Source organism: Sorangium sp. So ce834 (assembly GCF_051521425.1).
Classification (GTDB): domain Bacteria; phylum Myxococcota_A; class Polyangia; order Polyangiales; family Polyangiaceae; genus Sorangium; species Sorangium cellulosum_D.
This window is the reverse complement of the sequence record NZ_CP150351.1, coordinates 5923991-6039333: the sequence shown is the minus strand read 5'-3', so window position 1 is coordinate 6039333 and position 115343 is coordinate 5923991. Positions and strand designations below refer to the sequence as shown.

General features: G+C 72.4%; 87 protein-coding genes and 3 pseudogenes (1 of these 90 cut by a window edge). 47 read left to right on the top strand and 43 right to left on the bottom strand.

Annotated elements, in window-relative coordinates; all coding sequences use genetic code 11:
- Nucleotides 1-553: 553 nt before the first annotated feature.
- The 4 genes from WMF20_RS21785 to WMF20_RS21770 form a co-directional block, all read right to left on the bottom strand.
- A complete protein-coding gene (locus tag WMF20_RS21785) occupies nucleotides 554-997 on the bottom strand; it encodes a hypothetical protein (protein ID WP_437616462.1) in 444 nt (147 codons plus the stop codon).
- A gap of 6 nt (nucleotides 998-1003) precedes the next feature.
- A complete protein-coding gene (locus tag WMF20_RS21780; protein ID WP_437616460.1) occupies nucleotides 1004-1468 on the bottom strand; it encodes a c-type cytochrome in 465 nt (154 codons plus the stop codon).
- A 206-nt stretch (nucleotides 1469-1674) separates the two neighbouring features.
- Nucleotides 1675-2298, bottom strand: a complete 624-nt coding sequence (locus WMF20_RS21775) for an OmpA family protein (protein WP_237245541.1) — start codon at nucleotides 2296-2298, stop codon at nucleotides 1675-1677.
- A 466-nt stretch (nucleotides 2299-2764) separates the two neighbouring features.
- Entirely contained in the window at nucleotides 2765-3844 is a 1080-nt protein-coding gene (locus WMF20_RS21770) for a hypothetical protein (protein ID WP_237245540.1), read from the bottom strand.
- Between the two features lie 233 nt (nucleotides 3845-4077).
- On the opposite strand from WMF20_RS21770, the gene dnaE reads away from it, so the two are divergent.
- Nucleotides 4078-7716, top strand: a complete 3639-nt coding sequence (gene dnaE / locus WMF20_RS21765; RefSeq protein WP_437616458.1) for a DNA polymerase III subunit alpha — start codon at nucleotides 4078-4080, stop codon at nucleotides 7714-7716.
- Here dnaE and WMF20_RS21760 read toward each other — a convergent pair.
- A complete protein-coding gene (locus tag WMF20_RS21760) occupies nucleotides 7709-8710 on the bottom strand; it encodes an AAA family ATPase (RefSeq protein WP_437616456.1) in 1002 nt (333 codons plus the stop codon). The genes dnaE and WMF20_RS21760 overlap by 8 nt on opposite strands.
- 101 nt (nucleotides 8711-8811) lie before the next feature.
- Here WMF20_RS21760 and WMF20_RS21755 point away from each other — a divergent pair, with 101 nt between their 5' ends.
- Nucleotides 8812-10098 (top strand): DUF4388 domain-containing protein, encoded by a 1287-nt coding sequence (locus WMF20_RS21755; RefSeq protein ID WP_437616454.1) that lies wholly within the window; start codon nucleotides 8812-8814, stop codon nucleotides 10096-10098.
- A gap of 27 nt (nucleotides 10099-10125) precedes the next feature.
- Here the strand turns inward: WMF20_RS21755 and WMF20_RS21750 are convergent, their stop codons facing one another.
- From WMF20_RS21750 to WMF20_RS21735, 4 genes are all read right to left on the bottom strand, one after another.
- Nucleotides 10126-10737 (bottom strand): D-glycero-alpha-D-manno-heptose-1,7-bisphosphate 7-phosphatase, encoded by a 612-nt coding sequence (locus WMF20_RS21750; protein WP_437616452.1) that lies wholly within the window; start codon nucleotides 10735-10737, stop codon nucleotides 10126-10128.
- 7 nt (nucleotides 10738-10744) lie between these two features.
- A complete protein-coding gene (locus WMF20_RS21745) occupies nucleotides 10745-11365 on the bottom strand; it encodes a D-sedoheptulose-7-phosphate isomerase (protein ID WP_129576159.1) in 621 nt (206 codons plus the stop codon).
- A gap of 61 nt (nucleotides 11366-11426) precedes the next feature.
- Complete coding sequence (locus WMF20_RS21740; RefSeq protein ID WP_129576158.1) at nucleotides 11427-12422, bottom strand: GHMP family kinase ATP-binding protein; 996 nt, start codon at nucleotides 12420-12422, stop codon at nucleotides 11427-11429.
- On the bottom strand, nucleotides 12419-13165 hold the full coding sequence (locus WMF20_RS21735; protein WP_437616449.1) for an NTP transferase domain-containing protein: 747 nt from the start codon (nucleotides 13163-13165) through the stop codon (nucleotides 12419-12421). Before WMF20_RS21735 ends, WMF20_RS21740 begins: the two co-directional genes overlap by 4 nt.
- 122 nt (nucleotides 13166-13287) lie before the next feature.
- Here WMF20_RS21735 and WMF20_RS21730 point away from each other — a divergent pair, with 122 nt between their 5' ends.
- The 6 genes from WMF20_RS21730 (at nucleotide 13288) to WMF20_RS21705 (ending at nucleotide 18229) form a co-directional block, all read left to right on the top strand.
- Complete coding sequence (locus tag WMF20_RS21730; RefSeq protein WP_129576156.1) at nucleotides 13288-13560, top strand: hypothetical protein; 273 nt, start codon at nucleotides 13288-13290, stop codon at nucleotides 13558-13560.
- Between the two features lie 313 nt (nucleotides 13561-13873).
- Nucleotides 13874-14509, top strand: a complete 636-nt coding sequence (locus tag WMF20_RS21725) for a hypothetical protein (RefSeq protein ID WP_437616447.1) — start codon at nucleotides 13874-13876, stop codon at nucleotides 14507-14509.
- Between the two features lie 275 nt (nucleotides 14510-14784).
- Nucleotides 14785-15414, top strand: coding sequence for an ATP-binding protein (locus tag WMF20_RS21720; RefSeq protein ID WP_129576154.1), 630 nt, complete (start codon nucleotides 14785-14787; stop codon nucleotides 15412-15414).
- Nucleotides 15411-15977: a SpoIIE family protein phosphatase gene (locus tag WMF20_RS21715; protein ID WP_129576153.1), complete on the top strand. Its 567-nt coding sequence runs from the start codon at nucleotides 15411-15413 to the stop codon at nucleotides 15975-15977. The genes WMF20_RS21720 and WMF20_RS21715 overlap by 4 nt, the downstream gene beginning before the upstream one ends.
- 7 nt (nucleotides 15978-15984) lie before the next feature.
- Nucleotides 15985-16548 (top strand): STAS domain-containing protein, encoded by a 564-nt coding sequence (locus WMF20_RS21710; protein ID WP_437616444.1) that lies wholly within the window; start codon nucleotides 15985-15987, stop codon nucleotides 16546-16548.
- Between the two features lie 175 nt (nucleotides 16549-16723).
- Nucleotides 16724-18229: an HAD-IG family 5'-nucleotidase gene (locus WMF20_RS21705; protein ID WP_165374120.1), complete on the top strand. Its 1506-nt coding sequence runs from the start codon at nucleotides 16724-16726 to the stop codon at nucleotides 18227-18229.
- A 146-nt stretch (nucleotides 18230-18375) separates the two neighbouring features.
- Here WMF20_RS21705 and dusB read toward each other — a convergent pair whose 3' ends face one another.
- Nucleotides 18376-19362, bottom strand: coding sequence for a tRNA dihydrouridine synthase DusB (gene dusB / locus WMF20_RS21700; RefSeq protein ID WP_437616442.1), 987 nt, complete (start codon nucleotides 19360-19362; stop codon nucleotides 18376-18378).
- Between the two features lie 475 nt (nucleotides 19363-19837).
- Here dusB and WMF20_RS21695 point away from each other — a divergent pair, with 475 nt between their 5' ends.
- Nucleotides 19838-21436, top strand: coding sequence for a serine/threonine-protein kinase (locus WMF20_RS21695; RefSeq protein WP_437616440.1), 1599 nt, complete (start codon nucleotides 19838-19840; stop codon nucleotides 21434-21436).
- 225 nt (nucleotides 21437-21661) lie between these two features.
- Nucleotides 21662-23038, top strand: coding sequence for an MFS transporter (locus tag WMF20_RS21690; RefSeq protein WP_437616438.1), 1377 nt, complete (start codon nucleotides 21662-21664; stop codon nucleotides 23036-23038).
- Between the two features lie 249 nt (nucleotides 23039-23287).
- Here WMF20_RS21690 and WMF20_RS21685 read toward each other — a convergent pair whose 3' ends face one another.
- Nucleotides 23288-23815, bottom strand: a complete 528-nt coding sequence (locus WMF20_RS21685; RefSeq protein WP_437616436.1) for a hypothetical protein — start codon at nucleotides 23813-23815, stop codon at nucleotides 23288-23290.
- A gap of 620 nt (nucleotides 23816-24435) precedes the next feature.
- On the opposite strand from WMF20_RS21685, the gene WMF20_RS21680 reads away from it, so the two are divergent.
- The 3 genes from WMF20_RS21680 to WMF20_RS21670 all read left to right on the top strand — a co-directional run bounded on the left by WMF20_RS21680 (nucleotide 24436) and on the right by WMF20_RS21670 (nucleotide 25279).
- Nucleotides 24436-24648 carry a hypothetical protein gene (locus tag WMF20_RS21680; RefSeq protein ID WP_437616434.1) on the top strand — a complete coding sequence of 71 codons (213 nt, stop codon included), beginning with the start codon at nucleotides 24436-24438 and terminating at the stop codon, nucleotides 24646-24648.
- A 176-nt stretch (nucleotides 24649-24824) separates the two neighbouring features.
- The gene (locus tag WMF20_RS21675) at nucleotides 24825-25025 is read left to right on the top strand and encodes a PAS domain-containing protein (RefSeq protein ID WP_437616432.1); all 201 of its coding nucleotides are present in this window, start codon (nucleotides 24825-24827) and stop codon (nucleotides 25023-25025) included.
- Nucleotides 25022-25279, top strand: a complete 258-nt coding sequence (locus tag WMF20_RS21670) for a hypothetical protein (protein WP_437616430.1) — start codon at nucleotides 25022-25024, stop codon at nucleotides 25277-25279. Before WMF20_RS21675 ends, WMF20_RS21670 begins: the two co-directional genes overlap by 4 nt.
- Here the strand turns inward: WMF20_RS21670 and WMF20_RS21665 are convergent.
- The 8 genes from WMF20_RS21665 to WMF20_RS21630 form a co-directional block, all read right to left on the bottom strand.
- Complete coding sequence (locus WMF20_RS21665; RefSeq protein WP_437616428.1) at nucleotides 25255-25542, bottom strand: antibiotic biosynthesis monooxygenase family protein; 288 nt, start codon at nucleotides 25540-25542, stop codon at nucleotides 25255-25257. The genes WMF20_RS21670 and WMF20_RS21665 overlap by 25 nt on opposite strands.
- A gap of 212 nt (nucleotides 25543-25754) precedes the next feature.
- Nucleotides 25755-26819: a 3-isopropylmalate dehydrogenase gene (leuB, locus tag WMF20_RS21660; RefSeq protein ID WP_437616426.1), complete on the bottom strand. Its 1065-nt coding sequence runs from the start codon at nucleotides 26817-26819 to the stop codon at nucleotides 25755-25757.
- Nucleotides 26816-28462, bottom strand: a complete 1647-nt coding sequence (gene cimA / locus WMF20_RS21655) for a citramalate synthase (RefSeq protein ID WP_129576145.1) — start codon at nucleotides 28460-28462, stop codon at nucleotides 26816-26818. The genes leuB and cimA overlap by 4 nt, the downstream gene beginning before the upstream one ends.
- A gap of 84 nt (nucleotides 28463-28546) precedes the next feature.
- Nucleotides 28547-30223: a 2-isopropylmalate synthase gene (locus tag WMF20_RS21650; RefSeq protein ID WP_437616424.1), complete on the bottom strand. Its 1677-nt coding sequence runs from the start codon at nucleotides 30221-30223 to the stop codon at nucleotides 28547-28549.
- Nucleotides 30224-30284: 61 nt separating this feature from the next.
- Nucleotides 30285-31298 carry a ketol-acid reductoisomerase gene (ilvC, locus tag WMF20_RS21645; RefSeq protein ID WP_437616422.1) on the bottom strand — a complete coding sequence of 338 codons (1014 nt, stop codon included), beginning with the start codon at nucleotides 31296-31298 and terminating at the stop codon, nucleotides 30285-30287.
- 60 nt (nucleotides 31299-31358) lie between these two features.
- Entirely contained in the window at nucleotides 31359-31910 is a 552-nt protein-coding gene (ilvN, locus tag WMF20_RS21640; RefSeq protein WP_129576143.1) for an acetolactate synthase small subunit, read from the bottom strand.
- 128 nt (nucleotides 31911-32038) lie between these two features.
- Nucleotides 32039-33748 (bottom strand): biosynthetic-type acetolactate synthase large subunit, encoded by a 1710-nt coding sequence (gene ilvB / locus WMF20_RS21635; protein WP_129576142.1) that lies wholly within the window; start codon nucleotides 33746-33748, stop codon nucleotides 32039-32041.
- A 90-nt stretch (nucleotides 33749-33838) separates the two neighbouring features.
- Nucleotides 33839-34258, bottom strand: coding sequence for a hypothetical protein (locus tag WMF20_RS21630; RefSeq protein ID WP_437616420.1), 420 nt, complete (start codon nucleotides 34256-34258; stop codon nucleotides 33839-33841).
- Nucleotides 34259-35032: 774 nt separating this feature from the next.
- Here WMF20_RS21630 and WMF20_RS21625 point away from each other — a divergent pair.
- The 5 genes from WMF20_RS21625 (at nucleotide 35033) to WMF20_RS21605 (ending at nucleotide 43118) form a co-directional block, all read left to right on the top strand.
- Nucleotides 35033-36022 (top strand): hypothetical protein, encoded by a 990-nt coding sequence (locus tag WMF20_RS21625; protein WP_437616418.1) that lies wholly within the window; start codon nucleotides 35033-35035, stop codon nucleotides 36020-36022.
- Between the two features lie 335 nt (nucleotides 36023-36357).
- Nucleotides 36358-37818: an amidase gene (locus tag WMF20_RS21620; protein ID WP_437616416.1), complete on the top strand. Its 1461-nt coding sequence runs from the start codon at nucleotides 36358-36360 to the stop codon at nucleotides 37816-37818.
- A 39-nt stretch (nucleotides 37819-37857) separates the two neighbouring features.
- Complete coding sequence (locus WMF20_RS21615) at nucleotides 37858-39057, top strand: saccharopine dehydrogenase family protein (RefSeq protein ID WP_437616414.1); 1200 nt, start codon at nucleotides 37858-37860, stop codon at nucleotides 39055-39057.
- Nucleotides 39058-39438: 381 nt separating this feature from the next.
- Nucleotides 39439-42450, top strand: coding sequence for an nSTAND1 domain-containing NTPase (locus WMF20_RS21610; protein ID WP_437616412.1), 3012 nt, complete (start codon nucleotides 39439-39441; stop codon nucleotides 42448-42450).
- Between the two features lie 74 nt (nucleotides 42451-42524).
- Nucleotides 42525-43118: a gamma-glutamylcyclotransferase gene (locus tag WMF20_RS21605; protein ID WP_437616410.1), complete on the top strand. Its 594-nt coding sequence runs from the start codon at nucleotides 42525-42527 to the stop codon at nucleotides 43116-43118.
- A 206-nt stretch (nucleotides 43119-43324) separates the two neighbouring features.
- Here the strand turns inward: WMF20_RS21605 and gyrA are convergent, their stop codons facing one another.
- Together gyrA and WMF20_RS21595 are read right to left on the bottom strand one after the other, a co-directional pair.
- Nucleotides 43325-45949, bottom strand: coding sequence for a DNA gyrase subunit A (gyrA, locus tag WMF20_RS21600; RefSeq protein ID WP_129576135.1), 2625 nt, complete (start codon nucleotides 45947-45949; stop codon nucleotides 43325-43327).
- A gap of 252 nt (nucleotides 45950-46201) precedes the next feature.
- Complete coding sequence (locus WMF20_RS21595; RefSeq protein ID WP_437616408.1) at nucleotides 46202-47398, bottom strand: hypothetical protein; 1197 nt, start codon at nucleotides 47396-47398, stop codon at nucleotides 46202-46204.
- Between the two features lie 541 nt (nucleotides 47399-47939).
- Between WMF20_RS21595 and WMF20_RS21590 the strand changes: the two genes are divergently transcribed.
- The 4 genes from WMF20_RS21590 to WMF20_RS21575 are packed head-to-tail and all read left to right on the top strand — an operon-like array spanning nucleotide 47940 to nucleotide 53141.
- Entirely contained in the window at nucleotides 47940-50360 is a 2421-nt protein-coding gene (locus WMF20_RS21590) for a hypothetical protein (RefSeq protein WP_437616406.1), read from the top strand.
- Nucleotides 50357-50704 (top strand): J domain-containing protein, encoded by a 348-nt coding sequence (locus tag WMF20_RS21585; protein WP_437616404.1) that lies wholly within the window; start codon nucleotides 50357-50359, stop codon nucleotides 50702-50704. The genes WMF20_RS21590 and WMF20_RS21585 overlap by 4 nt, the downstream gene beginning before the upstream one ends.
- Nucleotides 50704-51360 carry a nucleotide exchange factor GrpE gene (locus WMF20_RS21580; RefSeq protein ID WP_437616402.1) on the top strand — a complete coding sequence of 219 codons (657 nt, stop codon included), beginning with the start codon at nucleotides 50704-50706 and terminating at the stop codon, nucleotides 51358-51360. Before WMF20_RS21585 ends, WMF20_RS21580 begins: the two co-directional genes overlap by 1 nt.
- 44 nt (nucleotides 51361-51404) lie before the next feature.
- The gene (locus WMF20_RS21575; RefSeq protein WP_437616400.1) at nucleotides 51405-53141 is read left to right on the top strand and encodes an Hsp70 family protein; all 1737 of its coding nucleotides are present in this window, start codon (nucleotides 51405-51407) and stop codon (nucleotides 53139-53141) included.
- 321 nt (nucleotides 53142-53462) lie between these two features.
- Here the strand turns inward: WMF20_RS21575 and WMF20_RS21570 are convergent, their stop codons facing one another.
- Complete coding sequence (locus WMF20_RS21570) at nucleotides 53463-54080, bottom strand: hypothetical protein (protein ID WP_437616398.1); 618 nt, start codon at nucleotides 54078-54080, stop codon at nucleotides 53463-53465.
- A gap of 400 nt (nucleotides 54081-54480) precedes the next feature.
- Between WMF20_RS21570 and WMF20_RS21565 the strand changes: the two genes are divergently transcribed.
- Nucleotides 54481-56064: a protein kinase domain-containing protein gene (locus tag WMF20_RS21565; RefSeq protein WP_437616396.1), complete on the top strand. Its 1584-nt coding sequence runs from the start codon at nucleotides 54481-54483 to the stop codon at nucleotides 56062-56064.
- A 22-nt stretch (nucleotides 56065-56086) separates the two neighbouring features.
- Here the strand turns inward: WMF20_RS21565 and WMF20_RS21560 are convergent, their stop codons facing one another.
- From WMF20_RS21560 to WMF20_RS21545, 4 genes are all read right to left on the bottom strand, one after another.
- Nucleotides 56087-57313 (bottom strand): MFS transporter, encoded by a 1227-nt coding sequence (locus tag WMF20_RS21560; protein WP_437616394.1) that lies wholly within the window; start codon nucleotides 57311-57313, stop codon nucleotides 56087-56089.
- Nucleotides 57313-58089 (bottom strand): YoaK family protein, encoded by a 777-nt coding sequence (locus tag WMF20_RS21555; RefSeq protein ID WP_437616392.1) that lies wholly within the window; start codon nucleotides 58087-58089, stop codon nucleotides 57313-57315. The genes WMF20_RS21560 and WMF20_RS21555 overlap by 1 nt, the downstream gene beginning before the upstream one ends.
- Before the next feature lie 209 nt (nucleotides 58090-58298).
- Nucleotides 58299-59687, bottom strand: coding sequence for an MFS transporter (locus tag WMF20_RS21550; protein ID WP_437616390.1), 1389 nt, complete (start codon nucleotides 59685-59687; stop codon nucleotides 58299-58301).
- 95 nt (nucleotides 59688-59782) lie between these two features.
- Entirely contained in the window at nucleotides 59783-59905 is a 123-nt protein-coding gene (locus WMF20_RS21545) for a hypothetical protein (RefSeq protein ID WP_437616388.1), read from the bottom strand.
- Between the two features lie 826 nt (nucleotides 59906-60731).
- Between WMF20_RS21545 and WMF20_RS21540 the strand changes: the two are divergent.
- Together WMF20_RS21540 and WMF20_RS21535 are read left to right on the top strand one after the other, a co-directional pair.
- Nucleotides 60732-61463: pseudogene (locus WMF20_RS21540) on the top strand (transposase zinc-binding domain-containing protein); the annotation flags it as partial.
- Nucleotides 61397-62269: a transposase gene (locus WMF20_RS21535; RefSeq protein WP_437617152.1), complete on the top strand. Its 873-nt coding sequence runs from the start codon at nucleotides 61397-61399 to the stop codon at nucleotides 62267-62269. The pseudogene WMF20_RS21540 and the gene WMF20_RS21535, both read left to right, overlap by 67 nt.
- Nucleotides 62270-62472: 203 nt before the next feature.
- Here the strand turns inward: WMF20_RS21535 and WMF20_RS21530 are convergent, their stop codons facing one another.
- Nucleotides 62473-63054 (bottom strand): hypothetical protein, encoded by a 582-nt coding sequence (locus tag WMF20_RS21530; protein ID WP_437616386.1) that lies wholly within the window; start codon nucleotides 63052-63054, stop codon nucleotides 62473-62475.
- A 603-nt stretch (nucleotides 63055-63657) separates the two neighbouring features.
- Here WMF20_RS21530 and WMF20_RS21525 point away from each other — a divergent pair.
- The 4 genes from WMF20_RS21525 (at nucleotide 63658) to WMF20_RS21510 (ending at nucleotide 67245) form a co-directional block, all read left to right on the top strand.
- Complete coding sequence (locus WMF20_RS21525; RefSeq protein ID WP_437616384.1) at nucleotides 63658-64497, top strand: hypothetical protein; 840 nt, start codon at nucleotides 63658-63660, stop codon at nucleotides 64495-64497.
- Between the two features lie 148 nt (nucleotides 64498-64645).
- Complete coding sequence (locus tag WMF20_RS21520; RefSeq protein WP_437616382.1) at nucleotides 64646-65863, top strand: MFS transporter; 1218 nt, start codon at nucleotides 64646-64648, stop codon at nucleotides 65861-65863.
- A 492-nt stretch (nucleotides 65864-66355) separates the two neighbouring features.
- The gene (locus tag WMF20_RS21515) at nucleotides 66356-66868 is read left to right on the top strand and encodes a hypothetical protein (RefSeq protein ID WP_437616380.1); all 513 of its coding nucleotides are present in this window, start codon (nucleotides 66356-66358) and stop codon (nucleotides 66866-66868) included.
- The gene (locus tag WMF20_RS21510) at nucleotides 66781-67245 is read left to right on the top strand and encodes an SUMF1/EgtB/PvdO family nonheme iron enzyme (protein ID WP_437616378.1); all 465 of its coding nucleotides are present in this window, start codon (nucleotides 66781-66783) and stop codon (nucleotides 67243-67245) included. The genes WMF20_RS21515 and WMF20_RS21510 overlap by 88 nt, the downstream gene beginning before the upstream one ends.
- Here WMF20_RS21510 and WMF20_RS21505 read toward each other — a convergent pair.
- Nucleotides 67133-68301, bottom strand: a protein-coding gene (locus tag WMF20_RS21505; RefSeq protein WP_437617151.1) for an IS3 family transposase whose coding sequence is annotated in 2 segments (ribosomal slippage) — nucleotides 67133-68049 and nucleotides 68049-68301 — 1170 coding nt in all. Because the reading frame shifts where the segments join, the coding sequence is not laid out codon by codon here. The two genes, WMF20_RS21510 and WMF20_RS21505, sit on opposite strands and share 113 nt — an antisense overlap.
- A 1227-nt stretch (nucleotides 68302-69528) precedes the next feature.
- Between WMF20_RS21505 and WMF20_RS21500 the strand changes: the two genes are divergently transcribed.
- On the top strand, nucleotides 69529-70713 hold the full coding sequence (locus tag WMF20_RS21500; RefSeq protein ID WP_437616376.1) for a poly(ethylene terephthalate) hydrolase family protein: 1185 nt from the start codon (nucleotides 69529-69531) through the stop codon (nucleotides 70711-70713).
- Between the two features lie 25 nt (nucleotides 70714-70738).
- Here WMF20_RS21500 and WMF20_RS21495 read toward each other — a convergent pair whose 3' ends face one another.
- From WMF20_RS21495 to WMF20_RS21485, 3 genes and pseudogenes are all read right to left on the bottom strand, one after another.
- Nucleotides 70739-71029 carry a glycoside hydrolase family 30 beta sandwich domain-containing protein gene (locus WMF20_RS21495; protein WP_437617150.1) on the bottom strand — a complete coding sequence of 97 codons (291 nt, stop codon included), beginning with the start codon at nucleotides 71027-71029 and terminating at the stop codon, nucleotides 70739-70741.
- A gap of 313 nt (nucleotides 71030-71342) precedes the next feature.
- Nucleotides 71343-71969: a JAB domain-containing protein gene (locus WMF20_RS21490; RefSeq protein WP_207218010.1), complete on the bottom strand. Its 627-nt coding sequence runs from the start codon at nucleotides 71967-71969 to the stop codon at nucleotides 71343-71345.
- Nucleotides 71966-72151: pseudogene (locus tag WMF20_RS21485) on the bottom strand (sigma factor-like helix-turn-helix DNA-binding protein); the annotation flags it as partial. The gene WMF20_RS21490 and the pseudogene WMF20_RS21485, both read right to left, overlap by 4 nt.
- A gap of 113 nt (nucleotides 72152-72264) precedes the next feature.
- Between WMF20_RS21485 and WMF20_RS21480 the strand changes: the two are divergent.
- Nucleotides 72265-72420, top strand: a pseudogene (locus WMF20_RS21480) (hypothetical protein); the annotation flags it as partial.
- A gap of 62 nt (nucleotides 72421-72482) precedes the next feature.
- Nucleotides 72483-73085 carry a transposase gene (locus WMF20_RS21475; RefSeq protein WP_437617149.1) on the top strand — a complete coding sequence of 201 codons (603 nt, stop codon included), beginning with the start codon at nucleotides 72483-72485 and terminating at the stop codon, nucleotides 73083-73085.
- Here the strand turns inward: WMF20_RS21475 and WMF20_RS21470 are convergent.
- Both WMF20_RS21470 and WMF20_RS21465 read right to left on the bottom strand, forming a co-directional pair.
- Nucleotides 73033-73446 carry a hypothetical protein gene (locus WMF20_RS21470; protein ID WP_433934179.1) on the bottom strand — a complete coding sequence of 138 codons (414 nt, stop codon included), beginning with the start codon at nucleotides 73444-73446 and terminating at the stop codon, nucleotides 73033-73035. The two genes, WMF20_RS21475 and WMF20_RS21470, sit on opposite strands and share 53 nt — an antisense overlap.
- Nucleotides 73436-73858 (bottom strand): transposase, encoded by a 423-nt coding sequence (locus WMF20_RS21465; protein WP_437616374.1) that lies wholly within the window; start codon nucleotides 73856-73858, stop codon nucleotides 73436-73438. Before WMF20_RS21465 ends, WMF20_RS21470 begins: the two co-directional genes overlap by 11 nt.
- A gap of 602 nt (nucleotides 73859-74460) precedes the next feature.
- Between WMF20_RS21465 and WMF20_RS21460 the strand changes: the two genes are divergently transcribed.
- The 4 genes from WMF20_RS21460 (at nucleotide 74461) to WMF20_RS21445 (ending at nucleotide 89938) form a co-directional block, all read left to right on the top strand.
- Complete coding sequence (locus WMF20_RS21460) at nucleotides 74461-79683, top strand: amino acid adenylation domain-containing protein (protein ID WP_437616372.1); 5223 nt, start codon at nucleotides 74461-74463, stop codon at nucleotides 79681-79683.
- Nucleotides 79670-85099 (top strand): type I polyketide synthase, encoded by a 5430-nt coding sequence (locus WMF20_RS21455; RefSeq protein ID WP_437616370.1) that lies wholly within the window; start codon nucleotides 79670-79672, stop codon nucleotides 85097-85099. The genes WMF20_RS21460 and WMF20_RS21455 overlap by 14 nt, the downstream gene beginning before the upstream one ends.
- 112 nt (nucleotides 85100-85211) lie before the next feature.
- A complete protein-coding gene (locus WMF20_RS21450; RefSeq protein WP_148313982.1) occupies nucleotides 85212-85610 on the top strand; it encodes a YybH family protein in 399 nt (132 codons plus the stop codon).
- A gap of 137 nt (nucleotides 85611-85747) precedes the next feature.
- Nucleotides 85748-89938 carry an ATP-binding protein gene (locus WMF20_RS21445; RefSeq protein WP_437616368.1) on the top strand — a complete coding sequence of 1397 codons (4191 nt, stop codon included), beginning with the start codon at nucleotides 85748-85750 and terminating at the stop codon, nucleotides 89936-89938.
- Between the two features lie 56 nt (nucleotides 89939-89994).
- Here the strand turns inward: WMF20_RS21445 and WMF20_RS21440 are convergent, their stop codons facing one another.
- Nucleotides 89995-90411, bottom strand: a complete 417-nt coding sequence (locus WMF20_RS21440) for a nuclear transport factor 2 family protein (protein WP_061614382.1) — start codon at nucleotides 90409-90411, stop codon at nucleotides 89995-89997.
- Complete coding sequence (locus WMF20_RS21435) at nucleotides 90330-91256, bottom strand: hypothetical protein (protein ID WP_437616366.1); 927 nt, start codon at nucleotides 91254-91256, stop codon at nucleotides 90330-90332. The genes WMF20_RS21440 and WMF20_RS21435 overlap by 82 nt, the downstream gene beginning before the upstream one ends.
- 207 nt (nucleotides 91257-91463) lie before the next feature.
- On the opposite strand from WMF20_RS21435, the gene WMF20_RS21430 reads away from it, so the two are divergent.
- The 4 genes from WMF20_RS21430 (at nucleotide 91464) to WMF20_RS21415 (ending at nucleotide 95107) form a co-directional block, all read left to right on the top strand.
- Nucleotides 91464-92372 carry a sugar phosphate nucleotidyltransferase gene (locus WMF20_RS21430; protein ID WP_437616364.1) on the top strand — a complete coding sequence of 303 codons (909 nt, stop codon included), beginning with the start codon at nucleotides 91464-91466 and terminating at the stop codon, nucleotides 92370-92372.
- A gap of 529 nt (nucleotides 92373-92901) precedes the next feature.
- Nucleotides 92902-94188, top strand: coding sequence for an alpha/beta hydrolase family protein (locus WMF20_RS21425; protein ID WP_437616362.1), 1287 nt, complete (start codon nucleotides 92902-92904; stop codon nucleotides 94186-94188).
- 8 nt (nucleotides 94189-94196) lie between these two features.
- On the top strand, nucleotides 94197-94379 hold the full coding sequence (locus WMF20_RS21420) for a hypothetical protein (protein WP_437616360.1): 183 nt from the start codon (nucleotides 94197-94199) through the stop codon (nucleotides 94377-94379).
- A 224-nt stretch (nucleotides 94380-94603) separates the two neighbouring features.
- On the top strand, nucleotides 94604-95107 hold the full coding sequence (locus tag WMF20_RS21415) for a hypothetical protein (protein ID WP_437616358.1): 504 nt from the start codon (nucleotides 94604-94606) through the stop codon (nucleotides 95105-95107).
- Nucleotides 95108-95151: 44 nt separating this feature from the next.
- Here the strand turns inward: WMF20_RS21415 and WMF20_RS21410 are convergent, their stop codons facing one another.
- From WMF20_RS21410 to WMF20_RS21400, 3 genes are all read right to left on the bottom strand, one after another.
- Nucleotides 95152-96561, bottom strand: a complete 1410-nt coding sequence (locus WMF20_RS21410; RefSeq protein WP_437616356.1) for a hypothetical protein — start codon at nucleotides 96559-96561, stop codon at nucleotides 95152-95154.
- A gap of 265 nt (nucleotides 96562-96826) precedes the next feature.
- The gene (locus tag WMF20_RS21405; protein ID WP_437616354.1) at nucleotides 96827-98392 is read right to left on the bottom strand and encodes a phytoene desaturase family protein; all 1566 of its coding nucleotides are present in this window, start codon (nucleotides 98390-98392) and stop codon (nucleotides 96827-96829) included.
- A 276-nt stretch (nucleotides 98393-98668) separates the two neighbouring features.
- Entirely contained in the window at nucleotides 98669-99760 is a 1092-nt protein-coding gene (locus tag WMF20_RS21400) for a DUF72 domain-containing protein (protein WP_437616352.1), read from the bottom strand.
- A 591-nt stretch (nucleotides 99761-100351) separates the two neighbouring features.
- Here WMF20_RS21400 and WMF20_RS21395 point away from each other — a divergent pair.
- The 3 genes from WMF20_RS21395 (at nucleotide 100352) to WMF20_RS21385 (ending at nucleotide 105879) form a co-directional block, all read left to right on the top strand.
- Nucleotides 100352-103756, top strand: a complete 3405-nt coding sequence (locus tag WMF20_RS21395; protein WP_437616350.1) for a hypothetical protein — start codon at nucleotides 100352-100354, stop codon at nucleotides 103754-103756.
- Nucleotides 103757-103948: 192 nt separating this feature from the next.
- Nucleotides 103949-105241, top strand: a complete 1293-nt coding sequence (locus WMF20_RS21390) for a hypothetical protein (protein ID WP_437616348.1) — start codon at nucleotides 103949-103951, stop codon at nucleotides 105239-105241.
- A complete protein-coding gene (locus WMF20_RS21385) occupies nucleotides 105241-105879 on the top strand; it encodes an ATP-binding cassette domain-containing protein (RefSeq protein WP_437616346.1) in 639 nt (212 codons plus the stop codon). The genes WMF20_RS21390 and WMF20_RS21385 overlap by 1 nt, the downstream gene beginning before the upstream one ends.
- A gap of 71 nt (nucleotides 105880-105950) precedes the next feature.
- On the opposite strand, the gene WMF20_RS21380 is transcribed toward WMF20_RS21385, so the two are convergent.
- From WMF20_RS21380 to WMF20_RS21365, 4 genes are read right to left on the bottom strand one after another with little or no spacing between them, the layout of a single operon-like run.
- Nucleotides 105951-106691, bottom strand: a complete 741-nt coding sequence (locus tag WMF20_RS21380) for a hypothetical protein (RefSeq protein ID WP_437616344.1) — start codon at nucleotides 106689-106691, stop codon at nucleotides 105951-105953.
- 9 nt (nucleotides 106692-106700) lie between these two features.
- The gene (locus WMF20_RS21375; protein ID WP_437616342.1) at nucleotides 106701-107453 is read right to left on the bottom strand and encodes a class I SAM-dependent methyltransferase; all 753 of its coding nucleotides are present in this window, start codon (nucleotides 107451-107453) and stop codon (nucleotides 106701-106703) included.
- Complete coding sequence (locus WMF20_RS21370) at nucleotides 107450-108727, bottom strand: alpha/beta hydrolase (protein ID WP_437616340.1); 1278 nt, start codon at nucleotides 108725-108727, stop codon at nucleotides 107450-107452. The genes WMF20_RS21375 and WMF20_RS21370 overlap by 4 nt, the downstream gene beginning before the upstream one ends.
- A gap of 2 nt (nucleotides 108728-108729) precedes the next feature.
- On the bottom strand, nucleotides 108730-109593 hold the full coding sequence (locus WMF20_RS21365) for a bifunctional 5,10-methylenetetrahydrofolate dehydrogenase/5,10-methenyltetrahydrofolate cyclohydrolase (RefSeq protein WP_437616338.1): 864 nt from the start codon (nucleotides 109591-109593) through the stop codon (nucleotides 108730-108732).
- A gap of 197 nt (nucleotides 109594-109790) precedes the next feature.
- Between WMF20_RS21365 and WMF20_RS21360 the strand changes: the two genes are divergently transcribed.
- Nucleotides 109791-111167, top strand: a complete 1377-nt coding sequence (locus tag WMF20_RS21360) for a nicotinate phosphoribosyltransferase (protein ID WP_437616336.1) — start codon at nucleotides 109791-109793, stop codon at nucleotides 111165-111167.
- A gap of 78 nt (nucleotides 111168-111245) precedes the next feature.
- On the top strand, nucleotides 111246-111929 hold the full coding sequence (locus tag WMF20_RS21355; RefSeq protein WP_129576114.1) for a cysteine hydrolase family protein: 684 nt from the start codon (nucleotides 111246-111248) through the stop codon (nucleotides 111927-111929).
- Nucleotides 111930-112047: 118 nt separating this feature from the next.
- Here the strand turns inward: WMF20_RS21355 and WMF20_RS21350 are convergent, their stop codons facing one another.
- Nucleotides 112048-114054 (bottom strand): EAL domain-containing protein, encoded by a 2007-nt coding sequence (locus tag WMF20_RS21350; RefSeq protein WP_437616334.1) that lies wholly within the window; start codon nucleotides 114052-114054, stop codon nucleotides 112048-112050.
- Nucleotides 114055-114366: 312 nt separating this feature from the next.
- Between WMF20_RS21350 and coaE the strand changes: the two genes are divergently transcribed.
- Both coaE and WMF20_RS21340 read left to right on the top strand, forming a co-directional pair.
- The gene (coaE, locus tag WMF20_RS21345) at nucleotides 114367-114993 is read left to right on the top strand and encodes a dephospho-CoA kinase (protein WP_437616332.1); all 627 of its coding nucleotides are present in this window, start codon (nucleotides 114367-114369) and stop codon (nucleotides 114991-114993) included.
- Between the two features lie 37 nt (nucleotides 114994-115030).
- On the top strand, nucleotides 115031-115343 hold the beginning of the coding sequence (locus tag WMF20_RS21340) for a ribonuclease H-like domain-containing protein (RefSeq protein ID WP_437616330.1). It continues 1292 nt past the right edge of the window; only the first 313 of its 1605 coding nucleotides appear in the window; its start codon is at nucleotides 115031-115033; its stop codon lies beyond the right edge, outside the window.

The window sequence follows — 115343 nt, the reverse complement described above, 5'->3', positions numbered from 1 at the left end:
GCACCACGATGCTTCACGGTTGTCCCGGTCAGAGCGTGTAAGTTGTTGTAGGATAAGGTGCCACGCCCTGCTGCTGCGGGCCAAGAAGTAGCGGTTCCGGGGTGAACGCATCAAGGGAATTCGTTCTCATATTCCATTCCCATCCGAACCGCGGCCCCTGCTTACACGAAACACTGAACAAAAACAACGGTTTGCCACCGAAGCTGAAGCTCTTGCATCACGGGCTCCACGCGGCCCGCCGGACGCGAGGTGGTGCCTCAAGGACACGCTTCCAACTCACGGCACTGCCTGGCTTGTCAGTTTCCGGGAGTCAACGGTCTCGTGCGTCGACCGACCGCGAGGAGGAAAGGGGGGCGCATCGCCGGTCCGTGCCGCCGGTCGCGTGTCTCGGCGAGACCGGCGTGAGCCCGCGCGACGGCGCATCCGGGGCGCTGCCATGCACCGCCCCGACGAGCGGAAGCAGGGGCTGAACGCGAGCGATCCGGCGACGCGCCGCGTGCGTCCGGGAAGGAATCCTTCGAGATCGTCCGCGATAGCGCCGGGCGCGCGCTGTTCAGCGCACGAACAGCGTGATCCGGGAGGAGTCTCCCAGCGTGACGGTCCGGCTCGTGACGTCGTGCCCGCGCTTCCGGTCGACCGCGATCTCGACCTGGTAGAGGCCGTCCGGGAGCGACACCTTGGTGAGGACCGTCCTCGGCGCCGTCCCCTCGGCGAACCGCCACGAGCTGTCGACGACCGGCGCGGCTTCGGTCGCGCGCTGGCCTGAGGAAGGTTCCGTCCAGGTCACGTCGAGCCGCACGACGGTCGCCGCGTCGTCGAGCCTCAGCTCGACCTCGCGCTCCTCGGGCATGCTTTCGAAGAGGACGCTCCCCGCGAACAGCGCGCCCACGACGAGGATCACCGGCGCGAGCCGCCGGGCCCAGGGGCGACGACCGTCCGGGGCGGCCGGCCGTTCTTCCGGCGCCTCATCGAGGTCCTCCTGCGGGGTCGAGCTCATCGGGGGCTAGCGCTGTGCCGGTGCGGAGCCGCTTGCTCTGCTGGTGCGGATTCGCTTCACGAGGCCATCGATCACCTGCTGCGGCAGATCGAAGGCGGGCATCTTGTTCTTGCCCTTCCGGATCACCTCGGCGATCTGGGCGTCGGTCACCCGCTCCTGCCAGGCGGTGTCGGTGAGATCCGGGGCGCGAACCATCGGACCTTGCGGGCCATCGCCGCGACCGGCCCTGCCGTGACAGGTGGAGCAGTTCCGCTGCCAGGCGAGCTCGAGCAGCCCCGGGTCGGTCTCGTTCGAGGCGACCGGCCGCGCGGCGACCTTGCCGCCCTGCCCCTCGTTGGGGCTCGGCGGATCGTGATCGGCCGGCGTCCATTCGCGAACATCGCCCGGCCCGGGGTCGCAGCCGAAGAGGCCAAGCGAGAGGACGGCCGTGAAGAGGAGGCGGCCCAGGGGCCTGTCGTGGCGTCGCCGCATGGGGTGGAGGAGTACGGATAGTGAAGATGATGGGGGAGGCAAGCGAAGAAGGACAACAAGACGACGTCCGCCGCCGGCGCGCGCGGGGTGGCGCGGCGCGGCGGCGAGCGGGGCTCCGTCGTCGAACGGTCAGGCCGCCGGGCGCGGCTCGGACGCGCCGCGAGGACCGCGGCGCGCCCGGAGGGGCGCAGCCAGGCGGAGCGCCGTCACTTGCAGGGATCGCCGGCGACCTTGCCGCCGCCGTCCACGGGCTGCTTGTCGACCGCCTTGCCGTCGACGGCCGCGATGAAGAACCCGGTGCGGCGGTTCTGGGCCTTGCCGTCGGGCGTGTTGTTGTCGGCGATCGGCTTGGTCTCGCCGAAGCCGACGGCGATGAAGCGCTTGCAGTCGTGGCCCTTCGCGACGAGCCAGCGAGCGACCGACATCGCGCGCTTCTCGGACAGCACCTGGTTCGCGGCGTCCTCGCCGTCGGAGTCGGTGTGCCCCTCGACCCGGAGGAGGGTGACGTCCTTCCGCTGCTTCAGGAAGTCGTCGACGATGCTGAGGACCTCGTCGCTCTCGGGCAGGAGCTTGTCGCTGTTCGTCTCGAAGACCACCGGGCCGGGCAGCTCGACCTGGTTGCCCTTCAGCTTGAAGGTGAGCTTGAAGCGCGGGCGGGGCTTCTTCTCCTCCTTCGGCTCCTCCTGCTTCGGCTCCGGCGGGGGCGGGGGCGTGGCCGCCGGCTCCTTGCCGCCGGCGTTGAACGAGGCGCTGGCCGTGCAACCGGCCGTCGCGGCGGCAGCGCCAACCATCATCACGGCGCACAGAACGGAAGCGACGTATCTACGCATGGACGTTGTTCTCCTCTGAGGGCACGAGCCAGAGCTCGCATCGGCAACCCGCCGGGCTGACGCCCTGGGACGGCAGCTCGCCATGAGTCTTCACTGCCATCGGGTATTTGCGTGGTGGACGCTCGAAGCGATGCCGCCTTCTAGCGAAAAGTTGGGACAAACGAAACCAGGAAGAGGGCGCCTCACGGACCCCCACGAGCGGGCGGACCGAGAGAGCGCGCCACCAAGGCCTCCCTCGCTTGAGCGCGTACCCTGGACGGGCGGGGTCGATTCTTGAGACGCTCGCGGGGCGCGCGATGGCTCAACGGCGAGCACGATCTTCGCGCAGAGCGCGGGCGGGCTGAGCAGGTCGCACGTCGCAGGCTGTGGGGAGCTCTGGCGAGGGGGCACCCGGGGGAGGTGCCCGCGGAGCCCTCGACGAGGGCTCCGCTGGGATCGCCGCTGCTGGATGGGAATCGCGCGGCGCTCAGCCCTGGTCCGGGGGCGCTTCCCCGCACGGCACGCCGCTCGTCTCGGCAGGGGGCGCGATCTCGCCCAGCTGGACCTGCTTCGCCGTGAACCCGATGCCGATGGAGATGGCGTTGCACTCCTGGCCCGGGTCCTGGCTGCCGTCCTTCAGGATGTCCGAGGCGCGACGGACCTGGTCGAGGGTCGTCTCCAGCCCCGCGCCATCGCAGAAGGTCGGCTGGACAGCGCCGATGACGCTGCGCAGCTCCTCGACGAGGACTGCCGTCTCGAGCACGCCCGCGATGGTGCCGTTGACCACCGACTTGTGATCGGGCGCGAGATCCATCGCGATCCTCACGTTGCGGATCGTGAGGCCGATGGTGGTCCCCGAGATCGTCAGGTTCAGCTTGAAGGTGACCTGTGACTCCGGGCCCGAAACCCACGTGTCGTCGACGACGTAGCTGGCCGGGAACATGACCTTGGCACTCTCGATGTTCTGAGCGTCCTCGAGCAGCTCCGGGACGACGGGCCACCTGTCGCTGCCGTCCCAGGCGGGCGCCATGCCCAGCGTGGCGCCGCCGTAGAGCTTCGCGGTGAGCGGGTTGTAGGACGACTGCGCGCCGAGCCCGTCGACCTTCAGGATCACCGTGAAATCGCCGTTGGCGATGGCGTCGGTGACCCTCGTCGATGGGTCGCTCAGGAGAGTCGCAATGAGGCCGACGAGCTTGTTGCCGAAGGAGTTGTCGATGCCGTCGACGCCGTCCGGATAGACGTCGGAAGGGGCGGCGCCGTCGACCGGCCGGCAGAGGTCCTCCGAGATGGTGCTGGACACCTTGCCGTCGATGTTGAAGCCGTACTGCTTCCAGCTGCCCGGTACCTTCTTCCCGGCGCGATCCGTGTCGCCGAGGAAGAGGCGGTCGATCGCGAACGCGACCCCCTCGCCGTCACCGGCCTGCTCCGGCCCCGGCCCGGGCGGCTGGCCGAGGTCGACGTCTTGTTCAGCGGGCGGCGGCGCGGCCTCTTCGGAACCACAGCCGGCGACGGACAGGAGCGCCGTCGCCAAATAGACCGCGACGGCGATACGGGAATGGCGCATCATCGACCTCACTTTCTGGAAACCCCACCCCAAATCAGGCAAGTGCTCTCAAACGGGCGCACATGCTAGCGCCGGCTCGCGCGCCTCATCAAGGGCGATCCCCGCTGCGCAATGCGCTATATGTGAGCTCGCAGGCACGTGACGGTCGGTCGTCCAAATGCCTCCCGATTTCGTTCTCCCTGATTACCTGTCTTTCCCGATTCGCACGACGATGAGAAGCCACCTGGAAGCCCGCTGTGACCGCTGAGTTCATCCACCTCCACGTGCATTCGCAGTACTCGCTCCTCGACGGCGCCCTCCGCGTCAAGGACCTCGCCGCGCGCGCCAAGTCGCTCGGTATGCGCGCCGTCGCCCTGACGGATCACGGGAACATGTTCGGGGCGATTCAGCACTACAAGGCCTGCAAGGACCAGGGCATCGGCGCGATCATCGGCTGCGAGGTGAACGTGGCGCGCAGCTGGGGCGCGGCCGCGGGGCAGGTGTCGCGCTCGGGCGTGGACGAGACGCCCGTCGATCACCTCGTGCTGCTCGCGACGTCCGAGGAGGGCTACAAGAACCTCGTCCGCATCGTCTCGCTGGGGCACGTCGAGCCCGCGAGCGGGCTCGCGCCGAGCGTGCGGCTCGACATGGTGGCGCAGCACAGCGCGGGGCTCATCGGCCTGACCGGCTGCATGGGCGGCGTGGTCGCCCAGCGGATCCTCGAGCAGGGCGAGGACGAGGGGCGCGAGGCGCTCAGCCGGCTCCGGGACTGCTTCGAGCCGGGGAGCCTCTACGTCGAGCTCCAGGACCACGGGCTCGTCGAGCAGTCGGTGCTCAACGGCATCCTGGCGCGCGCGGCGGGCGATCTGGGGCTGCCGCTCGTCGCGACGAACGACGCGCACTTCGGCGCGCGCGAGGACGGCGAGGGGCAGCTGTACCTGTCGTGCATCGCGGCGAACCGCACGTTCGCCGATGCGAGCGAGGCGCACCACGGCAGCTTCGAGATGTTCCTCAAGCCCGCCGACGAGATGGCGCACCTCTTCCGCGACCACCCGCAGGCGGTCCGCTCGACGCTCGAGATCGCCGAGCGGTGCGCGGGGCTCAAGCTCAAGCTCGGCAAGCCGATGCTCCCGCGGTTCCCGCTGCCGAGCGGGTTCGACGACCCGGCGAGCTACTTCCGGCACGTGGCGCACGAGGGGCTCACGAAGCGGCTCGCGCAGATCGCGCGATCGGGCCGGACGGTGGACGAGGCGGTCTACCGGGCGCGCCTCGACGTCGAGCTGAACGTCATCGTCCAGATGGACTTCCCGGGCTACTTCCTCATCGTCTGGGACTTCATCAAGTACGCGAAGGACCACGGCATCCCGGTCGGGCCGGGCCGCGGCTCGGGCGCCGGCTCGCTCGTGGCCTACGCGATGGAGATCACCGATCTCGATCCGCTCCCGTACAACCTGCTGTTCGAGCGCTTCCTGAACCCGGAGCGCATCAGCATGCCCGACTTCGACGTCGACTTCTGCATGGACCGGCGCGACGAGGTCATCTCGTACGTCACGAAGAAGTACAGCAAGGAGGCCGACAAACCCTCCGTCGGGCAGATCGCGACGTTCCACGAGCTCAAGGCGCGGAGCGTCATCAAGGACGTCGCCCGGGCCATGGCGTTCCCCGCCAACGAGGCGCAGAAGATCGCGAGCCTCATCCCGCAGAAGGGGCCGGGGATCACGTACACGATCCCCGAGGCGCTCGACATCGAGCCGAAGCTCAAGGCGCTCAAGGAGAGCGACCCCACGGTCGCGGAGCTCCTGAAGCAGGCGCAGAAGCTCGAGGGGCTGACGCGGCACGCCGGCATGCACGCCGCCGGCGTCGTGATCAGCGAGGGCCCGCTCTGGGATCACGTCCCGTGCTTCAAGAACGGCGAGCAGGTCGTCACGCAGTACTACAAGGACGACGTCGAGCTGGCCGGGCTCGTGAAGTTCGACTTCCTCGGGCTGAAGACGCTCACCGTCATCGACATCGCGGTGCGGCTCGTGAACGCGCGCCCGGACCTCGCGGGCAAGGAGGGCGCGCGGTTCGACGTGAACGCGGTGCCGATCGACGACGCCGCCACCTACGCGCTCCTCCAGTCGGGCGAGACCACCGGGGTGTTCCAGCTCGAGTCGAGCGGCATGCAGCAGCTCTTCAAGGACCTGAAGCCCGACGCCTTCGAGGACATCGTCGCCGCCGTGGCGCTCTACCGGCCCGGACCGCTCGGCACCGGCATGGTGAAGGACTTCGTCGACTGCAAGCACGGTCGCAAGCCGATCGAGAAGATGCACCCCCTCGTCGACGAGCTCCTCCGGCCGACGTACGGCGTCATCGTCTACCAGGAGCAGGTCATGCAGATCGCGCAGCGGCTCGCGGGCTACACGCTCGGCGGCGCCGACCTGCTCCGGCGCGCCATGGGCAAGAAGAAGCCCGAGGAGATGGCGAAGCAGAAGGCGACGTTCGTCGACGGCGCGCTCAAGAACGGGGTGAAGGGGGAGGACGCCGAGCGCATCTTCGGGCTCCTCGAGTACTTCGCGGGCTACGGCTTCAACAAGAGCCACTCGGCCGCGTACGCGTTGCTCACCTACCAGACGGCCTACCTCAAGGCGCACTACCCGGTCGAGTTCCTTTGCGCCCTGATGACGGCCGACCGCGACAAGATCGAGAAGGTCGTGCGGATCATCGCGGAGGGGCGCGCGTGGGGGGTCGAGATCCTGCCGCCCGAGATCAACGAGTCCAAGACGGACTTCACCGTCGTCTACAGCGCGACGCCGGTGACGAACGGCAAGCGCGTGACCGGCACCCGGCGCGGCGGCTCGCGGGTGAGGGACCCGTACGACCCGAAGATCCGCTTCGGGATGGGGGCGATCCGCGGCGTCGGCGAGTCGGCGCTCGAGGCGATCCTCGAGGCGCGGGAGGCGGGGGGCGCGTTCGGGGATCTCTTCGACTTCGCCGAGCGCGTCGATCCGCGGCGGGTCAACAAGGGGGTGTTCGAGGCGCTCGTGCAGTGCGGCGCGTTCGACGCGAGCCTCCGGGTGCGGGGCATCTCGCGGTCGCGGGCGTTCGCGGCCATCGACAGGGCGCTCGAGCGCTCGCGCTCCGCGAGCAAGGAGCGGAACAGCGCGCAGATCGGCCTGTTCGCGGCCGTCGCGTCCAAGAACGAGGTGCGGCTGGACGACTACCCGATGGTCGAGGACTGGGATCTGCGGGAGACGCTCTCGCGGGAGAAGCAGTCCCTCGGCTTCTACGTCTCGGGGCACCCGCTCGATCGGTACGGCGTGGATCTGAACCGCTTCGACGTGACCGCGGTGAGCGCGCTGGCCGGCCTGGATGCCTGGGCCAGGGTGCGTGTCGGCGGCATGGTCGAGGGGTACCGCGAGCGCATCTTCAAGGGCGGCGGCGGCAAGATCGCGTTCTTCGTGCTCGAGGACACGTCCGGCCGGGTCGAGGTCAAGGTGCGCGAGAAGCAGATCGAGGCCTACGGCGAGCTCCTGAACCGGGGAGAGCCGGTCTTGATCTCGGGCAAGGTCAGCTTCCCCATGGTGGACGAGGGCGCCGAGGAGGCCGAGTCCGCGCCGCGCGAGCCGACCCTGCTGCTCGACGAGGTGCAGCCGCTCTCCGACGCGATCCTCGCGCAGACGCGGAGCGTGGCGATCACGCTGAAGTCGCGCAGCGCCAGGCGCGAGCACATCGATCGGCTCGGCGCGCTCCTGCGGGCGAGCCCGGGGGTGTGCCCGGTGCAGCTCGTGATCCAGCTCGACGACGGGGCGGAGGCCGTGCTGGCGCTGGGACGCGATCTCCGCGTCGAGCCGAACGACGCGATGCTGGGGCGGCTCGAGAAGCTGTTCGGCGAGAAGGTAGCCGAGCTCAGGTAGGCGGCTCGACCGCGCCCGCTTGCTCGGCGGCCCGCGCGAGGGCGCCGAGCTTCGCCTCGGCGTCGGCGCGGTCGCCCTGGTGCTTGAGGAGGACGCCGAGCGTGTCGCGGGCGAGCTCCGGGGTGATCGCGCGCTTGCCGAGCAGGAGCAGCGCGCGGGCCCAGTCGATCGTCTCGCTGATGGCGGGGGACTTCCGCAGATCCATGGCCCTGAGGCCGGCGACGAACGCGACGATCTGCGCGGCGAGGCGGGGCTCGATCCCCGGGAGGGCGACCCTCAGGATGGCGAGCTCGCGCGACGGCGGCGGGTAGTCCAGGAACGCGTGCAGGCAACGGCGGCGCAGCGCTTCGGTCATCTCGCGCGTCGCGTTCGTGGTGAGCAGCACGAGAGGCGGACGCGCGGCGCGGATCGTGCCGAGCTCGGGGATCGTGACCTGCATGTCGGCGAGCACCTCCAGCAGGAACGCCTCGAACTCCGGGTCGGCGCGATCGACCTCGTCGATGAGGAGGACGACGGGGGCGGCGCTGCGCAGCGCCGCGAGGAGCGGGCGCGCGATCAGGAAGTGCTCGCTGAAGAACGACGCCTCGCTCCCCGCGATCGCGCGCGCGGCGGCGGCGAGGCTCGCCGCGCCGGCGATCTCCTTCGCGACCGCGTCCCGCAGGAGCTGCGTGTAGAGCATCTGCTTCGCGTAGTCCCACTCGTACAGCGCCTTCGCCTCGTCGAGGCCCTCGTAGCACTGGAGCCGGATGAGCCCGCGACCGAGCGCCTCGGCCGCGGCGCGGGCGAGCTCGGTCTTGCCGACGCCGGCCGGCCCTTCGAGCAGGAGCGGCCGTTCCATCCGGAGGGCGAGCCACAGCGCGAGCGAGGTCGCCGGATCGGCGATGTAGCGGGCCGCCGCGAGGCGCGCGTCGAGCTCGTCCGCGGTGGCCGGGGTGTCGTCGCGGGCGCTCCGATCGCCGGGCGCGCCGCCGTCGTGATCCGGGGGAGGCGTCACGGCGGGACGGTAGCACGCCGCGCGCGGCGCCCGGGTGGCGGCGCGGCGCGAGCGAGGCCGGCCGTGGCCGCGCTCTCCGCGCTGGGTTAGAGATCGCGGCGATGACCGAAGAGCACCGCTCGCTCGTGCGCATCGACGCGACTGGCACGGCTCACCCCGTCGACCTCGACGCCAGCAAGCAGCTGCGCGCGCGGCAGGGCGTGCTCCAGCTGCTGCCGGCGCCCGGCCACCTCGTCGTGTTGCGCCACGTGGGGAAGGAGGCGCCGGCCGACGCGCCGGCGGCCGCGCCGCTCCGGCTCGCCGGTCAGATCATGGGGCCGGGCGCGCTCTGCGACGTCGTCTCGCTCATCGGGCAGGCGGGGTGGTCCGGCGAGCTCGTCGTGATCGACGGCGCGGAGAGCCGGTCGCTGTTCTTCGAGCCGGGCCACGCCATCGCCGCGCGCTCGAGCGCCCCGGGCGAGCGCATCGGCGAGGTGCTCTACCGCTACGGCGCGCTCTCGCGGCCGCAGGTCGACGCGACGCTCGCCGCCGCGGCGCCGGACGTGCGCTTCGGCGAGACCGCGGTGAAGCTCGGCTTCGTGCCGCGCGAGCGGCTTTATCAGCTGCTCAGCGCGCAGGCGGAGGAGATCGCTTACCGGGTGCTCCTCGCGGGCGAGGGGATGTTCTATTTCCTCGCGGGCTTCGAGGAGGAGCAGATCCCGACGCGCCACAGCCTCCCGGTCCACGCGCTGCTCCTCGAGGCGGTGCGCCGCATGGACGAGCTGCGCTATTTCCGCGAGCGGATCCCGTCGGATCAGCACGTGCCCGCGCGCGTGCCGGATCGCGGCCCGCCGCCGGAGGAGCTCCGCGCGGTGTACGACGCCGTCGACGGGCAGCGATCGGTGGCGGAGGTGGCGCGCGCGCTCGGGCAGGGGGAGTTCGAGACCACGCGGGCGCTCTTCCAGCTGGCGCAGTCCGGGCGGGTCGTGGTGCGCGCGCCGGGGCCGACGGGCGCCGCCGCCGGCATCGCGCTCTTCAACGAGGCGATCGCGTCGATCCTCTCCGCTGTCGACGGGGCCCAGCGGGGCGACGAGGTGCGCTGGCAGCTCGCCGCGTTCGTCGCGGGCGCGGGCATCTACGACGCCCTCTTCCGCGGCGCGGGGCCCGCGCCGGACGGGACGCTCGAGCCCGCGAGGCTGCTCGAGAACGCGACGCTCATCGCCGGCGCCGAGCAGGCCGAGGCGATGCTCTCGCAGTGGCTGCGCGAGTACGTCTCGTTCGCCATGTTCGTCGCGGAGCCGTGCCTGCGCCTGTCGCCCGAGGGCATCCCGCTCTCGAGGCGCAGCGACAACCAGCCGCCGCTGTCGAAGCGCGTCGCCGCGCTCGTGGGCCCGCTCGCGCCCAGGTAGCCGTCGCCGACCCGCGCGCGGGCGCCGCTAGCCTCGCGGCGCCGCGAGGATCTCCGCGGCCAGGAGATCGAGCCGCGGCGCCGCGCGATCGGGGCAGGGGAGATCGGCCTCGCCCCGCAGCGGGCACAGCTCGCAGCGGCGTCGATCCAGGAGCAGGCCCGCCCGCATGCCCACGGCGCGCGCGGCCGCCACGTCGCTCGGCGCGTCGCCGATCATCCAGCTCGCGGCGACGTCGAGATCGAGATCGCGCGCGAGCCCCGCGAGCATCCCCGGCTTCGGCTTCCTGCAGTCGCACGGGCCGATCAGCGCCGGATCGCCGCCGGGCCCGCCCTCGGGGTGGTGCGGGCACACCGCGAGCGCCGCGATCTCGACGCCGGCCGCGCGCAGCCCGTCGACGAGCGCGCGGTTCGTGCGCTCGATCGCCCCCCAGGGGACCTGGCCCTTCGCCGCCCCCGGCTGGTTGGTCGCGATCGCCAGCAAGAACCCCGCGTCCGCGAGCCGCCGCAGGCCCTCGAGCGCGCCCGGCAGGAGCCGGATCTGATCCGGGTGGAACGCCGTCACGACCACGCCGAGCTCGGGATCGCGGACCACGTCGATGAGGGTGCCGTCGCGGTCGAGGACGATCCCGCGCCTCGCCACGCGGCGCTCAGCTCTCGGCCACGAGCTGCAGGAGCCGCTCGCAGATCAGGTGGTGGTAGACCTCGTGGAAGCCCTCGACGTGCGGCGTCGACGTGTAGCCGGCCCGCGTCCTCGGCACGATCACGCTGGCGTCGGCCATCTGGCGCAGCGCGCCGCCGTCGTAGCCGACGAGCGCGACCACCTTGGCCCCCGCCTTCCTCGCGAAGTCCGCGGCGGCCACCAGGTTCTGCGACCACGGGCCGGCCCGATCGGCGCCCGAGCCGCCGTGCACGCTCAGGCACACGAGCACGTCGCCGGCGACGATGCGGCCGTCGAGCTGCTCGAGGAAGATCCGGTTGAAGCCGACGTCGTTGGTCAGGGCGCTGAGGAGGGCCGCGTTGTCGCAGAGCGAGGTGCACTTGAAGCGGCGCTTGCCGTCGACCCACGTGAACTTGGCGATGTCGCAGGCGAGGTGGCTCGCGTTCGCCGCCGAGCCGCCGTTGCCGCACGTGTAGATGGTGCGATCGTTCCGGTACGCCTCGAAGAGGATCTCGATGACCCGCGCCATGTCGTCGGGGCTCGTCGCGAGGGCGATCTCGGCCGTCTCGCGAAGGTACTTTTCCACGAAGTCGTGCGTGCTCTGCGGCATGATCGATCTATAGCCAGAATCCCGGCGAGATGCCCAGTGAGCGGCGCGCCGGCGCGCCGGCTCACGATCGGTGCAGGTTCGCGACGATGCGCGCGCCGTCGAGATCGAAGCGGAAGCGCAGCACGCGCAGGCCCTTCGCGGCGAGCGCCTCCAGCACCCGGCGCTTCTCCGCCGGGCGGACGTAGAACATGAAGAACCCGCCGCCGCCGGCCCCCATCAGCTTGCCGCCGAGCGCCCCGGCGCCCCGGGCGACCTCGTAGATCTCGTCGAGGACCTCGTCGGTCATCTTGGAGGCGAGCTTACGCTTCTGGGTCCAGTGGGCGTGCAGGAGCTCGCCGTAGTCGTCGAGCTTGCCGGAGACGAGGATGCGGTGCACGTCGCGGCCGATCTCCTTGATACGGTGCATCCGCTCGACCACCGCGGGCTCGAGATCGTGCAGCCGCCGCCCCTGCTCGGAGAGCACCACCCTGGCCGGCCGCTCGATGCCGCTCCACACGATGAGCAGGTTGCTCTCGAGCTCGTCCAGCACCTCGTCGCGGACCGGCACGGGCTCGACGTGCACCGAGCCGTCCGGCGAGAACGTGAACGCGGTGACGTTGCCGTAGGCGGCGATGTACTGATCCTGCTTGCCGATCGGCTCCCCGAGGCGCTCGATCTCGATGGCGCACGCCTCGCGCGCGAGCTGCTCGGACGACACGAAGTCGCGCTTGTAGGCGTGCAGGGCGTTGAGGAGCGCGACCGTGAACGAGCTCGACGAGCCGAGGCCCGAGTTCGCGGGGAGATCCGCGACGCTCGTGAGCTCGATCGAGTGCTCGATTCCCATCATCCGGAGCGCCTCCCGGAAGATGGGGTGCTCGATCCGGTCGACCGAGGGGACGATCTCGGTCTTGGAGTAGGCGAGGCGGATGTCGCGGTGGAAGCGCTTGTTGGCCGTGACGTAGATGTACTTGTCGATGGCGGCCGACACGAGGTAGCCGCCGAACCGGTCGGAGTAGGCGGGCAGATCGGTCCCGCCGCCGCCGAGGGAGAAGCGGACCGGGGCGCGGGAGACGATCATCCCCGCTCCTCCGCCGCGGCCGGGGCCCCGAGCGCGGCCTCGAGATCGCGGAGGCCCCGCTCGGAGCCGATCTCGTAAAAGCGCGCCGCGACCCGGAGCGCCCGCAGGCGGCCGCGTGCCGCGAGGTCGCGCTGCACCGCATCGAAGCCGAGCGGCGTGTCCGCCGGCAGCGCCTCGACGACCCCGCGGCGGAGCGCGGTCGCTCCGTAATCGATGTGATCGAGGGCAGGGTCGGGCGGGGCATCCGCGCGGCGCTTCTCGTAACGCGCCACGAGGTCGCCCGAGACGGCCGTGTTCGAGGCGTCCAGCCGATCCTCGTTCCGGTACACGGCCATCGTGCCGAGCGCGCCCGGGTGCGCACAGAGGTCCCGGAGCGGGGCCAGGTAATCGAAGGGCAGATAGGAGTCGCCGTAGGTCATGAGGAACACAGGGGCCAAGTGGGGCAGCGCGCGCCGCAGCGCGCCGGCCGTGCCCAGGAGCTCGGGGCCGTCGTCGGCGTAACGGAGCGGCAGCCCCGCGAACCGATCGCCCATCGCCCCGCGAACGGCGTCGCCCAGGTGACCCACGCAGAGGACCACCTCGCCGACGCCCGCGGCGGCGAGCCGATCGAGGAGCCACGCCCCGAACGGCCGGCCGGCCACCGGCAGCAGGAATTTCGGCGTGCGCTCCGTCCGCGGGTGCATCCGGGTGCCGAGCCCGCCGGCGAGGATCACGGCTTGAGGGGACGAGGCGTCGGGGCGCACCAGCGGGACGTACCACAGACGACGGCCACCATCGGTGCGCCTCGGGCGTTCCCGCCGGCGGCCCGGAGAAATCGTCGCCACAAACTGTACGACCGTTCAGCTACTGAACTAGGGTCGGCGCCATGACCGACAAGGACCTCGTTCCGCATCTTCTCCGGACGCTGCTCGCCCTCCAGAGCGAGGGCAAGACGGTGACCCTCGAAACGTTGACCACGGCCCTCGCGGTGCGCCGGACGGACGTCCGCCGGGTGATCACCGCCCTCCACCGCGAGGGCTACCTCGATGCCCTGCGGATGCGGCTCACGTTCCGCGGGCTCGCGCTCGGCGCAGCCTTCGCGGCGGCGCCGCTCCGCCCCCTGCGCCGCCCATCGCTGCGCGCGGTCAAGGCGGCTTGAGCGACCGCGCCCGCACCACGCTCGCGCCGGGGTCGCCGCGAGCAGCGAGTCGATCTCTGCCCAACGGCGTGGCCCCCGCCCTCGGACCGCGCCGCGGGCGGAGGGTCGACATGGATTGTCGATGAGTTTCGGATCTTGCCGCATTTCATTTGGTAGAGCGGCAAATTCACACTGGACACGCGCCCGAGCCACCGATCGAGCGCCGGGGCGGGGGCGGCGGCCGTCGCGAGATCGTCCGGGTTTCTCCGGTCTCTGCGCGTCACTCCGCGCGGAAGACGTTGACATTCCGGGGGATTCGTGAGACGGCGGCAGCGTGATATCCGATGTCGAGATCGAGAATGAGATTCGTGCTTTGGTGGCCGCGTTCCTGGAGGGCATGAAAGCGCTGGCCCGTAAGGACGTTCTCCAAAACGCAGCGCGGTACCTGGAAGTCGACATCAAGGCCGCAGGGATATCCGGGCCCGTCGCGACTCCCATGAAGCCGGCCCGCAAGCCCGAGCGCGCTCCGGCGCCGAGCCGCCCGGCCGCGCCGCCCCGAAGCGCGCCGCCGCGCAAGGCCCCCGCCCCGAAGCGCGCTGCGCCGCGCAAGAAGGCGGCCGCGCCGCGGGCCACCGCCGGCGCCGCGCGTCCGGCGGCCGCCCCGGCCAAGGCGCGCCGCGCGAGCGCCGCCCCCGCCCAGGCGGCGCCCGCCGTCGGGGCGGGCGCGAAGGAGGCCGAGCAAGCCCGCCCGACGAGCCCGGAGAACGCGCCGTCCGGGATCCCCGGGGACGAGATCGCCGAGGCGCTGCTCGCCCATGTGGAAATCGAGCCGGGCCAGGGCATCGACGATCTTGCGCTGGCGATGGGCACCCCTGCAGCCGAGCTCCAGGAGCCGATCAAGAAGCTTCTCGAGGAAAACAAGATCACCGAGGAGCTGAACCAGGGTCAGACGTCGTACTACCCGGCCTGAGCGGACATCGGCGCGCCGGTCATCCGGGCATGAGCGTTGCCTGAGCCGGCCGCACGGCGGGCGGCTGGCGCAGGCCGGCGCCGCCGTGGTCTCAGGAAATGCGCCGCCGAGGCCGCACGAAACGCGCCGCAGGCGGCGCGCCGAGCGGGCCCTGCGGCGATGTCCGGCCCGAGGCTGCGCTCTCGTGTGTTGGCTGACGTACCCGGCGAGGCCGTCGCCGCGCACTCGACGCGGACGCGGGGCCCCGGTAACCTGCCCTTCCAGGCTCTTCCCGGATGACTCCCGCGCACGAACAGATTCTCAACGTCCTGCTCGGCTATCTCTCGGCGATGAACGCAGAGGGAGTCCTGCTCCGGGCCATGCGGGAGGCGGAGATCCAGCCCGAGAAGTTCTCGCTCGACGACCTCCCGGACATCATTCCGAGCATCGAGCGCCGCGCCCGCCTTTATGTCGATCCGGCGCGGCTCGGTCGGCTCAAGTCGGAAATTTCGGCGATCGGCGGCGATCGGCCTTCGCGGCGCTCGAAGGTCATGGCCATCAACGTGGAGGCGGACATCAGCGAGGCGCGCCTGAGCGCGAAGGCCGTTTGCGACGCGGCCGGCGCAAAGAGCTTCACCTCGCACAAGGTCGCGACCATCGTCAGCGAGCTCGCCCGGAACATCGTCCATTATACTCCAGGCGGGACGATCGAGATCGCCGTGCAGCGCGACAGCCCGGTCCGCTTCCTCATCGTCGCGGTGGACGAGGGCGCCGGCATCCAGAACCTGCAGGAGATCCTCGCCGGCCGCTACAAGAGCAAGACCGGCATGGGCCGCGGCCTCATCGGGGTCAAGCGGCTGGCCGATCGCTTCCAGATCGACTCGGGGCCGAAGGGGACGCGGGTGGAGATCGAGGTCCACCTGTGAGGCTGTCCGTGGAGTACGCCATTCTTCCCAAGGATGGAGAGCGCGTCAGCGGCGACGCCGCCTTCGTGCGGGCCGGCGAGGATGGGGTCGTCTTCGCGGTCATCGACGCGCTGGGTCACGGCGAGCACGCGGCGGCCGCGGCGGACGTCGCGCTCAAGGCGCTCGCCGACGCGCCGAGCGGCGACGACGTCCGCGCCCTCATCGACCGCCTCCACGCGCGGCTCCGCGGGACCCGCGGCGCCGCCGGCATGGTCTGCCGCTTCCGGGAGGGGCGGCTCCAGGGCTGCGGCGTCGGGAACGTCGAGCTGATGTCCCACGGCACGCGCGTGCAGTGGCTCCAGAGCCCGGGCATCCTCGGCGCGTCGCTCGGGAAGGCCCGGATCTTCGACGCGCAGCTCGCGCCGGGCGACCGGCTCGTCGTCTTCTCCGACGGGATCTCGCCCCGCTTCGACCTCTCGCTGTTTCGTGGGATGAAGGCCGCGGAGGCCTGCCGCGTCCTCATGAGCCGACACCGGCGCTCGCACGACGACTCAACGGTCTTGATCGCCGACATCGAACCTTAGGATGACCATGGAGCTCAAGCGCCTTCCGATCATCAACCTGTGGGACCGGATCCTGGTGCCCATCCAGGGGGACGTGACCGACGACCTCGCGGAGCAGCTGAACACCGAGGTGCTGCGGGCCATCCACGAGAGCGGCGCGAAGGGGCTGGTCATCGATCTCACGGCCGTATGGATCATGGATAGCCACCTGTGCGCCGTGCTGTCGAACCTTGCCTCCGCCGCGCGGCTCATGGGCACGCCCACGATCCTGTCCGGGCTGAGCCCCGAGATCGCGATGACGCTGCAGGCCATGGGGGTCGAGCTCGCGGCGGTGAAGACGGCGCTGACGCTCGAGCAGGCGCTCACCATGCTCGGGCTCGAGGTGCGCCGCGCCGAGGCGCGCGACGAGGACGACGAGGACGACGACGACGACCTCTTCGACGACGAGGACGACGAGGACGACGACGACGGATGGGAGGCGGACGATCGCGGCGACTCGAGGCGCGCGCCCCAGGCCGCGCGCTCGCCGCGGCCCGCCGCGAGCGCCGAGCGGGGGCAAGGCGGCGGCAAGAGCCGGCTCAGGCGCCGCTGAGCCCGCGCGAGCGCGGCCGGCACGACGTCGCGCCATCCACGCGCCATCCACGCGCCATCCACGCGATCGACGCACCGGACGCGCCCTCCTGACGGCCGGGTGACGGCGATGGTCGCGGTGGGCAACGCCGCGGGTCCCTGGTATGCCTCACGCCCGCTCTCCGGGCGATCTCACCATGGACAAGCTGGATTGCCTCTCCGCTCCGCCGCCCAAGCAGCGGGGGATCTTCTGCAACCGGACGCTGAACCTCCGTTCGATCAAGGCGATCGGGTACGACATGGATTACACGCTGATCCACTACCGCGTGGAGGCGTGGGAGCGTCGGGCCTATGAGCACCTCCGCCACCTGCTGGAGAGCGAGGGCTGGCCGGTCGGAGACCTGACCTTCGAGCCGGACCTCGTGATCCGGGGGCTCATCCTGGACACCGAGCTCGGCAACCTGCTCAAGGTGAATCGGTTCGGGTACGTGAAGCGGGCGTACCACGGCACCCAGCCGATCGACTTCGAGACCCAGCGCGCGACGTACGCGCGGACCATCGTCGACCTGGCGGACGAGCGCTACGTCTTCCTGAACACGCTCTTCTCGCTCTCGGAAGGGTGCATGTACGCGAAGCTCGTCGATCTGCTCGATCAGCGCCGGCTGCCCGAGGTGCTCGGCTACGGCGACCTCTACCGCCGCGTGAAGGATCGCCTCGACGCGACGCACATGGAGGGGCAGCTCAAGGCCGAGATCATCGCGGATCCGGACCGGTTCGTGCTTCTCGATCCGGAGACCCCGCTCACGCTGCTCGACCAGAAGGAGGCGGGCAAGAAGCTCCTCCTCATCACGAACTCCGAGTGGGTCTACACGCGCGCGATGATGAGCTACGCCTTCGATCGCTTCCTGCCGGACGGCATGACGTGGCGCGACCTGTTCGACGTGGTGATCGTGTCCGCGCGGAAGCCGGAGTTCTTCTCGAGCCGCAGCCCGCTGTTCGAGGTGGTCACGGAGGACGGCCTCCTGCGCCCGGCCGGCCGGCTGCGCGAGGGGGGGCACTACCTCGGCGGCAACGCGGGGCTCGTCGAGCACCACCTCGGGCTGTCCGGCGACGAGATCCTCTATATCGGCGATCACATCTATGGAGACGTGCACGTGTCGAAGAGCGTCCTCCGGTGGCGCACGGCGCTCATCATCCGGGAGCTCGAGGAGGAGATCGTCGCGATCGAGGAGGCGCGGGGGGCCGAGGCGCGGCTCGATCTCTGGATGCGGGAGAAGGAGGACGCGGAGCGCGTCTACGCGAGGCTGCGCCTCGAGCTCCAGCGGATGCGCGCCGGCTACGGGCCGGTCGTCGGGGCGACGGAGGCCGAGGTCCAGGCGAAGATGAACGAGCTCAAGGTCAGCCTCGCGGCGCTCGACGCGCGGATCGCCCCGCTCGCGAAGGCGTCGGCCGAGACGATGAACCCGCGGTGGGGGCTGCTCCTCCGCACGGGGAACGACAAGAGCCACCTGGCCCGGCAGATCGAGCGCTCGGCGGACATCTACACGTCGCGCGTCTCCAACTTTCTCCTGGCGACGCCCCACGTGCTGCTCCGCTCGCACCGCGGGAGCCTGCCGCACGATCCCATGGGCGCGCCGCCGGGCGCCGACCGGCAGAACGGCGAGCCCGCCCCGGTCGACGACGCGACGCCCGTGGGGATGTAGGCGGCCCCGGCGCGGCTCTGGCGCCCTGCGGCGCGCGGCCGGCGGAGGCGCGGCGGGCGCAGGGCGAGCGCCGCTGCGCGGCCGGACGAGCCCAGGCGCGGCTCAGGCCGCGAGCCGGTGTGCGTCCGGACGAGCCCAGGCGCGGCTCAGGCCGCGAGCCGCTGCGCGGCGCTGTCGAGGATGTCGAGGCACCCCGTCAGGCTGTCGCAGAAGAGCAGCTCGCGCCGGAGGGCGGACGCGCCGGAGAGGCCGCGGAGGTAGCCGGTCAGGTGGCGCCGCGTCACGCGCACGCCGTGCGGCTCGCCGCGCGCCTCGGTGTTCGCGATGAGGTGCGCGCGGCACAGGGCGAGGCGCTCCTCGGCCGTCGGCGGCGGGAGCCGCGCGCCGTGGTCGAGCAGCGCCCGGGCCTCGCGGAAGACCCAGGGGTGGTCGATCGCGGCGCGGCCGACCATCACGCCGGCGCACCCCGTCTCCCGCAGGGCGCGGGCGGCGTCGTCGGCGGTCTTGATGTCGCCGTTCACCACGACGGGGATGGACACGACCTCGCGCGCGCGGGCGGCCCAGCTCCAGTCGGCCGCGCCGCTGTGCCCCATCTGGGCCGTGCGGCAGTGGATCGTGAGCGCGGCGACGCCGGCGTCCTCGAGGCGGCGCGCCAGGTCGACGATCGGCATGTGGGACTCGGGCCCCCAGCCGATGCGCGTCTTCACGGTGACCGGGAGCGAGACGGTGCGCACCACGAGCCGGGCCATGGCCACCATCGCCTCCGGATCGCGCAGCCAGCCCGCGCCCGCGCCGCGGCCGGCGATCTTCGGCACCCAGCAGCCGCAGTTGATGTCGAGGAACGCCGGCCCTGCCTGCTCGGCGACCCGCGCGGCCTCGGCGAGGCGCTCCGGGTTGGCGCCGTAGATCTGGATCGCCGTCGGCTGGTCGCCGGCGGACAGGGCGAGCTTGCGCCGCGCGGTCTTGCACCCGCGCAGGAGCCCCTCGACGTTGACGAACTCCGTCACGCACAGCTCGGCGCCGAGCTCGCGGCAGATGCGGCGGAAGACGGCGTCCGTCACGTCCTCCATGGGCGCGAGGACGACGGGGCGGCCTTGGAACAGCCGGCGAAAGCTTTCGGGCGAGAGCGGCACGGTGGCGAGCTTTCAAGCACGGATCCGGCCGGTTGACCAGGGCGACGCCGCGGCCCCCGGGCGCCGGGCCCGCCGGGCGGGAGCCACGGGGGCGCAAAGGCGCGGGGGCGCGGAAGCGCGGGGCGCGGGGGCGCGGAAGCGCGGGGCGCGGAGGCGCGGAGGCGCGGAAGCGCGGGGGCGCGGAGGCGCGGAAGCGCGGGGGCGCGGCCGGCATTCGCCACCTCGGATCTCGGGACGTGTGTGCCGGCAGCGCACGAACACGGCAGGTCCTGCGGCGAGCGGCCTTGTTTGGTATGACATCCTGGGTGGGAGACGCCGCGCGGCGCAGACCGCCATCGTGTCCGAGGAAACCAGCCGCGCAGATGACCGCAACGCTCGCTTGACGTGCGGCGCGGCTCTGGCGACCCTCGAGTGTGCCATGAAGCGCGCGCTGCTCAGAGACGCTCTCCTCGCTGAGCGCTCGGCGTCGTCGCGCATGCTCAAGGAGCGCGAGACCCGCGCGATCGGCGCGCGGCGCGGCACGCTGACCGCCCAGGACACCGAGAGCGTCCGCCGCGCGGTCCGCCGCGCTTTCCGGGTCGCTCTCTGGATATGGCCCGCGTTCACGCTCGTCGACGTGTTCATGGCGACCGTGCTGTACCCCGCGGCGCCGATGTGGCGCTTCGTCGTCATGCGCATGATCGAGCAGGCGATCGCCATCGCCGTGTACCGGCTCTCGGGCCGCCCGACCGTCTCGGGGCGCGTCGTGCTGCTCGGGTACGACACGGCGTTCCTCATCGCCGCGATCTTCATCTCGCTCATGGCGCTCGATTTCGGCGGCCTGACGAGCGCGTACATGCACGGCCTCTCCATCGTCGTGCTGCTGCGCACCGCGCTCGTGCCGGCGCCGTTCGGCAAGGCGCTGCTCGCCTCCGCGCCGATGTTCCTCGCCTTCCCGACCGTCATGGGCGTCGCCGCGGTCTTCTCCCCAGACATCCTCTCGGCGTGGCTCGACCCGACGACGCTGCTCACGGCCGCGAGCCATTATATCTTCGTCCCCTCCTCGGGGGTCATCGGGGCCCTGTCGAGCCACGTGGTCTGGGCCGCGCAGCAGCAGGTCTATCAGGCGCGCAAGCTGGGCAGGTATCGGCTCGAGGCGCCGATCGGCAAAGGGGGGATGAGCGAGGTCTGGCTCGCCTGGGACGAGACGCTCCAGCGCGGCGTCGCCCTCAAGCTCCTGCGGACCCGCGACGCGCCCGACCCGGCGGTGCTGAAGCGCTTCGAGCAGGAGGCGCACGCGGCCAGCAAGCTCAGCGACCCGCACACGATCCGGATCTTCGACTTCGGCGCGAGCGACGACGGCATCTACTACATCGCGATGGAGCACCTGCGCGGGGCCGATCTCGCCGCCATCGTGCGCAACTACGGCCCCATGCCCGTGGCGCGCGCCGTGCGCTTCGCCCTGCAGGCCTGCCGCTCGCTCATCGAGGCGCACGAGGCCGGGATCATCCACCGGGACATCAAGCCGCAGAACCTCTTCGTCACCCGCGTGGGCGACGATCACGACTTCCTCAAGCTGCTCGATTTCGGCGTCGCGCGGATGGTCGAGGGCGGCCGGGACGCCGAGCTGACGAACAGCGGTATGCTCTGCGGGACGCCCGCCTACATGGCGCCCGAGGTGTGCCGCGGCGACCGCGCCGACGCGCGCAGCGACGTCTACTCGCTCGGCGGCACGCTCTATTTCCTGCTCACCGGGGAGCTGCCGTTCGAGGGCTCGTCGTCGGGGCAGCTCTTCGTCGCGCACATGACGAAGGCCCCGCTCGCGCCGTCGGTGCGCCGCGGCCCGGTCGTCCCGCGCGCGGTCGATCGCCTCGTCCTGCGCTGCCTCGCCAAGGACCCGCGCCACCGCTTCCAGAGCGCGCGCGCGCTGTACGACGCGCTCCTCCCGCTGCTCGACGAGTCCGCCTGGAGCGCGGCGGACGCGGAGCGCTTCTGGGTGACCGATCGAGCGGAGAAGCTCGGCCAGCTCGAGGCCCCGCCCGAGCGCCTCGCGCCGGCGCGGGGCGGCTCCACGCAAACCGCCTCAGCGCGATAACACCGAGACACCGCGCGCTCCTCGCCGCGAAGGCGGCCGTCCACGAGACCGGCGCCGCACGGGAAAAGTGCGTCGAAACGGTTCGGAAACACACGAGAAACTCCGATTTTTGATCGCTGCCTGTATGACGCAGAGGCCGATGCAGAGCAGGAATTGATCGGAGCGCGGCCGCCTCGTGCGCCATGGCTCATGGCCGCCGCGCCCTGGTCTCGGTGAGGAGGACAGATGTCGACTTTGATTACCGAGTGGAATCCCGACGATGAGGCATTTTGGGAGAAGACAGGGAAGCGGATCGCTCGTCGGAACCTCATCTGGTCGATCATCGCCGAGAACATCGGCTTTTCCGTCTGGCTGCTCTGGAGCGTGACGGCCACCCGGCTCCCCAAGGTCGGCTTCGACTACACCACGGACCAGCTCTTCTTGCTGGTCGCGATCCCGGGCCTCGTCGGCGCGCTGATCCGGTTCCCGTACACGTTCGCCGTCCCCAAGTTCGGCGGGCGCAACTGGACCATCGTCAGCGCGCTCCTCTTGCTGATCCCCACGATCTCGCTCTCGGTACTCGTGACCAGGCCGGACACGCCGTTCTGGCTCATGGCGCTCGCGGCGGCGACCGCGGGGCTCGGCGGGGGCAACTTCGCCTCCAGCATGGCGAACATCTCGTTCTTCTATCCGGACAAGAAGAAGGGGCTGGCGCTCGGGCTCAACGCCGCCGGCGGCAACATCGGCGTCAGCAACGTGCAGCTCCTCGTGCCGCTCCTCATCGGGCCGGGCGCGGTCGCGACGGCGATCGGCGGGTATCACACCGAGTCTGGGATTTACCTGCAAAACGCGGGGCTGATGTGGATCCCGCTCATCCTCCTCTCGGCGGGCGGCGCGTACTTCTTCATGAACAACCTGGCGTCGGCGAAGTCGAACTGGAAAGATCAGGCGGCCGCCGCCAGGAACAAGCACACCTGGATCATCGCGTGGCTGTACGTCGGCACGTTCGGCTCGTTCATCGGCTACTCGGCGGCCCTGCCGCTGCTGCTCAAGATGCAGTTCCCCGCCGTGACGCTCGAGCTCACGTTCCTCGGCGCGCTCATCGGCTCGGTGGCCCGCCCGCTGGGCGGCTACCTCGCGGACAAGATCGGCGGGGCGCGCATCACGTTCTGCAACTTCGTGGTGATGGGCCTCGCGTCGCTCGGGATCATCCACTTCCTGAACGAGAAGAGCTACGCCGGGGTCGTCACGATGTTCATGATCATGTTCGTCTCGACCGGCATCGGCAACGGCTCGACCTTCCGGATGGTCCCCGTGCTCTTCCGGCGCGACCACCTGCGCGCGGCGCAGGGCAGGGGCGAGGCGGCGCGCAACGAGGCGCTGATCGCCGCGCGGCGCCAGAGCGCCGCCGTCCTCGGGTTCACCTCGGCGGTCGGGGCGCTCGGCGGCTTCTTCATCCCGCGGAGCTTCGGCGCCTCGATCAAGGCGACGGGCGGGGCCACGACGGCGGTCATGTATTTCTTCGTCTTCTATCTCACCTGCATCGGGCTCACGTGGTGGTGTTACATGAGGACCCGCTTCCTCGTGAACCGCATCCCGAGCCTCGCCGAGGCCGACGCCTGAGCCGCGCGGGCCGGCGCGCCGCCGAGCGCGCTGGCGCGCCTCGGACGTCTCCTGACGCCGAGGCTCCTCCGCGGCGCGACGCGACGAAGCCTCGGCGGGACACGGGAGCCTGGACCGTTGACCGCTCTGGAGCCGACCGTGAGGTCCTGAGGGCGTGAAGCGCCGTGGCGAGGACCGAGCCACGGCGCTGCCGCCGCTCATCGAGGGCCGCGCGTCGTCGTCACCGGGCCGCGCGGTCGACGGCGCTCGCTACCAGCCCCAGCCGCCGCAGCCGCCGCCCCAGCCGCCGCCCCAGCCGCCGCAGCCGCCGCCCCAGCCCCAGGGCCGGCCCCAGAAGCCGCCGCCCCAGCCCCAGGGGCGGCCCCAGCCGCCCCAGCCGCCCCAGCCCCAGGGCCGGCCCCAGCCGCCCCAGCCCCAGGGCCGGCCCCAGAAGCCGCCGCCCCAGCCCCAGGGCCGGCCCCAGCCGCCCCAGCCGCCCCAGAAGCGCGATGTCGCGTCAGGGCTCTCGCTGGCGCTCTCCTCACCGGAGCTCGCCGCGCCGGCGTTCGCCGAGCCGGGGTCTGCTGCGCTCGCGTCCTCCGGGCTCACGCCCATCGACGGCGCCGCGCTCGACTCCTGATCTGCGGAGTCCATCTCCTCGCCCTGAACCGCCGGCTTCGCCTCGTCGGTTTGGACCGCCGTGTCGTCCGTCGTCGCCTCGGCCGCCACGGCCACGCCGGCCGCGGAGAGCGCCGTCGAGAGCGCGACGAGCGATGCGAACTTCGTCAATTGGCTCATGTTCCCATTCTCCTGTGCACATCGACTCATGTGGATGGCGCCAACGCCCGTCGCGACGACGAGCGTCGACGCGCGGGGACCTGAGCTTCCCCGTCGCGAGATCATGTGTGGTGTCAGGGGCGTGATGTCGATTACCCCAGAAAGGACACCTGAGACACCATGGATGCTTTCGGCGCTCCTGCGCGCGGGGAGGGCCGCCGCGCGCCCCTCTTCGGCCCCCCCGGGAGATCCTCCCGGTGGCGATACGCGCTTTCCCAGCTTGCGCGCGGCGCAGACAGCGATCGCGCGGGGAGGCTAGGGCCGAGGGCGGGCGAACCGCTGCGGCCGGCGGGCGCGCACACGGGCGCAAGAGACAATGCGTGCGGGCGCGGAAACGTGGAGCGCGGAAACGTGGAGCGCGGAAACGTGGAGCGCGGGAGCGTGGAGCGTGGGAGCACGGAAGCGCGTCGGACTGCGGCGCTATGGACAAGCCGGCGAGAGATGCCTTATAGTCGTAAGACTGCCGTGGTCGTGCCCTGAAATACGAGCAGCTCGATCAACCGAGGTGACGCGGAGCACCCGAGGCTCCTGCCCGCTGGGCGAGCGCTGTGCGGCTGGCGCGGCGCGGTAGAGGATGCGGCATGAAGGTTCGCGAGATCGTGACGTCCGCCCAGATACTCCGGCTTGAGGACGATGGAATCATCCGCGCGACTGCGTTTCCTGTGCACATGAGCCTGGCCTTCGCACAGGAGGTCGTCAGGGCCACCATCGAGCTCGGAGGCGGCACGCCGGGTGGTGGCCCAATTTGCCCCGGAGTGATTCACATGAAGGCGGGAAGGCAGGAAGATCATTGATCTTTTCTTCCCGCCTTCCCGCCTTCATGTTCAAATCCGGCCACCACCGCACGCCGCGCCCCGTCGGGTCGATATCCGCGCGCAAAAGACGGTGGACAGGGCAGCGCGGGAGTACTTCGCAGGAGCGGAGGCAGCGAAGGGGCACTGCGCCCTCGCGCTGCTCGTTCCTCTCCGCGATGCCCGACGCGCTCCTCGTGCTCGAGGTGGACGGGTCGATCGAGAGCGCGAACCGCGCGGCCCTGGAGCTCCTCGGCCACTCGAGGGACGAGATCCTGGAGCTGCCGGCGGAGCGGGTGCTCGGGGAGGGCGGGGCGGCCTCGGTGATCGAGCGCTGCGGCAGGCGGGCCGGATCGTCAACGAGGCGTCGGCCCTCGTGACCCGGAAGGGCGCGGGGGTCCCCATCGCCCTCTCGGCCAGCACGCTGCGCGGCCCCAAGGACGAGCTCTTGGGGCTCGTCCTCGTCGCCCGCGACATCACCGCGCAGAAGCGCGCCGAGGAGGAGAGGGAGCGGCTGGAGGCCGCCGTCCGGCGGCAGGCCCGGATGCTGCCGGCGCGCGGCGCGCTGACCGCCGGGCGGCTCAGGGACCGCCGCGGCTCAGGGACCGCTCACGCCATGATCTCGCCTTCGTAGAACGTGATCTGCGCGGCCCGGAGCGCCTGCTCGCCGCCCATGCCGCGGTGATGGCGCCGGAACACCTCGGACCTCGGGTACTGCTGAAACGCCTCCCGGCTCTCCCACCTCGAGACCGCCCGGAGGCCGCCGTCGCCCAGCCAGATCTCGAGGCCGAGGAAGCCGGAGAACTGCCGCATCTCCGGCGCTGCTCGCCGGAAGCTCTCCACCATGGCCTGGAGCGCCGGCCCGGAGGCGGTGATGGTGTTGACGACGATGAACATGGTGGCGTTCTAGAACACCAATCACGTCGAGCGACCGAGAAATGAACCGCCAAGAACGCTAAGAACGCCAAGAAGAAGAGAAGATCTTGGCGTCCTTGGCGGCTCGAATTTCTGCTCTTGCGAGCGGTTTCAACCCGCTTGTCGCTCTGGCGGCGCGCCGTCGAGGCGGCGGCGACCCCTCCGGGCCGCCCAGGCCCGCCCCGCGCGGGCGATCAGGCCGCGAGCTTCGCCCGCACCGCCTCGCCCATCGCCTGGGTCGACAGCTTGCCGCCGAGGTCCGCCGTCCTGGCGCCGGCGGCGATCGCCTGCGCCACGGCGCGCTCCAGCGCCGCCGCCTCCTTGTCGAGGCGCAGCGAGTGGCGGAGCAGCATCGCGGCGCTCAGGATCGTCCCGATCGGGTTGGCGAGCCCCTTGCCGGCGATGTCGGGCGCCGAGCCGTGGATCGGCTCGTAGACCCCGCGCGTGCCCTCGCCCAGCGACGCGCTCGGACAGAGCCCCAGCGAGCCGGCGAGCACGGCCGCCTCGTCGGTCAGGATGTCGCCGAACATGTTCTCGGTGACGATGACGTCGAACGCCGCCGCCGCCGTGATCAGCCGCATCGCGCACGAGTCGACGAGCTGGTGCTCGATGCGGATCTCCGGGTGGCGCGCGGCGACCTCGGTCGCCACCGTCCGCCAGAGCCGCGACGACTCGAGGACGTTCGCCTTGTCGACCGACGTGACGAGCCGCCGGCGCGGCGCGGCCAGGCGGAACGCGAGCTCGACGACGCGCTGGATCTCCTCGTCCGTGTACTCGAGCGTGTCGACCGCGCGCCTGCGCCCGTTCACCTCCTCGCGGAGGCGCGGCTTGCCGAAGTAGAGCCCGCCCGTGAGCTCCCGGACGACCAGGATGTCGACGTCCGCGAGCCGCTCCGGCTTGAGCGGGGAGGCCTGGACGAGCTCCGGGAACAGGCGGATCGGCCGCAGGTTCGCGAACAGGCCGAGGCCCTGGCGCAGCGCGAGCAGCCCCTGCTCGGGCCGGACGTTCGCGCTCGGGTTGTCCCACTTCGGGCCGCCCACCGCGCCGAGGAGGACGGCGTCGGCCGCGCGGCACGCGTCGAGCGTCTCCGGCGTGAGCGCGGTGCCGGTCGCGTCGATGGCGCACCCGCCGATGAGGTGCTCGGAGTACGTGAAGCTGTGGCCGAACTGGGCGGCGATGGCATCGAGGGTGACGCGGGCTTCGGCGACCACCTCGACGCCGATGCCGTCACCGGGCAAAAGAACGATATTGGCCTTCATGCGACCTCGCTGGCAGGCAACGTGGATGTGTACTGCGCTGGCTCTCGCGCTGCGAGCGTGAGCCCATACTCGATCCCGTCCGCGAGCGCATGCCAGGAAGCGTCGATGATGTTCGTCGAGGCGCCGACCGTGCTCCACTGGCGGTGCGCGTCGCGGCTGTCGATGAGCACGCGCGTCGTCGCCGAGGTGCCGTCGCGCCCGTCGAGGATGCGGACCTTGTAGTCGACGAGCTGGATGTCGCGCACGGCAGGGAACACGGGCGCGAGCGCCTTGCGGAGCGCGCCGTCGAGCGCGTTGACGGGGCCCGACCCCTCGGCCGCCGTGATCACCACCTCGTCGCCGACCGCGATCTTGATCATCGCCTCGGCGAAGGTGCCGACGCCCTCGCGCTGGCCCGCGATGACCTTGAAATCGAGCAGCCGGAACGGCGGCTTGTAGCCCGGCGAGCTCCGGCGGAGCAAGAGCGCCACCGACGCCTCGGCCGCCTCGAACGACGAGCCGCGCGCCTCGCGCTCCTTGATCTGCTCGAGCACCTCCACCTCGGCGCCGGCCTTCACCTCGAGCCCGAACTCCTCGGCCTTGCTGAGGAGGTTGCCGCGGCCCGACAGCTCGCTCACCACGGTGCGCATCGCGTTGCCGACGAGCGCGGGGTCGATGTGCTGGTAGGACGCCGGCTCGCGCCGCATCGCCGCGACGTGCACGCCGCCCTTGTGCGCGAAGGCGCTCCGCCCGACGTAGGCCATGTGATCGTCGGGGGCGAGGTTCGCCAGCTCGGCGACGTAGTGCGAGAGCTCGGTGAGCCCGCGGAGCGCCCCCTCCGGCAGCGCCCTGAGGCCGAGCTTCAGCTCGAGGTTCGGGATGATCGCGCAGAGGTTCGCGTTCCCGCAGCGCTCGCCGTAGCCGTTGATCGTGCCCTGGACGTGGCGGGCGCCCGCGCGCACGGCGGCGAGCGAGTTGGCGACCGCGAGCTCGCCGTCGTTGTGCGCGTGGACGCCGAGCGGGTGGCCGAGCAGCGCCTTCATCTCGGCCACGATCGCCTCGACCTGCCACGGCATCGAGCCGCCGTTCGTGTCGCAGAGCGTGAGCACCTCGGCCCCGCCGCGCGCCGCGGCGCGCAGCGTCTCGATCGCGTACGACCGGTCGAGCGCGAACCCGTCGAAGAAGTGCTCGGCGTCGTAGACCACGCGGCGGCCGTGCGCGCGCAGGTAGGCGACGGTCTCCTCGATCATCCGGAGGTTCTCGTCGAGCGTCGTGCGCAGCACCGCGGTCACGTGCTGCGTCGAGCTCTTGCCGAAGATCGTGCAGACGCTGGTGCCGGCGGCGAGCAGCGCGCGCAGGCCGGGGTCGTCCTCGGGGGCGAGCGAGGCCCGGCGCGTCGAGCCGAACGCGGCGATCTTCGCGTGCTTCCACTCGATGTCCTTCGCCCGCTCGAAGAACTGCGCGTCCTTCGGGTTCGAGCCGGGCCAGCCGCCCTCGATGAAGGTCAGGCCGAACGCGTCGAGGTGGCGCGCGATCTGCAGCTTGTCCTCGCACGCGAGCGAGATGCCCTCGCGCTGGGTGCCGTCCCGTAGCGTGGTGTCGTAAACGTCGACGCGGTCCGCGGGGCGGGCGCCCTGCTCCGCGCCGTTGAGAGGCGGATTCATAAGCTTCAACTTCCTTGTGCGGCGGGGGCAGGCCGCCGAGCTCGCCGGCCCCGCGCGGGGCCCTCGTGCGCTCGGCGCACCGGCCTACCTCGCGCTCTCGACGGCGGCGCCGTGGCCGCTCTGGTTGCTCTCGTTGCTCTCGGACGCCGCCGCGTCTTCCCTGGGCTCGACGCCGTAGGTCGCGAGGAGCCGGTTCAAGGCGGTGAGGTACGCCTTCGCGCTGGCGACCAGGATGTCCGTGTCGGCGCCGTGGCCGTGGAACACCCGGTGCGAGGCGTCGTGCTGCGGGTGCCGCTTGCTCGACGTCGCGTCCGCCCGGACCCGGACGCTCACCTCGCCGAGCGCGTCGATCCCCTCGGTCACCGCGTGCACGGAGAACTCGAGGAGGCTGCTCGGCACGCGGACGATCTCGTCGATCGCCCGGTAGGCCGCGTCCACCGGCCCGGTGCCGATCGCGGCGCGCACGTGCAGCGCCCCGTCCGGCCCGCGGAGGCGGACCGTGGCCGTGGGCATCCCGGTGGTCCCGCAGGCGACCTGGAGCGCGTCGAGCGTGTAGAGCTCGTCGCCCTGCGCCCGCGTGGTGGAGACGATCGCCTCGATGTCGGGATCGGTGACGTGCTTCTTCTTGTCGGCGAGCGCCTTGAAGCTGGCGAACGCCGCCGCGAGCTGGGCCTCGTCGAGGTGGTAGCCGAGCTCCTCGAGCCGGTTCCTGAGCGCGTGCCTGCCCGAGTGCTTGCCGAGGACGAGCCGGGTCTGCGTCACCCCGACCATCTCCGGCCGCATGATCTCGTACGTCTCCTGGTGCTTCAGCATCCCGTCCTGGTGGATGCCCGACTCGTGCGCGAAGGCGTTGGCGCCGACGATCGCCTTGTTCGGCTGGACGTTGAAGCCCGTCGCGGCGCTGACGAGGCGGCTCACCGTGGCGATCTGGGTCGTGTCGATGCCGGTGCGCAGCCCGAAGACGGCCCGGCGCGTCGCGAGCGCCATGACGACCTCCTCGAGCGCGGTGTTGCCGGCGCGCTCGCCGATGCCGTTGATGGTCACCTCGGCCTGGCGCGCGCCCGCGCGGATGCCCTCCAGGGCGTTCGCCGTCGCGAGCCCGAGGTCGTTGTGGCAGTGCACCGAGATGATGGCGCGGTCGATCCCCGGGACGTTCTTGCGGATGCCCGCGATGAGCGCGCCGAACTCGCTCGGCATGGTGTAGCCGACCGTGTCCGGGATGTTGAGCGTGGTGGCCCCGGCGGCGATCGCGGCCTCGAGCACCTGGTAGAGGAACTCGGGCTCGCTCCGGCCGGCGTCCTCGGGGCTGAACTCCACGTCGGCGCAGAGGTCGCGCGCGTACGCGACCATGGCCCGCACGCGGTCGAGCACCTCGGCCCGGGTCATCCGGAGCTTGTGCTTGAGGTGGATGTCGCTCGTGGCGAGGAAGGTGTGGATCCGCGGGTGCGCGGCCCGGGAGACGCCCTCCCACGCCTTGTCGATGTCGACCTTGGTGGCGCGGGCGAGCGCGCAGATGATCGGCGGGGTCGCGGCGGGGCGGCCGGGGACCGCGGCCGCGCCCACGCGCTCGGCGATCGTCTGGACGGCGAGCAGGTCGTCGGGGGAAGCGGCGGGGAAGCCCGTCTCGATGACGTCGACGCCGAGCTTCGCCAGCGCGAGCGCGATCTCGAGCTTCTCCGAGGACGTCATCGTCGCGCCCGGCGACTGCTCGCCGTCACGCAGCGTGGTGTCGAAGATGCGCACGTAATCGGACGGGGGCATCGCTTGATTCGCAATCATCTCAGGCATGGTGTTCTCCGCCGCCTCCCACGAGTGGAGAGGCTCAGTCGCCGGGCTTGATGGTGACGGGGTCGATGAACGGCATCATCTTGCGCAGGTTGGCGCCCACGACCTCGAGCCGCTGCTCCCGCTCCTTGGCCCGCGTCGCCTCGAACTTCGGCCGGCCCTCCTCGTTCTCCGCGATCCACTTGCGCGCGAAGTCGCCGCTCTGGATGTCGGCCAGGATGCGCTTCATCTCCTCGCGCGTGCGGTCGGTGATGACGCGCGGGCCGGACACGTAGTCGCCGTACTCGGCGGTGTCGCTGATCGAGTACCGCATGTAGTTGAGGCCGCCGCGGTACATGAGGTCGACGATGAGCTTGAGCTCGTGCAGACACTCGAAGTACGCGATCTCCGGCTGGTAGCCGGCGTTCACGAGCGTCTCGAACCCGGCCTTCACGAGCTCGCTCGCGCCGCCGCAGAGCACCGCCTGCTCGCCGAACAGGTCGGTCTCGGTCTCCTCAGCGAACGTCGTGAGGAGCACGCCGGCGCGCGTCGCGCCGATGCCCTTCGCGTAGGCGAGCGCCTGCGCCTGCGCCTTGCCGCTCGCGTCCTGGTGGACGGCGAGCAGGGCCGGGACGCCGCCGCCGGCCTCGTACGTCTCGCGCACCCGGTGCCCGGGGCCCTTCGGCGCGATCATCGAGACGTCGACCGACGCGGGGGGCGTGATCGTGTTGAAGCGGATGTTGAACCCGTGCGCGAACATGAGCGTCTTGCCCGGGCCGAGGTGCGGCGCGATCTGCTCGTTGTAGATGCGGGCCTGCGACGTGTCGGGCGCGAGGATCATGATGACGTCGGCGGCCTTCGCGGCCTCGGACACCGTGGCCACCTGAAGCCCCGCGGCCTGCGCCTTGGGCCGGCTCTTGCTGCCCTCGGGCAGGGCGACGATCACCGTCGCGCCGCTGTCGCGCAGGTTCAGCGCGTGGGCGTGCCCCTGGGAGCCATAGCCTACGATCGCGATCTTCTTGCTCTGGATGAGCGACAGATCCGCGTCGTTCTCATAAAAAATCTTCGCCATCTCACTCTCCTTCAACAGGGATCCGCACCTCGCGGCTCCCGTCCTTCACGTCATCCGTCATCAGGGCGCGCTGCTGTCGGCTCCGCGCGCAGGCAGCACGGTGTCGAGCCTGGCCTCGGCCTCCTCGGCGCCGCGGGTCATCACGATCATCCCCGTCCGCACCATCTCGATGATCCCGAACGGGCGGAGCACGTCGAGCAGGCCCTCGATCTTGTCGCCGGTGCCGGTGATCTCGATGGTGAGCGCCTCGGGGGCGACGTCGACGGTGCGCGCGCGGAACACCTCGCAGAGCTGGAGCACCTGCGCGCGGGTCGTCGCGTCCGCCTTCACCTTGATCAGCGCGAGGTCGCGCGCGACCGAGGCCGTGTGGGTGACGTCGCGGACCCAGAGGGTGTTGACCAGCTTGTACAGGTTCGCCTCCAGGCGGCGCGCCCCGTCCTCGTCCGCCTCGAGGACCAGGGTGAGGCGCGAGACCCCGGCGATGTGGGTGCGCCCGACGCTCAGCGACTCGATGTTGTACGCGCGGCGCCGGAACAGCGACGCGACGCGGTTGAGCACGCCGGGGCGGTCTTCGACGTAGGCGATGAACGTGCGCAGGATGGGTCGATCCATGGATGCCTCTTGAAAGTCCCTCTTGTCTCTGGGGCGCCCGGCAGCGGCCGCGACGCGCTCGTACGCGCCCCGCTCGCCCGGCGCGCGCGCCGGACGAGCGCTCGGGGCGCGCGCCTCTACGGGTGCGTTCACGGATCCTCCCCGGTCTCCAGGATGGGGCTCGGGCGGCGGATCATGTCGTTCAGGTCGGCGCCCGCGGGGACCATCGGGTAGACGCTGTCCTCCTGCTCGACGCGGAAGTCGATGACCACGGTGCCCGGCGTCGCGCGGGCGCGCTCGACCGCGCCCGCGATCTCCTCGCGCTTCGTCACGCGGATGCCGGTCAGCCCGTGGGCCTCGGCGAGCTTCACGAAGTCCGGGCTGCGCATCGGGGTCGCCGAGTAGCGCCGGTTGTAGAAGAACTCCTGCCACTGGCGCACCATGCCGAGGTAGCCGTTGTTGATGACGGCCACGTGGACCTTGATGCCCTCCTGCGCGCAGGTCGACAGCTCGCACGCGGTCATCTGGAAGCCGCCGTCGCCCACGACCACCCAGACCTCGTCGTTCGGCTTCGCGAAGCGCGCGCCGATCGCCGCAGGCAGGGCGAAGCCCATCGTGCCGAGCCCGCCGGAGGTGATGAGCTTCCGCGGGTGATCGTGCTTGTAGTACTGCGCTTCCCACATCTGGTGCTGGCCGACGTCGGTTACCACAAGCGCCTTGCCGTCGGTGAGCCGCCAGAGGTCGTGCATCACGTGCGCGGCGTACAGTTTGTCGTGGTACGGCAATTGTTGAATGTCACGGACCGCCGAGTCGCCCTTCAGGGTGCTGATGCGCTCGACCCAGGCGCTCCGGTTGCGCTGCTTGCACCCGGGGATGAGCGACAGGAGCGTGTCCCGGACGTCCCCGACGAGGCCGACGTCGACCTTGACATTCTTGTTGATCTCGGAGCGGTCGATCTCGACGTGGATCTTCTTCGCCTTCACCGCGTAGGTCTTGAGGTTGCCGGTCACGCGGTCGTCGAAGCGCATCCCGAGCGCGATGAGGAGGTCGGCCTCCTGGATGGCGGTGTTCACCCACGCCTCGCCGTGCATGCCCATCATGCCGAGGCTGAGCGGGTGGGTCGCCGGGAAGCCGCCGAGGCCGAGCAGCGTGGACGCGACGGGGATGCCCGTCTTCTCCACGAAGGCGAGGAGCTCGCGCGTCGCCTCCGCCCGGACGATGCCCTGGCCGGCGAGGATGAGCGGCCGCTCGGCCTCGTCGATGAGCTCGATCGCCTTCTCGATGTCCGTCTGGACGGCGTGGTAGCCCGGGCGGTAGCCGGGCAGGCGGACCTCGCCCTTCGGCGGCTCGAAGTCGATCGACGCCTGCTGGGCGTCCTTGGTGATGTCGACGAGCACCGGGCCCGGGCGGCCCGAGCGCGCGATGTAGAACGCCTCGCGGATGGCGGGGGCGATGTCCTGGACCTCGGTCACGAGGTAGTTGTGCTTGGTGATGGGCAGGGTGACGCCGGTGATGTCCGTCTCCTGGAAGGCGTCGGTCCCGAGCAGCTTCGAGGACACCTGCCCGGTGATACAGACGATCGGCGACGAGTCGAGCATCGCCGTCGCGATCCCGGTGACGAGGTTCGTCGCGCCGGGGCCCGAGGTGGCGACCGCCACGCCGACCTTGCCCGAGGCGCGGGCGTACCCGTCCGCCATGTGCGCCGCGCCCTGCTCGTGCCGGACGAGGACATGGCGGATCGGGTAGCCGAGGATCGTGTCGTAGGCGGGCATGATCGCGCCGCCCGGGTAGCCAAAGACCACGTCCACGCCTTCGCGGACGAGGACTTCCCAGATAATCTGTGCGCCGGTTCGTTTCATAGTCTCGACTCCGATCGAGTCACGCTGGTGGAAGATGGCGCCGTGGGCGCCTTGGCCGCGGGTTCCGCCGTCTCTCAGGGGTTCGGTAATTTAGGCGATCGCGCGCTGGAGGTCCTCCCGCGGGCCGCCGCCGCTGCTCTCCTCGCGGCGGAGCGCGTCGAGCACCCGCCGCGCGTCGTCGAGCGACACGACGCGCGAGGTGCCCGCGGCGGGGGCCGCGCCGGGTCGCGCGGAGGGCGGGTCGGAGTGGAACTCGAACGAGGCCTCGGCGGCGCCGTCCGGGCGCGCGCCCTTCAGGCGCGTCGAGGAGCGCTGGGGCGCGCGGACGGCGCCGCCGCTCGCGCGCGCGCGGATCTCGTCGACGAGCGCCTCGAACTCCTCGCGCACGGCGCTCGACGCGACGGGCATCCCACAGCCCGCGGCGACGAGCTCTGCGAGCTCCGCGATGCGCTGGCCAACGGCCTCGCTCGAGGCGTCCTCGCGATTCTTCCTCGAATGTTCCTTGCTCACCTGATCCTCCTTGACGACGGCTGCTCTTCGTGAACCCACAGGCCAGAAAAACGAAAGCCCCCGGACCTTCTCGGTGCGGGGGCCTATCTCCATGCTGCTCAGCTCAGAGCGGCGGCCCGCACCCGTTCCCGACGCGAATCAGCCCGACGACGTCGACTAGGCTGACGAGCGCAGGAATGGCTAGGCCCGCTAGGAGCCCGACGGACACGCCGCCCTCGACGACAAGCGGACGCGCCGCCGAGGTCGCCGACGAAGCGCGGTGCACCAGCTTCACAGCGGGGTTCCCATCGCCGGAGGCGTGGGCGCTGGCGGTGCACGTCGACTTCTGCATAGCGTGAGTGCCTCTAGCTTGCAGAGCTGCTGCGTCGCGTCAAGTTATTTCTTTACAGATCGCGTGTTTCTGCGGTGTTTCGTGCACTTTTTTTTTGTTCGCGCATGCCCACCGCGAGCGCGTGACGTTCTGCACGAACACGCGCTGTCCGCGTCGCTCGCCGATGCGCCGCTCTGGCCGCGACGGCGCAACGGCGCGACGGGGGCGCGCGCGGTGTGCATGGAAGCGTCGCTCGATCGCGGCGCCCGGCGGGCCCTGCGAGGCGCATCGAGCGCATCGCGCGCATCGCAGGGAGCGCGCGGCGACGAGCGGATGCGGCGCGGTGCCGGAGCGCCAGGGGAGGTGTGAGCAAACACCGGACCTCGTTTCGTGCGCGCCCGAAGTGCGGAGTGCTGCCTTGAACCGACTGCCGCCGGTTCGCGCGGCTCCACCATGGAACCGCCATGCAAGCGCATCGCGTGGCGCAGGCGCGCCCTGCCAATCGAACGGTCTCGCCCTGCGGTCGCCGGCGCCGCCGCGCGGCCTCTCCCGCCGCGATCGGGCTCGTCGCGCTGTGCAGCGCGCGGGCCGGCGCCGCCGCGGATCGCGTCGATCCCGCGCGACGAGCGGAGCTCGCGGAGCTCGCGAGCGCCCAGCCCGCGCGGCCGCTGCCGCTGCCGCCGCCGCCAGCGCCGCCGCGCCGCGGGCCGGGGCCGCGCACCGCCCCGACGCCCCGGACGCCAGCGCCGGCGGCGGCCAACCTGAGCACCTTCCTCGAGCTCCGGGACGATTACGTCTCGCGCGGCAGCGGCGGCTTCTACAACGCCACGGTGCTCCGGGGGGACTACGCCTTCGACAGGAGCTTCGCGCTGCGCGCGGACGTGCCGCTCGCGGTCGCGAGCGGGCCCGATGGCCGGCGCGACGCGGGGCTCGGCGACGTCCTGATCCGGCCGCTCGTCCGCGCGATCGGCACGCCGCGGTTCGCGCTCGTCGTCGGCTCGGATCTCGTCCTCGACTCGGCGACGCGCCGCGCGCTGGGCTCGGGCAAGAACCAGGTCGCGCCCCTCGTTCAAGCGTACGTCCGCGTGGCGCGGCCCGCGCGGCTGGGGCTCCAGCTGCAGCACGCGGTGTCGTTCGGCGGCGATCCGCGGCGCGACGACATCCAGACGTCGGTGGTGCGGCCCTTCGCGATCGTCGAGCTGCCGCGCGGCTTCTGGGTGAGCCCGGACCAGAGCTTTCACTTCAACCACCGCGGCGCGCCCCGCGTCGTGTCGACGAGCGTGCTGGAGGTCGGCGCGGAGCTCAGCGAGCGCGTGCAGGTGTACGTCGATCCCGGCATCCAGGTCGACAGCCGCGGGGGGGGCGGCTGGGTGTTGACCGGGGCCGTGCGGTGGGCCTTCCCGCAGCGGTCGCGGGGGCACGCGGCCGCGCCCTGCGCCGGCGCGGGCGAGTAGGCGGGCGGCCGCCGTCCGCGCGCCGGCGTGCGGGCGCGCTCAGCGGGGTGCGCTGCGGCGCCGCTCGGCGGGGGCGGCGCGCGCTCGGCGGGGCGGCGGCGGCTCGGCGCGGGCGGCGGCTCGGCGCGGGCGGCGGGGGCGGCGAGGGCGGCGGCGGGGACGGCGGGGCTCGGCGAGGAGGCGACGGGTCCGGCGAGGGCGGCACGCGGCGCGCGTTCGGCGAGGGTCACGCGCGGCTGGCGCCGGGGAGGGCGGCTGGGCCATTGTCGGGCCCTGGGGCGGCCCCTTGACCCGGGTCGCCGTCCCGCGCCTGATCGCTTATCGCACCCACGCCCATGCTTTCACGAGATCCGTTGCTCCTGCTCTCCGCCACGCGGCTGGCTGCGCTGATCCGCGCCCGGGCCGTGACGTCGGCCGAGGTCGTGGAGGCCCACATCCGGCACATCGAGCGCGTGAACCCGACGCTCAACGCGATGGTGGCGAACCGGTTCGACGCCGCCCGCGCCGAGGCGCGCGCCGCCGACGCGCTCCTCGATCGCGGCGACGCCGCCGCCGCGCCGCCGTTCCTCGGGGTCCCGTGCTCCATCAAGGAGAGCTTCGCCGTCGCCGGCATGCCGAACTCCGCGGGGCTCGTCGCCCGCGCCGGCGTGCGCGCGACGGAAGACGCGGTGACGGTCGCGCGCATGCGCGCCGCCGGCTTCATCCCGCTCGGCGTCACCAACGTCTCGGAGCTCTGCATGTGGATGGAGTCGAACAACCGGCTCTACGGCCGGACGAACAACCCCTACGATCCGGCGCGCACCGCGGGCGGCAGCTCGGGCGGCGAGGCCGCGGTCGTCGGCGCGGGCGGCGCGCCGGTCGGGCTCGGCTCGGACATCGGCGGGTCCATCCGGATGCCCGCGTTCTTCAACGGCGTCTTCGGCCACAAGCCGACCGGCGGGCTCGTGCCGACCTCGGGCCAGTTCCCGCTGCCCGGCGAGCGCGGGCTCCGCTACATGACCGCGGGGCCGATCGCGCGGCGCGCCGAGGATCTCATGCCGGTGCTCCGCGTCCTCGCGGGCCCCGACGCGCGCGATCCGGCCTGCGCGCCGCTGCCCCTCGGCGACCCGGCCTCGGTCGACCTCGGCGGGCTGACGGTGCTCTCGGTCGAGCACGACGGCGTGCGCCGGGTGAGCGACGATCTCCTGGCCGCGCAGCGGCGGGCGGAGGAGGCGCTCGCCGCGCGCGGGGCCACGGTCCGCAAGGCGCGCGTCGAGCTCCTCGCGCGGGCGCTCGACATCTGGACCGCGATGCTGGGCGTGGCCGGCGGCGTCACGTTCCGGGCGCTGCTCGGGGACGGCCGCCCGATCAGCCTCCCGCGCGAGCTCGCCCGCTGGTCGCTCCGCCGCTCGGCGCACACGCTGCCCGCGATCGGGCTCACGCTGCTCGAGGACGTCGGCCGGCACTTCCCCTCGCGCACCGCGCGCGCCCTGGAGCTCGGCGAGGCGCTCCGCGCCGAGCTCGTGGCGCGCATCGGCGAGCGGGGCGTGATGCTCTACCCGTCGTACCCGCGGCCCGCGCCGCGGCACTACGCGCCGCTCCTGCCGCCCTTCCAGTGGACGTACACCGCGGTGCTCAACGTCATGGAGATGCCGGCGACGCAGGTCCCGCTCGGCCTCAACGCCGACGGGCTGCCGCTCGGCGTCCAGGTGGCGGCGATCCACGGCAACGATCATGTGACGATCGCCGTGGCGCAGCACCTGGAGCGCTCGTTCGGCGGCTGGGTCCCGCCGTCTCTCTCGTGGTGCCGACGGTGACGTTTTCCCGCCCGCGGTCGTGGTATCAAGGCTCCCCCCATGACCCTCGACCGCACGTACGATGTGATCGTCTACGGCGCGACCGGCTTCACCGGTCGCCTCGTCGCCGAGTATCTCGCCACCAGGGGCAAGGAGGCCTCCGCCCGGGACGACGCCTCGGCGCGACCCGCCCGCTTCGCGATCGCCGGCCGGAGCGCGGGGCGCCTCGCCGAGGTGAAGGCGGCGCTGGAGGCGATCGATCCGGCCTGCGCCGCCGTGGGCGTCATCGAGGCGACCTCGGAGGACGCGGCGTCGCTCGAGCGCATGGCGAGCCAGGCGCGCGTGGTCATCACGACCGTGGGCCCGTACTCGAGCCGCGGCGAGGCGCTGGTCGAGGCGTGCATCCGCGCGGGCACCGACTACGCGGACCTCACCGGCGAGCCCGAGTTCGTCGATCGCCTCCTCGAGCGCCACCACGAGGCCGCCCGCGCGGCGGGCGTGAAGATCGTCAACTGCTGCGGCTTCGACAGCATCCCGCACGACCTCGGCGTGCTCTTCACGGTGACGAAGCTCCCCGCGGGCGAGCCGATCGCGGTGGAGGGCGTCGTGCGCGCGCACGGCAGCTTCTCGGGCGGCACGTGGCAGTCGCTGCTCGAGATCATGGCGCACGGCGGCCGCAGGCGGCGCGAGGCGCGCTCCGAGGGGGCGCGCGGCGCGCGCAAGGCGCAGGGGCTCAAGGCGCGCATCCGCTACGAGAAGCCGCTGCGCGCCTGGGTCTGTCCGATGCCGAGCATCGATCCCGAGATCGTGCTGCGGAGCGCGCGGGAGCTCGACGTCTACGGCCCCGATTTCCAGTACGGGCACTACATGCAGGTCAAGTCCGGGCTGCAGCTCGTGATCGGGATCGCCGGCTTCGGCGCCGTGGCGGCGCTCGCCAAGGTGGGGCCGACGCGGGAGCTGCTCCGCAAGGTGCGCAGCCCGGGGGAGGGGCCGAGCGCCGAGGAGCGGGCGCGCAGCTGGTTCCAGGTGACGTTCCACGGCAAGAGCGCGTCGCGCAGGGTGGTTACGCGCGTGAGCGGCGGCGATCCGGGCTATTCGGAGACGGCGAAGATGGTGGCGGAGTCGGCGCTCTGCATGGCGTTCGACCGCGAGCGGCTGCCGGCGCGCGCCGGCGTCCTCACCCCGGCCGTGGCCATGGGGGAGCGGCTCATCGAGCGGCTGCAGGCGGCGGGGATCCGGTTCGAGCTGCTCGAGGGGTGAGCGCCGGCGGCGGGCCGCGGCGATCCGAGGGAGCTCGACGCCGCGCCCAGCGTACCAGGCACTGCCCATCTCCATCGCACCGCGCGCGGCCCGGGCGCGCCGCCCGCGGCATCGATCGAGGCCGCGAGCGCCCCGGCGCCCGCGCTCGGCGCGGAGGAGGGCTGTCGAAGGAAACGCTCCGTGACAGGCGGAGAGTCCGCGATGCTCGCTCTCCGTATCGCCGGCGGATCGCACGTTATCGACGCCGTCTCGAGTCGCTCGCATCGCTCGCATCGCTCGCATCGCTCGACTCCACAGAGAGGGCATGTCCCTGGTGGATTTCTCGATGTCAACGGCCCGTGACATTGTGAAACGCGGAGTCCCTGGGTATCCTCGCGCGAAGTGACCGGCACCGAGGAGCACGGCCTTCGCGGGGAGGAGACGCTGCCCCTGTCCCCGGGCCCGGGGGCAGGCCTGGCGAGCGCCTCGACGGCGGAATCCCCGGTCCTCGGGGCGGCGCCTCGCGGGTCCACCGAGCCCGCGCGGCGCCCGGAGGAGAGCGCCGCGAGCAGGACGGGCCCGCTGCGGCGCTCCTCGACGGCGCAGGAGCCTGCCGGCCCGCCCATGTCGAGCCGGCAGGCCTCCGGTCCGGCCATCCGCGCCGGGACGCTCATCGGGCATTACGAGCTCATTCGCGAGCTCGGCCGAGGGGGCATGGGCACCGTCTTCCTCGGCCGCGACGTCCGCCTGGGGCGCCTCGTGGGCATCAAGGTCGTCACGAGCCTGACCGGCGCGAGGCTCCAGCGGTTCCTGGTCGAGGCCCGCGCCACCGCGCTCTGCAAGCACGAGAACATCGTGACGATCCACGATGTGAACGAGCACGACGGATATCCGTACATGGTGCTCGAGTACATCGACGGCCAGAGCCTCCGCGCGTGGATGGATCAGCGCAGGCCGGCCGGCGCGGACGAGACGGTCGCGGCGGCGCCGGTGTCGGCGAGCGCCGCCGTGGAGATGATGGTGCCGGTGGTGCGCGCCCTGTCGTGCGCCCACAAGCTCGGCATCGTCCACCGCGATCTCAAGCCCGAGAACATCATGCTGGAGGCGTCCGGCGCCATCAAGGTGCTCGACTTCGGCATCGCCAAGCTGCTCGACACCGACGTCGCCGGCCCGGTCGATCGGGCGCCCATCTCGATCCGCACGACCCTGACGCGCGAGGGCGCGATGATGGGGACGATCCCGTACATGTCCCCGGAGCAGTGGCTCGGGGAGGGGATCGATCACGCCAGCGACATCTGGGCCGTGGGCATCATGCTCTACGAGCTCGTCACCGGCGCGCACCCGCTCGCGCCGGTCACGGTGCACAGCCTCATGCAGGTCGCCCTGCTCGACCAGCCCATGCCCGAGCTCGACGGCGCGCGCCCGGAGCTCGGCGCGCTCGGCGGGATCATCGATCGCTGCCTGCGCAAGCGGAAGGCCGAGCGCACCGCCTCGGCGCAGCAGCTCCTCTCCGAGCTCCTGCCGCTCCTGCCCGGGCGCCACGAGATCGTCCTCGGGGCCGACGAGAGCCCCTTCGCGGGCCTCTCGGCGTTCCAGGAGGCCGACGCGGACCGCTTCTTCGGCCGCGCGGAGGACGTCGCCAGGATGGTGACGCGGCTGCGCAGCCAGCCGCTCCTCGCGATCGTCGGCGCGTCGGGCGTGGGCAAGTCGTCGCTCGTCCGGGCGGGGATCGTCCCGGCGCTCAAGCGGTCTGGCGGAGGGTGGGAGTCGCTCATCCTCCGGCCGGGGCGCGAGCCGATGGCGGCGCTCGCCGAGCTGCTCAGCCACCCCTCCTTGCTGTCGAGGGGCGGCTCGGAGCGGCCGGAGCCGCCGGGCGGCGACGCCTCGCGCGGGCGCACGCTCGTCGACCGGCTGCGCGCCGAGCCGGGCTACCTCGGGGCCGAGCTGCGCGCGTGGGCGGCGCGGAAGCAGCGCCGCGTCGTGCTCTTCGTCGACCAGTTCGAGGAGCTCTACACGCTCTCCTGCGACGCCGGCGAGCGCGCCGCGTTCCTCTCGTGCCTCGGGGGCGTCGCGGACGACGCCTCCTCGCCCCTGCGCGTCATCCTGTCGATGCGGTCGGACTTCATCGAGCGGGTGGCCGAGGACAGGCATTTCATGGCGGCGGTGACGCGCGGGCTCGTGGTCCTGCCGCCCATCGGCCGCGCCGGGCTGCGCGAGGCGCTCACGAGGCCCGTCCAGGCGGCGCGGTACGAGATCGAGGATCCGGCGCTGGTCGAGGACATCCTCGACGTGCTGGAGACGACCCGCGGCGCGCTGCCGCTCTTGCAGTTCATGGCGGCGCGGTGGTGGGATCTGCGCCATCGCGAGCGCCGGCTCCTGACGCGGGCGAGCTACGAGGCGATCGGCGGCGTGGCCGGCACGCTCGCGAGCCACGCCGACACGGTGCTGGCCGGGATGAGCGTGCGCCAGGCGAAGCTCTGCCGGGCGGTGTTCGAGCGCCTGGTGACGCCCGAGCGCACGCGGGCCATCGCCAGCCTGCGGGAGATCCGCGAGCTGCCGGGGGAGCCAGACGAGATCGAGGGGGTGGTCCACGTCCTCTCGGACGCGCGGCTGCTGGCGGTCGAGACGGGGCGCGACGACGCCGGCAGCCGCGTGGAGATCGTGCACGAGTCGCTCATCGAGCGCTGGCCGACGCTGCAGCGCTGGCTCGACGAGAACCAGAAGGACGCGGCGTTCCTCGACAAGCTGCGCGTGGCGGCGAGGCAGTGGGAGTCGAGCGGCTGCGCCGACGACACCCTCTGGCGCGGCAAGATCGCCCAGGAGGCGCGCCGCTTCCGCGACAGGTACCATTATCAGGGCCGCTTGCCCGAGCGGGAGCAGCGGTATCTGGACGCCGTGCTCCGGCTGGCGAGCCAGGCGAAGCGCCGGCGGCGCAGGCTGATCGTCGGCACCATGACGGGGCTCGCCCTGCTGGTCGCGATGGCCGCCCTGGGGATCATCAAGGTGGTCCGCCAGAACCAGGTCATCACCGCGCAGCTCCAGGAGATCCGCCAGACCGAGTACAACCTCGCGCAGGCGCTCGCGAACGAGCGGGCGGCCCGCGAGGCCGCCGAGCGGGCGCGGAGGAACACGGAGGACCAGCGGCGGCTGGCGGAGGTCCTGCAGAAGGAGGCCGAGGAGGCGCGGTACCGGGCCGAGTCCGCGGCCGAGCAAGCGCGGAAGGCGGCCCGGGACGCCCGGACGGCGCGCGACATGGCGCGGGCGTCCGAGAGCGGTGCGCGCGTCGCCGAGGCCCGGGCCAGCGCCGAGGAGCGGCGGGCCAAGGAGGCGGCCGAGCACGAGCGCCGCAGCCGGGAGGCGCTGGAGCAGCTGATCCAGCGCTCGGTGGGGAACATCCGGGAGGATCTCCGGTAGCAGGCCGCCTGGCGCTAGCCGTCCAGGCGAGCGCGGCGGTTCTGGCGGGCGGCGACGTTTGATAGAATGGTCCCGTGCATGGCGAGACCTGGATCTTCGGTTACGGCTCGCTGATCTGGCGGCCGGCGTTTCGATTCGAGCGGATGGCGCCCGGGTACATCACCGGCTGGGCGCGCCGGTTCTGGCAGGGTTCCACCGATCACCGGGGTGTTCCCGGGGCGCCGGGGCGGGTGGTCACGCTCATCCCGGCGCCTCTCGCGCGCTGCTGGGGGATGGCCTATCGGGTCGCCGCCGCCGACGTGGACGAGGTGCTCCGCGCGCTGGATCACCGCGAGAAGGGCGGATATGCGCGCTGCGACGTGCCGCTCACCCTGGCGGAGGAGGCGCACGCGGAGAGCGCGCCGCGGGCGGCCATCGTGTACGTGGCCACGCCCGACAACCCGGATTACCTCGGCGAGGCGCCCCTGGCCGAGATCGCCGCGCAGGTGCTCGCGTCCCACGGGCCGAGCGGCGCCAACGTCGAGTACGTCCTTCGGCTCGCCGACGCGCTCGCGGCGATGGATGCGACGGACGATCACGTGACCGAGCTCGCGCAGCTCGTCGGCCAGGGCGCCATCGCTTGCGCGCCTCGCCCCGAGAGCCGCCCCGCGCCGGCCGCTGCGCCTTAAAGGCCTCTCCGGCTGATCGCGGATCGGCCTCGAAGGGACGTCACCCCGCCCGAACGAAGAGAATTTTTAACGCAAAGGCGCAAAGGCGCAAAGGCGCAAAGGCGCAAAAAGATGAATAATTATCATTTTTTTTGCGTCTTTGCGTCTTTGCGCCTTTGCGTTGAATCCTCTTTCCGTATCCCTGGCCGGACTCCTGGTGAGCGGCGCTAGTTGACCTCGCCGCCCCCGTCCCCGCCCGTGTGGTCCGCGACCCCGTTGGCCCCGTCGGCCGCCGCCGCCGGCGGCGTCGAGCCGCCGCCGTCCTCGCCCTCGGTCGCGTCCGCCGCGAACGCCTCGACCGCGACCACCCGCTCGTCCTGCCCCACGTGCATGATCCGCACGCCCTGCGCGTTGCGCCCCGTCTCGCGGATCTCGCTCGCCTTCGTCCGGATCATCTGCCCGCGGTCGGTCACGATCAGCACCTCGTCGCTCGGGCTCACCATGGCCACGCCCACCACCGGCCCGTTCCGCTCGCTCGCGTCGATCAGGATCACGCCCTTGCCGCCGCGGCTCTGCAGCCGGAACTCCTCGAGCGGCGTCTGCTTGCCGTACCCGCGCTCGCACACCGCCAGCACCCGGTCGCGCCCGTCGCCGCTCACGCCGAGGCCCACCACCACGTCGCCCTCGTCGAGCTCGATGCCCTTCACGCCCATCGTCGCGCGGCCCGTCGGCCGCACCTGGTCCTCGGGGAAGCGGATGCTCATCCCGCTCCGCGTCGCGATCACGAGCTCGCGCTTGCCGTCGGTGAGCGCCGCCGTGAACAGCTGATCGCCCTCCTCGATCCGGACCCCGATGATCCCCTTGTCCCGGTAGTTCTCGTACTCGTTGAGCGCCGTCTTCTTGATCTGCCCGCGGCGGGTCAGGGTCACCACGTACGTCTCGCCGTCGAAGCTCGGCACCGGCGTGATCGCCGCGACCTTCTCCCCCGGCTCCATCCCGACGAAGTTCACGATCGCCCGGCCCTTCGCGTTCCGCGGCGCCTGCGGGATCTCGTAGACCTTCTTGACGAAGACCTTGCCCTTGTCGCTGAAGAAGAAGACGTACGAGTGCGTCGACGCCACGAAGAGCTGGCTCACCCAGTCCTCCTCGCGCGCCTCCATCCCCACCATCCCCTTGCCGCCGCGGCGCTGCGCCCGGTACGTCGAGGTCGGCGTCCGCTTCAGGTAGCCGGCGTGCGAGATGGTCACGACCATGTCCTCTTCCTGGATCAGGTCCTCCATCTGGATCTCGGCCTCGGCCGGCACGATCTCGGTGCGCCGCTTGTCGCCGAAGCGCGCCTTGATCTCCTCGAGCTCCATCACGATCACGTTCATGAGCAGCCCCATGTCCGCCAGGATCGCCCGGAGCCGCTCGATCGTCTGCGACAGCTCGCCGTACTCCTTCGCGAGCTTCTCCCGCTCGAGGCCGGTCAGGCGCGACAGCCGCATCTCGAGGATCGCCTTGGCCTGCCGCTCCGACAGGAAGTAGTCGCCGCGCGTGTCGGCCTCGGCGCACTCGGGCTCCGGCCGGCCGGCGCGCCGCAGGAACTCGCCGAGCCCGCGGAGCGGCAGCCTCTGCAGGTTCTCCCGCGCCTCGTCCGTGTCGCTCGAGGCCCGGATCGTCGCGACGATGCGATCGATGTCGCTCGTCGCCATCCCGAGCCCCTCGACGAGCTCGCGCTGCGCCTCGGCCTGCCGCAGCTCGAAGCGGCAGCGCCGCGTCACGACCTCGCGCCGGTGCTCGATGAAGTGCGAGAGCGTGTCCTTCAGGCTCAGCACCGCCGGCCGCCCGTTCGCGATCGACAGGTTGATGACCCCGAACGTCGCCTGGAGATCCGTCAGCCGGTAGAGCTGGTTCAGCACCACCTGCGGGAAGATGTCCTTCTTCAGCTCGACGACGATCCGCATCCCCTCGCGGTCGCTCTCGTCGCGCACCTCGCTGATCCCCTCGATGCGCTTCTCCTTCATGCACTCGGCGATCTTCGCGACCAGCCGGGCCTTGTTCACCTGGTAGGGGATCTCGGTGAACACGAGCTGCTCGCGGTCGCCCTTCATCGTCTTCTCGACCTGGCTGCGCCCGCGCATCGTGATCGAGCCGCGGCCGGTCGTGTACGCCTGCACGATCCCGCTCTTGCCGTAGATGAGGCCGCCGGTCGGGAAATCGGGGCCCGGCACCAGGTGGAGCAGCTCCTCCAGCGTGATGTCGGGGTTGCGGATGATCGCGATCGTCGCGTCGATGATCTCGCCGAGGTTGTGCGGCGGGATGTTCGTCGCCATGCCGACGGCGATGCCGCCCGAGCCGTTGACGAGCAGCTGCGGGAACTTCGCCGGCAGCACGCTCGGCTCGAGCTCCGAGTCGTCGTAGTTCGGGACGAAGTCGACCGTGTCCTTGTCGAGGTCGGCGAGCAGCTCGACCGCCATCCGGGACAGGCGCGACTCCGTGTACCGCATGGCCGCGGGCGAGTCGCCGTCGATCGAGCCGTAGTTGCCCTGCCCGTCGATGAGCGGGTAGCGCAGGCTGAAGGTCTGCCCCATGCGGACGAGCGCGTCGTAGACCGCGAGATCGCCGTGGGGGTGGTACTTGCCGAGGACGTCTCCGACGACGCGCGCGCACTTCTTGTGCGCGCCGGAGGGGCCGATCTTCTGCTCGTTCATCGAGTAGAGGATCCGGCGGTGCACCGGCTTCAGGCCGTCGCGCACGTCCGGGATCGCGCGGCCGATGATCACGCTCATCGCGTAGTCGAGGTAGCTCGTCCGGAGCTCGTCCTGGATGCTGACCGGAACCTTCTGCTGGATGTTCGACGTCTCTTCCATGGGATCTGCACCCGAGGCGCGGGGCGTGCGCGGCGCGCGCGGCCCCGTCGTAGAGGCCCATCCCAGCGCGGCTCGAGCGTCGAGCGGGGCGGCGGAGGCGTCTCAGGCCTCGATCGGCGAGCGACGAGGTCGAATCCGGCCTCCGCCGCTCGCCCTTGACCCGCGCTGTTCAGGGGATGCGACGGATGCGTTCAGGTACTCCAAGGGGCAGGCCGGCGCAAAGGGTTTACCGGCCTCCGGGCGTCGCTCCGGTCAGCGGGGCGCGCACGCGGCGCGCGTGGTCGCGCCGGGGCGGACCTCGCCGCTGCACTGGGCCAACAGCGCCGGCGCCCCCTTCGCGTCGCGCACCTCGACCGAGGTCGTGTACGCGCCCGGGGGGAGGGCCGAGAGGAGCGCGCGCTCGCCGCAGGGCACGGGGCCGACGTAGGGGGGCGCATCCGTCCCGGGCTGCTCGCCGTCGGGCAGCGGCTCGGTCGCCGTGTAGCTGGCCGCGGCGGCCCCGCAGGCGAGCTGTTCCGCGTCGAGGAGCGCGCCGAGGTCGAGCTCGAGCGCTCCCGTGTCGGACAGCGGATCGCAGGTCGCCGTCGCCGTGACGCCCGCGCTCGCGGCGGCGAAGCAGCTCGACCCGAACAGGAGATCGCCCGCGGCGTTCTTCGCCTCCAGGCGGAAGACGTGGGCCCCTGCCGCGGCGACGCCCAGGTCGTAGACGATGGGCTCGGCCGGCGGGCAGCCGACGCCGAGCACCGGCGCGAGCGCGCCGCCCTGGGGGAGGACGTCGAACGACGCGACCTCTCGGTCGCCGGCCCCGCAGCGCAGCGCGCCGAGCGCGCTCGCCGGGTCGAGCACGATGGCCGCGCGCTGCGTGTCGTCGGGGCCGGAGAGCGCGGCGCACCCCTGGACGACGACGTTGACGCCGGTCTTCGCCACGAGCTTGCCGGCGTCGTCCGCGGCGTCGGGGCCCGGGCACGCCCACGTCCAGCGCGGCGCGACCGGGGCGCCGTCGACGAGCATGTGGGGGCTCCCGGAGGTCTCGTCGCCGGCGGGGGTGAGCTCCTCGGCGTACTGCGCGTAGCCGTCGATCCTGGCCGTGTACTCGTGCCCCTCGACGACGTAGGTGAACGACACGCGCGACGTGCACGGGATCGGCGGCGACGAGGCGAGGGTGAACGGACCGCCCTCGGCGCTCTCGTCCGTGAGCGTGGCGACGTAGCTGCGGATCGCCCCCGGCTCGTTCGAGCACCGCACGTCGCCCAGGAAGGCGAGCGGGTCGATGGCGAGCGAGGTCTGGATGCGCCCGTCGTCGTCGTCGTCGTCGTTCCCGCTGGTGCAGGCCGCGAGCGCGAGCACGGCGAGCGCCAGGGCGCGCCGGCCGGACCAGGGCTGCGGGGAGAGCCCGCCTTCGCGATCCCCACCGGACGAGGTTCCACAACCAGCTCGAGCTCGGCCCATCGGCAGGGGGCACTAGTCCAAGCCGGGGAACGGCGCCACATGAAACGCGGCCCGCCCCGCGCCGGGAGGGCGCCGGCGGGCCGCCTCCGGCCCTGACCGCACGCTCGCGCCGGGCTCACCCCGGCCTGGGGATCCTCCCGTCGATGCCGTCGCCCGCCGTCCGCCGCGCCCATCGCCCCCGGGGCGCGCCGGCGCTCGCGCAGCATGGTCGAGCTCGCGGCCGCAGGGCCGGCGCAGGAGCGATGACCCTCGATTTCAAGATCTCTCGCGCAGAGCGCCAGGGTGCCTTGATGAACGCGTGGAGCCCATTCCTGGTTCGATGATGAAATTGCCAAAAAAAAGAGGCTAACTCGCCGCGTGGCTCGAACGCGGGAATCGATTGAAAAGGCGCCAAGGCGCTTCGAGCGCTTGCGGTTCATTCCGGTGTCGATGGTGAAATTATCAAGAAAAAGAGCCTAAATCGCCGCGCGGTGCAAACATCGGAATCGATAGGAATCGCGCTTCCTTTGACAGGTGCGATTGGCTATAGCCTCTCTCGCTTATGGGCAAACGCAGCCGGCGTGAACGACGTGAGCACCAGGCTCAGCGCGCCATCGCCTCTCATGATCCGGCAGCGCTCCGGTCGCTCGCCGACCGGAGCCCGGAGCTCGCGGCGCAGCAGCTCGCCGCCGCGCTGGGGGCGGCGACATCGGAGCGCGAGACTCCGCTCCTCGAGATCGCGATCGCGCTGGTCGCCCGCCTCCGGCGCTCGGGGCTGCTCAAGGCCGCCCAGCGCCTCGCGGCCGCCGGTGCTCCCCGGTGCTCCCGTCTCCGGATCGAGCAGGCGCTCGCGGCCTTCGCGCTCGGCGACGACGCGGAGGCGGCGCGGCTCGCTTCCGGCGATCTCGACGTCGGGGCCGTGGTGGGCCCCCTGGTCGACGCGGCGCGGGGGGTCGCGCCGGCGCCGCATGGCGCGGCGCCGCGCGCTGCCCCCGGGCCGCTCCGCGCGCTGCACGCCGCGGCCGCGGCGGTGTCCGCGGCGGTGCGCGGCGAGGCCGCGCTGGGGCGGGCGCTGCTCAAGCGCGTCCCGCCGACGGAGCGGAAGCGGGTGCTCGCCGCCGAGCTCCGCGCGGCCATCGACGCGCAGGACGGCTCCGCCGGCAGGGCGCGCTCCGCCGCCGTCTCGGCGCTCGCGGGCGCATCGGCGTTCCAGGCGGTGACGGGCGCGCGCGAGGCGCTGGTCCTCGCCGCGAGCGAGGCGGACCCCGACCTCGCGCTGGAGACGGCGCGCCGCGTGGAGCTCGACGATCGCGAGGGCGCGCTCCAGGCGACCCGCGCCAGGGCCGCGGCGCGGGCGCTCGCGGCCGCAGGCGGGGCGTCGGAGCGGGGCGCGCTCGACGTGGCGCGACGGTTCGGCGCCGACGTGTTCGACGACAGGACGCGCGGCACCGCCTGCCTGTACGAGGGCTTCGCGTGCCTCTCGGCCGAGCCGGAGCGGGCCGCTCGGGCCTTCGATCGCGCGATCGGGCTCGGCGGCGATCTCGTCGAGGCGCTGCGCGGCAAGCTGACGCTCGCCCTCGGGCAAGCGGGCGACGCCGGCCCCGACCGCGGCCTGCTCGGCGGCAAGCGGGGGGCCGAGGCCGCATCGCTCGCCGATCGGCTCGCCCGCGCGCTGTCCCGCGCGCCCGCCGCCGCGCCGCTCGCCGCGGCCGCCGCCCTGATCGCGGCCGATGCCTGGGGCGCAGCCGGCAACCCGAGGGCCGCGCGCGCCTCGCTGGAGGTCGCGCGGGCCAGGGCCGCCGGGGCCCTGGCCCGCGAGATCGATCGGCTGGAGGTCGAGCTCCTCGCCGCCGAGCACCCCGAGCGCGCCCTCGCGCTGCTCGAGAAGCTCCTCGCCGATCGCCCCGACGACGCCGACGCGTGGTGGCTCAAGATCGCGCTCGCGGAGCGGCGCGGCGATCGCGCGCTCCTCGACGACGCGATCCTGCAGGCGGCCGAGGCGACGAGGGATCCGGAGCTCGCGATCGAGGCGCGCGAGGTGCTCGGCCGGCGCGGGCAGCTCGAGCCGTTCGCCGGCCTCTCCCCGTCCGCCATCTCGGCGGGCGCGCTCGCCGCCGAGCTGCGCCGTGCGGCGCGCGCCGAGCGTTGCTTCGTCAGCGCGCTCGAGCCGCGCGCCGCCGCGCTCCGCGGCGCCCTCGATCCCGACGCGCAGCTCGCCTTCGACGCCGCCTGCGTCGCGCTGGCTGCGGATCTCGACGGCCCGCCGTCGGGCCGCGCGCGGCTCGTCGAGGCCCTGCGCGCCTCCTGGCCTTCGCCCGCGGCGGTCATGAAGCTCGGCGCGGTGTCCTTCCTCTTCGGCCTCGAGGGCGCGCTCGCCGAGGCCGCGCGGGAGGCGCGCCCCGGCGCGGAGTCCGCCGCCGCGATCGCCGCGCTCGCGGAGGCGGCGCTCGCGGCGGGCGACGCGGCCCTCGCGGAGCGCCTCATCGCGCTCGGCGCGCCGCAGTGGCCGCGCCGCGAGCTCTCCCGCCTGCGCGGCCTCCTGGCCGAGGTCCGGCGGCGAGCGCGGCCCGCGGCGGGCCGCGCACCCGGCTCGATCGGCGCCGCGGACGCGCAGCCGAGGGGCCTGACCGCCCCGCGCCCGGACGTCGCCGGCGGCGAGCTCGACGCGCTGCTCTCGCCCGGGTTCAGCCTCTTCGAGGTGAGCGATCTCCGGGCCCCGACGGAGGACGACGAGGACGACGAGGGCGCCGCGCTGCTCGGGCTGCTCGCGCACTTCGGCGTCTCGCCCGCCGTGCTCGATGGGCTCCCGGCCGCCGAGCGCCGGTCGCTCGAGGCGCGCGCGCACCGGATCCTGGAGGAGGGGCCGTCGGCGCGCTCGGGCGCCGATCTGCGGCGCCTCATCGACCGCCTCCTCGGCGCCGGGAAGGGCTTCCCCGGCCCCGCCGCCCGCCCGGGGCGAGGCGGCCCGCGGAGGAGCGCATGAGCGTGATCGACCCTTTCCTCCAGGCGCATGACGCGCTGGGCGTCGGGCCGGACGCGGACGCCGCGGGCATCAAGCGGGCGTACCGGCGAGCGGTGATGGCGCACCCGCCGGACGTCGATCCCGAGGGCTTCCGGCGGGTGCGCGAGGCGTTCGAGCTGCTCTCGGATCCCGGCGAGCGCGCGTGGGAGATCCTGCTCCGCCCGATGCCGGCCGTGGGCCCGCCGTCGCTCCCGGCGGCTCCGGCGCCGCTGCCGGCGGGCGCGCTCGCGCTGACGGTGCTCCGCGCGGTCGCGTCCCAGCTCGATCTCGACGCGCTCGGCGTTCCCCGGGCAAGGACACCCTGATGGCAGAATCGCCTCTCGGCGCGCCGCCCGAGGACCTCGACGCGCGCCTCTCGGAGCTGGTCCGCGAGGTGCGTCGCCAGGGGCGCGCGGCGGTCGCGGCGCAGGCCGCGGCGGAGTCGTGCCTCGATCAGGTGACGGTGCTCGCGCGCGCCGTGGAGAGCGCGCGCGGCGCGCCCGCAGGCGACGCGCCCCGGCCGGCGGAGGAGCTCGCCTGGCTCGACGCGATCCTGCCGGTGGCGGACGCCCTCGATCGCGCGGTCGCGGAGGCCTCGGCCATGGTCGATCGCCGCGCGCGGCTCGAGCGGTCGGGCTTCTGGCCGTTTCGCCGGCGCGCGGCGCCGGATCCGGAGCTCGGCGCCCTGGCCGAGGGGCTCCGCGTGCTGCGGGCGCAGCTCGTCGCGGCGCTCGAGGGCTGCGGGGTGACGATCGACCGGCGCGTCGGCGTCGCCGTGGACCCGGCGGTCCACCGCGTCGCCGAGGTGAGGCCGCGGCGCGAGGACGAGCCCGAGGGCATGGTCGTGGAGGTGATCCGCCCCGGGGTTGCCGCGCGCGGCAGGCTCGTGCGCGAGGCGGACGTCGTCGCGTCGGGGCCGCCGCGCGCGGCGGCGGCCGGGGTGGACGGCGCCGGATCGCCGAGGAAGCGCCTCGGGTTCTAGCGATACGGGCGAGGCGGGCGGGGCAGGGAGGCAGAGGGAAGCGCATGGCGGACGTCGTAGGGATCGATCTCGGCACCACGAACTCGCTCATCGGCGCGGTGCGCGACGGCAAGGTCGCGCTCTTCGCCGGCGGGGCAGGGGATGAGCTCGTGCCTTCGGTCGTCGGCGCCCTCCCGAGCGGCGAGATCCTCGTCGGGCGCGCCGCCAAGAACCGGCGGGTGCTCGATCCCGAGGGCACGGTGCTGTCGATCAAGCGCCTCATGGGGAAGGAGGTGCGCCGGCGCGTCGGCGGGCGCGAGCTCACCCCGCCGCAGATCTCGGCGCTCATCCTGGGGGCGTTGCTGGACCGCGCGGCCGAAGGGCTCGGGCAGCGCCCGCGGCGCGCGGTGATCACGGTGCCTGCGTACTTCAACGACGCCCAGCGCCAGGCGACCCGCGACGCGGGGCAGCTCGCGGGCCTCTCGGTGGAGCGCCTCGTGAACGAGCCGACGGCGGCGGCGCTCACGTACCAGTCGGGCGCCGAGCAGGTCGTCCTGGTCTACGATCTCGGCGGCGGCACGTTCGACGTGTCGATCCTGGAGCGCGACGAGGGGCTGCTCGAGGTGCGCGCGAGCCGGGGCGACACGCAGCTCGGGGGGGACGACATCGACCGCGCGCTCACGTCGGTCGTGCTCGGGCGCCTCGGCCCGAAGCGGGCGCAGGTCGAGGCGGACGCCCGGGCGATGACGCGCCTGCTCGAGGCGGTCGAGCGCGCGAAGATCGCGCTGTCGGACCGGGAGGAGGTGCGGCTCTTCGACCCGTTCCTGACCGGCGAGGGCGCGGACGCCGCGCACCTCGATCTGCCGCTCGCCCGCGCGGAGGTGGAGGCGGCGGCGCGGCCCTTCGTCGAGCGGACGCTCGCGTGCATCGACGCCGCGCTGCGCGACGCGCGCCTGCGCCCTGCGGACCTCGACCGCGTCCTGCTCGTGGGCGGCTCGAGCAAGATGCCGCTGGTCCGGAGGATGGTGTCGGAGCACCTCGGGCGGCCGGCGCGGAGCGACCTCGACGCGGATCGCGCCGTCGCCCTCGGCGCGTCGCTGCTCGCGGGGCGGATCGCGGGCGAGCGCGTCACCGAGGTGCTCGTCGACATCACCCCGCACACGCTTAGCGTCGGTGTGCTGCCGCAGGACGAGCTGCCGGAGAGCCTCGGCGATCTCGACGCGGCGCCGGTGATCCCGCGGGGCACGGTGGTCCCGGTGGAGCGCACGAAGACGGTCTACACGTCGCACGAAGATCAGGAGATGGCGATGCTGCCCATCGCGCAGGGCGAGCACGAGCGGCTCGGCCTGAACACGCAGCTCGGCGAGCTCCGGGTCGGGCCGCTCCCGCCGAGCCCCGCGGGCTCGCCGGTCGAGGTGACCTTTCGGCTCGATCTCTCGGGCGTGCTGCACGTCGCGGCGACGCACCTCCCGTCCGGCGCGCGCGCGGCGGTGGAGATCGCCAACAGCCCGTACCAGCTGACGGAGCTCCGCCGCGCGGCCGCGCAGGCCGAGGTCGAGGCGCTGCGCGCGGCGGCGAGCGAGGGCGAGCTCGGCGGCGAGGCGACCGAGAGCGACCTGTCGCTGGCCAGGGCGATGCTGGCGCGCGCGGAGCGGGCGCTGGGGCTGCCCGGGGGCGATGACGCGGCGCTCGCCCGGGTGCGGTCTGCGGCGGCGGCGCTGACCGAGGCGGTCGCGCGGAGGGCGCCGGGGACGGCGGCGCTCATGGACGAGCTGTCGGACGCGCTGCTCGACCTCGTGTGAGGCGGGGCCGTGGCCGCGGGGCGTGACCCGGCCGTTGCAAGGCTTGAAGCAAGCGTTGAAACGGGCGACTCGGGGGCCGAGTGGGGCATTTCAAGGCTTGAGATGGCCGACTCGGGGGCCGAGTGGGGCATTTCAAGGCTTGAGGTGGCCGACTCGGGGGCCGAGTTGGGGATTTCAAGGCTTGAGATGGCCGACTCGGAGGCCGAGTGGGGCATTTCAAGGCTTGAGGTGGCCGACTCGGGGGCCGAGTGGGCGTTTCATTGCTCGAAACGGGCGACTCGCGGAGAGGCTCGAGCGATACGCGTGTTTCGAGCCGAAGAACTAGGGATCAGCGGCACCGCCAGCGCCGCCGCCCCCTCCTTGACCGGCACCGCCGCCCCCGCCTTGACCATCAGCGCCGGCGCTTCCGCCGCCGCCGCCATCGCCAGCACCGCCGGCGCCTCCACCACCGCCGTCCCCCTCGCCTTCACCGGCACCACCGGCGCTTCCGCCGCCGCCACCATCGCCCTCGCCGCCGCCCGCGCCGGTCGATTTGGCCACGAACGCGCAGGCCGCGAGCTCATGAGCCCGCCCGATGATCACCTCGCACGGGCTGAGCGCGCCATCGGCGCCCTCCGCGGGCTGTGCGGCGGAGCACTCCGCCATGGAAGCGACGTTGTTGGCGGCGCACTCGCGCGTCGCGCCGATGGCGTCGACGCAGGCCTTGATCTGGCTTTCCGTCGGCTCCGGCGCGGGGTGCTCCTTTGTGCCGGCGTTCTCGATGCCGTGGAGGCACTGGTCCCAGGAAAACTCGACGCAGGCGTCCACCCGCGCGTCGGCGTCGGCCGAGCCGACCCACGCCGGGCACGCGGCGGCGGCCTCGCACCGGGCCGTCTCGATCTGCCGGCAGGCGTCGATGCCCACGGCGTCGGTGCCGCAGCTCTGCGTTGCGAGGGTCACGGCCCCGAGGCCGAGCAACCCGGCCGCGGCCCATGTTGCGGAGCTCCGCCTCGCGGCGGAGCGGACGGCGAGCGCAGACGAACCCACCCGGCGGAGCTACCACGCGGGCGCCGGGGGCGTCGAGTTTTCCGCCGACCACCGCCTCGCGGGGCGTACTACCGGCGCGCCCGCTGCGGCGCCGCCGCCCGCACGCCGGCGCGCGTCCATGGTGCAACCGGGCCGGCGCGGCCGTGGTTCCGGGGCGCGCTCGCGCCGGCGCGGCGCTCTCCCGAATCGGGCGCCGCGCCCCCGCGACGAGCCCCGCATCGCGATGAACGCCGCGCCCGCGGCGCCGCGCCGTCGCGAACGGTGTCCGGCCCGGGCCCCGTCCGATCTATGCTCCCGTGGCCTCGATCTCCCGATGGATCCGCCGAGCCTCGCGCAGCTCCGACCCGACACGCTTTTCCACGGGCGATACCGCGTGGTCCGCTCGCTCAAGGCGGGCGGGATGGGGGCGGTGTACGAGGTCGTCGACGAGGTCACGGACCGCCGCCGCGCGCTCAAGGTGATGCTCCCGGGATCCATCCAGGACCCCGGCATGCGCGCCCGGTTCGCCCAGGAGGCCAAGATCACCGGCGGGATCGAGAGCGATCACATTGTCCCGGTCTCCGACGCCGGCATCGACGCCGACTCCGGGATGCCCTTCCTCGTCATGGACCTGCTCCAGGGCGAGGAGCTCGCGAGCCTGTCGGCGCGCCGCGGCCCGCTGCCGGCGGTGGAGGTGGTGCTCTACCTCTCCCAGGTCGCGCGCGCGCTCGACAAGATGCACGCGGCGGCCATCGTCCATCGCGACCTCAAGCCGGCGAACCTCTTCTTGACGCGGCGGGACGACGGCTCCCCGTGCGTCAAGGTCCTCGATTTCGGCCTGGCGAAGATCGCGGCGCAGAGCAGCATGGCGGACCGCACCGCGATCCTCGGGACGCCGCTCTACATGGCCCCCGAGCAGATCCGCGGCGACGGCGCCGTGGGGCCGAAGGCCGACATCCACGCGCTGGCGCACGTGGCCTTCACGCTGCTCGTGGGCAGCCCCTACTGGCTGACCGAGGCCAACGTCCTGCCCTCGATCTTCGCGCTCCTCCAGCGGATGGCGGCGGGGCTGCCCGAGCCCGCGAGCGCCCGCGCCGCGCGGCGCCGCACCGTCCGGCTGCCGCCCGCCTTCGACGCCTGGTTCCAGCAGGCGACCGCGATCGATCCGAGGGACCGGTTCGACCGCGCCACAACGGCCGTCGCCCTGATGGCCGAGGCGCTCGGCGCGCCCGCGCCGTCGAGCCCGCCCCCCGGGCCGGTTCCGCCCACGAACCCGCCGCCGTCGTCGCGCCGCAGCCTCGAGCTCGACGACCGGCGCGCCGCCGCCCCGCCGGACCCCGGGCCGAAGCCGCCCGATCCGGGACCGAGGCCGCCCGACCCCGCGCCGAGGCCGCTGGACCCCGCGCCGAGGCCGCTGGACCCCGCGCCGAAGCTCGCCGGTGACGCGCGGCACCGCGACGAGGATCTCGCCGAGGTCGTCCATGAGGAGCGGCTCCGGGCCTTCCTCAAGAAGGAGGTCCAGCGCGCCAGGGAGCAGCGGACCCGGCGGCTGTCCCTGCTGCTGCTCGGCGTGGACGGCCTCCAGGAGGTCGAGGAGAAGCACGGGCGGGCGGCGGTCGACCGCATCCTCAACGACCTCGCGCGCGTGGTCCGGATCTACGTGCCGGAGGACGGGCTGCTCGGGCGGTACCGCCGCGACCTCCTCGCGATCGTCCGCCCCGGGATCGGCCGGACGCGGGCGTCCGCGTTCGCGAAGGTGCTCGGCGAGAAGGTGCGCCAGCACCGGTTCCGGCGCATCCCGTCGATGCCCGTCCGGATGACCCTCCGGATCGGCGTCGCCCACCTCGAGGAGGACGACACGACCGCGCACGATCTGCTCGAGCGCGCGACGCGGGACCTCCTCGAGCGGGGCGAGTGAGGGCCCGGCGGGATCCCGGGCGTCAGCCGCTCCGTGCGCGCCGCAGCATCGCGACGCTCGCGAGCGTCGACGCGCTGAGCACGAGCCACATCGCGGCGTACCCCTGGGTGGAGGCGAAGAGCGGACGCAGGAGGTCGATGGCCGCGCCGGTGAGCGCGGGCCCAAGGAGCGTCCCGACGCCGCCGCTCACGTCGAAGAGGCCCGCCGCGGCGCCGTGGCTTCGAGCGGGCATCCGCTGCATGACGATCGCGTAGGGCAGGGTGCTCGCTGCCCCGCCGCAGAAGGCGATGAGCGGGAGCTCCGCGCCGAGGAGGAGCGTGGAGCTGGAGAAGGCGGGGAGGGCCAGCCCGAGCCCGAAGACGACGAGCGTGCGCGCGAGGACGCGCGCCGCGCCGTGCCGGTCCGCGAGCTGGCCGCTCACGAGCGCGCCGAGGAGGGCCCCCACGGCGACGACGGTCATCGCGCCGGCGATGAACTTCATGCTCTTGCCGAGCCCCTCGGTCAGCCAGAGCACGACGAAGGCCTTCATGCCGCCGAGCGTGAGCGAGAGGAGCGCGTTGGCGATCATGAGCGCGCGGATGGCCCGGTGGTGACGGAGCAGCGCCCAGACCTCCGCGGCCGACGAGCGGGAGCCACGCTGGGGGACCGCGGACGGCCGTGCGGTCCCGCGCAGCCCGAGCACGAGCAGCGCGGTCCCGAGGAGCAAGGCGGCGGCCGCGACGAGGTACGGCAGCGGCCGCCAGAGCTCGAGGAGCAGCCCGCCGCCGACGAGCGCGGATCCGAGGCCCACCTGGCTGAAGATGCCCTGGATCCCCTGCGCGCGGCCGCTCAGGCTCAGGGGGACGAGATCGGCGTAGAGCGCGCGGTAGGGGGCGAGATAGGTGAAATAGGCGGCGTAGAAGAAGAACACCTCCACGGCCATGACGGGGAGCGAGCGCGCGAGCGGGATGAGCGCGAGGGCGACCGCCGCGACGGGCGCGGTCGCCATCAGGAACGGGACACGGCGGCCGAACCGGGTGTCGACGCGATCGGAGAGGCCGCCGATCCAGAGGGGGACGAGCAAGGCGACGAGCCCCTCGCCGCCGACGAGCGCGCCGATGCCGGCGCGCGATCCCGTGAACCCGCGCGCGAGCACGGGGAGGTATGTGGAGATGACCGTGAGGGACAGCGACAGCCCCAGGCCGGGGGCGCCGAGGAGAAGGAGGAGGCGTCGCTCCGCGCTCGAGAGCTGCGCCCGCGCTGGCCGCATCACTCGCCGCTCCGGCGCCGCTGCTCCCGCCGCCACGCGGCCGTCCCGCTGGGCCCGCCCACGGGCCACGCGAGGTCGAGCACCACCAGCGAGACGAGCAGCAGGACCGGGATCGCCAGCGCGCGCGCCCCCCAGCGCGCGTGCGCGAGCGCGCTCGCGGCGGCGCCCGTCACGAAGCTCGGCCAGATGATCCCCGTGGCCACGAGGTGTCGCGCCGTCGAGCGCAGGTCGACGGGGGCGTCGCGAGGCCTGGCGAGCAGCTGGGCCAGCTCTTCGGCGAAGTTGGTGAGCATGCCGGTGATGTACGTGGTGCGCACCGTCACGCCGTCGATGCGGCGGAACGTGGCCGTCTGCACCCCCATCGCCAGGCTGACGAGCGACGCCTGCAGGTCGAACGCCCACGCCGGCTCGAGCGGGACCGGCCCCGCGTGCGCGGTCACGCTCACCCCGACGAGGAAGCCCCCGAGCAGGGCCGCGGTGAGCGCGAGGCCCGGCGCGACGTCGGCGCGCACGCCGCGGTGGGCGCAGACCTCGGCGAGCGTGGCGCCGCAGACCACGCCCGCCATGAAGACGACGGCCGGGAGCCCGCGCGTCACGATCGCGCGCGCATCTCCGCGGGCGATGGCCTGGCCGAGCGCGGCGCTGTTGCCCGTCATGTGCGTCGTGTAGAGGTGATCGAGCGACAGCCAGCCGATCACGTCGACGGCCCCGGACACGAAGGCGAGCACGGCAGCCACGCCGAACCTCGCCTCGATCACGTTCACCGGCCGGTCCATGCCGCCGCGCGAGCTGCAACCGCTGCGCCACGAGGATCGCGTCGTGCCACCGCGCGATCGTCGCGGGGGCGAGGCTCGTCATCGAGGTCGAGCCGCCGCGCCGAGGCCGCCGCCTCCGGTTGGCGCCGGGGGGAGGAGGCGCTCGGCCAGGGCATGGAGGGCTTCGAGGTCGGCGAGCGCTCGGAAAGGGGCGGGCCCTTTCCCGGGGCTCAGCGGCGACCACGCCCTCGCGCTCGCTCTGTGAGCGCGTCGGCGCTGGCGGCGTCGCGGAGGTACGTGCGGAGCGCGATCAGGGTGATGAGCCCGCTTCCGCACAGCGAGATGAGCATGACGGAGAAGGTCGCGCGCAGGGGTGACGGGCCGCCGGCGAAGACGTTCTCGGCGACGTACCCGAAGGCCACCGGCGCGGCGGCCTCCGCCGCTTTGCGTACCGTCATCCGGACGCCTTCGGCGCGACCCCACAGGTGCGAGGGCACGATGTCGAGCCGCGCCGCGTCGAGCGGAGGGTTGGCGGCCGCGAGCGCGAACGCGGCGATGACGTACAGGATCAGCGCGGCGGCGAGCGCGGCGGAGAGCAGGCCGAGAAAGAACAGCGCCGTGCTCGCCAGGTACGCGCACGCGGCCACCCAGATGCGCGCCGTCTCGTGCCCGCGGGCGAGCAGCCCATCGACGCCCCTGCCGCCGACGTAGACGCCGAGGACCGCGCCGGATCCCACGATCGCGGCGGCGCCGAGGGCCGCCTGGTGGCTGAGGTGGTAGCGGTCTGTCAGGAGCTCGACGGAGAAGATGCGCAGCCCGCCGAAGAAGTAGTAGCCGAGCGCGGAGCTGATGATCAGGACCAGGTTGGTCGGGATGCGGAGCACGGAGCCGAGCGCCCGGAGAAACGACCGCTCGCGCCTGTCGGCGTCGTGGACGAGGCGCTCGCGCGGCTCGACGCCGGCCGCGCGCGCCCTGGCGCCGACGCTCTGCGCCGGACGGGGCCACGGCCCCTCGTCGCGCGACGCCGCCGCGCCCGGACGCGCTTCGATGCGTTCCTGACCTGGCTGGAGCCAGCTCGCGCCGCCGCGCGCCGGCTCGGGGAGGCGGTGGATGGCCCACGCCAGAAAGGGCGTCGGCAGCGCGAGGGCCCAGAAGCCGAGGCGCCACGAGATCTCGGCCAGCAATCCCGCGGCGATGACGCCGATCGCCGTGCCGATCAGCTCGCCCGAGAGGATGAAGCCGAACACCCGACCGCGCAGATCGGGTGGAGAGTAGTCGCCGACGAGGGACGCGACCGCGGGTTGCGCGGCCGCGATGACGGCGCCGAGCGCGACCTGCGCGGCGAGGAGGGCGGCGTAGGAGGTCGCGGCGCCGCAGGCGACCATCGCCACGCCCCACAGCACGATCGTCAGCGCCAGGAGCCGTGTCCGCGCCCTGCGATCGACAAGCCAGCCGAACACGAGGGTGCCGGCGGCGGCGACGGCGGATTCGACCGTGAACAACAGGCCGAGCTGGGTGCTGTCGATGCCGAGCGACCCCTGCAGCGGCGCGGCCATGCCCCCGATCGCGCCGGCGTCGGCGCTGTCGAGCGACAGCACGAGCGCCATCAGGACGATCACCCTGGCCTGCGCTCGCCCTCCGAGCTGTCGCAGCAGCGCATCGCCGATCCGGCGTGCGAAGCGCGTCCGCGGGAGGGGCTCGCTCGGAGGGTCGGTCACCGCCGGAGCACGGATGCCGTGCGGCTCGAGACGGCGGTGCGGCTCGGGATCTCGGTCGACCCCGGCACGGACGAGGCGACGGGCGCGACCGGCGCGGCGCCGAGGACGCTCGTGGCCATGGGCGCGGAGGACCTCGACGGCTCGCCTGCCAGCGCGCTGCGTGCCTGGAGGACACCCGCCTCGCCCCGTTCTGCGAGCCATTCGCGATCTTCGGGCCCCCTCGTTGCCATGATTTCCCCCTTCAGCGCCGGGAGCGCTGCCCGTGCGTACGTGATGCGATGCATACGCTGCGCCGCGCGGGGTGGGGCTCTCCCGAGGGGGCGTGAGAGGTCAGCGGGCCGCTGGCGGAGCCTTGCCGCTCGCCAGTGCCCGCAGGCTCTACTGGGATCGCCCACGCGCGGCGGTTGCGTGCCGAAGCGCCCCGGAGGCATCCGGAAAGTGATGCCGGCAAGCACCAGGCCTGTGCCGGGAGGCAAGCGCGGCGGCGTGCGCAGGCGACGACCCTCTCTCGCCGCGATGCTGCATGGCGACGCCATGGCGGAACTGCGGACGCCGCGGGGAGCGGTGGGAAAACGAGTGGCGAAGCGGCTCCTGCATGCTGGCACGAAGGCGGCACGCGCACCACGCCTCGGCGCTAGAGAGCGCAGATTCAAGCACGTGCCTGGCACGCTGCTCATCCATGGTCCCAATGAGAGGCATGACCATCACCTGCTCGGTGATCGGGATCATCGCGTGGACAGCTCCGCTAGCCGGCTCTGCTGCACCCGGATGATCTCCTCCTGCAACGCTGCCCGCTCGCGCTCTGCGTTCTCGCGCGCCGACATATCGAGCGCGAGCCGGGTGCTCGGCGAGCGCCTCCGCCGCCGCGGCAGCGCGCGTCGCGGCCCGCCGCCCCCCGGCCCGCCGCTCCGCCATGGGCGATAGCCCGGCGGGTTGTCGAAATTCGTGGCGAAAACGCGCCGTCACCGCGTGGCGTGCGGCGTGCGGTGTCGGCGCCGTGTGGCCAGCGCGGCTCGCACCACGGGCGTCGTCTACGAGCGCCGTCGCCCCGAGAAGACGACGCTCTACGAGATCGTGCGCGACAACGTGGAGACGCTGTACGGGGCCATCGACGACGGCGCCATCGCCGTCCGGATACCCAAGCACGCGAAGAAGGAGCTCGAAGCCTACCTCGACTGCGGGCTGCTCTGCCGCGGGTTCGCGCGGCTCCGGCGCGAGCGCTGCGAAGAGAGTCGGCTGGTGACCTTCAGCTGTAAAGGACGCGGTTTCTGCCCGTCGTGTCTGGGCCGACGCATGTGTGCCACGGCGGCGAACCTGATCGAGGACGTCCTGCCCGAGGTGGCGCACCGTCCGTGGGGGGTGACGTCTCCGTTTCCGTGGCGGCGCAGGCTCGCCCAGGACGGGGCGTTGTTCGGCGTGCTGACCCGCCTCTTCGTCGAGAGCGTGGAGCGGTTCTACGAAGAGCGCGCCGCGCGCCGAGGCGCGTGCGGCGCGGTCAAGAGCGGCGCGGTGACCGACGTGCAACGCACGTCCGGCGACATGCGGCTCAATCCGCATCTGCACGTGGTCTTCCTCGACGGGGCTTATCACGAAGACGGCACCGAGCTCGTGTGGAACGAACTCGGTCACCTGCGAACGGGCGAGGTCGGTCAGGTCATAGAGCACGCCGTCGGGCGGATGCTCCGTTACCTCCGGCGGCACGGGCATCTCGAGATCGAGCACGACGTCGAGGAGGACGGCGAGCCCGAGGCAGCGCTCTGTGCCTCCGCCGTCTCGGGACGAGAGTCGCGCCACACGTCGTCGCCCCGCAATGGCTCCGCGGGCTCTCGCCGTCTTCTCCGAGCGCGCTCGCGTACGACAAGCCGCTGTGCGCTGCGCTCGATGGCTTCACCTTGCACGCAGCGACGCGCGCCGGTGCGCACCATGCCGCAGCGAGGGAGGCGCTGCTGCGTTACGTGCTGCGACCCCCGATCGCAAAAGAGCGCGTCCAGCCGCAGCAGGACGGCCTGGTGCGGCTGTCGCTCAAGCGCGCCTTCGCTGACGGGACTGTCGCGGTGGACATGGATCCGCTCTCGCTCTTGTGCCGCCTCGCGGCCAGCGTCCCGCCGCCGCGCTTTCACACCGTCAAGTACGCGGGGGTGCTCGCCTCGGCAAGTCCATGGCGCAAGCGCATCGGACCGCGCCCTGCGAAGCCACAAGAGCCTACGAGGGCGGACGAAGACGCCGCTTCGAAACGCAAGCGTGGCGGCTATCGGCCGTGGGCCGAGCTCTTGCGCCGCACATTTGCGATCGACGTCCTCGAGTGCCCAACTTGCAAGGGGCGGATGAAACTCGTCGCCATGGTGACCGAGCCAAGGAACATCGCCCGCTTCCTCTCCGCGCTCGGCGAGCCGACCGACGTCCCAGCACGCTCTCCCAACCGAGGGCCGCCGTACTGGAAGAGCACCGTTCTGCGCCGCAAGGCGCCCGGTGACGCCGCATAGCGTCTCGCGACGCGCCTCCCGGGCCAGACCAACGCCCGGACGGACACATGGGCCCACGGCACGTCGATGCGCCCCGTAGCGCGCTCGGCGCCGCCCCGGACCACGCTCTTTCGGCCCAGGACCGAGCCATCACGACGCTCGCGGCCCCACCCTTTCGGTTTACTGCGCTACACTTCTTCGCGCTGCGATCCGGCTTCTTCTACCTACGCGCGGCCGAGGCCGCCCGCGCCGAAGGACTCGCCGATTTCAGCGCCCCACATGTTGCCGCGGGCGCTCAGCGCGTCGTTGCCGAGCGAGTCGTCGCGACCCCAGGGCGCGGTGGGCGCGTTCGGATCGCCGCCGGCGCCCGAGTTGAGCAGGCCGATCATGCCGAACTCCGCGGCGTCGCGGAGCGCAGCCTGACGAGCGATGTGCGGGTCGGCGTTGTCGGCCGGGCCTTGCACGCCGTACTTGTTGCCGGTCGCCTTGGTGTTCGGGTTGCCCATGGAACCCTCTTCACCCTTGGCGCGCGTGCCGGTGCCGCCCTCCTTGTTGTCGGCGTTGTTGTCCTGGACCTGCTCCTCCTGCTTCTCCTCTTGCTCCTTCTCGGCGGCGGCCTGGAGGTACTGCTGGAGGAGGTACTGCTGGTCGGCGGAGATGCCGTCCTCGTCCGTCGCGCCGAGTGGCGGCATGAAGAACGCCATCGCGGCGAGCAGGCCCGCGTGGACGGCGAGCGAGAGGCCGGTGAAGAGCAGGCCCTGCGTGTCGACCTGGAAGTGCCCGGCGACAACGCGACCCGCGTTCACGGCCGAGATCTGGAAGACCAGGCCGTTGAGCTCGATCTTCGCCTTCGAGCCGCCCCGGAAAGCTCGACGGGCAGGCGTAGAAGGTGGCTGCGTAGGGCGAGCAGGTCGGTGGGGGGCGACCACGCCGCGCGGGCGCGGAGCCGGATGCGGAGGCGTCGGGCGACTCCGAGCGACCAGGCCATGCGGCGTCATTGCCTACCGCGTTCGTCCGCGTCCATGACAGCGCACTTGCTCGATCGCGCAACTCCTTGCTCGATTGAGTTGCGCGCCACCATCACGAGCACACCCCATACAGACGGCGCCGGGAGGGATCCGGCCAGCGCCGAAGCCCAATCGCTGGTTGCCTATCAAGCCACCTCTACCGATCCGGTGAGCGGCACGGCCAGTGCAACGACCGTCGGCCAGATAGGCGGGTAGGACAGCCAAATGGCTTCCAGAATGTCAAGACTTCTACGGCCGCCGGTGGCAGTGGGCATGACGCTCAATCCGCGATCCAACCACCGCACCGAAAGGCTGTAAAGGTCCGTGGTGTTCGTGGATCTGGTTCCGGAGTGACTCGGGAACGGCGCGCTCTTACCGTCACAGAAAAGAAAGACGAGATCCATGGAGAATGCCGTGAAAGAGCAGGAGTCGACCAACCTGTTCGTTGAGATGGAAGATGCCTTCAGCCAGCTCGAGCACAAGCCGCTGCGGGATGTCCTGCTCGATAGCGTCCGCGCCGAGGAACGTGCGGTTCAGGCCATCAACGCTAGCTTCAGGCGTTTCACCGAGAAGCAGTACAGCGTCGATGCCCTGCGTACCTTCTTCGCGTCGTGGCAGCGGACGAACAACTCGGCGATGTCCGTGCAGGGGCTCGCCAACCGCATCACAGCAGAAGCTGAAGCGGCGCTAGGCCGCGGGGCGCAGGGCCAGGCGCTCGATCTATCTCGCGCTGCCGGCCGGCTCCATCGCGTGACCGACGAGGATCTCGGCGTCAAGGGGCAGCACGTCCACTTCGAGCTTTACTACCGGATGGCGAGCGGCTTTTGCGGAGGCGACGACGCATGGCAGAGCCGCGCGTACTGCCTCCCTTCGGCCGTGAAGTTCAAGGCGTGGCTCGAGGCGGTCCGGCTCCGGGAGCCGATCATGGTTGGCCTCTTCTCGATGCTCGTCCACGAGGGATACACCCACGCCGAGCTCGAGGTCATCGCACCCTGGTTCGAGCGCTGGGCCTCAGGCCCGATGTCGATGTCGCACAAGGACGCAAGGCGGCTCCTCGCCTGGATCCACGTGCACAACGGCGGCACCGAAAAGGCGCATTTTGCTCACTCCTGCGCGGCGCTCGATCATTATTGCTCGGCCGTCGCGCCGAAAGTCGACCTGGACCACGCCGGCGAAGTGTTCCGCACGTACCTGCGCCTGAAGAGCGCGGCCATGCAACAGATCGCCGATCACCTCTTTTGATGCTCCTGCTCGACAGGCGCGAGGCCTCGCGCTACACGGGGGCGTCTTCGCAGCGGCGCGCCTCGCCGGAGGCGACCTTTGGGCACGTCATGAAAAGGAGAAGAGGTCTCAGGCAACGCCTTCGCGTCAAGCCCTCGGCCCGAACAGCATGACTATACTGCCAGCATCGCCCACGGCTGCTCCCCGCTCGAATCGCGCGGTCATAGGCGTTGCCCTGGCCGGGTTCAGCGCCTTCCTCGATCTCTACGCGACCCAGGCCATACTGCCGCTCCTCGCGCGCACGTTCCACTGCTCGGCGCTCGAGGCGAGCGCCACCGTGAGCGCGACCACGACCGCGGTCGCCCTGGCAGCACCGCTGATTGGCCCGTTCGCCGACATGATCGGTCGCAAACGGGTCATCGTGGCGGCCGTGTTCGCGCTCTCGCTGCCGACCTTCCTCGCGGCGACCGCGTCGGGCCTCAAGGGGCTCATTGTCTTTCGCTTCCTTCAGGGGCTGTTCATGCCCGCCATCTTCGCGGTGACCATCGCCTACGTGAGCGAAGAGTGGGCCGGCATGGGCGCCGGGCGAGCGATGGCTGGTTACGTGACCGGCAATATCGCCGGCGGCGTCACCGGCAGGTTCCTCTCCGGCCTGATCGCCGCGCGCCTCGGCTGGACGTGGTCGTTCGTCGTCCTCGGGAGCTTGAACCTCGTGGCGGGGGTCGCGTTATGGGCCCTTCTGCCCCCTTCACGGCGCTTTGTCCGCGAGACAAGCATGCGCACCTCCCTCCGGGCCATGCTCGCACACCTCATCACCCCGCGTCTCTGGGCGGCGTACGCCGTGGGCTTCAACGTCCTGTTTTCCATCGTGGCGACGTTCACCTATGTGAACTTCTACCTCTCGCGCCCGCCGTTCCAGCTCGGGACCGTCGCGCTCGGATCGATCTTCTTCGTTTACCTCGGTGGCATCGTCGTCACGCCGATCGGCGGTCGCTGGCTCGACCGCCGCGGCGCTCGGCCGGTGCTGGTCGTCGCGCTCGCCGTCGCGAGCTGTGGCGTCCTGCTCACGCTGGTGCCGGCGCTGTGGGCCGTGCTCACGGGCCTGACGGTGTGCGCCTCGGCGATCTTCGTCTGCCAGTCCGCAGCGAACAGCTATGTCGGCGCCGCCGCCGGGCGTGCCCGCTCGTCGGCGGCCGGACTCTATGTCTCCTTCTATTATCTCGGGGGCACCACCGGAGCGACCATCCCGGGACTCTTCTGGAGGATCGCCGGTTGGCCCGGCTGTGTCGCCGTCATCGTCGGCGTCCAGCTCTGGACCGCCGCGCTCGTGCTCGCGTTCTGGCGCAGACCAGGCACCGAGCACGGCGTCACCGCCGCCACGTCGTGACCTGACCGGCGACACATCTGTCGGGCAGGCTGGAAGGGGTTCTCTGCGCGGACCGATGCGGAGGAGGAAGGGCTCTTCGTCGCCCTCGCTGTGGCCAGGAGCGCCTTTCGCTGCTCCGCCAGGCTCCTCTGGTGCGGCACTCCGGGTGCGGGGTCCTGGGTCGCTGCTGTCCAGTTCGGGGAAAAGGCGCTATCGTGGTGGCCCGCGCCCGGAAGCCCCTCGAGGTCGACGTCGGTAGCGCAGACAGCGTGATCGCAGGAGCCCCCCGTGCTGCGAGCGCTGGCCAATAACCGGAGCTTCCTCGCCGAGGAGATCCACCGGCAGCTCTTCGACTGGAAGAGGCTTCAGCCAAAAAACAGCCGCGATCGGCGCGGCGGTGGTGGGGATCGTACGGGCCCCGAGCGCTCCGGCGAAGGTCGAGAGGGCGAGCGTCTCCGCGTCTCCGTGGGTCGGGCCCGGCGCGCTGGGCCTCTCGGTACATGGAGGGTTCTGATGAACGGGCAGCAGCGGGTTCGATGGCTCCTCACGCTCGGCGGCCTCGCGACGGTCGCCTGCATCCCCGACATGGGCAACGAGAAGCCTGGCGTTTGCGTGCCGAACGAGGTGCAGTGCCTCGACAACCAGGTGAAGACCTGCGGCGTGGATTACCGGTGGCGCGACACGAAGACCTGCGGGGGTGACACGCCGGACTGCACCGCGGGGGCGTGCCGGGCCTACCCGGCGAGCTGCGCGAACCTCCCCGCGACCTGCGGCCCGAGCGGCGCTGAGAGCTGTTGCGAGAGCAAGACGATCACGGGCGGCACCTTTCAGCGCTTCGACACGAACAGCCGCGTGGCTTCCCCCGCGACGGTGAGCTCCTTCAAGCTCGATCGCTTCGAGGTCACGGTGGGGCGCTTCCGCCACTTCTCGTGGGCTCCATGGTCATGGGCAAGGTCCCCACGGGCGCGGGCAAACACCCGTCCGACCCGCGCACCGGCTGGGACCCTGCGTGGAATGACGCGCTGACGAAGGCTCTCCCCGTGGCGATGGCTTGCAACGGCTCGTCGCACAAGACGTGGACGGACACGCCCGGCGCCAACGAGAACGCGCCGATCAACTGCGTCTACTGGGTCGTCGCCCTGGCGTTCTGCGCGTGGGACGGCGGGCGGCTGCCCACGGAGGCCGAGTGGCAGTACGCGGCGTACCATCGACAGGGAGGGCAAAAGCCACAAGTACCCCTAGGGCGATACCTCGCAGGGTGGTCCTCCCCCGGTTCCGCGGACAGTCTCACTATGCCGCGCGCGCGGTCACGTAGGTCTTCAATTCGAACTCGATCGGGCTCATGTAGGCGAGCCGTGAGTGCCGGCGTTTCAGGTTGTAGAAGTTGTCGATGTAGTCTCTGACCGAGGCGATGGCGGCCGCTCGCGTCGGGTAGCGCTCGTGCTCGACCAGCTCCGCCTTCAGCGTCGCGAAGAAGCTCTCGGCCACGGCGTTGTCCCAGCAATCGCCGGCGCGGCTCATGCTCGGGATGAGCCCGTGGGCCCCGAGCACGAGCCGGTAGTCGTCGCTGGCGTAGGGGCTGCCACGATCCGAGTGGTGCACCAGCCCAGGCGCCGGCCGCCGCGTTCCCAAGGCGAACGCGAGCGCGGTGAGCGCCAGGGCGCGATCGTTGAACGCGCTCGCGGCCCAGCCGACCACGCGGCGCGAGAACAGGTCCAGGATGACGGCCAAGTACAGCCAGCCCTCGCCGGTGGGAATGTACGTCACGTCCGTCACCCAGACCTGGTTGGGCGCTCGAGCATCGAATTGCCGCTCGATCACATTCGGGGCGATCGGGCCGTTGTGCCGCGAGTCGGTGGTGCGGCGGAAGCGCCGCTTCCTCCGAGCCGCGAGTCGTTGAGCTCGCATCAGCCGCTCGACCCGTTTCTTGCCGACACGCATGCCGCGAGCACGCAGTTCCGCGTGGATGCGCGGACTGCCATAGCGGCCACGGCTCTTGTGGTGCACGGCCCTGATCTGCACGCTCAGTTGAGCGTCGGACTTGGCCCGCGCGGACTTCGGGCGCTTGGCCCACCCGTAGTAGCCGCTGCGCGAGACCAGCAGCACCGCGCACAGCACCAGCACCGGGTAGTGCGCCTTCTCCGCGTCGATGAACTCGAACCTCACTCGTTTTCCTTCGCGAAGGAGGCCGCCGCTTTTTTTAAGATCTCGCGCTCCATCTCCAGCCGCTTCACGTCGCGGCGCAGCCGCTGCAGTTCCTCACGCTCCGGCGTCGTCAGCGCCCCCGGCGGGCCGTGGCCCGCGTCGGTGTCCGCGCGCTTGATCCAGTCGCGCAGCGCCGTCTCGGTCAGGTCGAGGTCCTTCGCCACCTGGCCGATGCTCCGGTCGCTCGCCTTCGCCAGCCGTACCGCCTCCGCCTTGAACTCGGGCGTGAACGCCCTCCTCTTTCTCCGTCCCATCCCTGCCTCCTGGTGCCGTCGGGGGTGTCGACGGAAGCGGGGGAGGACCACCCGGTGCAGCTTCTGCTCCTCCTCGAAGGCATGCTCGAGGGTGAGCCGCGCGCAGGCGCAGGCGGCCAGGACGATGCGCCTGCGGTCCACCCCCACCCGGACCGCCAGCCACATGAGCCGATCCCCCCGGGCGCAGGTGCCCCAGGCCTCGGCGAGCGCCTTGCCCCGGGCCCAGGCCCGGCCCTCTTCGCACGCACCCAGGCGGAGGAGCTCGGCTTCCAGGCTCAGCGCGTCCAAGGGGTCGCTCCCGGCCTGCCCTTTCGGTTTACTGCGCTACACTTCTTCGCGCTGCGATCCGGCTTCTTTTACCGACGCGCTTCGCGCTGCGATCCGGCTTCTTTTACCTACGCGCAGACGAGCGAAGCGAGGCGGCGCCGTCGGCAGTGTCGGAGCGAGGCGCTCGGGACGTGGCGGTTGGGGCGCTGCTGACGATGGTGCATGGCGCGGTCGAGCGCGAGCGGGTGTCGACTGCGCTGGGCGCTGTACTGCCGTGGGCTGATGTTGGATTCGTGTCGGAGGGGATCTCGGTCCGGCATCTTGATCGGCTGCTGGATGGGCTCCTTCTGGCGATGTCGCCTCGCGTCGAATGGGCGAAGCTTTTGCGGCGGACTTACGCAGTAGATGTTCTCGCGTGCCCGCGATGCAGCGGGCGGATGCGACTCATGGCCGCGATCACGGACAAGGCGACGGCGAGGAAGATCTTGAGCCACCTCGGTCTGTTCGCCGAGCCGCTGGAGTGCCGCGCGCGGTACCCGGCGGACCCCGCGTGACGAAACTGAAAGGGGAGGGACGCTGCTCGACGACGTGGCCGGGGGGAGGTCTGCCCTGAGGTGCGTGCGCCGGCCATCACGACGCGCCGCGAACCGCGACGGCGGCCGTTTGGACGAGCTCAGTAGTGTACAGCTATACGGTAGGATGCCTTCCGCTTGGTGCCAGTAGTGTACAGCTATACGGTAGGATGCCTTCCGCTTGGTGCGACGTCGCGGTAATCGCAGGCGTTTCACGAGTGGAAGGCCTGTCTGATCGCATAAGGCCCGTTCTGTCGATAAGCTCGTACAGTCGGACTGCACGAGCCAGGAACGGCTCCGAGAATCTTGACTTTGCGGAACGCGTTTGCTTGTCCTATCCGCCAAAGCGCTTGACGACGCTGAGCGGCTGGGCGAGGACAGAGTCACCATGAGGCGTTGGCTACTGACTTTGGGCGTGTGCGTTTCCACCGCGGCGTGTGGTAACGGATCGAATGGGGACGCTGCCGCGAGCGGGGGCGCGGTTGGCACGGACAGCGGTGGGACGGGCAGCGGGGGCACGGCCTCCGGTGGTGCGACGGGTTCTGGGGGAACGGCCGAAAGCGGCGGCGCATCCAGCGGCGGCGCATCCAGTGGTGGGGCTGGCGGCTCGAGTGGGGCCACGGGTGGCGCGGCTTCGGGCGGGCAATCGGGCAGCGGCGGCCAAGGAAATGCCGGAAGCGGCGGCACGACCGGTAGCGGCGGCTCGGTCAGTAGCTGCGTCGGCGACCCGTTCCCCACGGCCGATCCTACCAAGACGGGCCCCTTCTCGGTCACCGCAGACAAGAACGTCGGCCCCCTCGCCGGCGTCGTTCCCGATCCGATCTATGGGGACGAGCAACAGCGCTTCAACGTGTACCGCCCGAGCAATATCGCAACCAGCGGCCACTGCCATCCGATCCTGATCTGGGCCAATGGCTACCGGGACAATCCGGAGCAGAAGCCGCCGAAATGCGTCGTCAACGCCGGCAGCAATCAGTGGTGCGGACAATACGGACCGATCGTCAACCATCTCGCGTCCCACGGTTTCGTCGTGGTGGCTTCTCTCAGCACCGCGACCGCCGAAGGCGATCCTCTTCCCACGACCGCGGGCCTCGATTGGATCTTGGAACAAGCCGAGGATGCGAGCAGCCCGTACTATCACGCCCTCGACACCACGAAGATCGGCCAGCTTGGCCATTCCTACGGGGGCATGTCGACTTGCATGACGGCCTCCGATCCCCGTTTCTCGGCCCTCGGCACGATTTGCGGCACCAGGGCCCTCGAGGGAGTGCACACCCCCATGTTGTTCTTCTGCGGGGGGAAAGACTCCACGGTGAAATGCAGCGGGGTCCACGATGTCTTCAAGACGGTCACCGATCAGCCCGCGTTTTTCCTCAACGAGCTCAACGCGGATCACGGTAGCTGGGTCTATCAGGGCGCAAATGGCGTGTCCCTGTCGTCGGCCGCGGCCTGGTTCCGCGTTCATCTGATGGATGACACAGCGAACAGGAACTTCTTCTACGGCAACAACTGCAAGTTCTGCACCGATGGCCGCGTGCAAGCAGAGCAGAACGCCCTGATGAAGGTCCCCTGAGCGACGGGGCCGATCTGGCTAGGCTTCACTGACTCACGAACGTCGTCACGCTCATGGCTTCGAGGGCCATCGGGAGCGTGGCGTCCGTTACGGTGACGGGAGTTCCTTCGGCCCAGTTCTTCGAAGCGGCGGTCACGAAGGGGACCATCGCGCTTGGCGCGGTGCCGCCTGCGAAGGCGAGGGGAACGGTCTGGGCGGAGGTTGTCTCGTTGATGGCGACGACGACGACTTTGCCGCTGTCGTTTGTGTAGGCGCTGACGAGGACCTTTTCCGGGAAGACGCCGGTGACGGCGACGCGGTGGTAGCCGGGGCGAATGTAGCCAGTAGTGTACAGCTATACGGTAGGATGCCTTCCGCTTGGTGCGACGTCGCGGTAATCGCAGGCGTTTCACGAGTGGAAGGCCTGTCTGATCGCATGAGGCCCGTTCTGTCGATAAGCTCGTACAGTCGGACTGCACGAGCCAGGAACGGCTCCGAGAATCTTGACTTTGCGGAACGCGTTTGCTTGTCCTATCCGCCGCGTGCCGCTGCCCGAGGGCTTGCGGGGCTGCCGGCCTGGGCGGTGCGCCGGCGGCTGGATGCGCAGGGATGGGGCGCCCCGCCGCAGGGGCGCTGCGCCGCGCGGGGGCCTACTCGTGGACGGCGGCGTAGCGGCCGCTGGGCGTGACGATGACGTGGGCGGTGAGCGGGACGTGCAGTTCCTCGGAGAGGTGGCGCAGCTCCAGGGTCATGTCTTCGTCCTCGCGGGTCGGCGTCGGTTCGCCGCTCGGGTGGTTATGGGCCAGGACGAAGCTGTGGGCTGCCATGTCGAGCGCCGTGCGCAGGACGGTGGAGCGGCCGACGTAGAGGCCGTCGTCGATGCCGCGGGCGAGCATGCGCGTCTCGCGGACGCGGCCGTGGGTGTCGAGCGCGGCGATCCAGAGCTCCTCGTGGACCAGGGAGGCGAGCCTCGGGCCGAAGTAGCGCGCCACGCGGGCGGCGTCGGTGAGGAGCGCGCCCCGGCGCGCGCGGGCGGCGTGGGTGCGGCGGCCGAGCTCGAAGGCGGCGGCGAGGCGGGTCGCGTCACCGAGCGCGATCTGGGTGCGCTCGGCGAGGGCGGCGGGCGAGAGGCGACCGAGCGAGGGGAGAGCGGCCGTGCCGAGGATGCGCGGGCCGACGCCGGGCAGGCCGAGCACCATCTCGAGGAGGGCGGCCTCGGTCGCGGTCGGCAGCTCGGCCGCCGTCTCGGCGGGGGCGTCGACGGGGGCGCGGCTCATCGGGCGCATCGGGGCCACCTCCGAGAGCGGGTGAGGGCGCGGGCGAAGAGGCGGCGCGCGAGGCGGAGGCGGGTGGCGACCGTGGGGCGCGGGAGCGAGAGCGAGGCGGCGATCTCGCGCGAGGAGAGGCCCGTGGCGGCGAGCGACAGGATCTCGCGAAGCTCGGGGCGGAGACGGTGGAAGGCGCGGAGGAGGCCGCGGGCGACGAGGCGGGCCTCGGGAGAGGGGGCGGCGAGGCGCGTGCGGCGCGGTCAAGAGCGGCGCGGTGACCGTCGTGCAACGCACGTCCGGCGACATGCGGCTCAATCCGCATCTGCACGTGGTCTTCCTCGACGGGGCTTATCACGAAGACGGCACCGAGCTCGTGTGGAACGAACTCGGTCACCTGCGAACGCGCGAGGTCGGTCAGGTCCCAGAGCACGCCGTCGGGCGGATGCTCCATTACCTCCGGCGGCACGGGCATCTCGACATCGAGCACGACGTCGAGGAGGACGACGAGCCCGAGGCAGCGCTCTGTGCCTCCGCCGTCTCGGGACGAGAGCCGCGCCATACGTCGTCGCCCCGCAACGGCTCCGCGGGCTCTCGCCGTCTTCTCCGAGCGCGCTCGCGTACGACAAGCCGCTGTGCGCTGCGCTCGACGGCTTCACCTTGCACGCAGCGACGCGCGCCGGTGCGCACCATGCCGCGGCGAGGGAGGCGCTGCTGCGTTACGTGCTGCGACCCCCGATCGCAAAGGAGCGCGTCGAGCCGCAGCAGGACGGCCTGGTGCGGCTGTCGCGGAGGCGCGCCTTCGCTGACGGGACTGTCGCGGTGGACATGGATCCGCTCTCGCTCCTGTGCCGCCTCGCGGCCAGCGTCCCGCCGCCGCGCTTTCACACCGTCAAGTACGCTGGCGTGCTCGCCTCGGCAAGTCGCCCACGTTGGCGCGCAAGCGCATCGGACCGCGCCCTGCGAAGCCAGAAGAGCCTACCACTACTGTGTCAGCGCGGCGCGGACACGAACCAATGCGCGCTGCGGCGTAACGGCGGGCGGTGGCACGCAGGGCAACGAGGCAGCCACGCGATCAAGGCGCGAGCGATCGCGCGGCGAACGGTCGCGAGCGAGTCGGCGAAGTGACGCTCAGGCCGCGAAGCGGAGCGGGTGGGCGTGACCTTCGGCGTCTGCCGAGGGAAAAAAAAGACCGATCACGCTCGGCCACGATGAAGGCGTAACAGCACAGGACGACGGAAACATGGTGGTGCCAGCCTCGGAATCGCCGCCCTTCGAAGTGATCGAGCCCCAGCTCGCCCTTCATCTCTTCGTAGGCCTGCTCAGTTCGGTAGCGCTCCTTGTACTGGCGTACGATCTGCTTCTTGGACATCTTGGTCCCCAGCGTCGTGACCGCGAACTTCGAGGGATCGCTTTCGCCGAACGGCCACTCGATGAGCAGCCACAGCGGTTCGTGCTCCTCGACCGGGATGCCATCGTCAATCGTCATTGGCGAGCCGAACGCGGCGCAAGGCGAACCGCGACGCGAGCTTCTTGCCCGTACCTTCGCGCCATGTGATCCGACGAAACGCCTTTTTGCCAAGCTTGCGCGCGAGCTCGTCGGCTGTCATGGGCGTCTTGTTCCAGCGCCCGCCGGGACCGAGGGCGACGACCATCGTCGTCGAGTCCACACCGACGGGGTAGTCGAAGCCGAGCAGGCGCACGGTGTCGCGAAACTTTGCCGAGCGACCGTAGACGGCGTCCGCAAGCACGAGCTGACCCGGCACGTTGTCGGCCGCAGCGCGCTCGATCGCGTCGAGTGCCAGATCCACCTTGCTCTTGAACTGAATGCCGTCAGGGATCTGCGCTTCGCGCCGGCGACTTGGATCGTTGGCACACTCCCAACGCGGCGATCGGCTCAACGCTCTTGCGTTCCAGATCGCTGAGAAGCCCCAGCGTGTAGCTCGCAAACGCCTCTCGGCGCTTGGGATGACCGAGGACCGTGCCAATGCCGTCGATCACCACCTGATTACGAGTGCTCCCGACGCCTCGTTCGCGGCGGGCTCCGTCGCGGTGTGCGAGCCCGGCGCGGTCGTCGCGGGCCACGCGGGCCACGCGGGCCACGACTGCCGGCCGGGAGCGATCGCCTCATGACGCAGCGCCGCGACCACATGCCCCTCCACGCCGAAAAAAGCCGTACGTCCCGCTTGACCTTCATTCCGCGGTTGTGTGTAATCGGCTGCGCTGCGAATAGCCTTGAATTGTGGACCGTCACCCTGCCACGGCGTCGATGGACTCGCCCATCGAAGCGTGAGTACCAGTGTGATGCAGCATGGTATCCGTGCCGACCGCGCTCCTGAAACGTCGGGGGCGCGCCCGTGTCACCGGCTGCCGCCCTGGAGCTCACTCCGGTGCTCCTGGGACGGTTCTGAACGAGATGCGTGACGCCCTCGTGTCGCTGCTCGGGCTCGCACACGGCGGCTGATGTTCTGCCCCTGAAGAGACTCCTGCCACCACACACGACATGACCTATCACGACTTCAGCTCCGAGGACGCCAGCATTCACCGCTCGTTCGAGCTCCAGGCCGGGCGCACGCCCGGCGTCGTGGCCGCATCCTTCGGCCCTGACCGGCTCACCTATCAGGAGCTGAATCGCCGCGCGAACCAGCTCGCGCACCACCTGAGGAGCCTGGGCGTCGGCCGCGACGTCCTCGTCGCGCTCTGCGCCGAGCGCTCCCTGGAGGCGCTCATCGGGCTGCTCGCGGCGCTCAAGGCCGGCGGCGCCTATGTCCCTGTCGACCCCGCGTACCCGCGGGAGCGGGTCGCCTTCATGCTCGAGGACGCCGGGGCGCCCGTCCTGCTCACCCAGGCGCGGCTGCTCCCGTCGCTGCCGCGCCACGGGGCGCGCGTGGTCCTCCTGGACGGCGATCGCGATCTGACCGCGGGCTTCAGCGGCGAGGACCCGCCGGACACCACGGGCCCCGACGACCTCGCCTACGTCATCTACACGTCGGGCTCGACCGGCAGGCCCAAGGGCACGCTGCTGACGCACCGCGGCCTCACCAACCTCACCCGCGCGCTGGCCGAGCGATTCGACGTGGCGCCGGGCTGCCGCGTGCTCCAGTTCGCGTCCCTCAGCTTCGATGCGTCGGTCTGGGAGATCGCGATGACGCTCGCCCGGGGAGGCACCCTGGTGATGGGGGCGCAGGCCGAGATGATCCCCGGGCCCGCGCTGCTCGATCGGATGCGCGCGGAGGAGGTGTCGATCGCGACCTTCCCCCCCTCCGCGCTCGCCGCCTTCCCCGAGGGCGCGGAGCGCTCGCTGCCCGCGCTCCGGACCCTCATCGTCGCCGGCGAGACCTGCCCGGCCGACCTCGCCGCGCGCTGGGCGCAGGGGCGCAGGTTCATCAACGCCTACGGTCCCACCGAGTTCACCGTGTGCGCCACGATGGCCGACGGGCTCGACCCGGTTCGGGACCCCGGCGAGCCCCTCTCCATCGGCCGGCCGATCAGGAACGCGCGCTGCTACGTGCTCGACCATGCCATGCGCCCGGTCCCGGACGGCGAGGCCGGCGAGCTCTACCTCGGTGGACCCGGGCTGGCCCGGAGCTACCTGGGACGGCCCGAGCTCACGGCGGCGCGGTTCGTCCCCGATCCGTTCAGCTCCACCCCGGAGGCCCGGCTCTACCGCACGGGGGACGTGGTGCGCCGCCTGCCCGGCGGCGATCTCGCCTTCCTCGGGCGCGTCGACCAGCAGGTGAAGATCCGCGGCCACCGCGTCGAGCTCGGCGAGGTCGAGGCCGCGCTTGGGCGCCACCCCGCCGTCCGCGCGGCGGTGGCCGTCGCCAGCGAGGGCCGCCTCGTCGCCTACGTCGTCGCGCGCCCGGACGCGCCGGACGCGCCCCCGGCCGCCCCCCGGGCCGTCGTGCCCGCGCTGCGCAGCTTCCTCCGCGAGAGCCTCCCCGAGGTCATGATCCCGTCGACGTTCGTGCTGCTCGACGCGCTGCCGCTCGGCCCCAGCGGGAAGGTGGACCGCGCGGCCCTGCCGCCGCCGGACGCCGCCCGGCCCGATCGCGGCGACGGCGAGCCCCTCGCGCCGCGCAACCAGATCGAGGCGGCGATCGCCGCGGCGTGGGCCGAGGCGCTCGGGATCGAGCACCTCGGCGTCCACGACGACGTCTTCGACCTCGGGGCGCACTCGCTGCTCGCCGCGCGGGTGCTGTCGCGGCTGCGCCGCGCGCTCGGCGTCGAGCTCTCCCTGCAGAGCCTGTGCGACGCCCCCACGGTCGCCGCGCTGGCCGAGCTCGTGGAGTCGCTCCCCCGGCCGAAGCAGCGCCCGGCCGCCGCGGCCATCCGGCCTGCGCCGCGCGACCGGCCCATCCCCCTCTCGCACGGGCAGCGGCAGATCTGGCTCCACGCCTCGCTCCACCCGGGCGCGCTGTTCTACAACGAGCCGTTCTCCCTGCGCCTCCGCGGGCCCCTCGACGTCCCGGTCCTGGGGCGCGCCCTCGACGAGCTCCTCAGGCGCCACGAGATCCTGAGGAGCGTCGTCGCGGTCGTCGGCGGCGAGCCCGTGCAGCAGATCCTGCCCCCGGCGCCGCTCGATCTGCCGGTCGTCGAGCTGACCGCGCTGCCGGCCGAGGCGCGGTGGGGGCGCGCCGTCGCGCTCGCCACAGACGAGGCCCGGCGCCCGTTCGATCTCGCCCGCGGCCCGCTGCTCCGGGCCACGCTGGTCCGGCTCGACGAGGCCGACCACGTGCTGTTCGTGGTGGTGCACCACATCCTGATGGATGGAGTCTCCATCTTCGACGCGCTCCCGAGGGAGCTCCACGCGCTCTACCAGGCGTTCGCCGCGGGCAGGCCGTCGCCGCTGCCCGAGCGCGCGATCCACTACGCCGATTACGCGGTCTGGCAGCGGGAGCAGCAGCTGAGCGGCGCCCTCCAGCCGCAGCTCGATTACTGGAGGCGACAGCTCGCCGACCTGCCCACCCTGGAGCTGCCGACCGACAGGCCGCGCCCGGCCGCCCCGAGCCTCGCGGGGGCCCGCCACTGCGTCGCCCTGTCGCGGGAGCTCACGCTCCGGCTGAAGGCGCTGGCCAGGGAGCAGGGCGTCACGCTCTTCGTGGTCCTGCTCTCGGCCTTCAAGGCGATGCTCTACCGGTACGCGCGGCAGGACGAGGTCGTCGTGGGCACGTCCGCGTCGTGCCGCCACCCGCCGGAGACCGAGGACCTCCTCGGCTTCTTCCTGAACACGCTCGTGCTGCGCACCGACCTGCGCGGCGACCCGACGTTCCGGCAGCTGCTCGGGCGCGTGCGGGCGGTGAGCCAGGCCGCGCTCTCGCACCAGGACGTGCCGTTCGCCAGCGTCGTGCAGGCGCTCCAGCCGAAGCGGGTCCCCGGCCAGAACCCGCTGTTCCAGGTCGCCTTCGTGCTGGAGCCGCCCGTGCCGGCGCTCGATCCGGGCTGGACCCTGAGCCAGCTCGACGTGGACACGGGCGCGTCCAAGTTCGACCTGATGCTGGAGCTCGACGAGCGCGAGGACGGCATCATCGGGCGCATCGAGTACAGCACCGCGCTGTTCGACGCCCGCACCATCGAGCGGATGGCGGGCCACTACGAGGCCCTGCTCGAGGGCGCGTCGCGCGACGTCGATCTGCGCCTCTCGGCGCTGCCGCTGCTCACGCCCGAGGAGCGGAGCGCGCTCCGCGCGTGGGGCACCGCCCCGGCCGGCCCCGGGTCGGACGCGTGCATTCACCGCCTCTTCGAGGCCCAGGTCGAGCGCTCTCCCGAGGCCGTCGCGGTCGTCTTCGACGACGGCGCGGGCAACGTCACGTCGCTCACCTACCGGGAGCTGAACCGGCGGGCCAACCAGCTCGCGCACACCCTGCTCGGCCTCCGCGCGCCGGGGGCGCCGGGGCCCGGGGCCGCGCCCGGCCCCGACGAGGGGGCCCTCGCGCGCACCGACGAGGGCGCCCTCGCGCCCGAAGACCGCGTGGCCGTGTGCATGTACCGGTCGATCGAGATGATCGTCGCGCTCCTCGGCGTGCTGAAGGCGGGCCTCGCCTTCGTGCCCCTGGATCCGACCTACCCCACCGAGCGCCTCGCGTTCATGCTGGAGCAGGCCCGGGTCCGCGTGATGCTCACCCAGGTGCGCGTCGGCGCGGTGCTGCCGGGGTGCCGCGCGCGCGTCCTCTGCCTGGACGCGGATCCCGAGGAGATCGGCCGGGCGCGCGACGACAACCCGACGGAGCTGGCGACGCCGGACCAACTCGCCTATGTCATGTACACGTCGGGCTCCACCGGCCGGCCCAAGGGCGTGGCCGTGCCGCACCGGGGCGTGGCCCGGCTCGTCAAGGGCACGACGTACGCGCGCTTCGCGCCGGACGAGGTCTTCCTGCAGCTCGCGTCGATCTCCTTCGACACGTCGCAGTTCGAGATCTGGGGCGCGCTCCTCAACGGCGGCCGGCTGGTCGTCATGCCCCCCGCGCCCGCGTCGCTCGACGACCTGGATCGCGTGATCCGGCAGCACGGGGTGACCACGGTGTGGCTCACCGCCGGCGTCTTCCACCTCCTCGTGGACGAGCGGATCACGGCGCTGCGCGGCCTGCGCCAGATCGTGGCCGGGGGGGACGTCCTGTCCCCGCAGCACGTCAACCGGGTCCTCGCCGAGCTCCCGGGGTGCCGGATGATCAACGGCTACGGGCCCACGGAGGCCGCGACGTTCGCCTGCTGCGCCGCGGTGGAGCGCCCGGTCGGCCACACGGTGCCCATCGGAAGCCCGATCCCCGGCACGAGGGTGCACGTGCTCGACCGGGATCTCAACGAGGTCCCGGCCGGCGTCCCCGGGGAGCTCTGCATCGGCGGAGAGGGCCTCGCGCGCGGCTACCTCGATCTGCCGGAGCTCACCGCGGAGCGGTTCATCCACGATCCCATCGGCGGCGAGCCGGGAGGGCGGCTGTACCGGACCGGCGATCGCGTCCGCCTGATGCCGGACGGGCAGCTCGAGTTCCTCGGCCGCATGGATCAGCAGGTCAAGGTCCGCGGTTACCGGATCGAGCTCGGCGAGATCGAGGTGGTCCTCGGCGAGCACCCGGCCGTGCGCGAGGTGGTCGTGGTGGCGCAGCCGGCGCGCTCGGGCGACCGGCGCCTCGTGGCGTACGTCGTCCCGCACGGCGGCAGGGCCACGGCGCCGCCCGCGCAAGCCGGGGCCCGCGCGCGCCCGTTCATGGCGGATCCGACCGGCGGGCTCGAGCGTGCGATCCGCGATCACGCGCAGCGGCGGCTGCCCGACTACATGCACCCCTCGGCCATCGTGCTGCTCGACGCGCTGCCCCTCACGGGCAACGGCAAGGTGGACCGCCGCGCCCTGCCGGCCCCCGTCGAGCTCCGCCCCGAGAGCGCGCCCATGGTGGCGCCGCGGAGCTCGCTCGAGGAGCGGCTCACCGCGATATGGCAGGACGTCCTCGGCATCGAGCGCGTGAGCGTGCAGGACAACTTCTTCGATCTGGGCGGCCACTCGCTGCTCCTGATGCGCCTCCACGAGCGCGTCCGGGAGTCGTTCGGCAGCGATCTCTCCATCGTCGATCTGTTCGCGCGCCCGACGGTCACCGATCTCGCCGCGTTCCTCGCGAGCGGCAGCGGCGGCGGGAGCGACCTCTCGGAGGCCGACGCCCGGGCGCTGAAGCAGCGAGAGATCCTGAAACGAAAGAAGCAGGCAGCCAAGAGCAGACAGAATGGATCCGCTTGATCAACCCGTCCCGGAGGACCAAATCGCGATCATCGGGATGGCCGGCCGCTTCCCGGGCGCGAGGAGCGTCGACGCCTTCTGGCAGAACCTGCGCGATGGGGTCGAGTCGATCGCGGCGCTCTCGGCTCAGGATCTCGCCGCGGCGGGCGTGCCCCCGGAGGTGGCCTCGGACCCGAGCTACGTCCGCGCGCGGGCCGTGCTCGACGAGGTGGAGTGGTTCGACGCGGCCTTCTTCGGGATGACCCCGCGAGAGGCCGAGATCCTGGATCCGCAGCACCGCTTCTTCCTGGAGTGCGCGTGGGAGGCGCTCGAGCACGCCGGGTACAACCCCGAGGCGTTCAAGGGGACCATCGGCGTCTACGCGGGCGCGAGCGGCCACGACACGTATTTCCTGAGCAACCTTTACCCGAACCACGAGCTCAGGAAGGCGATGGACTATCAAGTCTACGTCGCCAACGACAAGGACTTCCTGCCCACGCGGACCTCGTACAAGCTGAACCTCCGCGGGCCGAGCGTCGCGGTCCAGACCGCCTGTTCCACCTCGCTCGTGGCCGTCCACATGGCCTGCCAGGCGCTGCTCACCTACCAGTGCGACATGGCGCTGGCCGGCGGCGTGGCCATCAACGTCCCCACGCGGTCGGGTTACCTGTACCGGCACGGCATGATCCTCTCGCCCGACGGGCGCTGCCGCGCGTTCGACGCCGAGGCGCAGGGGACGGTGGTCGGCAACGGCGCGGGCGTCATCGTGCTGCGCCGGCTCGAGGACGCCCTCGACAGCGGCGATCACATCGAGGCGGTGATCCGGGGCTCGGCCGTCAACAACGACGGCTCGGGCAAGATCGGGTTCACCGCGCCGGGCGTGGAGGGGCAGGCGCAGGTCATCGCGCAGGCCCTGGCGATGGCGAACACCGATCCCGAGACGATCAGCTACGTGGAGGCCCACGGCACCGGCACGCGCCTCGGGGATCCCATCGAGGTCGCGGCGCTCACCCGGGCGTTCCGCGCCCGGTCCCGCGGCCAGCGCAAGGGCTGGTGCGCGCTCGGCTCGGTCAAGCCGAACGTCGGGCACCTCGACGTCGCCGCCGGCATCACCGGCGTGATCAAGGTCGTGCAGGCGCTCCGCCACCGGCAGATCCCGGCCAGCCTGCACTTCAAGACGCCGAACCCGGAGATCGACTTCGCGAATAGCCCGTTCTACGTCAACGCGGCGCTCGCGGACTGGGAGCCCGGCGACGGGCCCCGCCGCGCCGGCGTGAGCTCGTTCGGCATCGGCGGCACCAACGCCCACGCCATCCTCGAGGAGGCGCCCCACGCGGCGGCGGCGCCCGGCGGGCGGTCCTGGCAGCTCCTTCTGCTCTCCGCCCGCACGAGGACCGCGCTCGACACGATCACCGAGAACCTCGTCGGGTACCTCAAGGCGCACCCGGACGTCAGCCTGCCGGACGTCGCGTTCACGCTCCAGGTCGGCCGCAAGACGTTCCCGCACCGGCGCATGCTCGTCTGCAACGACGCAGACGAGGCGGTGAGCCTGCTGTCGACGCTCGGGGAGCGGCGGGTCCTCGCGCACGTCGAGGAGGCCATCGATCGCCCGGTCGTCCTCATGTTCCCGGGGCAGGGCACGCAGTACGCCGGCATGGCGCGGGAGCTGTACGAGCGGGAGCCCACGTTCTGCGCCGGCGTCGATCTCTGCGCGGCCATGCTCCAGCCCGAGCTCGGGTTCGATCTCCGCGAGGTGATCTACCCGCCCCCGGGGCGGGAGGCGGCGGCCGCGGAGCTGCTCAAGCAGACGCGCTTCGCCCAGCCCGCGCTCTTCGTGATCGAGTACGCGCTCGCCACGCTCTGGATGGAGTGGGGCATCCGGCCCGCGGCGATGATCGGCCACAGCCTCGGCGAGTACGTAGCGGCCTGCCTCGCGGGCGTCTTCTCGCTGGAGGACGCGCTGAAGATCGTCGCCCGGCGGGGCAAGCTGATGCAGGAGATGCCGCCGGGCGCGATGCTCGCGGTCCCGCTGCCCGAGGCCGAGGTGCAGCCGCTGCTCGACGAGGGGGGCGGCGCGCTCTCGCTCGCGGCCGTCAACGGGCCGGCCGCCTGCGTCGTGGCCGGGCCCGAGGACGCCGTCGAGGCGCTCTCCGACCGGCTCTTCGCCGAGCGCGAGCTGGAGTGCACGCGCCTCCAGACGTCGCACGCGTTCCACTCCCGGATGATGGAGCCGATGCTCGCGTCGTTCACCGCGATCGTGGCCCGCGCGCGCCCGAGCGCCCCGAAGATCCCGATCGCGTCGAACGTCACCGGCACCTGGCTGTCCGCGGCCGACGCGCAGGACCCCGGGTACTGGGCGAGGCACGTGCGCGAGCCGGTGCGCTTCATGGCGGGGCTCGGCGAGGTGCTCGCCGATCCGACGCGCGCCCTGCTCGAGGTCGGCCCGGGCCGGGTGCTCGCGACCCTGGCCAAGCAGCACCCCGCGCGGGGCGCCCGCCGGGTGATGCTCTCGTCGATCCGGCACGTCCACCACCGCCAGTCCGACATCGGGTTCCTGCTGGAGACGCTGGGCCAGCTCTGGCTCTCCGGCGTCCGCGTCGACTGGTCGGGCTTCTACACCCACGAGCCCCGCCGGCGCGTGCCCCTGCCGACCTACCCGTTCGAGCGGAAGCGGTACTGGATCGACCCGCCATCGAGCGCCGCGCGCCGGCCGGCGCGCAGCGCGCCGGAGCCGGCCGGCCTGATCCACCTCCTGGCCTGGAAGCGCTCGGTGCTGTCGGGGTCGATGAAGGCGTCGGCCCGGCCGGCCAGGGCGCAGTGCTGCGTCGTCTTCGCCGACAGCTACGGGCTGGGCGCCCGGATGGAGATGCGGCTCCGCCGGGACGGCTACAAGGTCATCACCGTGCGGCCGGGCGAGGGCTTCGCCGAGACGGGCGAGGGCGAGTTCAGCGTCGCCCCCGCGAGCCGCGCGGACCACGCGTCCCTCTTCGGCGCGCTGCGCGCGGCGGGCGTGTCCCCCTCGCGCATCATGTTCCTGTGGGGCGTGACCAAGCCCGCGCGCGCGCCGCTCGACGCCGGCCGCCTCGCGGAGGCCCAGCGGCTCGGGTTCGCCAGCCTCGTCGCGCTGGCCCAGGGGATCGGCGACGCGGGGATTCGCGACGAGGTGCGGCTCGGCGTCGTGACGAGCCACATGCAGAAGGTGACCGACGCGGCCGTGCTCTGCCCCGAGAAGGCCACGCTGCTCGGCCCGTGCGAGGCCATCCCCAGGGCGTACCCGAACGTCTCGTGCATCAGCGTCGACATCGACCTGCCGGAGCCGCGGACGCTGCAGGAGGCGAGGCTCATCGACCAGCTCCTCGCCGAGGTCACGCTGGAGCAGACCGAGCCCGTCATCGCCTACCGGAACGGGGAGCGCTGGGTCCGGATCTTCGAGCCCGCGCGCATGGACCGCGCCGACGGCCTGCCGCCGCGCCTCCGGGAGGGCGGCGTCTACCTGATCGCCGGCGGGCTCGGGGCCGTCGGCTCCGCCCTCGCGGAGCACCTCGCGAAGGTCGCGCGCGCGAAGCTCGTGCTCGCGGGCCGGACGGCGCTCCCGCCCCGGGAGGCCTGGGACGGCCTCGCCGGCGCGGGCGCCTTCGACGCGCTACGCCGCAAGATCGGCGCGGTGCTCGAGATGGAGCGGCTGGGCGCCGAGGTGCTGCTCGTGACGGCCGACGTCACGCGGCTCGACGACATGCAGCGCGCGGTGGCCGAGGGGCTCCAGCGCTTCGGGCGGATCGACGGCGTGATCCACGCGGCGGGCGCCCGCCGCGCCGTGCCCCTCCAGCGCATGACGCGCGAGGAGGGCGAGGCGCTCCTCGCCCCGAAGCTCGACGGCGCGCTCGTCCTCGACGAGTCGCTCCGGGGCCTCCGGCCCGATTTCGTCGCGCTGTGCGCCGCGCGGACCGCGGGCGCCCGCGGGGCGGGCCTCGCGGGCCAGTGCGCCGCGACCGCCTTCCTCGGCGCCTTCGCGCAGCGGCGGGCCGCCGGTGACGGCCCGCTCACGATCGCGATCGAGTGGGACCCGTGGCAGCGGCAGGACGCCTCGCGCGGCAAGGATCCCGAGCCCGCGGCCGACTCGAGCGAGGGCGGCGCGGCCGCCGCGGAGGAGGGGATCTCGCGCGACGAGGCGCTCGACGCCTGGATGCGCGTCCTCACGAGCCCCACGCCCCACGTCCTGGTCCTGAAGCGGGAAGCGCAGGCTAAGCAGCGCCCCTCGGCCAGCTCGATCGCGCCGCCCTCGCGGGACGTCGAGTCCGAGGGCATCCCGAGATCGGTCCACCCGCGGCCCGACCTCGGCACGGCCTACGTGGCGCCGCGCGATCCGCTGGAGCGCGCCGTCGCCGAGACGTGGGAGAAGCTGTTCGGCATCGAGCGGATCGGCGTCCACGACGACTTCTTCGCGCTCGGCGGCGACTCGCTGCTCGCCGTCCAGCTCATCTCCCGGCTGCGCAGCGTCGTGAACATGGATCTCCCCGGCCACAGCCTGCTCAACGCGCCGACCGTGGCGGCCCTGGCCGAGCTCATCGCGCAGTCCGACTCGCCCTCATCCACCTCGCTGTCGAGGCGCTCTCCCGCGCGCCTCTTGCCCGCGTCGCTCGTGCGGATCAAGCCCGGCACCGGGCGGCCGCTCTTCCTGATGCACCCGGTCGGAGGGCACGTTTACTTCTACCACGATCTCGCCACCTGCCTGGACCCGGCGCAGCCCGTGTACGGGCTGCAGGCGCAGGGCATCGAAGGCAAGGCGCCGCCCTTGACCCGCGTCGAGGAGATGGCCGCGCGCTACCTCGAGGCGGTACGGCGGCACATCCAGCCGGAGGGGCCCTACGTGCTCGGCGGGTCGTCCTTCGGCGGGGTCGTCGCCTTCGAGATGGCGCACCAGCTCATCTCCGGGGGCGAGCGCGTCGCGCTTCTCATGATGATCGACACGCCCGCGCCCTCGGCGGTGTTCCCCGAGGATCTCGACACCCCCGAGCGCCTCGCCTACCTGATCAGCGGCGATGCGAGCCTCCCCGTCCCCGCGGAGGAGATCCGGCACCTCTCCCCGGACGAGCAGCTGCTCCACGTGCTCCAGCGCAAGAAGGGTGTCTCCCGGATGTTCCCGAAGCTGGCGCTCCAGGAGCTCGCCACGTTCCGCAAGATCGTCACCGCCAACCTGCAGGCGATGCTGCGCTATGTCCCCCGCCCCTACCCGGGTGACGTGCTCTTCTTCGAGGCGAGCGAGCGCGACGCCATGACCGTGAACAACCCGGCGCGGGGATGGCTCGATTTGATCCAGGGCCAGCTCACTGTCCACGAGGTCCCTGGCAATCACATCACCATGAATTTGCCGCCGAACGTGCAAGTCATGGCCGATCATCTGCGCGCGGCCCTCGAGGCGGCGGGACATCAGGGCTGATGTTGACGCCCGGCCGGCGGGCTCTTTACCATGGGTGTGGAGCGGCGACGGCGGCGCCCCCGCGCGGTCGCGCGGGCTCGAGTGCGGCCAGGGCGCGCGGCGGAGGTGGAGAATGTCGAAGATCACCGCGGAGCAGGCGAGAGAGGAGCACGTCGCGCTCCTCAAGGCGTGGACGAAGGCGGTGGGGGCCGTCAAGGACTACGGCTTCCTCGATCGCCACCTGGCCGAAGGCTGGCGGTACGTCGATTACAACGGAGTGCAGCGCGGCAAGGACGAGTACCTGAAGCTCGTCGACAGCATGTTGACGTACACGCAGGAGCTCCGGCAGTGCGACGTGCGTATCGTCGGCGGGGACGTCGCTATCGTGAGCGGCGTCTACCGCTCGCGCGCCGAGCTCAAGGGCGGTGTCAAGCTCGATAACACCATCGCCTTCACCGCGGTCTGGGAGCTCAAGGGCGGTGAATGGAAAGCCCTCGTGCACCACACGACGAGGATCCCTGACGCGTCGTGATCGACGTCCGCGCCGAGCGGGTCGAAGCGCTCCGGCGGCCGGCGCCTCGCCGGCGAGGCCGGAGGAAACGTTGACAGGGATCCTGCTTCGAGTACCGTACACTCAGGATCGTCCTATCGACGACCACCAGGGCTCTCATGGATCTTCGCCGGTTCCTCACGCACGCGGTGCAGATCGCATCTGCGCTGTCGAAACTTCATAAGTCAGGCACCCTTCACCTGGACATCCGCCCCGCGAACCTCTCCGTGCACCCGGAGAGCGGGGAGGTGTCGCTCGACGGTGGGCTGGCCGTGGTGCGCGGCGATCTCGGCCTCTCCGACGAGACGAAGATCAACCCGAAGTCGCTGCCCTACATCGCGCCGGAGCGGACGGGCCGCGTCGACTGGCCGATCGACGAGCGCGCCGATCTCTACTCGCTCGGCGTCACGCTGTACGAGCTGCTCTCCGGCAAGCTGCCGCTCGACGCCGAGGACGCGCCCGCGTGGGCGCACGCCCACATCGCGAGGGCCCCTGTGCCGCTCGCGGAGCTGGTGCATGACGTGCCCCGGATCGTCTCCGAGATCGTGATGAAGCTCCTCGCGAAGTCTCCGGAGGAGCGTTATCAGACCGCCCGCGGGCTCTGGTCGGATCTCCTCATGTGCCAGACCGAGCTGGAGGAGCTCGGGATGATCGACTCGTTCCCGCTCGGGACGGCCGACATCCCGGACCGGCTGCAGCTCCCGACGAAGATCTACGGCAGGAGGCGCGAGCGCGCGATCCTGCTCGAGGCGTTCGAGCGTGTGGTCGCCACGGGCACGGCCGAGCTCGTGCTCGTCGCCGGGTACTCGGGCGTCGGGAAGACCTCGCTCGTGAAGGAGGTGCAGGCGCCCATCGTCCGCGAGCGCGGGGCGTTCATCTCCGGGAAGTTCGATCAGCTCCAGCGCGACATCCCCTACCGCACGATCGCCCAGGCGTTCGGGGAGCTCGTCCGGCAGATCCTGACGGAGAGCCCGCAGTCGCTCGCGGGGTGGAAGCACCGGTTGAGCGACGCGCTCGGCGAGGAGGGGCGGGTCATCATCGACATCATCCCGCAGCTCTCGCTGATCCTCGGCGAGCAGCCGCCGGTGCCGCCGCTCGCGCCGAACGAGGCGCGCAGCCGCTTCGTCCGCGTGTTCCATGCGTTCCTCGGCGTGGTCGCGCGCAAGCGGCACCCGCTCGTGCTGTTCGTGGACGACCTGCAGTGGGCAGATCCCGCCAGCCTGAGGCTCATCGGCGACGTCGTCGCGGCGCCCGAGAAGCGGCACCTGCTCGTGATCGGGGCGTACCGCGACAACGAGGTGACCCCGTCGCACCCGCTCATGGAGGTGCTCCGGCAGATCCACGCCACGGGCGCGCGCGTCTCGACGCTCAGCCTCGACCCGCTCCCGCACGAGAACGTCCTCGAGCTCGTCATGGACACCTTCCGCTGCGAGGACGAGCTGGGGGCTCAGCTCACCAGGCTCCTCGTCCAGAGGACGGGCGGCAACCCGTTCTTCGTGGGCCAGTTCCTGACGGAGCTCTATCGCCAGAAGCTGGTCTGGGTCGATCCCGTGAGCGCCGTCTGGTGCTGGAACATCGAGGCCATCGCCGCGCAGAACCTGACCGACAACGTCGTCGACCTGGTGCTGGGCCGCCTCAGGCGGCTGGACGACGAGACGCAGCGGGTCCTCTCCCTCGCCGCGTGCCTCGGCGCCCGCTTCGACGCCGAGGTCCTCTCGGCCATGTACGGCGAGTCGACCGAGACGACGCACGCCGCCATCTCCCCGGCCATCCGCGAGGGGCTCGTGGCGCGCCGAGGCAGCACGTACAAGTTCCTCCACGACCGCGTGCAGCAGGCCGCGTACCTGCTCATCCGCGAGGGCAACCACGCCTCGACGCACCTGCGCATCGGGCGCCTGCTGCTCGTCCAGACGCCGGAGGAGGCGCTGGAGGACCGGCTGTTCGAGATCACGAACCAGCTGAACATCGGCGCCTCCTTCATCACCGATCCGGGCGAGCGGCGCAGGACGGCCGAGCTGAACCTCCGCGCCGGCAGGAAGGCGAGGGCCTCCGGGGCCTACGGCTCCGCGGTGGCCTACTTCGCCGCGGGCTGCGCGCTGATCGGGGAGGACGACTGGGCGGGAGCCGACGATCTGCTCGCCTTCGCGCTGCACCTCGATCTCGCCGAGAGCGCGTGCGTGAACGGGGAGTTCGATCGGTCCATCGACCTCTGCTCGGTGCTCCTCGAGCGCGCGCGCACGCAGCTCGACAAGGCGGCGGCCTACCGCGTCCTGATGCAGAACCACATGGCCCGGTCCGAGCACGACGCGTGCATCGGCGTCGGGCTGGAGTGCCTCGCGCTGCTCGGCATCAAGCTCGGGAGGCAGCCGGCCGACGAGGAGGTTGTCGCGGAGATCACGGCGCTGCGCGACGCGCTCCGCGATCGCACGGCCGACGAGATCCTCGGCCAGCCGAGGATGACGGCGCCGCCGATGCTCGCGGCGATGGGCGTGATGGCCGTGATGTACGCCTCGACCTTCTACACCGATCCGAACCTCAACGACCTCCTGGTCTGCCAGATGGTCCGGCTCAGCCTGCTCCACGGCAACGCGGAGCCGACCGGCATCGGGTACACGTGCCTCGGCAAGGCGCTCTGCCAGAAGCTCGGCGCGTACCAGGACGGCGACCGGATCGGCAGGGTGGGCTACGAGCTGACCGAGAAGATGAACGCGCTCGTCTACAAGCCCGAGGTGGCCAACCTCTATGGCTGTCTGATCTCGGTCTGGACGCGCCACATCGACACCGGGATCGCCTGCCAGCGCGTGAGCATCCAAGCCGCGAACGAGGTCGGGAACCTGACGTGGGGGAGCTTCAGCAACATCCAGCTCACCCTGAACGTGATCGTGCGGGGCGACCCGATCGAGGAGGCGTACAAGGGCGCGGTGAGCGCGCTCGACTACGCGACGAAGGCGAAGATCACGTTCGCCGCGGACGCCGTGACGAGCATGCTGCGCCTGGTCCAGGCGATGAGGGGCGCCACGCGCCACCTCGGCACGATGAGCGCGGACGACTTCGACGAGCAGGCGTTCGAGGACCGCCTCGAGAAGGAGAGCTTCCCGAGCGTGCGGCTCGTCCATTACGTGATGAAGACCGCGCAGCACCTCCTGGCCTCCAACCCCGACGAGGCGGCCCTGGCCGCGGAGAAGGCGGAGCGCAACATCTCGGGGGGCAACGGGATGTTGTTCTCGGCCGAGTACCACTACTTCGGCGCCCTCGCCCGGGCGGCCCGCTTCTCCGGGGCCCCGGCCGAGGAGCAGGCCGGGCTCCGGCGGTCGCTCGCCGGCCACGAGGAGCAGCTGCGCGTCTGGGCCGAGAGTTGCCCCGACAACTTCGCCGGCAAACACGCGCTCGTAGCGGCGGAGCGCGCGCGCGTCGACGGCAGGCACGACGAGGCCGCGGCGCTCTACGATAAGGCGATCGTGGCCTTCCGCGAGTCCCGGTTCATCCACCAGGAGGCGCTCGCGAGCGAGCTCGCCGCCCGGTTCTACCTGGATCGCGGCTACAGCGGCCTGCCGGGGCTCTACCTGCGGGAGGCGGTGGCGTCGTACTCGCGCTGGGGCGCGAGCGAGAAGGTGAGGCAGCTCGAGCAGCGGCATGCGCTCGTCCTGAACCAGGAGCAGCGCCGCGCGACGAGCAGCGGCGTCATGACGATGGCGGCGGAGGCCATCGACGCGCAGACCGCGGTGAAGGTCTCGCGGTCGCTCTCGAGCGACATGACGCCGAAGGAGATGATGGAGTCGCTCATGCGGCTCGTCGTCGAGCACGAGGGGGCGGAGCGGTGCTGTCTCCTGCTCACCGGGGACGGCCTGCGGCTCGCCGCCGAGGCCGTGGTGGACCGCGACGGCATCAGCATCCGCGTGTACGAGCGGAGCACGGCGCCGCTCGCGACCCGCGTCCCGGCGTCGATCGTCAACTATGTCGAGCGGACGCGGGAGCGGGTGGTGCTCAGCGACGTCGGGGCGAGCGGCGCCTTCGCCGGGGACGAGTACCTCGTGCGCGAGCGGCCGAAGTCGGTGCTGTGCATGCCGATCATGAAGAACCCCGGCGAGGTGGGCGGCCTCCTCTACCTGGAGAACCGGCTGGTCCACGGCGCGTTCATCCTGCGCCGGCTGCCGCTCCTCGAGTTCCTGGCCGCGCTGTCGCTGCAGAACACCGTGCTCCGCGGCGAGCTGGAGCAGGAGGCGCTGAAGGTCCAGCGGACCGAGGAGGCGCTGCGCCGGAGCGAGAGGGCGCTCCGGGATCTGGCGGAGTCGAGCGACGTCCCCACGTGAGGCGCGGGCCGCGCCGCCGCACCGGCGTGGTGTGGCGGCGCGGCGTTCAGGCGCTCTCAGGCGCTCTCGAGCACGTGGCCCACGCTGTCGAGGAACGGCCTGTCCGACACGGAGAGGTGGAGCTGCACGAACCGCCAGTGATCCCCGTGGCGCTCCACCGTGCAGGTCAGTCGGAGCGCGGGCAGGTCGAAGCGCACGCCGCCCATGGTGGCGTGGATACCGAAGCCGGCCGTCCCGGCGCAGGCGGCCGCTCCCCCGGCCAGCAGACGCACCTGGACATCGCCGGTGATCCTGCACACGAGGTCCTTCAGGATCTCGCTCTGCCGCCGGAACGAGGCCTCGATCTCGGCCCAGCGCGTGAAGTGCAGCTTGTCGTGTGTGCCGTAGAAGATCAGGGCATCGTCACGTACGAACATGTCGCATAACGCGTCCACGTCGCCTCGCTCGAAGGCGCGCGCGAACTCGACGAGCATCTGGCGAACCGAATCTTCTGGACTTGCCGGCTTTCTCTCCGAGGACTCCATGCGCTCCGCTGCTCCCGTACCGATCCGAGCCTGATCTCGGCCGAGCATACAGCACCCCGGAGGCGACGCGCGACGCCCTGCGCGCGAAAGCGCTCGGAGCCCGGGCGGCTGCGCGCGACAAGGGTCGTCGCGGTCACGAACACGTAACACCACACGACCCCGACCAGCGCCAGCCGACCAGGTGCCCCCTCGAACCCCGGAACCCAGCTGACCAGAAACCCCACGAGCAGGAACAGCAGCCCCACGCCCTGCAGCTGCGCGATCGACATCCGCTTCAGGAGGGCGCCGACCGAGAGCGAGGGCAGGTACATGCTCAGGAGGTGCACCTGGATCACCCAGCTCGCCTGCTGGACCGAGCACTGCTCGACGCCGCACATCTGGAGCGGCGTCGGCACCATGAGGAGGCTCATCACCAGGAAGGCGCCCGCGCCCATGGCCACCATGGGCCAGTACAGCGCGCGGGCGCGCGCGTCCGGCGCGGCGGAGGCCTCGGCGGCGCGCGCCTCCTGCGGCCCGTACGCCGCGAACGAGAGCGCCGCCATGAGCTGGAGCGCCGCGAGCATCAGCAGGGCAGCGGGCATGTACCTGGACGTCCGCCCCTCCAGCAGGCCGAAGAGCGAGATGCCGGGGACGATGCCAGCGGCGCTGGCGAGCTGGACATGGTCAGCAGGCCCGGCGCCCTTGCTGCTCGGCTGCCCCTCGAGGATCGCGAAGCGATACTGCTGCACGAACGCGCCTTGCAGACCGACGCCGCAGACCGCCGCGCAGAACAGCGGGAGATCGGCGCGCTCCACCGCGACCGCCGCGACCGCCGCGTTGGGCCACGGCCGAGCCCCGCTCGGCGGAAAGACAGACGGAAAGTGTTGGAAATGCCGAGCTATCTTCCGGCCCCTTCTCGCTGTCGCAGAAATCCCTGGCGGGATTTCTGACGCACGGAGCTACCCGCGGTCGCACCTTCGATTTCTTGGACGTTCCTCGCGGAGGGGGCGATCCTCCGGCGCATGGCCTCTGCCATGATCCTGGCGGCGGGGCTCGGGACCCGGCTCCGCCCGCTCACCGACGAGCTGCCGAAGCCGCTCCTGTGGCTCGGCGATCGCCCGCTCGTCGCGCACATCGCCGGGCAGCTCGCCGCGGGCGGCGTCCGGCGCGCCGCGATGAACAAGTCCCACCTCGCGGAGCGCTTCACGCGCGACCTGCTCGCGGCGTTCCCGGTGCCGGTCGAGGTCCTGCACGAGCCGGAGCCGTTCGGCACCGCGGGGGGCCTCGCGAACGCGGCGGGTGCGCTGGGCGACGGCGACGTGGTCCTCTGGAACGGCGACATCCTCATCGACCTCGACGTGGCGGCGCTCTGCGCGGCGCACGCCGAGCGCGGCGCGGCCGCGACGCTCGCGGTGGCGCCGCGGCCGGCCGGGGAGGGGACGGTGGGCGTCGGCGGCCGGGGCGAGGTGGTCCGGCTGCGCGGCGAGCGCTTCGGCGAGGAGGTCGCGGGCGGCGACTTCGTGGGCGTGCAGGTGGTCGGCGAGGCGCTGCGGCGGCGGCTGCCGCCGCGCGGCTGCATGGTCGGGGACGTGTACCTGCCGTGGCTGCGCGAGGGTCGGCCGCTCGCGACGTTCGCGGCGCCGGCCGTGTGGCACGACATCGGCACGCTCGCCGCCTACCTCGCGGCGAGCGCACACTGGCTCGCGCAGCGCGGCCTGCCGAGCTACGTCGGCCCGGGCGCGTCCGTGGCCGAGGGCGTGGACGTGGCGGGCAGCGTGATCGGCGCGGGGGCGCGGGTCGAGGGGGCCGGGGCGCTGCGCGGGTGCGTGGTCTGGCCGGGCGCGCGGGTCGCCGTCGGCGTGGATGTGGGTGCGCCGTGCGAGCGTGCGGTGGTGACGACGCAGGGGCGCGTCGTGCGCGCGGCCAGCTGATCGCCCGCCCGGGGCCGCGCCGCGAGGTGCGCCGAGGTGGGCGGGATTGCGCCACAGGGCCGCCCCCGCTGCACGGTGGGGGCCTGGGCGTCGGTGGTTACCGCGGGTCACAAATCTCTCCAGGGATCTGCCTCGCGAGCGCAGGGGAATTTCAACGCACAGACGCCAAGCCGCCAAGGACGCCAAGGTGGCGTTCTGTTCTTAGCGAATCGATGGTTCGAAATGCTGCTCGTTTCGGGCGGTTTCGGCTCGTTCGTCGCTCCGGCGCCTACCCACGATTCCGGGAGAGCCCGAATGGCTCCCATCGCATCTCCAGCTAGTCTGGCATAGCCGCGCCTGCCTCTGATTCCAGGCTTTGCGGCCAGCGAGAGCAAGAAGAGCAGCTGAACGCCGCGTGCGCCGGTTCTCGTCAGGGCCACGCGTCGTTGCGCCGCCATGCGGACGACGAGGGGGGTAGGCCGCGCCGCCTCGCGATGAGAGGCGACCTCCGCCATGTCGTCGAGGTGACCTGGTCAAATCGACGATTCGAATGGAGAGCGAGATGACAGCGAGAGAGATGTTGGACGGTAAGCCGTGTCGCGCGCAAGGGCATATCGAGTGTGTGGGCAGATTCGTCGCCATCGGGCTCAGTCTGGCGATCGCTGCAGCGGGCTGCGCGGATGCCCCGGACACGGTGGCCGAAGGTCCGGAGGCCGTGGAGGCTGAAACCGCTGCTGCCCAAACGGAGCTCTCGTCGGTCCCGGCGTCGACCTTGGTCCTGAACGCGATCGCGGACAGCGGCCCCTACGGGTTCGCCAGGCGGGAGTTCGTCTTTGTCGACAGGTCGCGACCCACGCGGCCGAACAACGGGTTTCCTGGAGCCCCCAGCAGGACGCTGCCAACGGTGGTCTGGCACCCCGTAAAGTCGCGTTCGGCCTCGCCTCCCGGGGGGGACCGCGCGCCCGTGGCGCCCGGGCGGTTTCCACTGGTGGCGTATGGCCATGGATTCGCGAGCCCCGGAGGGGATGCTCGCCTCTACGCCGAACACCTGGCGTCCCACGGCTACATCGTCGCAGCGCCGCTGTTCCCCCTCACCCGGGCGGATGCTCCCGGCGGGCCTACGTCAGCGGACTACGCGAACCAGCCGGCAGACCTCGAGTTCGTGATGGATCGGATCGTCGGGCTCGACGGCGCCGACGCCGACCTGGCCCGCGCCGTGCTCCCGGACCATCGGGGGGTCTTCGGTTTCTCGGCGGGAGGCCTGACGGCGCTGCTCGCCGCCTACCACCCGGTCCTCCAGATCGACATCCAGTCCGCGGTGGCCTATGCACCGGTATCGTGCTTCGTCGGGCCAGCGATCTATGGACGCGCGTTGCCCGTAACGATCATCTCCGGCACCGCGGACGAGCTGGTGCCCATCGTGGGGCCGCTCAAGGTGTTCGACCAGGCGCCACCTCCGGTGGCCCTCGTGAAGCTCATCGGCGGCAATCACACCGGGTTTCTGAACATGGATATCCCCGACGTGGAGAACACCGACACGGTACTGTGTGAGTTTGTGCAGTCGATGGGCGACATCTCCAGGGGCAGCGAGCTGCTCTTCGAGGATCTCGCGCGCGGGGTCGGCCCTGACGCGATCGACCCGGGAGGCTGTGATGAATTTCCATTCTGCGGCACCCGGTTCACGCAGACGATGGAGGCGACACGACAGCTCACGATAGCCCGGGCGGCGACGCTGGCGCACTTCGATGCGACGCTGAAAGGGCGGCTGCTCCGCGCGGGGCTCGTGGTGCCCGCGCTGGAGGCAGCGCCCGACGTCGTGCTCAAGATCAAGCGCTGATCCGCGCCTTGCCGAGCTACGTCGGCCCGGGGGCGTCCGTGGCCGAGGGCGTGGACGTGACGGGCAGCGTCGTCGGCGCCGGGGCGCGGGCCGAGGGCGCCGGGGCGCTGCGCGGGGGCGTGGCGTGGCCGGGCGCTCGTGTCGCCGTCGGCGTGGATGTGGGTGCGCCGTGCGCGCACGCGGTGGTGTGACGGCGCAGGGACGCGTCGTGCGCGCGGCCGGGTGATCGACCAGCCCAGGGCCGGGTCGTTGAGGTGCGCCGCGGTGGGGCAGCATACGCCCGAGGGCCGCCCTCACTGCAGCGACGTCGCGCGCCAGAGGAGCGTCTCGGGCACCGGGACACTGGGCATGCGACCGCCCTCGCTCCATGTGTCCGGAAACCCGATCAGAAAGGCACGGTGCAACGATGCGTTCGATGTCCTCCATGCCCCTGCGGCGCCGGTTCCTGCGGCTGCCTTTGCTCCTGTCGGCGCTCGCCGGCGCGACGTGCGTGAGCGAGCCATCGCCGTCGGACCTCCCGCCTCCGAGCCCGCCCTCGTTGCCGCCCACGATGCCTCCTGGCGGGCAGAACAGCGGCGACGGCGACCCCGAATCAGGGGCCGGCGCGCAGGGCGCCGGCGGGCGGAGCACCGACGGAACGGGGCCCGGCGACCAGGGCGCCGGCGGGCTGGGCGGTGCCGGCGGGCTCGGGGCTGGCGGGGACCTGGGCACCGGTGGGAGCCTGGGCACCGGTGGGGGCCTGGGCGCCGGCGGGGACCTGGGCACCGGCGGGGGCCTGGGCGCCGGCGGGGACTTGGGCACCGGTGGGGGCCTGGGCGCCGGCGGGGACCTGGGCACCGGCGGGAACCTGGGCGCCGGCGGGGACCTGGGCGCCGGCGGGGACCTGGGCACGGGTGGGGACCTGGGCGCCGGCGGGTAGCGCCGGTCGCACCCGCGTCACCCACCCGAGCGCGAAGTGGCCCTTCAGGGGGCGAGCTTCGCCAGGAACATGTCGAATCCACCCGCGCTCGTCAGCGGCCAGCCGCCGCAGTCCAGCGTGCCCGTGAACGAGCCGCCGACGAACACCCTGCCTCCAGGAGCGACGGCGAGCTCGGGCCGGGACGTCCTGGCCCAGCTTCGACTCCACACGTGATTGCCCGAGGAATCGAGCTTCAGGAGGAGGGCGCCGAACGGCAGCGGCCCTCCGCCGAGATCGATCGTCAACCCCGACGACGGGCTGATCCCGGTCGGATCGGTCGCCACGACCACGTTGCCCTCCGCGTCCGTCCCGATGCTCCTGCCGGGCCACGCGCCGACGGCATCATCTCCCGGCTCCGCGGGTGTGCCCCAGTAGAACCGGCTCCAGAGCACCGCGCCGTCGGGGGCCACCTTGAACACGCTCAGCGCCCTGCCGCTCGCGCCGCCGCCGCCGTCCCAGCCCGTGGCGACGATGTTGTCGGCGCCGTCGATGGCGAGGGCGTTGACGCTCGAGTTGTACCAGCTGTCGGACGGCAGCATCTGGCTCCAGACGTGGAACCCTCCGGCGTCGAGCTTTGCGAGGAACGCGCTGCGGGAACCAAGCGCATAGAGGTCCTCGCCTCCGAGGAAAATGCGCGGGTTGAAGTCGCCGGCGAGGACCACGTTGCCCGCGCTGTCGGCGGCGAGCGCGCGCGCCACCTGGTTGCCTTCCGCCCCGAAGCGCCAGCTCGAGAGGGTGGTGCCGCCGGCGTCGAGCCGCGCCACGAAGATGTCGGAGCCAAACGCCGGCATCGGCCCGAGCCCCAGATCCGCGAGCTCCGTGTAGGTGCCGGCCACCAGGACATGGCTCGTGCCGTCCACCGCGAGCGCGGTCGCGACCGCGCCCAGGCTGCGGCTCCAGACATGGCCGCCCGTGGCATCGAGCTTGACCAGCGCCGCAGACGCGGTCTCGACCGGCCCTCCGCCGAAATCGACCGGCTGACTTCCCACCACGTGGATCACCACCTCACCCTGGTCGTCCACTGCCGCGAGCGTCGCCCCTTCGTCGGCAGCGCCGCCGAAGCGCCGGCCCCAGAGAGGGACGCCCCCCGCGTTGATCTTCACCGCGAAGACGTCCGCGCCGCCCGCGCTGGTCAACATGAGCCCGTCGAGCACAAGGCTCCCCGAAAAGCGCCCCACCACCAGGAGGTTTCCCTGGGGATCCAGGGCGACGTCCTCCGCGAGCTGATCGAGCGCGCCCCCGAACCGCCGGCTCCAGAGGTGCTCGCCCGGGCTCGCCGTGAGCGCCTCGGCCGACGCGCCGGCAGGTTCCTGCTCTTCCAATGCGCCCGATGGATCCGGCGCGTCCATCGCGCACCCCGCCAGCCCCAGGGTGCACAGCACGGACAAGAGGCATCGTGATCGGCTCTCCAGCATCGGAATTCCCTCCTTGAGGCGGCTGCGCCGCGCGTGGTCGTCGTGTCGAAATGAGAGGCGTTGGCAGCTCCCCGCTACAGATGCGGTAGAGCTTACCGAAATTCACCGTCCGGTGAGGATCGCCACGACGGGGTAGCTGGAGGCTCGACCACGGTCTCTCATGCGCCGCCGCGTCAAAGTCGCAGCGGTCCGACGGGGTGTGACCCCCTTCCGAGCAGGTGCAGGGCCCGGTCGGGCAGGAGTGCGACCGGGAGCGCCGCCCGGGTCACTTCCCGAGGTCGGCGAGCGCGGCCTTGGCGGCGTTGTGCCCCGCGGCGCCGATCACGGACCCGGCCGGGTGCGTGCCGGCGCTGCACGAGTAGAGCCCGGCGAGCCCGAACCGGTACGGCACGCGATCGGCGAAGCCGAAGCCGTTGTCGATGTGGTGGATGTGACCCCGCGTGATCCCGAAGTGCCGCTCGATGTCCGGCGGCGCCAGCGTGAACGTCTCCAGCACGAGGTCGCTCATCCCCGGCGCGAACCGGTCGCAGATCGAGAGGAGGTGCTTCACGTAGCGCGGGGCGGCCTGGTCCCACGTCTCGCCGCTCGCGAGCGCGTAGGGCACCCACTGCACGAAGAGCGCGGCGTTGTGGTGCCCCTCCGCGTCGCGCAGGCTCGGGTCGATCGGCGTGTGGAAGTACCACTCGATCGCGGGGAACTCGGGGAGACGCCCGCTCATCGCGTCGCGGTGGGCCTGGCGCAGCACGTCCATCACGACGCCCTCGTCCGGCAGGAGGTGGATGGTCGGCCCGAACTGCCCGCGGTCCTCCGGGAGGCAGGTGAACCGGGGCAGGCCGGTCAGCGCCATGTTGACCTTGAGCGTGGAGCCGTCCTTCGCGAGCGCGTCGAGCCGCGCCGACAGCGCCGCCCCGATCGCCGCGCCGCCGGCCAGCGCGCGGGTGCGGAACGGATCGGCGTTCGAGACGACCGCCCGGGCGGCGATGCGCGTCCCGTCGTCGAGGAGCACGCCGGAGACGGCGCCCCCGGACGACTCGATCTGCGCGACGCGGGCGCCGGTGACGATCGTTGCGCCCTCGGCCTGCGCCTTCTCGGCGAAGAGGCGGCTGACCGTGCCCATCCCGCCCTCGACGATCATCCAGGTCCCGTCCGCGCCCGGGAGGCGGCACATGTTGTGGACGAGGAAGTTCATCCCGGTGCCGGGCGTGTCGAAGCCGCCCGCGAGCCCCGAGAAGGCGTCGGTCGCGGCGTACATCGCCTGGAGGAGATCGCTCTTCCAGGAGAACCGCGCGAGGTAGTCGGAGATCGTGCCCCGGCAGAGCGCCACGAACGTCTGCCGGAGGGCGGGCCGCACGTAGCGCTCCGCGGTCTCCTCGATGGAGAGCGGCTCCTCGAGCCAGGTCGGGGCGATGTCGTCGCGGAGCGCGGCGAGCTCGGCCTGGAGGGCGCTGTTCGCGTCCCAGTCCTCCTGGGAGAAGAACTCGAAGAACTGCCGCTTCATCGCGGCCTGGTCCGAGCCGAAGAGCAGGTAGCGCCGGTCGGTCGTCGGGAGGAAATAGTGCGGATCGCGCCGACGGAGGGGGAGCGAGACGCCGAGCTCGCGGAGCAGCTCGGGCGGGGCGAGCCCGAGCAGGTAGGCGCCGCTCGAGACGCCCAGGGACGGCGCCTTCTTGAAGGGGCGCTCGGTCTTCACCGCGCCGCCCACGGCGTCCTTCTCCTCGAGCACCACGACGTCGAGCCCGCGGCGGGCGAGGAGGACGGCGGCGACGAGACCGTTGTGGCCGGCGCCGACGATGACGACGTCGGCGCGGGCCGGAGCTTCACTGCGTTTCACTGGGCACCTCCAAGCGCTGTGCGTGTCCGCTGCCGCGGCCGGCGCGCGCGCGAGGTGTTGCACGGATGACGCGGCGAGGAGAGCCCTTTTCGCGCCCCGGAATCCTGAGGAGCGCGCCGCGCCGGCCCCGGGGCCGCCCGCGCGGGGTGCCTTTCCAGCCTGTTCCCGCCGCGGCGCGCGGCGGCCGGCGCCCTCCCGCGGGCGCGGCGGGCGGCCGAGGCGCGGCGGGCGGCCGGCGCCCTCCTGCAGCGCGGCGGGCGATCGGCCGCGGTCGGATCACCCGCCAGCGGCCGCGGTGGACCCCTGCCACGCCGCGGCGACCTCCTCGGCGATGGCGCGCACGGTGAGGGGGGCCGAGCCCTCGGCCTTGTTGTTCACAAGCACGAAGCTCTCGATGCGCAGCGCCGCGGCCTCGCAGAGGAGCCGCGCCACCTCCGCGCGCATGGCGGGATCGGGCTCGACGATCCGGTCGAACGGGTGGAACCGCCGCTGCTCTGCCTCGTAGCGGCGACCGGGCTTGAGCAAGAGCCGGACGACCGCGAACGGCGCGTTCGAGACGGGCACCACCTCCGCCTGGGCGCCGGGAGACGGCATGTTGCGCCAGTAGCTGTAGGTGTGGGCGACGCCGTGCGCGCCGAGGATCTCCCTGTACTCGCCGGTGAGATACGCCCGCTCCCGGAGCTCGACGGCGTAGGTGAGCTCGCGCGGCAGCGCGCCGAGGAAGGCGTCGAGCCGCTCGAAGAAGGCGCGCGGCGGGAGCCGGTGGGGCGGGCCGACCGGGGGCAGCTCGAGCAGCACCGGCCCCGCGTGAGGCCGGAAGACCGAGAGCATCGGCGCGGCGACGCGCGACAGGAAGAGGGGGACCGACAGGAAGTCCGGGTTCGGCTCGGCGCGGCCGCGGCTCGCGCCGCGCCCTTCGCCGTCGTCCGGCGGCGCCGCAGGGCGCTGGAGCGTCTGGGAGACGACGGCGTGCAGCGCCTTCGGCACGCAGCGGAAGCCGCCCGGCAGCTGCGCTCTATAACGAAGGAAGTCGCTGTCGGGGATGGGGGCGTAGAAGCTCCGGTCGATGCCGACCGTCGTGAGCAGCGGGTGCCGCGCGTACTCGGCGAGGCCGTCGCGCGCGAGCTCCTCCGTGCTCCGCCGCCGGGCGTAGACGAGGCCCTGCCAGCCCGGGAAGCTCCACGAGCTCGTGCCGAGGTGCAGCCCCGCCGGCAGCCGCGCCGCGAGGCGGGCGGCGTCGTCGTAGACCGCGGCCATCGCGTCGGGCTCCGGCGCCGCGGGCGCCCCGGCGGCGGCCGGCCGCGGCGCTTCACCGAACAACGAGAGCTGCGAGGGGACAGGGCCACGGCGCCCGGGGGAGCGGCTCACCCGGGCGAGTCTACTGCTTCCGCCGCCCACCGGGAGCGCGTCCGCGCCGGCAGGCGCGCGAGGCGCGCGCGTCTCGGGCCCTCCGCAGCTTTCCGACGCGCGCCGCCTGCGTGCGCGCGGCGGGAGGCGCGGTTTCTCCAGGAACTACCGCAACTTCTTGCTCAAGTACGCAAGGTGCAATGTCGCGACGCGGCCGGCCAGCTGGCCGGCCAGCGTTTGGCCAGCTCGCCTGAGCCAAGCGACGCTCTGATTTTGGCGCCAACGCGTGAACGCCACGGCGCGGGGGAGGGGGCGACGTCGTTGGTACATCGCGTGCAATCGCTCAGAGGTGAAGACTAGGGCGGCGCTCCTCCGAGCGACGCCGCTTTTCTTACGCGCGCAGCAAGCCGCGGAGATCGCAGACCGCAAGCGATGGCGCCGCCGCCTCTCCCGAGACGGCGGCTCGCCGCCGCCCGCCGGCCGCGCGGTCGCCGGGCCGACGCCGGGCGCGCGGGTGCGAGATCGCGAGTCGACGCGGCGGCGGACCGGCTGGCCGCTGCATGGTCGTCATTGTCCTAATTCGAACCTGATCAAGTACGATCGGAGGGATGAATGCGCAGTTATCGTGGACTGGTATCTCTCTTTCTTCTGGGGCTCGGGATGGCCGGCTGCGGCGGAGAGGACACCACCTCGTCCATCGCGGCTCCGGCCAGCAATCCCCCCCAGGCGGCCAAGACGTACGGCCGTGAGGTGAAGGGCGGCCGTATGCACCAGGGCAGGAACATCGCGCTTCCGCCCACGCGCTCGCTGAACGCCGTCGACGTGCTGCCGCTGGTGAAGGACGAGCTGAAGGTCGCGCTCGGCCCGCTCACCGCGAGCGATTTCGAGACCGCGAGCCAGCATGTCGAGCGCACTCCGGCCCGCGCGACCCTCAGCCATGTGAGCTACCGTCAGGTCCGCGACGGCGTGCCGATCTTCGGCACGTACCTGAACCTGACCCTGCGCGCCGACCGAGACGGCGGCAGCAAGCTGGCGGCGTCGAGCCACCACCTCTATCAGGACGCCGTCGTCGACACGGAGGACAAGGTCGGCGAGGAGCGCGCGCACACGCTCGCGCGGACGGCCCTGCGCGCGCAGCCGGACGCGCGCGTGGCGAAGGCCGAGCGGGTGATCCGCCCGATCGCCGGCGCGCTCCAGATGGTCTGGGACATCAGCCTCGCCGGCCGTCACGAGCGCGTGCTCGTGATCGCCAACGGCCCCGCCACCGGCCGGGTCCTCACGATCGACGACCGCGTGTTCGAGGTCGTGACGGGCTCGGTGTCCGGCTTCACGGTGAGCGGCGGCGCCCCGGGCGCGTCCGGCGGCGCCGTCGCGCAGACGAGCCTCCCGCACGCGCGCGTCACGGGCCCCGGGACCCTCGTGCACGCCGACGCCGCCGGCGCCTTCAGCGTCGACGTGCCGCTCGGCTCACCCCTCCAGGCGAGGCTGAACGGCCGCGCGGCGACGGTCCAGAACGTGTCGGGGCCGAACCTCGTGGCCACCGCGACGGCGGCCCCAGGGGTCGGCCTCGTGTTCTCGTCGGCCGGCGCGGGCGAGCAGGAGATCGCGCAGACCACCGCCTATCGCTACGTGGACGCGGCGCGCTCGTTCCTCGAGGCGAACGGCCTCGCGCCGGACGCCCTCGGCGCGCCGCTGCCGACCAACGTCAACCTGAACGACTTCTGCAACGCGTACTACGATCCGGGCGCGATCAGCATCAACTTCTTCCGGTCGGGCGGCGGCTGCAACAACTCCGCGATCGACAGCGTGATCGCCCACGAGTACGGCCACTTCGTCGACGATACGTTCGGCGGGATCTACGACGGCGGCCTGTCGGAGGGGTGGGGCGACACGCTGGCTTGCCTGCTGCTCAAGGCCCCGCTCGTCGGCGGGGGGATCACCGACGACGGCGGGCTGATCCGCACGTGCGACAACGACTACGTGTATCCGCCGGGCGGCTGGGACGAGTCGCACAACCTCGGGCAGGCGTGGGCCGGCTTCGTGTGGCACGCCCGCGCCAACCTGATCGGCGAGCTCGGCGAGGCGGCCGGCGACGCGCTCGCCCGTGCCCTGGTGCTGCCCTCCTTCCCGTCGAACGCGCCCGACATCCCGACGGCCGTGCGCGAGGTGTTCCTGCGCGACGACGACGACGGCGACCTGGAGAACGGGACGCTCCACTGGGGCGCCCTCTGGGCTTCCGCCCAGCTGCACGGGCTCGCGTTCGCGCTCACCACCGACGTCACGCCGCCGGGGCAGGTCACCGATCTGACCGCGATCGACGCGGGGGCCACGTCGGCCGTCGTCCAGTTCACCTCGCCCGGCGACGACGGGCTCGAGGGCACGCCGACGGCGTACGAGATCCGCTGGGCGCTGTACCCGCTGGACGACAGCAACTTCGCCTCCGCGAAGCTGACGTCGGCGCCCCCGGCGCAGCCCGCGGGCTGGCTGGTGCAGGCGCAGATCGAGGGCCTGCCGCCCTCCGCGACCGTGTACGTGGCCATGCGCGCCGTCGACGAGGCGGGCAACGTCGGGCCCGTGTCGAACAACGTCCAGGTCACCACCGAGGGCGGCCTCGTGGTGTACTCGGAGGGCTTCGAGGGCGACTCGGGCGGCTGGAGCAGCGACGGCTTGTGGCACATCACCACGCGCCGCGCGTCCGAGGGCGATCGGTCGTTCTGGTACGGCCTGGAGGAGACCGGCACCTACGACACGGGCACGGCGAACGCGGGCACGCTGACGCTGCCGGTCATCGATCTGACCGGCGTGTCGAGCCCGTTCCTCGTCGTCGACCAGTTCATCCAGGTCGAGGGCGGCCTGTACTACGACACGGCGACCATCGTCGTGACCGACGTGGACGATCCGGGCAACGTGGCGGTGTTCCCGAGGACCACCTCGTCGACCAACGGCACGTTCGAGCCGCGCTTCGAGTCGCTGGCGGCCTTCGCGGATCGGCGCATCACCGTCGCGTTCAGCTTCGACACGATCGATGGGGTCTTCAACGACATGGAGGGCTGGTACATCGACAACGTGCGCATCATCGGCGAGGAGACGACCTCCTGCGCGCACGGCAAGTGCGAGGAGGGCGGCCCGCTCGACCCGACCTGCGACCCGTGCGTCGCGTCGATCTGCGAGCTCGATTCGTTCTGCTGCAATGTCGCGTGGGACGGCGCGTGCGTGAACGAGGTCACGACGATCTGCGGCGAGACCTGTGAGGCCGAGACCTGCGGCGACGGCGTGTGCGGCGAGGGTGAGGACTGCGGCAGCTGCTCGCTGGACTGCGGGTCGTGCCCGACCTGCGAGCACGAGGTCTGCGACCCGGGCGCGCCGCTCGACCCGGGGTGCGACCCGTGCGCTCAGGCGGTGTGCGCGGCGGATCCGTACTGCTGCTCCAACGAGTGGGATCGCGTCTGCGTCGAGCAGGCCGCGAACACCTGCGGCGTCGTGTGCCAGGACGCCTGCGCGCACGACCTGTGCTCGCCCGGGGGCGCGCTCGATTCGCAGTGCGACCCGTGCGCTCAGGCCGTTTGCGCGGCGGATCCGTACTGCTGCAACAACTCGTGGGATCGCGCGTGCGTCGAGCAGGCGGCGAACACCTGCGGGCTGACCTGCACGCAGGCGTGCAGCCACGACCTGTGCTCGGCGGGCGACGAGCTCGACCCGGGGTGCGACCCGTGCGCTCAGGCGGTGTGCGCGGCGGATCCGTACTGCTGCAACAACGCGTGGGACGCGCGCTGCGTGGACCAGGCGGCGTCGGCGTGCGGCCTCGCCTGCGGTTGCAGCCACGACGTGTGCGACGCCGGCGTGGCGCTCGACGCCGGGTGCGACTGGTGCGTCTCGGAGGTCTGCGCGCAGGATCCGTACTGCTGCAACAACGCGTGGGACGACCGCTGCGTCGGCACGGCGAACAACGCCTGCGGCCTGACCTGCTCGTTCGACGCCAGGGCGGCCGCGCTCCCGCGCGAGCCCGCCCGCCGGTGAGGTCGGCGCCGGGGCCGCGCGGCGGCCCCGGCCCGCTTGCCGGCGCGGCCGGCGCCTCCGATCCGGATCCATCCCCGTAGAACATCGTCGCGACGAGGGGGCCACGGCCCCTCGTCGCGTTCGTGCGTGGCGCGGCCCTGGTCGTGTTTCCGGTGGGAAGAGCCCGCCCGCCGCGGGTACAAAGCACCTGACGTGCTGCGCCGCTTCGCCCTCGTCCTGCGCGTCCTGGTCTCGACGGCCGGCAAGGACGCCTTCGCCCGCGCCATGCCGCTCTACATGGGGCTCGGCGTCGTCGGCGCGGTCGTGTTCGGCGGCAACGGGATGCACCCCGCGCAGCTCACCGGCCTCGCGGGCCAGTCGCTCCCGTTCCGGCTCGCGCTGTGGGCGGCGTGGCTGCTCGTCGGGACGCCCGCGGCGCGCGCGCTGCTCCGCGCCCCGGCGACCTTCTTCCTCCGCGCGCTGCCGGTCCCGCGCCTCCAGCTGCTCGCCGCGCACGCGCTGCTCCTCGCCGTCGCCGAGCTCCCGTGGGCGCTGCTCTGGGCGTTCGGCGCCGGCCCGCTCGCCGGCGGCGCCGCCTGCGCCGCCGCGCTCGCGGCGCACGGCATGCTCGTCGCGCGGCCGCGCGGCGGCCGCGAGCTCGCGGCGCTCTCGCTCCTCGCCGTCGCGATCCTGCTCGGGGCGCCTGCGCCGCTCCTGCTCGCGTGCGCCGCGCCCGCGCTCGCCCTCGGGCTCCGCGGGGCCGTCGTCCGCGCCCCGGAGCTCCCGCCCGGCCGCGAGCTCCCGCTGCTCCCGCGGGCCGCGCCCGCCCGCGGCGGCGCGCTCCTCGCGCTCTCGCTCGCTTACCTGGCGGCGCTCCTGCGCGGCCATCGCGCGGTGCTCCTGCGCGGCGCGGCGCTCACGCTGCTCGGCGCGCTCGCCGCGGCGGCGTGGGCGCGGAGCAGCGAGCCGCTCGAGGACGCGTCGCTCGCGGGCGCGTCGCTCGTCGCGCTCGCGCCGTTCGCGCTCTGCGCGGGCGCCGGTTGCTCCGGCCCGGTGCTGCGCGAGGAGCGGCGGATCGCGTGGCTCCTCGACGCCTGCGGCGCGTCGGCCCCGCTCCGGGCGGTCGCCGCCGCCGCCGCGGTCGCCGCGCCGCTCGTGGCCCTCGGGCTCGCGCACGGGGCGGCGGTCGCCGCGCTCACCCGGGCGGCGCCCCTCGCGGCGCTGCGCCTGCTCGGCGGCGCGGGCCTCGCGGGGCTGCTCCTGTCCGGGGTCGCGCTCGGCTGCGTGCGCTGGTCCGTGCGGCAGGACGGCCGCGACAGCAGCCGGGTGCTCCTCTCGGTGCTCGCGGCCGTCGTCGCGGCGACGGTGGCCGCGTGGATGCTGGACGAGATCGCGCTCGCGGCCTGGGCGCCGGCGGCCGCGCTGCTCGCGGGGCCCGCCGGCGCGCGCTGGCTCGCGCCGCGCCGCGCGCGCGGCGCCATGGCAGGGGAGAGGAGGGCGGGGTGATGCTGGAGGCGACGGGGATCCACAAGCGGCTCGCGGGCAGGGACGTGCTCTCGGGCGTCGACCTCCGCTGCGGGCCCTCGGACGTGGCCGTGGTGATGGGCGGCAACGGCGCCGGCAAATCGACCTTGCTGCGGATCGTCGCCGGGCTCCTGGAGCCCGATCGCGGCGCCGTCGTCCTCTGCGGCGATCCCGTCCACGGCGGCGGCGTCGCGGCGCGGCGCCGCCTCGGCTACGCGCCCGACGCCACCGAGGCGCTGCCCGACCTGCAGGTCTGCGAGCTCGTCGCCCTCGTGGCGGCGCTCAAGCAGGCGCCGCCGCTCGATCGCGCGTGGGTCGAGCGGATCGGCGCGGGCTCGTTCTTTCGTCAGCGCCTCTCCGGGCTCTCGTTCGGGCAGCGCAAGCGCGCGCTCCTGCTCGCCGCGCTGGTGGGCGACCCGTGGCTGCTCGTGCTCGACGAGCCGACGAACGGGCTCGATGAAGGCGGCGCGCGCGTGGTGCTGGACCTCATCGCGGAGCGCCGCGCCGGAGGGAAGGCGACCCTGCTCACGACGAACGATCCGGCGCTCGCGTCGGCGCTCGGCGATCCGCCGCGCTGGCTCGGCGAGGGGAGGCTCGGCGCGGCCGGGGTCGCTCCTTGAGGTGGAAGCGCTGATGGCGCGGGCCCGGCGCGGGGAGCTGGCGACCCGTGAGCACCGGCGCCGGGCGGCGCCTACCGGCCGGTCTGCCGGGGCGGCTGCGGGCAGAGCTGCTTCTTCAGCTCGTCCATCCCCGCTGCGCCCTTCTGCACGAGCGAAGCCAGCCGCTCGACCTTGGGCGCGAAGGAGCAGTCGACAGGCTCGTTCGGCGCCTGGTTCAGCAGCGCTTCGACCTTGTCGGAGGGGCCCTCCACGCTCTTCCTCATGCAGAGGATCGGGCTGCCCTGGTGGTAGTAGTACCTGCGCTGCAGCAGGCGTGTCTTCGCGGGCTCGCCGAAGGGAAAGGCGTCGTTCAGGGCGAAGATGAGCCGGCCGTTGTCATAATAGAACTGGTAGGTGGACCCGGCGTCTCCCGCGGCGATGTCCTTCAGCACGGCTTTCGAGACAGCGCCGTTCTTCTGGTGCAGCTGGACCTCGGCGCGCCCCTCGCCACCCGGGCAGGCCATGCGAAGCTCGTTCGTCTGCAGGCCTTTGTCCGCCTGGATCTCCGCGTACTTCTTTCGGATTTCATCGATCCGAGGGGCGCCCGACGCCTCCGGGGCGGCGCTCTGGTGCTCGGCGTCCGCCGCCGCGTCGGGGGCCGACGCGCGCGGCGCGGGCTGGGCGGTCGCCGGGGCGGCGGCCGCGGGCGGCTGAGCCCCGTGCTCGCCGCCAGACGCCGCAGCCGTCGTCGACGAGGAGCCAGGCGCCGTGGCGCCGCGCTCGCAGCCGGTGGCGAGCAGGACGCCCGCGAAGATCATCGCCGATCGACTCATGATGAGGCCCTATTCTCCATCGTGGGTTGAATCCACCTCGGCGCCCCCGGGGAGCGGGAGCAGCCGCAGCACCCGCGCCTCGCGCGTCTCGCGCCCCTCCAGGTCGAGCGACGTGGGGACGAGGCAACGCGCGAGCTCCTCGACGCCTTCCGAGGGGCAGTAGGCGCGCCCCGGATCGCCGACGAGCACGTCCGCAGGCCCCGCGGCCTGTCGCCGCAGCCAGGGGAGCATCCGGTCGACCATCGCGCGCTCGTAGAAGATGTCGCCCGCCACGATGACGTCCCACGCGCCGGGGGCGGCGCTCGCCGTGAGATCCTCCGCGATCACGTCGACGGTGACGCCGTTCAGGGCCGCGTTCAGCGCGAGCGCGGCCGCGGCGAACGGGTCGATGTCGGCGGCGCTCACGCGCGCGGCGCCCGCGAGGACCGCGGCGATCGCGACGATGCCGCCGCCGGCGGCGAGGTCGAGCACGCGCTTGCCCGCGACCGCGGCGGGGCGGTCGAGCAGGTACCGCGCGAGCGCCTGCCCGCCGGCCCACGCGAACGCCCAGTACGGCGGCGGCACGCCCGCGCGCGCGAGCGCCGCCTCGGTCGCGTGCCAGAGCGGCGTGACCTCGGTCGCGAGGTGGAGCCTCACCTCGGGGACGAGCGGCGGGCTGGCCACGGCGGTCTCGCGCGCCACGAACGCCGCGGCGCTCCCGGCAGGAGCGAGGCCCGTGGCAGGCCCGCGGGGCTCCGGCGCCGGCTCGAGATCCCGCGTCACAGCGCCTCGAAGATCCGGAGCGGCTCGGCCACGCGCGCGGCCCACGCCGCCTCGTCGTGCTCGGCCCCCGGGTGCCATGCGTAGAACACGCTCTCGCCCTCCACGTACGGCGACCGCGCCCTCGCGAGCACGCCGCGCAGCTGGCGGTTCTCGCAGTAGTTGTCGGCCGCCCTCGGGTCGTCGTCCTCGACGCCGTCGCCGTCGTCGTCCACGCAGTCCCCGCCGCCGCCCGAGTCCAGGTAGAGCGCCGCCGCCGGCTCGGCGTGCGCCGCGTACCGCTCGATCATCGTCTCGTGGCGCACGCCCGCCCCGATGCTGCCCCAGCCCATGGTGCCGGACAGGCTCGCGGCGAACGCGTACTCGCCCCGATGGCGGTCGGCGGCGTGGAAGCTGATGAGCCCCCCGAGCGACGAGCCCATGATCCCGACCGGACCCGGCTCGCCGTAGCGCGCCCGGATCAGGGGCCGGACGGTATCCCGCACGAAGTCGGCGTACGCGTCGCCCCTCCCGCCGATCAGCGCGCCGCCGTCCTCGATGCGATCCGTGACGTGGGTGTACTCGGAGAGGCGCGCCGTGGTGCTGTCGATGCCGACGAGGAGCACCCCGGGCGGCGCGTGATCCTGCAGGTGCCAGCCGCCCGCCGGGCCCGCCGGATCGAAGAGGTTCTGGCCGTCGTGCACGTAGAGGACGCGCTCCACGTCCCCTTCCGGAACCCACACGCGCACGGTGCGCGGCTCCATCGCCGCGTCGCCCACGCCGAAATGGCGATCGAGGTGCGCCGCGCTGGGCGCGACGAGGCTCATCTCGCCGAACGCGTCGTAGGTGATCGCGCGCGACCAGGGATCGGCCGACCATGTGGCGCGGTCCGTGAGCTTGTAGCGAGCGCCCGCGGGCACGTTCAGCACGATCCAGTGGAAGCCGGCGTCGCGCGTCATCTCGGCGCCGGTCCACCCGTCGTGATCGCCCGCGAGCAGGCGCAGGCTCGCGCTCGTCGAGACGAAGAGATACCCGCCGTCCACCGGGACGGGCCAGCCGGTCCGCGCCGCGTGCGAGAGCAGCGCCGCGTCGCGGTCTTCCCGCAGATCGTCAAGGATCGCCTCGACCGAGGTCCCGCCCACGCCGCCGCTGTGCCCACCCGCGCTCACGGCGCCGGACGCGCGCGGCGCGCCGCCGGCCTCCGCGGCGTCTCCGCAGCCGGCGAGCGCGGCGAGCGCGGCGAGCCCCGCTCGCGCCGCCGCCCGCCCGATCGCCGCGACCCTGCCCGGCGCGGCCACGGCTACCGCTTCGCGACCCGCGCTTCCGCCGCGCGCAGCGTCGTCTCCAGCAGCGAGGCGATCGTCATTGGGCCGACGCCGCCCGGCACCGGCGTGATCCAGCCGGCGCGCTCCCTGGCGGCCTCGAAATCGACGTCGCCCACGAGCTTGCCCGCGTCGTCGCGGTTCGCGCCGGCGTCGATCACCGCGGCGCCCTCCTTGATCCAGTCGCCCCGGATGAGCCTCGCCTTGCCGACGTCGGCGACGACGACGTCGGCCTCGCGGCAGAGCGCCGGCAGATCGCGCGTGTGGGCGTGGGCGATCGCCACCGTCGCGCCCTGCGCGAGCAGCAGCTGCGCCATCGGCCTGCCCACGAGATCGCTCGGGCCGACCACCACCGCGCGGGCGCCGGCGAGCTGGACGCCCGCCTCGGCGAGCAGGCGCATGCAGCCGGCCGGCGTGGCCGGCGCGAGCCCGCCCGGTCGCCCCAGCGCGAGCAGGCCCGCGTTCACCGGGTGGAGGCCGTCGACGTCCTTCGCGGGATCGATGGCGTCGAGCGCGACGTGCTCGCGGAGGTGCTGCGGCAGCGGCAGCTGGACGAGGATCCCGTCGACGGTGTCGTCCGCGTTGAGCTCCGCGATGCGCGCGAGCAGCTCCGCCTCGGTCGTACCGGCGGGGAGCGCGCGGAGCCGGCCTCGCATGCCGACCTCGTTCGACATCCGCTCCTTGCTCCGCGTGTAGCTCACGCTGGCCGGATCCTCGCCGACGAGCACCACGTCGAGGCCGGGGGGCCGGCCGTGGGCGGCCGCGAAGCGCGCCACCCCCTCCCGCACCTCGTCGCGGACCTTCTGAGCGATCGCCTTGCCGTCCAGGATCTTGGCTGCCACGGCCGCGGAGCTTAGATCAGCCGCGGCCGCCCCGGGGGCGCGGCCCGCGCGGCCCGCGCGCCGGCCTGCCTGGCGCGGCCGCCCGCGAACGGCCACGCCGGCCCCGACGAACGAACGCGCGCGGCGCGAAGGGACCGATACGTCCGCGGCGCGATCTTCAGGTTGACCCTTCCGTCCAGCGTCTTTAGCCATGAGCGGTGGACGCGCTGCACACCGACCTCTACCAGCTGACGATGGCGGCGGGGTACTTCCACCGCGGCATGGCCTCGCGCGTCGCGACGTGCGAGCTCTTCGTGCGGCGGCTGCCCAGGCACCGGCGCTTCCTCGTGGCGATGGGCCTGGAGCGCGTCGTGCGCTACCTCGAAGGGCTCCGCTTCACCGACGAGCAGATCGCCTACCTGAGCGCGCTCCCCGCCCTCGCGGACGCGATGACGCCGGCGTTCTGCAGCTACCTGCGCGACTTCCGCTTCCACGGCGACGTCTGGGCCGTCCCCGAGGGGACCGTGTTCTTCCCGAACGAGCCGCTCCTGCGCGTCACCGCGCCGATCATCGAGGCGCAGCTCATCGAGACGTTCGCCCTGTCCGCCGTCAACTACGCCACCGCGATCGCGTCGAAGGCCGCGCGCATCGTCCTGGCCGCCGGCGACGCGGGGGTCATGGAGTTCGGCACCCGGAGGGCCCACCCGGAGGCCGCGGTCGACGCGGCGCGGGCCGCGTACGCGGTCGGTTGCGTCGGCACCTCGAACGTCGAGGCCGGCATGCGCTTCGGCATCCCGGTGCTCGGGACGGCCGCGCACATGTGGACCATGGCCCACCCGACCGAGGAGGCCGCGTTCGAGGGCTACGTCGCCGTCTTCCCGAGCGCGGCGATCCTGCTCATCGACACGTACGACACGCTCGTCGGCGCCGCGCGCGCCGCCGCGGTCGCGCGCGACAAGCTGAAGGGGGTGCGCATCGACTCCGGCGACCTCGGCGCGCTCAGCGTGGCCGTGCGCAAGATCCTCGACGACGCCGGGTGCGCGTCGGCGAAGATCGTGGCCTCGGGCGATCTCAACGAGCACCGCATCGCCGAGCTCCGGCGCGCCGGGGCGCCCATCGACCTCTACGGCGTCGGGACGGACCTCGTGACGTCGATCGACGCGCCCTCGCTGGGCGGCGTCTACAAGCTCGTGGAGATCGGCGGCGCCGAGCCGGGCGCCGGCGGCGAGCGCACGCCCATCGCGAAGTTCTCGGAAGGGAAGGCGACGCTGCCCGGCGCGCACCAGGTGCACCGCTTCCGCGACCCGGCCGGCAAGCTCGCCCGCGACGTCATCGCGCTCGACGGCGAGCCCGCGGGCCCCGGGGCCGAGCCGCTGCTCGCGCCCGTGATGAGGCGCGGCGCCCGCGTCGCGCCGCCCGAGGGGCTCGACGCCGTCCGGGCGCGGGTGCGCGCCGAGATCGCCGGGCTGCCGGACGCGCTGCGGCGCATCGACGACGACCCCGTGCCGGGCGCGCCCTTCGCGGCCGAGGTGTCGCCGCGGCTCGGCGCGCTCGTCGAGGCGGTGCGCGCCCGCGTCGTCGCCGGCGCAGGATAGCGAGGGCGAGCGGGGCGCCGCGCGGCGAGGCCGCGGGGCGGCGGGCGCCCTTCGAGGGAACGCGAGAGGAGAGAGGACATGGCGAGTGGCGATCCGACCCGGCAAGCTCCGCACCCGAGGGTGTTCGTCGACGTCGACGTGCAGCGCGACTTCTGCGACGAGACCGGCGCGCTCTACGTGAAGGGCTCGCCGAACGCGCTGTTCCGGCGGCTCACCGAGCACGCCGTCGCGCACGGGATCCCGATCGTCGGCTCGGTCGACTCGCACGCGTGGGACGCGTGGGAGTTCGGGTCGAACGACACCCCGGCGCCCGAGGGCGAAAAGCCGGGCTTCCCCGACCACTGCGTGAAGGGGACGCCGGGCTGGCTCAAGGTCGAGGGGACGCTGCCGCCGCGCTTCCGCTTCCTGCCGAACGTCGCAGGGGCGCCGATCGACGCCGCGGTGCGCGAGCTCGCGACGGGCAAGACCCACGCGGTCTACTTCGAGAAGGAGGTCTACAGCCTGTTCGCGAACCCCCTCGCCGAGGGCTTCCTGCGCGATCTCGCCGCGGCGCTCGGCGGCGCGCCGGAGCTCGTCGTCTACGGCGTCGCGACCGACTACTGCGTCCGCGCCGCCGCCCTCGGCCTCGCGCAGCGCGGCTACCGCGCGACGGTCCTGACCGACGCCGTCGCCGGCATCACCGAGGCCGGCGTCGCCGCCGCGCTCGCCGAGATGCGGGCCGCCGGCGTCACCCTCGCGACCTCGTCGGCCGTGCTCGGCTGACGACGTCGCGCGGCCGGCGCGGCCCGCCGGGGCGCCCGCGGCGGCCCTCGACGCGCCCGCGCCGTCAGCGACCCTCGACGCGCTCGCGCCGTCAGCGATCCTCGACGCGCTCGCGCCGTCAGCGGCCCTCTGGCGCGCCGCCGGTCGGGTCGGGATCGCTCGGGTCGCCCTGGGCCCGCAGCGACGCGCAGAGGTCGACGAGCGGCTGCGGCTTGTCGAAGTGCCACCCCTGCGCGTAGTGGATGCCCATCGACGTGAGCAGATCGGCGATCTCCTGGTTCTCGACCTGCTCGGCGACGGTCTTGATGCCGAGCGTGTCGCCGATGCGGTGCACCGACTCCACGATCGCGCGGTGGAGCGTGTTGTCCTGCAGGTCGCGCACGAACATGCCGTCGATCTTCACGTAGTCGACCGGCAGGCTCTCCAGGTAGCCGTACGACGCGTGCCCGCTGCCGAAGTCGTCGATCGCGAACCGGCACCCCATGGCGCCGAGCTCCTGCATGAACCACAGCACCTCGCCGAGGTTGGCGAGCGCCGCGGTCTCGGTGATCTCGAAGCAGATCTTGCTCGGCGGCACCTGCGCCCGGTGCAGCTGCTCGACCAGGAAGTCGAGCAGGCCCTCGCGCAGGAGCGACACGCCCGACAGGTTGATCGAGCACGTGTCGAGGCGCCGCAGCGCGTGCTGCGGCAGCGCGCCGATCAGCCGGAACGCCTGCCGCGCGACGTAGCGGTCGATGACGTGGATGAGGCCGCTCTGCTCCGCCGCCTGGATGATGCCGACCGGCGAGTAGAACCGGCCGTCCTCGCCGAGCTGCCGCACGAGCACCTCGAAGTGCGCGCCGCGCGGGGTGTGGGGCGCGCCCGGCTTCACGAGCGGGTGGATGCCCTGCGAGTAGAGCCGGAGCCGCCCCTCGGCCAGGTGGCGCTGCAGGCTCGCGACCCACTGCATCGAGCGCCGGCTCGTCGTCATCTGCTGGTCGTCGAGGTAGACCTGCAGCCGCCCGCGCCCGTTCTCCTTCGCGATCCGGCACGCGTGATCGGCGGCGCCGAGCACGTCGACCGCCCGCTCGAAGTGCGGCGTCAGCACCACGAGCCCGATGCTCGCGCCGATCGAGAACGTCTTCTCCGCCCACCCGAACCGGAACTCGAGCAAGCAGATCTGCAGATCGCGCGCGATGCGCTCCGCCTCGCGCTCGCTCTTGTCCGCGAGCAAGAGGACGAACTCGTCGCCGCCGATCCGCCCGGCCGCGTCCTTCGGTCCGACGATCTCGTGCACGCGCGTCGCGACCCACTGGAGCAGATCGTCGCCCGCCTCGTGGCCGCACGTTGCGTTGACGAGCCGGAAGCGATCCAGGTCGATGTAGCAGAGCGCGTACGGCGTCCCGGTCTTCCGGCAGTCGTTCAGCGCCTCCTCGATGCGATCGATGATCGCGTACCGATCGAGGAGGCGCGTGAGCGCGTCGTAGCGGGGCTTGGCCGGGTGGATCGGCAGGGGCCCCGGCGCGCCGAGCTCGCGGAACAGGATGATCTGCCCGGGCGGCGGCGGCGGCTTCGAGTCGCGGTGGCCCTCGCGCGCGGGCCGCGCGGCGACGGCGCCGATCGTGTGGAGGATCGGGATCACGGAGCCGTCGCGGCGCTCGAGCAGCGCGGTGTACCGCGCCGGCGGCCGGCTCGCCGCGGCCGCCTCGGGCGCGGCGAGCGGCGCGCCCGGCGTGCGCAGCGCGCCCTCGTCGATGATCACCGGCGAGAGCGGCGCCACGGGCTCGCGCCGCGGCGTGAGCCCGGGCGGCGGCGGCGCGGGCTTCGCGGGCGCGCCCTCGTCGAACAGCTCGTTCATCTCTCCGACGTCGATGTCCGGATCTCCGCTCGTCGTGCCCGCCGCCGGGATCAGGCGGAGCACGCGATCGAGCAGCGCGCCGCGCGCTTCCACGATCGACCAGCCGGTCAACCGCTCCGCCGCGCCGTTGCAGCGCACGATGCGCTGCTCGGCGTCGACCTCGATCAGGCCGACGTCGACCTCGGACAGCCACGCAGCAAGCTGTTTGTCCGGCGAGCCGCGGTGCGCGTCCGAGCGATCGAACGCGGCGTGCAGGCTCGACTCCGGCCGGTCATCGATCTTTGCCACCACCCCGTTATGGTAGTTGCATTCCCGGAGAAGCGGACTTCTTAAGCGCCGACGGCGCGGAAACTCGACGGCCACGCCCCCCGCTGGGGTAGGCTCGGGTCATGGGTGGTCACGAGGAGAGCAGGCGCTCCCGGCCGGGGCTCGGCGCCGCCATCGTTTCCCCGGCGTTGCGGCGATCCGTCGATCTCCAGCGGAAAAATTCCGGCCACCGGCCGGCGAAAGCCGGTGCTGACGCGACGCGTTGTGGCGGTATGTCGGGGTGGGGTGGCGGTGTGGGAGCGCGGTTCGCTCCCGGCGGGGGGTGAGGCGTCGATGGGGCTCGTCCTGTTCGGGCTCACCGGCGGCCTCGGCTCCGGCAAGAGCACGGTGGCGGCGCGGTTTCGCGCGCAGGGGCTCCCGGTGATCGACGCCGACGCGCTCGCCCGCGACGTGGTCGCGAAGGGGACCGAGGGGCTCGCCGAGGTGGTCCGCGCCTTCGGTCCGGAGGTGCTCTCGCCGGACGGCTCGCTCGATCGCGCGCGCGTCGCCGCGATCGTCTTCGACGATCCGGACAAGCGCCGGCGGCTGAACGCGATCGTGCACCCGCGCATCGGGGCGCTCCTCCTGGAGCGCGCCGCCGCGATCGAGGCGCGGGGCGAGCCGCTCGCGTGCTACGAGGCGGCGCTCCTCGTCGAGAACGGGGTCGCCGACGCGTTCCGCCCGCTCGTTGTCGTCGCGGTGCCCGAGGCCGTCCAGATCGCGCGCGCGATGGCGCGGGACGGCGCGACCGAGGAGCAGGTGCGCGCCCGGCTCGCCGCGCAGCTGCCGCTCGCCAGCAAGGTCGCGGTCGCCGACCACGTCATCGACAACGCCGGCGATCGCGCCGCGACCGAGCGCCAGGCCGACGAGGTGCTCGCCGCGATCCGGGCGAAGCTCGGCCGCGCCGGACCACTGACTTGATGCGCAGTGCCCGGCGTGGAAGTCTCGCGGCCGGCCGATGACGTCGTTCAAGTCGAAGCTCGCGCGGCTCGGGCCGCTCCCGGCGGAGCGGCGGGGCAGCGCGCCGCTCGCCCCCGCGCCGGCGCCCCTCGCCCGCGATCCCGCCGCGGAGGACGACCGGGCATCCGCCCCTCCGCCCGCGCCGCCGGCGCCCTGCGAGGCGGCCGCCGCAGCGGCGGTCCCGGCCGCCGCCGGCGCGGTCTCGGCCGCCGCCGGCGAGGTCCCGGCCGCGGCCGCGCCGGCCGAGGCGGCGCGGCCGCGGGCGGCGGCGCCGGGCGCGCCCGCGGGGGGCGGCGCTCGGCCGTCGCTCG

Excerpts from the sequence above, each read along its gene's own strand:
- WMF20_RS21590 (WP_437616406.1), top strand. The coding sequence starts at position 47,940 with ATGGGCAAACGCAGCCGGCGTGAACGACGTGAGCACCAGGCTCAGCGC.
- WMF20_RS21740 (WP_129576158.1), bottom strand. The coding sequence starts at position 12,422 with ATGATCGTCTCCCGCGCCCCGGTCCGCTTCTCCCTCGGCGGCGGCGGG.
- WMF20_RS21585 (WP_437616404.1), top strand. The coding sequence starts at position 50,357 with ATGAGCGTGATCGACCCTTTCCTCCAGGCGCATGACGCGCTGGGCGTC.
- WMF20_RS21455 (WP_437616370.1), top strand. The coding sequence starts at position 79,670 with ATGGATCCGCTTGATCAACCCGTCCCGGAGGACCAAATCGCGATCATC.
- WMF20_RS21510 (WP_437616378.1), top strand. The coding sequence starts at position 66,781 with ATGGTCATGGGCAAGGTCCCCACGGGCGCGGGCAAACACCCGTCCGAC.
- WMF20_RS21515 (WP_437616380.1), top strand. The coding sequence starts at position 66,356 with ATGAACGGGCAGCAGCGGGTTCGATGGCTCCTCACGCTCGGCGGCCTC.
- ilvB (WP_129576142.1), bottom strand. The coding sequence starts at position 33,748 with ATGAAACGAACCGGCGCACAGATTATCTGGGAAGTCCTCGTCCGCGAA.
- WMF20_RS21690 (WP_437616438.1), top strand. The coding sequence starts at position 21,662 with ATGTCGACTTTGATTACCGAGTGGAATCCCGACGATGAGGCATTTTGG.
- WMF20_RS21680 (WP_437616434.1), top strand. The coding sequence starts at position 24,436 with ATGAAGGTTCGCGAGATCGTGACGTCCGCCCAGATACTCCGGCTTGAG.
- WMF20_RS21785 (WP_437616462.1), bottom strand. The coding sequence starts at position 997 with ATGAGCTCGACCCCGCAGGAGGACCTCGATGAGGCGCCGGAAGAACGG.
- WMF20_RS21705 (WP_165374120.1), top strand. The coding sequence starts at position 16,724 with ATGGACAAGCTGGATTGCCTCTCCGCTCCGCCGCCCAAGCAGCGGGGG.
- ilvN (WP_129576143.1), bottom strand. The coding sequence starts at position 31,910 with ATGGATCGACCCATCCTGCGCACGTTCATCGCCTACGTCGAAGACCGC.
- leuB (WP_437616426.1), bottom strand. The coding sequence starts at position 26,819 with ATGAAGGCCAATATCGTTCTTTTGCCCGGTGACGGCATCGGCGTCGAG.
- ilvC (WP_437616422.1), bottom strand. The coding sequence starts at position 31,298 with ATGGCGAAGATTTTTTATGAGAACGACGCGGATCTGTCGCTCATCCAG.
- WMF20_RS21770 (WP_237245540.1), bottom strand. The coding sequence starts at position 3,844 with ATGATGCGCCATTCCCGTATCGCCGTCGCGGTCTATTTGGCGACGGCG.
- WMF20_RS21595 (WP_437616408.1), bottom strand. The coding sequence starts at position 47,398 with ATGGGCCGAGCTCGAGCTGGTTGTGGAACCTCGTCCGGTGGGGATCGC.
- WMF20_RS21710 (WP_437616444.1), top strand. The coding sequence starts at position 15,985 with ATGGAGCTCAAGCGCCTTCCGATCATCAACCTGTGGGACCGGATCCTG.
- WMF20_RS21460 (WP_437616372.1), top strand. The coding sequence starts at position 74,461 with ATGACCTATCACGACTTCAGCTCCGAGGACGCCAGCATTCACCGCTCG.
- gyrA (WP_129576135.1), bottom strand. The coding sequence starts at position 45,949 with ATGGAAGAGACGTCGAACATCCAGCAGAAGGTTCCGGTCAGCATCCAG.
- WMF20_RS21665 (WP_437616428.1), bottom strand. The coding sequence starts at position 25,542 with ATGTTCATCGTCGTCAACACCATCACCGCCTCCGGGCCGGCGCTCCAG.
- WMF20_RS21625 (WP_437616418.1), top strand. The coding sequence starts at position 35,033 with ATGCAAGCGCATCGCGTGGCGCAGGCGCGCCCTGCCAATCGAACGGTC.
- coaE (WP_437616332.1), top strand. The coding sequence starts at position 114,367 with ATGGGGCTCGTCCTGTTCGGGCTCACCGGCGGCCTCGGCTCCGGCAAG.
- WMF20_RS21775 (WP_237245541.1), bottom strand. The coding sequence starts at position 2,298 with ATGCGTAGATACGTCGCTTCCGTTCTGTGCGCCGTGATGATGGTTGGC.
- WMF20_RS21730 (WP_129576156.1), top strand. The coding sequence starts at position 13,288 with ATGACCGACAAGGACCTCGTTCCGCATCTTCTCCGGACGCTGCTCGCC.
- WMF20_RS21615 (WP_437616414.1), top strand. The coding sequence starts at position 37,858 with ATGACCCTCGACCGCACGTACGATGTGATCGTCTACGGCGCGACCGGC.
- WMF20_RS21675 (WP_437616432.1), top strand. The coding sequence starts at position 24,825 with ATGCCCGACGCGCTCCTCGTGCTCGAGGTGGACGGGTCGATCGAGAGC.
- WMF20_RS21425 (WP_437616362.1), top strand. The coding sequence starts at position 92,902 with ATGGAGAGCGAGATGACAGCGAGAGAGATGTTGGACGGTAAGCCGTGT.
- WMF20_RS21685 (WP_437616436.1), bottom strand. The coding sequence starts at position 23,815 with ATGAGCCAATTGACGAAGTTCGCATCGCTCGTCGCGCTCTCGACGGCG.
- WMF20_RS21565 (WP_437616396.1), top strand. The coding sequence starts at position 54,481 with ATGGATCCGCCGAGCCTCGCGCAGCTCCGACCCGACACGCTTTTCCAC.
- WMF20_RS21525 (WP_437616384.1), top strand. The coding sequence starts at position 63,658 with ATGGAGAATGCCGTGAAAGAGCAGGAGTCGACCAACCTGTTCGTTGAG.
- WMF20_RS21555 (WP_437616392.1), bottom strand. The coding sequence starts at position 58,089 with ATGGACCGGCCGGTGAACGTGATCGAGGCGAGGTTCGGCGTGGCTGCC.
- WMF20_RS21445 (WP_437616368.1), top strand. The coding sequence starts at position 85,748 with ATGGATCTTCGCCGGTTCCTCACGCACGCGGTGCAGATCGCATCTGCG.
- WMF20_RS21430 (WP_437616364.1), top strand. The coding sequence starts at position 91,464 with ATGGCCTCTGCCATGATCCTGGCGGCGGGGCTCGGGACCCGGCTCCGC.
- WMF20_RS21560 (WP_437616394.1), bottom strand. The coding sequence starts at position 57,313 with ATGCGGCCAGCGCGGGCGCAGCTCTCGAGCGCGGAGCGACGCCTCCTC.
- WMF20_RS21620 (WP_437616416.1), top strand. The coding sequence starts at position 36,358 with ATGCTTTCACGAGATCCGTTGCTCCTGCTCTCCGCCACGCGGCTGGCT.
- WMF20_RS21650 (WP_437616424.1), bottom strand. The coding sequence starts at position 30,223 with ATGCCCCCGTCCGATTACGTGCGCATCTTCGACACCACGCTGCGTGAC.
- WMF20_RS21720 (WP_129576154.1), top strand. The coding sequence starts at position 14,785 with ATGACTCCCGCGCACGAACAGATTCTCAACGTCCTGCTCGGCTATCTC.
- WMF20_RS21380 (WP_437616344.1), bottom strand. The coding sequence starts at position 106,691 with ATGAGTCGATCGGCGATGATCTTCGCGGGCGTCCTGCTCGCCACCGGC.
- cimA (WP_129576145.1), bottom strand. The coding sequence starts at position 28,462 with ATGAATCCGCCTCTCAACGGCGCGGAGCAGGGCGCCCGCCCCGCGGAC.
- WMF20_RS21580 (WP_437616402.1), top strand. The coding sequence starts at position 50,704 with ATGGCAGAATCGCCTCTCGGCGCGCCGCCCGAGGACCTCGACGCGCGC.
- WMF20_RS21450 (WP_148313982.1), top strand. The coding sequence starts at position 85,212 with ATGTCGAAGATCACCGCGGAGCAGGCGAGAGAGGAGCACGTCGCGCTC.
- WMF20_RS21385 (WP_437616346.1), top strand. The coding sequence starts at position 105,241 with ATGCTGGAGGCGACGGGGATCCACAAGCGGCTCGCGGGCAGGGACGTG.
- WMF20_RS21355 (WP_129576114.1), top strand. The coding sequence starts at position 111,246 with ATGGCGAGTGGCGATCCGACCCGGCAAGCTCCGCACCCGAGGGTGTTC.
- WMF20_RS21520 (WP_437616382.1), top strand. The coding sequence starts at position 64,646 with ATGACTATACTGCCAGCATCGCCCACGGCTGCTCCCCGCTCGAATCGC.
- WMF20_RS21490 (WP_207218010.1), bottom strand. The coding sequence starts at position 71,969 with ATGAGCCGCGCCCCCGTCGACGCCCCCGCCGAGACGGCGGCCGAGCTG.
- WMF20_RS21575 (WP_437616400.1), top strand. The coding sequence starts at position 51,405 with ATGGCGGACGTCGTAGGGATCGATCTCGGCACCACGAACTCGCTCATC.
- WMF20_RS21695 (WP_437616440.1), top strand. The coding sequence starts at position 19,838 with ATGCTCAAGGAGCGCGAGACCCGCGCGATCGGCGCGCGGCGCGGCACG.
- WMF20_RS21755 (WP_437616454.1), top strand. The coding sequence starts at position 8,812 with ATGACCGAAGAGCACCGCTCGCTCGTGCGCATCGACGCGACTGGCACG.
- WMF20_RS21500 (WP_437616376.1), top strand. The coding sequence starts at position 69,529 with ATGAGGCGTTGGCTACTGACTTTGGGCGTGTGCGTTTCCACCGCGGCG.
- WMF20_RS21440 (WP_061614382.1), bottom strand. The coding sequence starts at position 90,411 with ATGCTCGTCGAGTTCGCGCGCGCCTTCGAGCGAGGCGACGTGGACGCG.
- WMF20_RS21470 (WP_433934179.1), bottom strand. The coding sequence starts at position 73,446 with ATGACGATTGACGATGGCATCCCGGTCGAGGAGCACGAACCGCTGTGG.
- WMF20_RS21395 (WP_437616350.1), top strand. The coding sequence starts at position 100,352 with ATGCGCAGTTATCGTGGACTGGTATCTCTCTTTCTTCTGGGGCTCGGG.
- WMF20_RS21745 (WP_129576159.1), bottom strand. The coding sequence starts at position 11,365 with ATGCCGCAGAGCACGCACGACTTCGTGGAAAAGTACCTTCGCGAGACG.
- WMF20_RS21410 (WP_437616356.1), bottom strand. The coding sequence starts at position 96,561 with ATGCTGGAGAGCCGATCACGATGCCTCTTGTCCGTGCTGTGCACCCTG.
- WMF20_RS21545 (WP_437616388.1), bottom strand. The coding sequence starts at position 59,905 with ATGGCCACGAGCGTCCTCGGCGCCGCGCCGGTCGCGCCCGTCGCCTCG.
- WMF20_RS21780 (WP_437616460.1), bottom strand. The coding sequence starts at position 1,468 with ATGCGGCGACGCCACGACAGGCCCCTGGGCCGCCTCCTCTTCACGGCC.
- WMF20_RS21415 (WP_437616358.1), top strand. The coding sequence starts at position 94,604 with ATGTCCTCCATGCCCCTGCGGCGCCGGTTCCTGCGGCTGCCTTTGCTC.